We start from the raw sequence: 115,343 nt of genomic DNA on the forward strand, positions 1-115,343 counted from the left end.
TGGAAACAACAAAAACAGCTATATTTGATAGTTTAGATATTGTATTTAAATAGTAGTAAGCAATAGGTAGTGAGCAGTTTGCAGCAAAGCAATCTGTAAACAAAAGACTGCAAACTGAGAACTGAAAACTTCAAACTAATATGAAGAAGACGCTGGTAATATTTTATGCAATTATCATTTATGCCGTTGCCGAGTTGATATGGTGGGGCTACATGCTGGTTAACCTGAACCCAAGCCGCAAAGGCATGATAACGGGTGAGGGGATGATGTTTATCATGGTGTTTTTGGTGGGTGCTTACTTCCTGCACAAATCACTGAATAAAGAAGTGAAGCTGCAGGAACAAAAGAAGAATTTCTTGTTGTCAGTAACCCATGAACTTAAATCACCACTGGCATCTATCAAGATATTGCTGCAAACTATCCAGAAGCGCGATCTTAATCGTGAGCAGATCTTAAACTTTATTGATAAATCGCTTTTGGATGTAGAGCGGTTGGATGATATGGTTGAGAATATGCTGCTGGCAGCCAAGATCGAGAACCGTTCTTACAGTTTCCCTAAAGCGGAATTTAACCTATCCGTATTGGTAGATAGTATTGTTAACCGCTTACAGATAAGCAAGTGCGATTGTAACCAGCAAATAATTGCAGCGGAAATAGAACCGAAGGTGATGATTACCGGCGACAAGTTTGCCTTAACATCTGTAGTGACCAACCTTATTGAAAACGCGGTGAAATATTCAAGCCCCTGCGAAACGGTATTTGTAAAGTTGTTTGAAAAAGATGACCGTATCATATTCCAGGTAGCCGACCACGGTATCGGGATAGCGGATAGCGAGAAAAATCGCATCTTTGAAAGGTTCTATCGTGTGGGTAGCGAAGATACCCGTAACACAAAAGGTACAGGTTTGGGCTTATACATAGTTAAAGAGGTGTTAGATAAGCATCAGGCCAGTATTAAGGTAAAAGATAACCGCCCTGCGGGTAGTGTATTTGAAGTAGTATTTGCATAAACATAAACCTAAGCATACATGAGCATGCCAAACAGAAAAAGAATATTGTTAGCCGAAGATGAAGAGCATTTGTTAGAGGCCATTAAGTTAAACCTGGAGCTGGAAGGTTATAAAGTTTCTACAGCAAACAATGGGAAAAAAGCGCTTCAGATTTTTAAGGAAGAGCGTTTTAACCTGGTAATATTAGATGTGATGATGCCCGAGATAGACGGCTTTGTGGTTGCTGAAACCATCAGGTTAGAGAACTCTGAGGTGCCTATCATGTTCCTTACCGCAAAAAACACCAACGAGGATAAAATATCAGGCCTTAAAAAAGGTGCGGATGATTACCTTACGAAGCCTTTTAACCTGGAAGAGTTGATCCTGCGTGTTAACAATCTTATCAAGCGCAGCCTCAAAGGTGATGATCTGAAAGAGTTTAACAGCTACAAGATAGGTGATAAAACTATCCACTTTAACTCATTTGAGTTGATCAACGAGGATGGCAGCATCACGGCTTTAACCAAAAAGGAAACCATGCTGCTGAAGCTGTTGATAGAGCGCCGAAATGAAGCTGTGTCGCGAGAGCAGATCCTGGAAACGGTTTGGAACTATGATGTTTACCCATCAACCCGTACCATCGATAACTTTATCCTTACGTTCCGTAAGTACTTTGAACCAGATCCAAAGAACCCGGTTTATTTCCACTCTATACGTGGTGTAGGTTATAAGTTTACTGATAATCACTAATAGTACTGCATGTTTACAAACAGGGCAAGGATATTAGTTATAGGGATGTTTGTGATACTGATGGTAGTTGCCATTAAGTACCAGGTATATCAACTGGCGGCGGCAGCCGCCATGTTTGTTGTAATACTGATATATGGATATTTTAAGCAGGGCACAATTGTGCTGGCTGCAAAAGCTTTCCATAACAAGGAATATGACAAGGCCGAAGAATTATTAAAGCAGGTGTACAAACCCGAAGTGCTTAGCAAAAAGCGCCGTGGTTTTTATGAGTTTATTTACGGCGGGGTTTGTCTGCAAAAGCAGGATTTTGACGCGGCCGAACAACATTATGAACTTGCAGCACTGTTTCCGCTGCGTAACGCTAATGACCATGTAGCCGCCTTGGTGCACGTGGCCAACATTAATGTGCGTAAAGGCAATTGGGACAAAGCGAAGGCTTACCTGCAATTAACAGAAAAATACAAAGACAATATAACTGCCAAAATGAAGGATGTGATCCAGAAAGTAAGGCAGGAAGTACAGAAGCATTAAGAATTGACAAAGGATTTGTAGATGAAAGACAAAGGATAAAAGACGTCCTTGTTCCTTTATCTCCATGTCCTTACTCTCCAAAGAAATGAAAGATTCCTTATTTATAAAAGCTGCATTTTCAGAGAAAACAGAACGACCACCCGTGTGGATGATGCGCCAGGCTGGCCGTTTTATGCCGGAGTATTGGGAAATTAAAAACAAATACTCGTTTTTGGAGATGTGCAAAACACCGGAGATCGCTGCGGATGTTACCATGCTGCCGGTTGATCTGTTAGGTATTGATGCGGCCATATTGTTCTCGGATATCCTGGTTACAGGCGAGGCCATGGGTGGCGACCTAAGCTTTACCGCAGGCGTAGGCCCGAAGTTTGCCAACCCGGTGCGTACCCAGGCAGATGTTGATGCTTTGCAAACAAACGTGGGCGACAGGTTACATTATGTTGCCGATGCTATCAAAGTTATTCAGCAGCGTTTAAATGGGAGCATCCCGCTGATAGGTTTTGCTGGTGCGCCATTCACCGTAATGAGCTACCTGGTTGAAGGTGGATCATCAAAAGATTTTAAACTAACCAAACTGATGCTGCATAACCAGCCCGAGCTGGCGCACCAGTTACTTTCAAAAATCGCTACGGTTACTGCCGATTACCTCAACCTGCAGATTGCTGCCGGTGTAAACGCTGTACAGATATTCGATAGTTGGGCGCAGGCTTTATCGTGGGATGATTACACCGAATTTTCTCATCGCTATATCCAGGAGATCATCAGTAAGTTGAACCGGAAGGATATACCGGTGATCTCGTTTTGTAAAGGCAGTTCAGTATTTGCACCGCTAATGGCTGAGGCAAATCCGGATGTGATCTCTATTGACTGGAACGTGGACCTGTTAGATATGAAGAACAGGTTGCCACAAGGCATAGCCGTACAAGGTAACCTTGATCCACATATACTTTATGCTGATAAATCGGTGATCAAAGACCGTATCCATCGCCTGTTTGAGCGTATGCGCGGGCAGGAGGGCTTTATCTTCAATTTGGGTCACGGCATTATGCCTGATATTCCATTTGATAATGTGAAATACGCGGTTGAGGTGATAAAAGAGTTTAAATATTAAGACCCAATAAATAAACTTATGTCATTGCGAGGAGCGTAGCGACGTGGCAATCTCTTCGCATGTATGTTGAACGCGAAGAGGTTGCCACGCTATCGCTCGCAATGACATATTGCTAATAGGCATCATGTACCAATACGTTTTAGCCATACATATCATATTTGTAGTCTGCTGGATGGCGGGGCTTTTTTACATGGTACGCCTTTTTATCTATCACACCGAGGCACAAGAAAAACCTGAGCCTGCCCGCACCATTCTTTCAGAGCAATTTGAATTGATGGAACGCAAGTTATGGTGGATAATCACCACGCCGAGTATGTATCTGGTGGTTATTGCCGGTGCTTTAATGATACACCTCCACAAGTGGTACATGATATGGCCGCGCTGGCTTATCATTAAGCTATTGTTTGTTGTCGGTCTGCTGGTTTATCACTTCATCTGCCAAAACAAAATGAAGGCCATGGCCAGTGGCAAATTCACTTGGACATCCACCCAGCTCCGTTTATGGAACGAACTGGCTACCATAATTCTCTTTGCAATTGTTTTCCTGGTTGTACTTAAAAATTCTTTGAACTGGATCTTCGGTGTGATAGGCATTATTGCTTTCAGCGTTATCCTGATGATAACTGTAAAGATATATAAACGGTTTAGGGAAAGGAAGTAGATATCAATTCGTGTTTCTTATTATCTTAGGCTAACTTAAACTTCTAACTTTTAGAAGTTTTTATTTTTTTATCACCACATGCAACCAAAACATCAACACTAACATCTTACTAATAAATAAATGATGTTTTTGGAACCTAAGCACACGATTAACGAACTGGTAAGCCGATGTATAGCCGGGCAGCGCAAAGCGCAGGAGCAGCTATACAAACAGTTTGCCTCAAAAATGCTGGGCGTTTGCATGCGCTATGCTACCGACCGTATGGAGGCCGAAGATATGCTGCAGAATGGTTTTGTACGGGTGTTCGGCAAAATTGCAGACTATCGTGGCGACGGCTCTTTTGAGGGCTGGGTGAGGCGCATTATGGTGCACAGCTCGATAGAATACTATCGTAAGCATCATAAAATGATGCAGGTAGTAGAGTTAGGTGAAACAGTGCAGGAACCGTCGGCAGAGGCGGCAGCAGCAAGTAGTTTGGAGGCCAAAGACCTGCTGGAACTTATTAAATCACTATCGCCGGGTTACCGGATGGTATTTAATATGTACGCCATTGACGGCTATTCGCATAAAGAAATAGCGGATATCATGGGTATTAGCGAGGGGGCATCAAAGTCGCAATTGTCAAGGGCAAGGGCGATACTTAAAGAACAGGTTTTAAAGTTGGACAACAAAAAATATAACTATGCAGGATAAAGATCTCGACCGCTTGTTCAGCGATAAGCTGAGCGATCTGGAAGTTGAACCATCGCGCCATGTATGGAAAGGCATCTCTGCTGATTTAGATAAAAACAAGCGCAAACCTTTGGGTATTTACCTAAGCATTGCCGCAAGTTTACTGGCAATGTTAACGGTTGGTATCTATTTTTTGGGTAAAAAAGTGCAGGCTGATCAAAACCAGCAGGTAGCGGCAGTAAAAGGTGGAAAGAAACCGGAACCGGCTGTAAAACGAACTAACAACATTAAAGATGTTAAAGTAGTTGAACCCCTTATTGCAAACGTGGTTATAGAACCGGTAAATAAGGTTAAGTCGGCATCGAAGGTGAGAGCTGTTGTTGATAGGGATTTCCGACAACCGGAGCGTGAGCTGTCGCCGGTAAAGCCAAAACCACTGGAAGTTACTGAACCGCAGGAACAGCTTGCACAGTTGCCTGCGCAAAAGCCTTTAGGCATTAAATTTACGGTGCCCGATAAAGATGTGCCGCTTGCAGAGAAGATAGCTGAACCTTTAGCACCGTCAACATTGGCTGCCAATGCGGAACCAGCTAAAACAGAACTTGCTGCTGCACCGGTACGCAAACACAAAATACGTGGCATCGGCGACCTTCTAAACGCAGTTGTAAGTAAGATTGATAAACGAAAAGATAAACTGATAGAATTTTCAAGCAAAGACGAAGATGAACCGAATGTTACAGGCCTTAACCTCGGTTTCATCAAAATAAAAAAACAAAGTAGATAATTTTAAAGTACATTACAGAACATGAAACGCCTTCTCTTTACCATCATTATAGGCTTGGCCGCTACATCGCTTTTTGCCCAAACCACCACTACTGATTCCGTTAAAACTGACACCACCAAAAGCAGGCGCACACGCATCCGGCTTGGCTTCGGCGACGATGTAGCGCAGGTGAATATCAACGATACCACCCGCCGTGCATCAAAAGCGCCGGGTTTTTCATTCGGGCTTACTTTTACCCGTTTTGATATCGGTTTAACAACGTTGAATGATAATGGCAGCTTTACCCTATCACCAACTAACAGTTTCTTAAATTATCGCTCATGGCGCAGCAGCAGTATCGGTTTTGATGTGCTGCAGTTGGGTTACCGTTTCAGCAGTTCGTTCAGGTTTTATGTAGCCGGTGGTTTTGACTGGACTAATTTACGCCTGCGCAACAACATCACCATACAACGCGGCGGTAATGCGCTTACTTACACCCAGGATGATGTGCAGTACAGCAAGAACCGTTTATCTGCCACATACATCCGCATACCTATCTCGTTTGATTTCCGTACGCATGATGATGCCGACGGCCGCAGGTTCCACTTTGTGGTTGGTCCGGACCTGGGCATCCGCATTAGTAATAGTCTGAAACAGGAAAGCAGCCAGGGTGATACCAAACTGAGCGGCGATTATCATTTTGCTAAATTCCGCTATGGTGCGGCAGCGCGCATAGGTTACGGAGCTATTGGCATATTCGCTAAATACTATTTCAACAACATGTTTGATAACAGCCCGGCGCAGGACGGCTTAAGACAATTTAACTTCGGTATGAGCGTGGGTTGGTAAGCAGTAATCTAAAGTATTTATTGAGGGATCTTCATTATAATGAATATCCCTTTTTTATGTCTGCAAATTGCCTCTCCGTGAAAGTGCCTTTAATATTTATCTTTGGCCTTAATGGCTAACGAAACTTTTTTACGGGCAGATGGTGTAAGCAGATCATATGGCGGGGCGGTACAATCAGGAGTAAGCAATATCTCAATGGATGTAACGCCCGGTAAAATTACGGCCATCATTGGCGAAAGCGGAAGCGGAAAGAGTACGTTGCTACGCCTGCTGTACGGTTTGCTCTCGCCGGATAGCGGCACCGTATCTTTTAACGGAGAACGGATTTGGGGGCCTGAAGAAAAACTCATCCCCGGCCATGATGCCATGAAAATGGTTACCCAGCATACTGATGACCTTAATTTATTCGCCCGGGTATGGGACAATGTTTCGGCAATGCTGCCCAATACCAACGTGCAGGCCAAAGAGGAAAAAACGGAGCAGGTATTGCGACAGTTAAATATAATGCACCTGGCTCTAAAACGTGTTGCCGACCTTAGTGGCGGCGAAAAACAACGCGTAGCCATTGCAAGAGCCATCATTACCCGCCCGCAGGTTTTATTGTTGGATGAACCATTTAACCAGGTTGATACATCTTTTAGAGAAGGCCTGCAGCATGATATCAGGCAGATAGTGAAGGAAACCGGCATTACGGTGATCATGGTGTCTCATGACCCAGCAGAGGTGCTTTCCATGGCCGATGAACTAATAGTGCTTAAGAATGGAGAAATTGTTGAAACCGGGCATCCAAAGGAGCTTTATAACAATCCGAGGAATTTATATACTGCTGAATTGCTAACCAACTGCAATGTACTTACTGCCGATGAAGCTAAACAATGCGACATTAATATTGATAAACAAACCGTTGTAATTTACCCTGAGTGGATACGCATTGCCACCATGCTTAAAACCAACGAATGGCAGGTTAAAGAAGTGCTTTTTAAAGGTTCTTATGAAGATCTGATATTGGAAAGTAACGACGTTATTCTCCGTGCTGTAAATAATGAGCCTGATGCTTACAGGGAAGGTGATGTGGTAGGTATAAAAGTGAAGAAGTGGTTAGAGTATTAATGGATGTGCAAATGTGCAGATTACAGATGTGCAGATGCCATTAAATCTAATTTCATGTATACTGCAAAAGAATGGTGCAGATCACAGATATACGCAGTTTTAATTTGCATATCTGCACATCTGTAATCTGCACATCTAAATGGCTTATATCTCGAAAGATGCCAGGCTAACAAACTGCTGTACGCGTGCGTTAACTTCTTCCTGACTTAAATTTTTAATTTTCTCAGGGCCAAATTTCTCTACACAGAATGATGCCAGCGCTGATCCGAAGATGATGGCGTTTTTCATGTTGTTGAAATTTACTGTACCCACTTTAGCCATATAACCGATAAAACCACCGGCAAAGGTATCACCGGCGCCGGTTGGGTCAAATACTTCGGCAAGCGGCAGGGCAGGGGCCGAGAAAACGTGATCTTCATGGAATAACAATGCACCGTGTTCACCTTTTTTAATGATCAGGTATTTTGGGCCAAGCGTTAAAATTTTGCGCGCAGCTTTCACCAATGAGTATTCGCCTGATAACTGGCGTGCTTCCGCATCGTTGATAATTAATACGTCAACCATTTTAATGGTTTCCAAAAGGTCGTCCATTGCAATGTCCATCCAAAAGTTCATGGTGTCCATCGCAATTAGTTTAGGGCGGTTTTTAAGGCGTTTAATAACCGTTTGTTGAACCTGAGGGGTTAAATTACCTAAGAACAAATATTCGCAGTCCTGGTAGCTTTCCGGGATGATAGGGTCAAAGTCGGCCAATACGTTAAGGTCAGTCACCAGGGTGTCGCGGCTGTTCATATCATTATGGTATTTGCCGCTCCAGAAAAATGATTTTTCGCCCTGTTTTATCTGTAAACCTTCGGTATCTATGTGGTGGTCATTAAAGCTTTTTATTTCTTCCTGCGGGAAGTCGTCGCCAACAACGGCAACAATTTTTATCTGGTCATAAAAGTAAGATGCGGCCAAACTTGCGTAGGTAGCAGAGCCTCCAATGATTTTATCGGTTTTGCCGAAAGGGGTCTCAATTGCGTCAAACGCCACAGTACCAATGGTTAACAAACTCATGTAAAATATTTTTAAATTTTTTTTGTGCAAATATTGTGAAATATCATCAGAAAACATACTTTTGCACTCTCCAAACCGGAAAACACTCCTGAATAGCTCAGCCGGTTAGAGCATCTGACTGTTAATCAGAGGGTCGCTGGTTCGAGTCCAGCTTCAGGAGCCAAAAGCCTCACAGCAATGTGAGGCTTTTTTATTTGCCGCTTGCCCCGTCATTTTTTGCTATTTTTATATCGCTTTTGCTTTATCATCCCCCAATGGAAACAGAAATTCCCGGCGCTATGCGCAACAAAGAGCAAACACGCCAAAAGTTTTTGGCTGCGGTTGAGGAAATCCTCACTACCAAAGGGTTTGCTGCGCTTAAGGTGAACGATATAGCCAGGGCCGCCGGTTTAGATAAAAAGCTTATCTATAAATATTTCGGGGGTAAAGACCAGCTGATAGACGAGTACATCAGGCTTAAGGATTTCTGGAGTAATGTAAAGGGTGATGAAGTGCCCGATCTTAGTGGTGGCGGTGCCAAGTTTGTTGAAGCAATGGTGCAATCGCAGTTTGATTACGTTTACAAAGACGAAGCATTTCAAAAGATCTTATTGTGGACATTGACTGAAGAACGGGAATCACTCAAAAAACTGATAAACGCACAGGAGGCCAATGGCGAAATGCTGATGCAATACATCACCGATCCGCATTTTGGAGAGCGTTCAGCGCAATTCCGTGCGATAATGGCGGTGATCATATCCGGTACTTATTACCTCGACCTTTTTTCAAAGGTAAACGGCAGTAAGTTTTGCGGTATCGACGTGAACGATGAAACTGGCAGGGAAGAGGTGAAAAAGGGTTTATCATTTCTCATCAGATCGGTCTACAAATATTTATAGGGGATATTCTGTGCGCTTTTTTAACTAAAAGATACCAAATAATGTTGTTAGGCTTATCTTAGCGGCCATAACTGATCAGCTATGAAGATTACAGCCTGCCGTTTGCTACTCCTTTTTCTCTTAATTCCTTTCTTATCAAAAGCCCAAACAGAAACTGAACTGAACAGCGGCTGGCGGTGCATAAAAGCCGACGAGCTAAAAGCCAATGGCAGCCAGGTAAGTGCGACTGACTACAACGTTAACCAATGGATGCTCGCCACCGTGCCGGGAACAGTGCTTACAACACTGGTGAACAACCGTAAAATGCCTGATCCATTCTATGGAATGAACAATAAACAGATCCCCGATATTTATTACAAAGGCAATGCGTACTACACTTATTGGTTTGTTACCAACTTTTCCCATAAAAAGCCTGCAGCAGGACGGACAGTGTTCCTTAACCTGCGAGGGATAAATTATACCTGCGAGATCTTCATCAACGGTCAAAAGTTAAAGGCTGATGATGCGCAGGGAATGTTCCTCCGTCAATCGCATAATATTACGCAGTATCTTAAAGCAGATGGCAAAAACAGGCTGGCTATTTTGGTACATCCTGCACCGGTTGCAGGCAAGCCAAACGGCGGCCAGGGTGGCGACGGTACCATTGCACGCAACGTAGGCATGCAATACACCGCCGGCTGGGACTGGATACAACCCACTGCCGACCGTAATACTGGTATTTGGGATAAGGTGACGATACAGGAAACAGGCAACGTGCGCATAAATGCGCCGCACGTAATCACGCTTGTACCGGGTGTACGCTTGCCCGGCGCTAAGCAGGATGCAGCCATCATCAAAACCTCTGCAGAGTTACAGAATAATACGGCTAAACCGTTATCGGGCTTGTTGAAATATACTATTAACGGTCAAACGGTAAGCAAGCAAGTAAATCTCGCTGCAAATACAACTACCGAAATTGCCTTGCCGGCGCTTACCATGAATAATCCTAAACTTTGGTGGCCTAACGGTTATGGTGAACAGTATCTGTATCCATCAAACTTTGAGTTTACAGAGGGTGGAAAAGTTCTTTCTGATAAACAAGAGGTGCAGGTAGGCATCCGCCAGATTGATACCAAATGGAACGAGGTCACCAACAGCAGGCAGGTGGCGGTTAACGGGCAAAAGATATTTATTAAGGGTGGTAACTGGATCATCTCTGATGCCATGCTGCGCTTCAGCGATGCCCGTTATGATGCCGAAGTGCGTTACCATCGCGATATGAACCTTAACCTCATCAGGATATGGGGTGGAGCAATGATAGAGCGGCCCGAATTTTATGCTGCCTGCGATAGGTATGGCATACTGGTGTTCCAGGATTTTTGGATGTCTGGTGATTGTAACGGTCGTTGGATAGACCCGGCCAAAACTGATGACCAATGGACACGACGTAAATACCCGGACGATCATTCGCTGTTTTTGCGTTCGGCAGAAGACCAGATCAAAATGGTACGTAACCACGCATCGCTGGCAATATGGTGTGGTGGCAACGAGATCCCTCCGCCTGATGATATTTTAGTGCCGCTGCGCGATCAGTTGTTACCTAAGCTGGATGGTACACGCTGGTTCATAGATTATTCAAATTCGGCAGAGATGTCTTACAACACCGACGGTGGCAATGGCGATGGCCCTTACGGTATACAAAATATCAACACTTTTTGGCAGCATAAAACCTTTCCGTTTAACTCAGAGGTAGGGTCTGTTGGTGTAGGCGATTACGAATCATTACAGCGTTTTATTCCGGCTGCAAATTTAAAGGCGCCAAAGTTTGATGGTAAAAAGGAAAGTGTAGACTCTGTATGGGATTATCACAAATACATCGGGTACGAGAATTCGATAAAGCCTTACGGCGAAGCTAAAGACGCCCGTGATTTCTCAATGAAGGCGCAACTGGTAAACTACGACCAATATCGTGCTTTGATGGAAGGCTTTAGTTCTCATATGTGGGAATGGTATACCGGTTCAATCATCTGGAAAACCCAAAACCCATGGACCGCACTGCGCGGACAGATGTACGATTACTACCTGGATGCTAACGCTTGTTTATATGGTTTACGTAGCGGGTCAGAGCCTGTGCACGTAGCCTATAATCCTGTAGATGGAAACATTATTGCGATCAACAACGGGTTCAAGAATTTGAATAACCACATGCTGGTAGTTAAAACCTATGACATGGCCGGCCGCGACTCGCTGCTGACGCAGGTATTTATTTCTATCGGCGCGTCATCATACCAAAAGGTTCTGTCGTTGAAATCACAGGTAGATGCCTTGCGCAAAAAAGACGGCGTTTTCCTGAGCGTTAAATTGCTTGATGAACGCAAGCAAGTTCAAAGTAATAACTTTTACTGGCTGCCTAATACGGATGGCGAATATTCCGGTTTGCAGGATATCAAGAAAACAAAGCTGAATGTAGCAACAAAGCAATTAGCTAACGGCAAGGTTGAAATAAGCCTAACCAACCCCAAAGGTGGCCCGGTCGCATTCTTTAATCGCCTTGCGCTGATCAATAGCACTACAAAACAGCGCGTATTACCGGCATTTACAGCAGATAACTACTTGTCTGTAATGCCCGGCGAAAGCAGAAAGGTTGTAATAGAATACCCTCAAACCGTAAAAGATAGACTTCAGTTACAGTTGTACGGCTGGAATGTTAATGAGCAGATCCTTGATATAAATTATTGACCTTTTATGTTTAGTTAACCGTCAGGTCAGTAGTGATGGTTCCTGCGGTGTAATTACCATTAGCAATTTGCGACGCTGTGATGGTAGTTTTGCCGGCTTTCTTTACAGTGACTATGTTGCCGTTTATAGAGGCTATGGTAGGGTCGGCGATAGTGTAAAGAATGGAGCCGCTGCTATTGCTGGTAGGCGCGGTAAGGGCAAACGCTGCATCAGATGCAAGTTTTGTAACCGCCGGGAAATTATTGATGGTAGGAGCAATCCTGTTCACCTTAAAATCTGCAGCAATGGCCAGTTGGGTAAACTTGTCAGATTCTCTTTGAGTAGCAGTAATAGTTGTGATGCCGGCACCTTTAATTGATACGGTTGAGCCATTAACGGTAGCTACATTGGTGTTGCTACTGATGTAAGTAAAAGGCTCAGGGCTGTTTGTTGTGGGCGGGGTTATATCAAAATCGGCGTCACCATAATTTTTATCGGCAAACGCAAAATCAGATTGTGTGGTTTGCTGGCGTTTGTAATCAACGGTTTTTTTGCAGGCAGAGGAAATAGTTGCTATCAGGATTACCGCTATCGTAGCTTTTAGAATGTTTTTCATTTTTTAGTGATGGGATTTTAGCTTAAACTGGCCTGTTCTACGAAAAAGGCGGCATAAAGGTTTGAGTACATGCCTGCCATTCTTTCAGCAGCAATAATTACCTTTATCATTATGAAATACCTTATCCTGATCATCACTATTTTAAGTTTAAACGTTTCAGCCCAAACTTATAAACAACGTTTGGCCGCATATCGCGAGCGCTACAAAGCAGATTTTTTAAGCGATGCTCATTCGCCGCTTAAACAGGAAGATCTAAATAATTTGAATTTCTACGATGCCGACAGCACCTACAAAGTATCAGCAGATGTGCAGTTAACTCCCGGCGAGATCCCTTTTCAAATGCCTACGTTTAGCGGCACCGCGCAAACTTATGTACGATTTGCCAAAGCGAAATTTAACTTGCAAGGCAAAGCCTATGAGCTCAATCTTTATCGCAGTATTGCCCTCATGCAAACCCCGGCATTGGCTAACTATCTGTTTTCACCATTTACGGATGACACCAACGGCAGCGAAACTTATCAGGGTGGGCGCTACATTGATATGCAAACTACGGACATCAGGAATGGTAAAATGGAGATAGATTTCAACAAAGCTTACAACCCATATTGCGCTTACAGTGCCGGCTACCAATGCCCAATACCCCCACGCGAAAACTTTTTGCCGTTAAAGATAACAGCAGGCGAAAAGCTTTACACCGGCGAGAAAAAGCACCGTTAACTGTTTATACGTTTTACCCGCGCGTTGCCTGCCAAATAAACCAAACGTTTAACAAAACATAGGTACCCAGGATGATCCTGCTGCTAACGAAGTCAAATCTTTTAGCACGTTTGAACTCATCTCTTTTAACAAGTAACAGGGAATATGAAGTACAAACTATCGTGACAAGTATAGACATGAGCGTGAGGCCGTGCAGCATATCAACCAACGTAAAACTGCTTGTTTCGGGTAAGGATGCATCCACAATGTATTTATTACCCACAACGGCGAACAGCGCGCCTACGCCAAGCCCAAATCTGGAATCTATACTATCCGAGTGGATGTAAAACGAGATAAACGAAATAAGGAAGGCCACATACATTCCCAGGAACAATTTCCAGAAAAGCCCCATAGCATCACGACTGATAGTGAGCACAACCTTAAAGTTGCTGTATTCGGTATGGGGTTTAGCAGCGCTCTCATCGCCGAAAGCGGTCTCATATTTTTTAATGCCCGTGGTTATATCAATGCTGTCAATGTTCCATCCCCGTAAGGTAAAGCGTGGATCAAAATGCTGACCAATGGTATCAGCCTTAAAAACCAACGATTTTGATTCAAATTGAGAGTTTTCTATAGAAAAACGGAGTTTCTGCTTATCAAAAGGGAAATTGTTAGTAGCCCATGAATCCTTCATGGTGGCTTGCAATTTCATCAGCATGTAGATACGGTTAGTACTGGAGTCGACGGTAGAAAAGGCTGTTGAGACTGACTTGGCCTGTGGTACCTCCAGGTTGTGCAAAAAATCAAAGCCTTTGTTTTTGTATTTAAGCCAAAGCCACATATTGATGTTGTACTCTTTGTCTTTAAAGTTAATGTCATGAATGCTGGTGATGTAGACGCCCGTTTTAACCGTATCCGGCTTTTTTATTTGCGCATTTGCTGTAAGGCAAAGCACGAAGTATATGATAAAACTTGCTGTAATATATTTAAAGGCATTTAGCATAAGCATATAAACATCAAAGAGGCAAAAAGTTGAGGCTCTTTCGCATTTTTTTATTCTAAAACGCTCTGTTATCTAACTGGTTAAAACATTTTATCATGGCGATAGTTGAAGTATTATTTGTGGATAACGGGAGTAAAACAACCACTAATTATAATAGCCGTTTAAGGCAACTTATAATTACCGAATGATTTAAGATAAAAGTAAATCCGTTGGTTGTTTATTCTCGTTAGTTGATGAAGATACCAATACTAAATTAATGAAAAATAATATCAAAAACAGGGTAAGCGAGATCATTACTAATATCAGGCTCGCCCGCGAGAGACTTAATTACACGCAGGATTACCTGGCTATGCGTATGAATGTTTCACAAAATGCCTATTCTAAAATAGAATTGGGTTACTCTAAACTCACCTTGGCCAGGTTAATGGAAATATGTAATATCCTTGAAATACCATTAAGCGATATGATAGAACCAGAAAAAAAGCAGGTTAATTACCGCCTGGTGTATAACCCGGCCTTGCAGGCGCAGGCAGTGTAAAGTACATTATCTATTCAATTATATAAATAAACGGCCCGGCTTTTTGCGGGCCGTTTTCGTTTTAATATAAGGGCTTAGTTACCGGCTTAAGATTTTTAATGCTAAATTAGCTAATTAGTTACTTACCCTATTAATGTCAAAAAACAAGTTACCTACCATTAAGGAGATAGCCAAGCGGCTCAATGTGTCTGCATCTACCGTATCACGGGCGCTGCATGATCATCCAAGTATCGGTTTGGTAACTACCATGCGGGTACGCAAAGTAGCGCAAGAGTTAGGGTACGAGGCCAACAAGATGGCCATCTACTTTAAAGAGCGCAAAACCTACACTATCGGGGTGATCATCCCCGATCTTTCCGAGCCATTTTTTTCCGCCGCGCTTACCGGTATCGAGGATGCCGCCGAAGCCAGTAATTACAACGTTATCATCGGCCAGTCATTGGATAATTTTGAGCGTGAGAAAAAAATAGTGGAGAATATGAAAGACCATAGGGTAGATGGTATACTGGTATCACTTACCAAAGAAACTTCTACTTATGAACATTTCGACGGGCTTAAAAAGTATAACATCCCGGTGGTTTTCTTTGATCGCGTACCCAACCGCAAGGATATCAATTACGTTGCCTGTAATCTGGTAGCCGGTATGTTGCAAGCTGTCTCCAAGTTAGTTGCCATGGGGCATTCGCGAATAGGGTTAATTAATGGCCCTGCTAAACTGGCTGCTACCCTGCAACGGCTGGAAATTTATTTCAGGTGTTTGAAGGAAAATAACCTGCCAATGGATCAGGATATCATTGTATCAACAACGCTGGCAAAAAGTGATAATTTAAAAGCCATCAATAAACTGATCATTTTAGAGGAGCCGCCAACGGCAGTGATTGTTTTTAACGATTATGTACTGCTGGATTGCATTGCTGCCGTTAAAACCGCCGGGCTGAAAGTAAATAAAGACATCAGTTTTATCAGTTTTGCCAACCTGCCCATTTGGGAATATATGGATAGTGTGCCACTTGCCTCTATTGAACAATTCGCCAATAAACAATCATCTATGGCTGCGGGTTTTTTATTTAAGCTTATTAACAACGCTGCTTCGCCCAACCCGGTAGAGCTTCCGCTATTACAACATATCATCGACTCTGAGATGGTAGAGTACAATCGTTCAAAATAAATCAACGTAATTTTCGATCTGCAACAAATTATTTAGGGTTTAAGCTCCTAAATCGCTAATAATAATTTGTTTACAACGCGCCTTATGCAAATTACGCAAACGGTTGCGTTGAGTTTGCGCAAACGGTTGCGTAATCTATGCAAACGTTTGCGCAATTGTCAGGGCGGGGTCACGAGCTTTTGTTAACAGTAATTTTACGTCACTTTTACAAATAAGCAACTAACCATTCTGTACTAAACAAACTAATCGTCACAATATGATCAGAAAACTTCTACTCATCTTTTGTTGCGTTCTGTTGATTTCTTTGCAGGGCTATGCCCAATCTGCCAAGGTCACCGGGCGCGTTGTATCCGCAAAGGATAACCAGCCGCTGCCCGGTGTAAGTGTAGCAGTAAAAGGAACCTCAAACGGCGCCATGACCAATGTTAACGGCGACTTTGCCGTTAATGTGCCATCCGGAAAATCAACCCTTGTTGTCAGCTTTATAGGTTACACCTCAAAACAGGTTGAGGTTACCGCAGGCCAAATCGGCATACAGGTATCACTTGCAGAAGACATACAGCAACTTAATGATGTTGTTGTTGTGGGTTACAGCAGCAAAAAGCAAAGCGAGTTAACCAGCGCTGTAACTGTGGTGAATGCTAATAAGCTTAAAGACGTTACTGCAAACAATGTAGGAACCATGCTGCAAGGTAAGGTAGCCGGTTTGCAGGTAATTAACAGCAGCGGTGTGCCGGGTGCCAATCCAGAGATAAGGCTACGCGGTGTGTCGTCCGTTAATGCTAATCAAAGCCCGCTATTTGTGGTTGATGGTATTATTGGCGGAAACTACGACCCTAATGATGTTGAAAGCATTACAGTATTGAAAGATGCGGCATCAACCGCATTGTATGGTTCGCAGGCAAATGCCGGTGTTATCATCGTTACAACCAAAAAAGCCAAAAGCGGCCAAACCAGGTTTGAGGCAAAAGCATCTTCAGGTTTCCGCACCGCAGATTTTGGTAAGCTTAATGTGATGAACAGCAACGAGCTTTATGATTACCAGAAAGAATTTTATCGCGATTACATTGTAGGCGCTACAGATAACAGCTATAAAATTGACCTGGCTAAATTCTATTCAGAACGCCCGCTATCCCTGCGTAACCAGGATTATAACTGGCCGAAACAATCTTTCAAGGCAGCGCCGATGTACAACTTCTACTTATCGGCAAGTGGTAAAACAGAAAAAAATGATTACTACGTAGGTGCATCATACTATAATGAGAAAGGTACTTTCTTAAATACCAATTACCAGCGTATCAACTTACGTGCAAATTCAACCTACCATTTCTCTAAAAAGCTTGATATCACCAATAACATCAACTTAAGTGGTAATATGGGAAAGAGCTATGATTACATGGATGTATATTATTCTTTCCTGAATATGCCATGGGATAACCCATATGACGCAAACGGAAATGCAATTTACGTTGATGGTAATTCTACATTTAAATGGTGGTCGAGAGATAAGATCAACCCAATTAATACCATAAAAAACTCAGACCATAGCTACAAGGGTTTCGATCTGAACTATGACCTCGGTATCAATTACCGCATCACAAACTGGTTAACATTTGCCAGCACCAACAGGGTAGCTGCTGGTTTCAACAAGGGCACAAATTACGTGTCGCCTACTGCGGCCGGTACTTACCACGGAACCGGTTACCTGGATGAGTTGAATACACTTAATTATGGCATAGTGTCAAACCAGTTATTAAAATTTGATTTTAAACTGGGCGACCATAACCTGAGCGGTTTTGCAGGTGCAGCATTTGAAGGCAGCAATACCGAATATTCAGGGGCATCAGGTAAAGGCTTGCCTGAAGGCTTGCGCGTGCTTAACGTAGTATCAAACAACCAATTGGTTAACGGGTACAACGCCAAAGCTTACCTGCAATCGTTGTTATCACAGGTTAACTACAATTACAAAGAGAAATATTTCTTGTCTGCATCAGTACGTTATGATGGTTCTTCGGCGTTTGCACCTACCAAGCAGTATGGAACCTTCCCATCGGTATCCGGCGCATGGCTGGTTAGCAACGAGGATTTCCTGGCAGGCAATTCAATACTTAATAACCTTAAAATACGAGGTAGTTATGGTGTAACCGGTACGCAGGATATTGGCGCATCAAGATACCTTGGCTTATTCTCACTTACTACGCAATACAATGGCCTGGTAGGTGCGGTGCCTTACCAACTGGCAAGCCCTAACCTAACCTGGGAGAGCAAACATCAGGTTAACCTTGGTGCAGATATCAGTTTGTTTAACCGCTTAACCTTAACGGTTGATGTTTATCGCAACAACACCAAAAACCTGCTGCTGCAAGTATCGCAGCCGCTATCTGTTGGGTTTGAGACCAAATGGGAAAATGCGGGTAACGTGATCAATAAGGGTATTGAGGTTGGCATCAGCTCTACTAACATCCGCAACAAGGATTTTGAGTGGAACACTGATTTCAACATCAACTTTAATAACAACAAGATCTACGGCTTGCCTGCACCGATCGTTAAAACAGGCTCATGGAGCATCTCGCAGATCTACCGCAACGGTGGCAACCTGTATGAGTTTTACATGCCAAAATGGTTAGGCGTTGATGCGCAAACCGGTGCGCCAGTGTGGGAGAAAATTGTTTATGATAACAATGGCAAAGCTGTTGCCAGCGAAAGAACATCAGATTACTCGCAAGCCACTATACAGGAAGTAGGTTCAGCACTGCCTAAGTTCCAGGGTGGTTTTAACAACAGCTTGCGTTACAAAAACTTCAACCTAAGGGTTAGCACTTACCTTAACTACGGTAACAAAGTGTTCAGCAATAACCTTAGGTTTATGATGAATGATGGGCACGAGCCATACTACAATCAGATAAAACTACCTTCTGGCGCAAAAGTATGGAGCGGCCCGGGCGATACACAGGCAACAGAGCCAAGTCCGCAAAACTCAGCTAACTCAACTGAAACATCTACCCGTTACTTAAAAGATGGCAGCTATTTTACCATCCGTAACATTGCGTTGTCTTACACGCTGCCGAAGCAATGGGCAAAAAGCATCAGCATGGATGGCATAACTGTAGGGCTTACTGCTGATAACGTGGCTACATTCTCCAACTTCCTGGGGCAGGATCCGCAGACAACCATACAACCGGGCAGCTTTGCAACCCCCGGCGTGTCTGACTTTAAGTATCCTAACAATCGCCAGTATTTGTTTACAGTTAACTTTAATTTTTAAGCAGGTATATCCTGATAAGATAATATAGTATGAAAAATAAATTTTTCGCCCTGCTAACGCTCGCTATGGTTGCTGCAAGCAGCTGTAAAAACTTAAACGTTAACCCCAGCGATGCCATAAGTACAGGTACCATTACCACCACATCAGACGGCCTAACCAATGCCCTTAATGGTGCTTACGCTTTATTGAAAGACCACATAGAATTTAACGGTACCGTTGATAACAATAACATGTACCTGCGCCAGTTTTATCACCTGAGCGATTTTGCCAGCGATGATATTGTTTGCGGCCAGGTAACAACCGACCCTTTGTATTACAGCTTTAGCTTAGGCCATTCGCCGTCGCAAGGTAACACACGTTATTACTGGTATGTATCGTACAAGATCATCACCGGTGTAAATACGGTAATTGATGCCATTGAGAAATCAGGAAAAACAGATGCTACCACCAACCAGCTTTTGGGTGAGTGTTATTTTTTACGGGCATTTTGCCACTTTAACCTGGTAAGGTTATTCGGCAAACCATACAGCGTTGATCCAAACTCGCCGGGTATTATCCTGCGCACCAATTTGACCGACGAAGCGCAAAAAGCCCGATCAACCGTTAAAGAAGTTTATGATTCGGTTATCGCCGATACTGAAAAGGCAGAAGGGTTAATGACCCAGAGCCGCGGCGTGCAATATGCATCACAAGAGGCTGCCTGGTCATTACTGGCGCGTGTCAACCTTTACAAAGAAGATAACGCAAAGGCAATTGAATGGGCAAACAAAGTGATCAACTCAGGTAAATTTACTTTAACCACCAAGGCTACTTATCCAAGCTTGTTCGCTAACGCTAAAACCGGTTCTGAAACCATCTTCTGTATTGCCTTTACACAGGTTGATGATTACGGCAAATTCGGTTCTATCGCATCCATGATCTATTCAGACGGTAACTCGGGCTGGGGAGAGGAATATGCCTCATCATCCCTGCGCGACCTGATGAGCGCCCACCCGGAAGATGTGCGCTGGTCGTACATTGTTCCTTCGAAGGATGCATCGGGCAACGTTCAAAAGAAGAATGGTATCGAGATGTACTACATCAGTAAATTCTCTTTCCAGGATGGGTTGCCTAACCTGAGCTCTCCAATTATGTTCAGGCTGGCAGAGATGTACCTGATACGTGCCGAAGCTGAAGCCAAGACCAACGCTACAGCTGCCGCTTTGGATGACGTGAATACTATCCGCAAAAACCGCGGCTTAGAAGGCTCATTGTATACCAGTGTGCCTGCAGGCAAAACAGCGCTTGACGTAGTGTTGGATGAGAAGCGCATTGAGATGGCTTTTGAGGGTCACCGCACTTATGATGTATTCCGCAACAAACGCACCTTGGATAAAACTTATTGGGGATATCACATCACCAGCTTAAAAGAAACAGACATTGATCTGTCTAAAAAGCCGAGCGGATATCCAAACCTAACGGTGCCTTATACCAGCCCGCGCACAATCTATTTCATTCCTATTGATGAAATACTGAGCAACAATAAGGCAACCCAAAATCCATAATCAACAGCAAGGTATCACTAAGTAAATAACTGTTCTGATATGAAAAAAGTTAAAGCAACCGCCCTGTTTTGCATAGCACTGCTGGGCATCAGCATAAGTTCCTGCAAAAAAGACAACTACGTGCCCCAAACCGACCTCGCATATGATGTTGCGGTTGATGGTGCTACGGCCACATTTAAGGTAACAACAACCGGCGTTACCAATTATCAATGGGATTTTGGCGATGGTACCAAATCAACCGATGCATCACCAACACATACTTATCCGGGCAAGGGTAAATATGTGCCTACACTCGTCGCATCGGTAAACGGCAAAACCACCGAGTCGTCTACCGTATTGCGAATTGCTAAAGTATCGCCGGTTAAATTAAACGACAACTCACTTGCTGATTGGGATGCTGTTACGCAAAACGTAATTCCGTTAGGCCCGAACAAGGGTGTTGTTAACGCGGTAAAATTAGATTACGACGGCAACTATGTATATATTTATATGGAGATGGCCCGCAAAAAGGCAGACGCTGATATCTTCGATTTTTACATCGACTCTGATAACAACCCTGCTACCGGTTTGCTGACAGGCACTTTCACAGGTGGTGGATATGATATATTGCTGGAAGGACAATTACTGACATCCGGAATAGATATTTTCTACCATAACAGTACAGATCAGACAGCGTTCTCATTTGCCCAGCAATCTATTGCCGATGCTATTAAAGTGGGTACAGTGCAGGAAGCAAATGGTGTGACCAAATTTGAAATGAGCATAGCGCGCGGTAAACTGAAAGGCCTTACCGGCACAGGAGCCCGTTTTGGCATACAGGTTACCAAGAATGATTACTCGGTACTGTTCGGCAGCGCACCGGATCCGGGAAGTGCAAGCTTCTTTTTGGATATGAGTGAATAGTGCTTAAAGTAACACGATAAATAATATACATCGCGCACTTTATGGTAAAAGCTAATTCTGCAGATCAACTGGCCTCAGGCCGCCTCGTATCACTTGATGTGATGCGCGGTCTGATCATGATACTGCTTTGCGGCGAAAGCTGTGCAGTTTATGAGTCTATTAGGCATCTAAATGATACAGAGCCTGCCGGCGGACTCATCATGCAGTTTTTTCACCATCCGTGGCATGGGCTGCGTTTCTGGGATTTGGTGCAGCCTGCGTTTATGTTTATGGCAGGTGCCGCCATGTATATTTCATACAGCCGTAAGCTGGCTAAGGGCAGCGGTTGGAGCAACAATTTAAAGCATATCCTCATCCGCAGCCTTAAATTGTTCATTTGCGGTGTTGCACTGCATTGCGTTTACGCAGGCAAACCGGTTTGGGAGCTTTGGAACGTATTAACGCAGTTAGCGTTCACAACCATAGTGGCTTATCTGATAATCGATCGTTCTTATGCTTTTCAGATTGCATTTGGTGTAGGCCTGCTGGTTATAACAGAAGTGCTTTACCGCACCATACTTATTCCGGGCTTTGACCAGCCTTTTATGGAGGGCCACAATTTCGGTTCTTATACCGATACCTTGTTGATGGGTAAAATAAACAGCGATGGCTGGGTAACTCTTAACTGCATCCCCACGGCGGCGCACACCATCTGGGGCGTACTTGCGGGTAAGTTACTGGTATCAAACAGAACGTCGGCACAAAAAATTAGCACGTTGGTCATCGCCGGCATTATTGCTTTAGCGATTGGCTTCGGGTTAGATTGGACGGGTATAACACCAATTATCAAACGCATCAGCACCAGTTCTTTTGTATTTGCCTCGGTAGGTTGGGTACTGTTAATGCTGGCTGCGGTGTACTGGTTTGTTGATGTAAAGCAAAACAAGCGCTACGCATGGATAGCCACTGTTGTGGGTATGAACGCCATATTTATTTACCTGTTTTTTGAGACAGTAGGCGCCCAATGGGTAAACCACGCCGTTAGCATATTTAGCGGCCAGATGCTCAACCTGTTTTTAGGAGTGCCTGCACATATAGCTGCGGTTGTATCGGCACTAACTACGCTGGTATTAGAGTGGGGGTTATGTTATTGGCTGTACAAACGCAGCATCTTTTTTAAACTTTAAACCATTATAGTAATGATAAAGATATTAACAGGATATTGCCTTGGGCTGGTGTTAGCCTTTACGTTGTTGTCCTCGTCATGCAAAGACAAAGAGGCTAACCTGGTTAAGGTGGAAAAGGTAAATGTTACCTATACAGAAAGCAATGAAGATTTTCCTAACCCCGAGCGCGGTTTCTACCGCTACTCCGAGGTGCACTCAAGTAATTACACGGTACTTTCTGTAGATGAGCTTAAGAGTTATCGCTCTTTACAATCTATCCAGAGTGCAAACTACAGCGTTTTAAGCACGCTTGTATTTCGCTATTATATTTTGGATGATGTGGTTAATCAGCCAATAAAGTCAACGTTTTTAGATAAACTTAAAAAGGACTTTGCAGCAGCGCGTGAGGCCGGCGTTAAGCTGATACCACGCTTTGTTTACACCGCAACGGCCAAACCGGGCAATTGCCCCGAAGGATTTATTTGCCCGCTTTATGGCGATGCTCCCAAGAACATTATCCTAAACCACATTGCCCAACTAAAACCGGTATTGCATGATAACGCCGATATAATTGCCTGCGTGCAATTAGGATTTATAGGCGTATGGGGCGAGCAATATTACACCGACTTTTTTGGAGATGCATCACAGAATGCAACGCAAGGCAAACTGCTTGATGCCAACTGGCGAGATAGGATAGAAGTGATAAAAGCCATGCTTGATGCTGTACCTGCTGATAGGATGGTGCAGCTGCGCTACCCGCAAATAAAACAGCGTTACATTTACGGCATAAACGCCTTGATAACGTCGGCACCGTTAACTGATGCGCAAGCCTTTAGCGAGAATGATATAGCCCGCTTAGGTTACCATAACGATTGTTTTTTGGCCAGTTCAAACGATTTTGGCACTTATGAAGATTATGGTAACAGCTCAACCCCTCGTACATCTGATGGGGCCGTGCTTAACACTTTGAAAGACTATTTTAAAGCAGACAGTAAATTTGTGGTTGTGGGCGGTGAAACCTGTTCTGATGGTTACAGCCCAACTAATGATTGCGAACCGGGCGGCCAGGCACAGGCGGAGTTTTCATCGCTGCATTACAGCTTCATCAATGCGCATTATAATACCGAGGTAAATAACGACTGGCAGGATGGCGGTTGTATGGATAATATTAAACGCAACCTGGGTTATCGTTTTGTGCTGCAGAGCGCTTCCCTGCCTGATAATGCAGTACGTAATGCATCAATGCAGATTACTTTGAACATTAAAAACAAGGGTTACGCCTCGCCCTATAACAAACGTACCGTTAAGCTGGTGTTGCGAAATAAGGCTACCAAAGAGATCCGTTCGATAGATCTGGCTACAGACATCCGCCGGTGGTATAGTGGCGACAACCAGGTGAGCGAATCGGTAAACATTCCGGCAGACCTGCCCGCTGGTGATTATGAAATGCTGTTGAATATGCCCGACGCTTATGCAAGCATCGCCACAAAGCCGGAGTTTAGTATCCGTTTGGCTAATAACGATGTATGGGAATCTACTACCGGTTACAATAATTTAAACCACACGCTAAAAGTAAACTGATCTTGAGTAAGGCTATCAAAATAATATTATCAGCTGTATTTGTAGGCTTGGCGGCATCGCTTAGCGCGCAAACCATTGCCATTAAACCCGGCGAAAAATGGTTTGGCGGTGCGGTAAATGATGCTCACTTAATGCCTTTTACCAACGGCTATAAACTTAACCTGTATGGCGATACCCGCGGAAACCAGGCATCGCCCTTACTGGTATCAACCAAAGGCCGGTTTATCTGGAGTGAAGAACCGTTCAAGTTTACTTTTGAAAGCGGTAAGCTCATTATCAGCGAAACCCACGCTGCATTGGTTGTTGACTCTTCGGCCAACAATTTGCAAAGTGCGTTTAAGCTTGCAGCTAAACGATATTTCCCATCGAAAGGTAAACTGCCCGACACCTTGTTGTTTGCCAAACCGCAATACAATACCTGGATAGAGCTGGTTTACAATCAAAATCAAAGGGATATCATCAAATATGCAAAAGCCATTATCGATAACGGTTTCCCGCCGGGGGTGTTAATGATAGATGATAACTGGGCTGATTATTATGGCAGGTTTGATTTTCGTGCAGATAGATTCAGCAACGCTGCTGCAATGGTTGATTCACTGCATAATATGGGTTTTAAAGTGATGCTTTGGGTTAGTCCGTTTGTGTCACCCGATACAGAGGTTTATCGCGAATTATTGGCCAAACGCTTGCTGCTTTTTGATAATGGCGGTAACACTGGTTTAACCTGGGATAAGGCTGATAAACCGACCATCATTTCCTGGTGGAACGGTTATAGCTCGGTGCTCGATTTTACAAATCCGCAGGCAAAGGAGTGGTTTACCGGCAGGCTCAATTACATGATGAAAACATATCACCTTGATGGCTTTAAGCTGGATGCAGGCGATGCAGATTTTTATCCGGCCAACGCCGTTTCCTACAAAAAAGCAACGCCTAATGAACATAGCCGTTTATGGGGTGAGATTGGTTTAAATTTTCCGCTCAATGAATATCGCGCCATGTGGAAAATGGGCGGCGAGCCCCTCGTTGAACGCTTGCGCGACAAACAACATACCTGGACAGACCTGCAAAAACTGATACCACACATTACCACCGCCGGTTTATTAGGCTACCAGTTCACCTGCCCGGATATGATCGGCGGCGGCGAATTTGGTTCCTTCATCGGTAAGGATAAACTGGACGAGCAACTCATTGTCCGCTCTGCGCAATGCTCTGCACTGATGCCGATGATGCAGTTTTCGGTTGCGCCATGGCGTGTTTTATCTCAGCAAAATTTAGCAGCCGTTAAAAAGGCAGTTGCCTTAAGGGCAAGGTATACGCCTTACATATTGCAGCTGGCAAGAACATCGTCGCAAACCGGCGAACCCATTGTGCGCAGCATGGAATACCAGTTCCCTAACCAGGGCCTTGTTGATGTAAAAGGCCAGTTTATGTTAGGCAGCAAATACCTCGTGGCTCCTGTAACAACTAAAGACAACAGCAAAATAGTTTACCTGCCTAAAGGCACCTGGTTGAGCGATGACGGCAAAAAGGTAAAGGGGCCGCTTAAGTATAACATCATGGTAGCGGCAGATAGGTTGCCTGTGTTCGAATTGATCAAGAATTTAAATTACAAAATTACTAAATAGTGCAAAGTTTTAAATACATAGCCGAAGTTGTACCGCACTTTAAATGTACTGCAGATGCCGGTTCCTATAAACCTTATGGGTCTGGCCATATCAATGATACCTTCTTTTTGAAGAATTTAGCCGAGGGGGCTGACTATTTACTGCAACGCATTAATCACCATATTTTCACCAACGTTGAAAAGCTTACCGAAAATATGCAAAAGGTGACCGAACATTTAAAACTCAAGGTAATCAGCAACGGCGGCGACCCGATGACCGAAGTAATGACGCTTATCCCAACCAATAGCGGCAAGTATTTTTATCAGGATAGCGATGGCAACTATTGGCGCATGTTCTTTTTTCTGGGTAACACCAAAAGTTATGACCTGGTGAAGCTCCCTAAACAGGCTTATGAGGGTGGAAAAGCATTCGGAAAGTTCCAGGCAATGTTGTCTGATATCCCGGCAGGAGAAATGTTTGAGGTGATACCCGATTTCCATAACATACAGCACCGGTTAAGGCAATTGAATGATGCCATTGCAAAAGATGCAGCAGGCCGCGTTTCTTCTGTTAAACCCGAATTGGATATTGTACGAAAGTATGCTGAGCCTATGCAGTACTTCCAGCAGCCCGACCAGGTAAATGCTTTGCCTAAACGCGTTATCCATAATGATACGAAGTTTAATAACGTGCTGCTCAACCAAAATGACGAAGCGCAATGCGTTATTGACCTGGAGACGGTGATGGATGGCTACGTAGCCTATGACTTTGGTGATGCCATACGTACCATTATTAATACCTCTACTGAGGACGAAGCCGATCTGAGCAAAATTAAGTTGAACATGCCGCTGTTTGATGCCTATGTACAAGGTTATCTGCAGGAAGCTTCGAAGTTTTTAACGGATGCTGAAGTGAGATCATTGATGAAGGGTGCACTGCTACTGCCGTATATGCAAGCCGTCCGGTTTCTTACCGACCATATTAACGGCGATGTATATTTTAAAACCAAGTTTGAAGGGCATAATTTGCAAAGGGCCCGCGCGCAGTTCCAACTGCTTAAAATGCTTAATGCCAATGCCGAAGCAATGAACGCTACTATTTTAAACGAGATGGCCGGTTATAAAACGGCGCATTATTAATGATTACTGAAAGCAACATATCATACCTGGAAGTGGATGAGCAACCTCATCGTATTGAGGATGTTTCTGCGCTGATGGATCTTTGTGAACGGATGCAGATATCTTTTGCGCCATGGCATGGAGAAATGGCTATGCCAAAGGTTGATTTTTGCATTTCTTACAATGAAAACAATATTTTTCTTAAATTTTTTGTAACAGAAGCTGCAATTAAGGCCGAATATGTTAATTTTAACGATCCGGTTTACGAGGATAGCTGTGTTGAGTTCTTTATAGCCTTTAACGGCGATAGCAGCTACTATAACCTCGAGTTTAATTGCATGGGCACCGGCAGGGTACAATATGGCAGCGGTAAGTATAACCGCGCATTTATACCTGCGGGCTTAATTAAAACAATACAACATCAAACTACGCTAAAGAGTACCAGCCGCGGAGATATTTATTGGGAGCTTACTTTAGTGGTCCCCAAAACTGTATTTATGTTCCATCCGCAATTAAACTTAGAAAACAACCGGGCAAAAGTTAATTTTTTCAAGTGCGGCGACGGCTTGCCACAGCCACACTACTTATGCTGGAACAACATCGTTCATCACGAACCGGAGTTCCATCTTACAGATTTTTTCAAACAAGTAACATTTAGTCCACAGGTAGTTTAAAATTTAAAAGCATGGCACAACAAGCAGTATCATTACAGGCAGAGAACAAGAAAAGCGCAATGAGTCCCATTTTCATCATTGGGATGCTGTTCTTTATTTTTGGTTTTATCACATGGTTAAACTCGGTTTTGATACCGTATTTAAAACTGGCTTGCGAGCTTAACAATGTTGAAGCCTACTTAGTGACAACTGCTTTTTATATCTCTTACTTCGTACTGGCTATACCATCGGCCCGCATCTTAAATGCAACCGGTTTCAAAAAAGGGATGTCGGTTGGTTTGGCGGTAATGGCCGTAGGTGCATTGATCTTCATACCCGCGGCATTAACACGCTTTTACGGCCTGTTCCTGTTAGGCTTGTTCATACAAGGGTCCGGATTGGCCTTACTGCAAACTGCATCAAACCCCTATATCACCATACTTGGTCCGCCGGAGAGCGCTGCAAGGCGTATCAGTATTATGGGCATCTGTAATAAAGTGGCCGGTGCAATTGCGCCGATAGTGTTAGGAGCAATTGCTCTTAAAGATGTGGACGGTTTAAAAGCCCGCATTGCAACCATGGCTATTGAAGCAAAAAAGTTAGAGTTAGATGCATTAGCATCACGTGTAATATTACCGTATGTGGTTATTGTGGTAGTACTGTTGATATTGTCAGTTGTTATTTACAATTCAAGCCTGCCCGAGATAGATACCGACCAGGAAGACGAAACCACCGCGTTAACCAATACCGGTAAAACCAGCGTCTTGCAGTTCCCGCACTTGTTGCTGGGTGTACTTACGCTGTTTTGTTATGTTGGTGTTGAGGTTATAGCAGGCGATACCATTATCAACTACGCTAATACGCAGGGCATTGCTATGGAGAGTGCCAAATTCTTCACCTCGTTTACCTTAGGCTGTATGCTTGTTGGTTATGGAATAGGGGTGGTGTGCATTCCAAAATATCTTACACAGGAAAAAGCTATGAAGCTCTCGGCGGGCTTAGGTGTGATCTTATCTGTTCTGGTAATTTTTACACATGGCTATGTTTCTGTTTTGGGTGTAGCCCTGCTTGGCTTAGCTAATTCATTAGTGTGGCCGGCTATATGGCCAATGGCTTTGGCGGGTTTGGGCAGGTTTACCAAAATTGGCTCATCGCTTATGATCATGGGGATAGCCGGTGGTGCAATTGTGCCGCTGGGCTACGGTGCATTGGCCGATGCTATTAACCCTACACACGCTTACGTTATTTTGATACCATCATACCTTATCATTTTATATTACGCTTTCAGCGGCCACAAAGTAGGCCGACCGAAGGCAATTTGAAAGATTAATTATAAAATCAAGAATCAATAAATTTAAAAATTATGGACCGCAGAGAATTTGTTAAGAACACCGCTGTAGGAATTGCAGGATTAACCATTTTGCCCTCGGGGTTGTTATTTGCAAAAAATGCAGATAAGGTAAGGTTGGGTTATATTGGGGTAGGTTTGCGCGGCAGAAACCACATTAGCGAGGGTTTGCTGCGCGATGACGTAGAGATAGTAGCCATTTGCGATATACAGGAAAGTTCGCTAAAATACTGCCGCGAGCAATTTGTTACGGCAAAAAAGAAACTCCCAACTGAATATACCGGCGGGTTAGATGCTTATAAAAAACTGCTGGCCCGTAAGGATGTTGATGCTGTAATTATCGCCACACCGTGGCAGTTCCATAAAAGCCAGGCTATTGATGCCATGCGCGCGGGCAAATACGTAGGTTGCGAGGTTATTGCCGGTATTTCGGTTGAAGACCACTGGGATATCCTGAAAGTACACGAAGAAACCAAAATGCCTTACATGACGCTGGAGAACGTTTGTTACCGCCGTGATGTGATGGCTGTTTTAAACATGGTACGCCAGAACCTGTTCGGCGAATTGGTGCACTGCGAGGGCGGTTACCAGCACGATCTGCGCGGTATCCTCTTTAACGATGGTAAAAGCTTTTACGGCAAGGGCGGCGAGTTTGGCCCGGGCACGATGGGCGAATCGGCATGGCGTACGCAGTGGAACATTGACCGTGATGGCGATATATATCCTACCCACGGTGCCGGCCCTGTAATGCACTACCTGGATATCAATGCAGGTAACCGTTTTACTAACCTGGTATCATTCTCAAGCAAGTCGGTTGGGTTGAATCATTATATCGAGAAGGTATCGCCGGGAAATAAAAATGCCAAGATCAAATTCAAAAATGGCGATGTTACCACCACCATGATCAATTGTGCTAATGGTGAAACCGTTACCTTAAGCCATGACGTGCATTTGCCTCGCCCTTACTCATTGGGTTTCCGCGTGCAAGGCACTGAGGGTGTCTGGATGGATGTGGCTAACTCGATCTATATTGAAGGGAAATCGGCCAAGGATGATGTATGGGACAAAGCTGATGCATGGCTTGAAAAATATGACCACCCGCTTTGGAAAAAGAACGAGCACCTGGCAGAAGGTGCAGGCCACGGTGGTATGGACTGGTTTGTGTTTAACGCTTTTGTAATGGCTGTAAAAGAGCGCAAGCAAACCCCAATTGATGTTTATGATTCATTAACCATGAGCGTGATAACACCGCTTTCAGAAAAATCATTAAAAGAAGGCAACGCACCACAACAATTCCCTGATTTTACCAAAGGCAAATGGAAAGAGCGCAAAAATACTTTCGCTTTGGATGATAGCGGGTTTTAAATATGGGTTATGATTATATTAACACGAAACCCCGCCTTTTAGGGCGGGGTTTCGTGTTTAAACGTGATTTTAAAAGTGGCAAGTTTAAGTTTGAACTAATTAGTCATCATCAATAATTGTTATATTTGTTTATGGACGCTTTGATTGTTTATCCTGAAAATAAAGAACAGTTAGCCGCTGTTAAAGCGGTGATGAAGGCTATGAAAATAACCTTCGAGCAAACGGAAAAAACGTATCCGGCTCAGGTGGTTGAGGGTGTAAAGCAATCTTTAAGACAAGCTAATGAGGGTAAATTAACTGCTTTTACTTCAGTACAAGATATCCTGACTCGGTCTTGATTTTGCAAATCCTATATACTGATACTGCGAAACAGACATTACTCTCAACGTATGACTTTATTAAAAATCAATTCGGTGAGAAATCAGCGAAACTGTTTGCTGATAAAGCAGACAAAACTATAAAGCTGTTGGCTGAATATCCTTTAATGTTTAAGGCCTCTGATTTAGGACCAAATGTTAGAGTAGGCATGATAACAAAACAATGCTCTTTGTTTTATCGCGTGACTGAAACAGAGATCCATTTGCTTTTCTTTTGGGATAACCGGCAGGAACCTTTGTCAATATTTCATCCATGAAAGACATCCCACTACATCAACTGAAAGAGCGGGCTACTACCGGCCTGGAGATGTGGCGTTATTATGCTGGTGATATGGACGACGACGACCAGGCGCCGCTGGGAGCTCACCGGGATGATCATTATATATTTTTTCTGATCGAGGAAGGTTCGGCATCACTGATGATCGATTTTACTGAAGTAGTGTTTCATCAACAAACGCTGTATTATGTTTTGCCCGGCCAGGTACATCAGAGTTTAGGCTACAACGAGGCTTGTGGATGGTTCATAGCGGTAGATACCATGCTTGTGCCGCCAGATTACCGGAAAGTTTTTGAGGGCAGCCTTGCTTTGCAGCAGCCTCATGCACTCAACAATGATCAGATGCAACAGTGCCGTAGCTTGCTTGAAGTATTGCTGCAGCGTTTTCAGGAAAAGGACAGTGTACCTTTTAATGTTTCGGTGACGCATTCTTTGCTGCAGGCATTTATAGGAATGGTTGCCGGTTGTTATAGCTGTGCTGCTAACCCAATTGTGCAGTCAACGCGGCCCATGGAAATTGTGCAACAGTTTAAGCGTGTATTGATAGATAATATCCATACAATAAAAAGCCCGTCTGCATATGCCGACATGCTTCGCGTATCTGAAAGTTACCTTAACGAATCGTTAAAGAAGGTTACCGGCATGTCTGTTAGTTACTGGATCTTGAATGAGGTTGTACTGGAAGCTAAGCGTTTATTATACTACAGCGAATTAAACGTTAAGGAAATAGCCCATCAATTGGGCTATGATGATCATACCTATTTCTCTCGTATCTTTAAAAAATCAGAAAACATCACACCATTATCTTTCAGGGCTTCTTACCGTAAATAATCCAATCATTACCGCGGGTTTGCCATTGATGACGGCTGCTTTTACACGTTTCTTTGTATCAAAGCAAAACACCCACGTTATGGAAACATCTACTTTTCAAAAATTTAAGCAGAAGGCGGGCAGTCTGCTCGAGCCACGCATATTACAAACTGGCCGGGTGCTGGAGGTAAGGCCATGGTCACCTTCAACCATGATAGAGATAGACCTACATCTTCCATTTACCGATATGGAAAATTGGGAGCAGGTACCATACATCAAATTTAAGGTTGATTCGCTGACCTATCGCGATTACACGCCATCCGGGTGGGATGCAGAAACAAGTACCTGCACCATTTTTGTTGATGCACTGCACAATGGCCCCGGCGCAAAGTGGGCCCGGGGGTTAAAGGCTAACGATACGGTAAATTATTTTAAACAGATAGGATACACACAGCACCAACCAGATCAAACCTCAGCGGTTATTGCCCTTGGCGACGAAAGCAGCGTTGGCCATTTGCTGGCGTTACAAAAGATGGTATTACCGCATACCCGTTTCTCCGGTGGTATTGTTATGGGTAATGAAGAGCACCGCAAGCAGTTCCACGAATATTTTTGGACGCCAATAGAGCCTGTTGAGCGCCGTGATATTTACGGACATCATAGTTTAATGGAGTGGGTATTAAGGCAAAAGTATAGCCTGGAGAATACCATATTTTACCTCACCGGAAATAATACCATGGTAGGGCAATTGCGCAAATTGCTCAAACAGCAGGGCTATCCATCATCTCAAATTAAGACACAAGGTTTTTGGTCTTGAACAACATACGTTAAGCAGGTTATTTCTGCTTAACGTATGTTTCAATTATTTCGTGGTTGATGTTAAGGCTGTCAATTTTTTCGATGCCTTTTTGTATCAGCGTATCACCTTTAAATTTTACCGTAAAGTCAAAATCCTTACCCTCCCAGTCGCGGGCATTCAGGTAGGCTAAATGTTCGGTATACTTGTCGCCCTTTAAATTATAAGTGCCGCCGCCCGCTGTGTACGTGGCGTCTTTTCCCTTGCCTTTGCTGAGATCATGTCGCATAAAGGCAAAATGAGTATCATTTAAAATTTTGATCATTTCCTGGTTGGCTACCGGATAATCTTTAACGGTATCACCCTTGGTAACTGTAATGGCCGATACAAGTTTCCAGGTGCCCACCATTGGCGACGCCGATTTTGTTTCTTTATCAGCAGAGTCAGCAGGTTTTTGCGTGCATGATGCTAATGCCAGGGCAGCCAGCGGTAGCAGGTTTTTAAATTTCATGAGATTGAGGTTTTGTTGATTTAGCACTAAGATAGGTGCAACAATAGTAAATGCAAGCATGTTAACCTTTAGTATGCAAAATAGCGTTTACCAATTACCAGCCAATTTTTACTCAGGGACCAGCGGACTGGTGTTGCCCGTGCCTAACAAGCAGGCTTATCCTCCCGAGTTTCAGGATAGCTCGCGCCTAACTTACTTTGGCTCTCTGTTCAATAGCCTTGAGATCAACAGCTCGTTCTACAAATTGCCAATGGTATCAACCGTGAAGAAATGGACGGAAGAAGTCCCTGCTGATTTCAGGTTTACTTACAAGTTGCTGCGCGACATTACCCATAACAAAGAGTTGTTGTTTGAGCCGGATGTTTTGTCACGGTTTCTGCGGGTAGTGGATGCCGCCGGTGATAAAAAAGGGAGCTTGCTGATCCAGTTTCCGGGGAAAACAGATATTGGCTCTTTAAGGCAACTGCAGAAATTGCTGGTCAATATTGGAGACACGGAATGGGATGTAGCTGTTGAATTCCGTAACAAGAGTTGGTATTGCGAAGATGTTTACCGACTGCTTGATGAGTACAAAGTCGCAATGGTGATACAGGATATGCCAAAGGCCATAACACCAATGATAGATTCGCCGGCTGATTTTGTTTACCTGCGATTCCACGGGCCTAACGGCGGTTACCGTGGCAGTTACAGCGAGGCGTTTCTACAGGAACATGCCCAACTGATTGCCGAATGGTTAAGTGATGGTAAACGCGTTTACTGTTACTTTAACAACACGGCCGGAGAGGCAGTGCATAATCTGATCACGCTTAACAGCATGGTTGCAGAAGCAACCGGATGAAAAAACAATGCCCGGTGCGAAACTTACACCGGGCAAAGCAATCAACATATCTTATATAATTACCATGGCAGTTGTTCGCCCAAATGGTAAAAACCACCATTAGGGCCATCTTCGCCAATAAGGGCTAATTCCACACTTGTTTTAGCACCGTCTACAATTTCCATAGGTGCTACATCAGTACCACCGAGTTCGGTTTTTACCCAACCCGGGTGTGCAGAGTTTACTTTGATGTTGGTATCTGCCAGTTCAATGGCCAGGTGGTTGGTGAACATATTTAAAGCGGCCTTAGATGCATCGTATGATAATACCTTGATCGCTTCTATCGGGCTATTTGGTTGAGAATGCATTGTCAAAGATCCTAAAATGCTTGATAGGTTTACAATACGGCCTGCATCACTCTTTTTAAGCAGCGGTAACAACGCATTGGTTAAATAAACCTGAGCGAAGAAGTTAGTTTGAAAAATGTATTCAAATTCTTCTTCGGTAGTTTCTACAGTTGTTTTTACAAACAACGAACGTTTTGGAGCAACACCCGCATTGTTTACCAGGATATCCAGCTTGCCGAATTTATCTTCTATATAAGCGGCTAAAGCTTTTCTGTCGTCTGCACTGGTCACTTCAAGTTTGGCGCCGTAAGCGTCTATTCCTTGTTGCTTTAATTTCTCGGCCGATTCGTTTGCCACATCAAGGTTGCGGGCGGTAAGGATAATGGTTACGCCCTTCTCGCCAAGTTGTTTTGCAGTTTCAAAGCCTATGCCTCTGTTTGCACCTGTTATAAGTGCTACTTTTTGATTTTTCATTGTTGTATGGAGTTTTATTTATGTTTATCTTTTTTAGACCGTTCGGTCTTTTTTATTTCAAAAAAAATTAAATGGTATGAGCAGTTATCTCATCCTTGAGCATTTTACTTATCTGTTTCATTGCCATGTTATCGTCTGCAACCTTGGCCATTAGCATCCCACCCTCAAGCATGGCAAACATCTTTACAGCAAAATCCTCTATTTGCCAATCGCTTTTAAATTCATCGTTAGCTTGCCCGCAGGCTAATATGCTACTGAGCAATGCCTGCGAATCTTTAATACCCTTGTTTACCCGTTCTTTAATTGCGGGGTTGGTATCATCTGCCTCCGAACCAAAGTTAAGCATCGGGCAGCCGCCTTCTATAATAGGCTTATCAACCCTGGCAAAGTGATCTATAAAATAGAACAGCTTTTCTTTTGCTGTTTTCTTTCTGTTTAAGCCTGAGGAAATACTATCGCTCATTGTTTTTAAGCAGTAATCAACAACCGCGCATGATAGCTCTTCTTTACTTTCAAAATGGCCGTACAAACCGCCCTTAGCCATCTTGGTGACCTGCATTACATCGCTCATGGCTGTTCCGGCAACCCCCTTGGTATTAAATACCGGGGCCGATTGCTCGATAATGAATTGCCTTGTGCGTTCTGCCTTTGTCACTGATGATTTATTTGTTGAGTCAAATGTAGACCGTTCGGTCTATTTTGGCAAGAGCTGTTTTTACAAATGTTAATGTAATGACAATTGTTACAAACTGCGACTTAAACCATTGCCGCAGTTGAGAGGTCATACCACCAAAAAAACAGAAAATAAAATGAAAAAGATATTTTTAATGTTAGCGTTTGTTGCCGGCATAGGTGTTGCGGCAAATGCACAAACTAAAGTAGTGAAGACTCCAGAACAGCGCGCACAACACAGGGCTGCGGCATTATCTAAAAAGCTTAATCTTACGGCAGATCAATCTGCTAAAGTAAACGCCATATTTGCCAAGCAGGCATCGCAAATGGATAGCCTTAAAGCCAATAAAACAGGCGACCGCAAGGCTAATTTTGCAGCCCGCAAAGCAATATTTGCCAATACTGATGCCAATCTGAAAAGCGTTTTGACCCCAGATCAGCAAAATGCTTATGCTAATTTAAAAACTGAGATGAAGGGCAAATTTGCCGGCAGGCACCATGGCGTTAAAACACCCGGCGAAAAAGCTCAGCGTTTAACAGGTGTATTAACTAAAAAGTTATCGCTAAGTGCAGATCAGTCTGCTAAAGTGAATACCATTTTGTTGCAAAGCGCTACACAAATGGATAGCCTTAAAGCTAACAAACCTGCAGACCACAAAGCAGCAAGGGCCTCACGTAAAGCAATATTGACTAATGCTGATGCTCAGTTAAAAACAGTATTTACTGCAGAACAGCAAAAAAACTATGCTGACCTGAAAACAAAGATGATAGAAAAAATGAAAGTAAAAAGAGGTGCTAAAGCAGCAACTCCAAACGCAGGATAATTTTGATTAATGGATAAGTGAGCGGGTAGGCAGCGATAAGTTGCCTGCCCTTTTTTATAACCCTTTCACCTTCATATCGTAATGTTCGCGAACGGCATTTTGTGAAGGCATCTCGTTATAAGCCGAGTAAACAATATAGGGGCTATTCTTTTCCACACCCGGTAAAAGTGTGTTTATCGTTTTCCTGATCTCGGCATTTTCGCGTTCAACAGCTTCTACGTCTTTTAAATTCTTTTTAGTGATATAGCAAATATTGGGGAAAGTACCATCATTAAAGGTAGTGTGGTACAAGCGGATAATGGTTGGAGCCCCGTCTACAGATGTTAATTTCAAAGGGAATTTGTAACCTTCATTTACTTTGTTAATCACTTCACCTGCAAAACTGTACATTTCTGCTTCACTATCATATTGCCAGGCGTTATTGGGCCTTGAGCAGCTTTGCAGTAATTGTAACGTATTTGCAGCGGCAAAAAGGTTTTGTGCACGGTATGCCAATTTAGCTTGCTGATACAACTCGGGTGCTGTTTTTCCATTGATGGTATAAGGGGCAACATCAACATCTTTTATTTTCCACCCATAGTTATAATGGCCGTAAATAAGCGTTATCATGTATTGATTAGGCGTTCTGCTCTTGGGCAGAAAGGTAGCTATGTACATCTCCTGCGGGTCGCCATTGTAAATCAATTTATATGAATTGATGCCATTTGCCACTTTAATTGTATCGCTATCAATATATTTATTGATCACGTAAAAATCATCGACAAGTTTAAAACTATCTTTACGGGTGGTGCCGTAAAGTTGGGAAAACAACTTGTTGCTGTAGTTATCCTTTAGCAGTTCATTTGTAAGATAATTGCCAAATTTCTTGTCGTCGTTTTCGCTGACAGTTTTAAAAACTGCGTCGTTCAATTGATGCAGATCTTCACGTTCACTTTCGGCTATCTTATCATTTTTCCAAACGCCGATTTCCTGGCTGCAACTCTGCAAAATACATACTAAGGCAATGCTTAATAGTTTAAAAAGGTTTAGGGTACTTTTCATACAACGAATATAATAAAAGTAAACCTATGGTTACATCGAGCATAAACCTTAAGCTATTTTATATCTTTGGCGGTGATGGTATCAAAAGAAAGCATATTTAAACTGTTTGCATCCGTTGTAGCGGTAACCGTTATTGCAGCTTGCAGTAACGAAGAAAAGAAAAAGCCTGCCGCCGACAGCACAGCCATGGCTAAATCAAATACCGTGGTAACCATGCACGCAGATACCGGCCACCTGGTAGGAGCCTGGCACGATGAAGCCATTAAAACTGAGGACGGTAAAGACATTGCCTACGAGGTGATCAGCAAAGGCAATAAGGTATATATCCAGGCGATAACATTTACAGGTAAGAGCCTTACCCTTAATGATGCTCCGCCTATCACGTCGTCGGCATCTGAGATAAAAAAAGATGGAGATAAATACGTAGGTGTAAACTCACCAACCGAAGTTTACAAGGTAGATAAAACCGGCAACCTGCTCATCTACGATGGCGAAACGTTAGTAGCGGTTTGTAAAAAGATATTGTAAGCAGAAAAGCTTACTTATGATTCTTATTCCAGCCGATTTTTATTTTGCCGTCTTCTTCATGAGCTCGTACGTGTACTACAATACCTTTAAAGCGTTTCTTACGGCGTTCTTCAGGGTCGGTTATTTTAAAGTCGTCTTTTGGGTTACGTAATGGGATATCAAGCGCAATATTAGTCCCGCGGGTTAAACCGTAAACACCTTCTACATCCACATTCAGTACGCTTGAGCTTACTTCCATAGGTTTAATGGTTATCATATCACCGTTCACAATGAAGTGCGCGTCAAGTTTTGGTATCTGGATATTCTTCAGATCACGAAAAGGGAATACAAACTTACCTACACCCTGCAAAGGTTGAAAGTTTAGCAAAGCGGCATCGCGCAGGCTCACATCCAAGTTGCCATTTAAAGAGCGGGGCACCAGGTTGCCTGCATCGGTAACACTGACGCTGATATTTGTTTTCGCCGATAAATATCCTTTCAAGTTATCGGCGGTGAAATCTTTGAGTGCAAAATTATTAAAGGCTCTAAAAAACTCAGGCATATTCACATTGCTTACCACGGTGTTAACGGCGAAGCGGTTAAGTTTATCGCCCTGGGTCACCCTGCCGTTCATTTTTAGTGTTCCACCGGCATGTTTAACACCCACGTTTTGTATCAGTATGCCATTATCTGTCGTCAGCAGATCTGCGTGAGCATCGGTAGCCATAAATTTTTTGTAGTATACTTTGTTGATCTGCATATGCATTTCGGCCCTGCCTTTTTCCAGTACATTGCCCAACTGATCGATAAAGTTGCCGCTATTGCCCCGGCTTTTAGTTTTAGGCGCAGTTTTTCGCTCGCTAAGGAAACCCATAAACTCACCCAGATACAAGGCTGGGCTATGTATTTGCCATGTAAGCAGTATTTTCTCGGGAGCGTCATAATACAGATTCAGAAAGTTATTTACCCTTCCTTCCATATTTACCACGCTTTTGCCGCTTTGCAGGTGAATGTTCTTTAAGATCAGATCATCTTTTACAAAGTTAAGCGAGAACGAGGTATTTGTGAGCTTAAGCCCTCGTGGCAAATAATACAGATCGGTATTTTTAAGATTGATGGAACCGTTTACAAAGGGCTTATTGATTTTATAGTCAACCACATCAGCACGGTAACGCAGGTTAATATCTGCCGTGCCGCCGCTAAACTTGGCCACGTTATCTTCCAGGAACCAGTTAAGGTCTGCCGCAGGGAAATTAGAGCGGAAATTACCGGTGGCCACCGGCTTTTCAAGATTAAGCACACTGCCGGTATCGATAGTGAATGGCAGGTGATTGTAAGTCCCCGTGAATTTGGTTAGCTTAATTACGGAGTTAGCATCGCTAATTTCTTTGTTTTTGGCATATTGATTAGTAAATACACCGCTGAAGTTACAGTTATCGATGATCCCTCCAGGGATGGTAAGCTTGTTATCTTTAACCTTAGCTGTTACATACAATAGAGGATCGGAACCGCCACCAAAGCTGCCGTTTATTGCCGCTGTAACATCAATGGGCTTATCCAGGTTAAACATGTTAAGCGAGGTTTGTATGTTGGCTGCCAATAAGTTTGAGGCGTGTTTCCACAAGAGCTGGTTGGCTACAAGATTGATGGTAAATGTTGTAGGCTCTTTTTTGGTGCGGAATACGGCATTTACAATAAACGGATCTCCGCCGATATTTAAAGGTGTTACCTTAATACTGACGATCCCTTTATCCTCATTATACCCGGCAGAGAAATTTCCATCAAGCTTTTTATTTTTGATGAAGCTGCCCTTTTTAATATTGAAGGCCATGCTTTTTGCCAAAACATCCAGGTGGAAATTGGCACGCCAGCCGCTATCAGGGTAGGCCATATTGCCTTTTAGATCATTAATGCTGAAATTGAAAAGCTTATTGTCTTTACGGTTATCAACGGTGAAGTTAACATCATCAAAGCTGAAGTTTTTCAGCTGCGTAGCCGAGCTGCTTTCGCTCTTGTTATCTTTTACTTGTTTATTGTCTTTTTTAAATACCGCTGTATTACTGTAGCCTGTGCTGTCGGTAAAAAGGTCTATGTCTGCATCGCTTATGGCGATATGGTTAATATCAATGGTGCCTTTAAAAAGCGATAGCGTATTAAGTGATACGTTAAAGCTTTTAGCATTAAGCAGCGTATGCTTATGCTTTTCGAATTGTTTATCGCGTACCAATACATTTTGCAGCGTGATGGAAACATTAGGCAATCCTCGAAAGAAATTAGGTTTCATATCGCCGATGACCAGCGTGCCGTCAACACTTTTGCTTAGCTGCTCATTCACCATTTTTAACACCTTGGTTTTATTGAACGAGATGTAAACAGTAGCACCAACAATGATCAGCACAAACAGCAATACCACGCCCCCTACAATCTTAAGCGATATTTTTAACCATTTTGGCATATGAGGAATTTACTGATAAAGCTTAAATACATGATTTTGTTTGTTTTGAGTAATTATGCTTAATAGCAGATGAGAATAAAACTGTTAAATGAGTTAAAACTATTAAGTTTGAGCCGTGAAATTTCTGTGCATCTTGTTTTCAGTCATTGTTTTGTTTTTATCAGTACGGCCATGCTGTGCAGATAAAGACTGTGATTTTAAAGCTGATAGCAAAACAGAACGTTCGGCCGGTAAGGATAAGTGCCCCGGATGTTCACCATTTTTTTCCTGTAGTAATTGTGCCGGGTTTGTTGTTGGCAAAAGGATGTTCATGCCATATTTTTCTTTGCAACAACATTTAAAAAAGGATTATCTGCCATATAAACAGCCGGCAGTTAAAGAAGTAACCCTTGCCATTTGGCAGCCTCCTCAATTAGGTTAGTTTACATTGAGCCCGCACCGGGCAATTCTTTACTAACTTAATCATCAAATTTCATGAAAAAATTACTTGCGCTGCTTGTAGCATCGTTATGCCATTATGCCGCGTTTTCTCAAAACACATATACCGTTTTTATTAAAGATGCAGAAACTAAAAAGCCTTTGCCGGGCGCTGCAGTCGCCATTGTTGGGACCACAATAGGTGCAATGGCTGATACATCCGGCAAAGCCGATCTCAGTAACATATCAAACGGACTGCAAATTGTTCAGTATAGTTACGTAGGATATATAACCCGCCGTGATACACTTACTTTTCCTTTAGATATCAGTAAAACCTTTACAGTATTACTTAAACAAAACGATGAAGATAATGAATTGGAAGAGGTAACCGTAGCTGCCACGCGCAGCAGCCGCACCATTGCAAATATACCCACCAGGGTTGAAGTGATAAGTGGAGAGGAACTGGACGAGAAAGGAAACATGAAACCTGGCGATATTAGAATGCTGCTGGCAGAAAGTACCGGTATACAAACCCAGCAAACATCTGCCACCAGCGGTAATTCCAGCATTCGCATACAGGGTTTGGATGGTAAATACACCCAGATCATACGCGATGGTTTCCCCCTATACTCCGGTTTTGCCGGAGGTTTGGGCCTGCTGCAAATTGCACCATTGGATCTTAAGCAGGTAGAGGTGATTAAAGGATCGGCGTCTACCTTGTATGGCGGCGGCGCTATAGCAGGCTTAGTGAACCTGGTGTCAAAAACACCAACAGATAAACGGCAACTTAACTTTCTATTGAATGGGACATCAGCCGGAGGTTTGGATCTAAGCGGCTTTTACGGGCAAAAGTTTTTCAAAACAGGTGTTACCGTTTATGCAGCTTACAACCACGGCTCCCCTTATGATCCTGCCGGGGTAGATCTTTCGGCAATTCCTAAGTTTAACCGGTATACGCTAAATCCAAAAATTTATTTCTACCTGACGCCTAAAGCAACATTGGATTTTGGCATTAATGCCACCGTTGAAAAGCGAATAGGCGGTGATATGCACTATATTGAAGGTAATGGAAGTACGCAGCATTCATATTTCGAAGCAAATAATACCGAACGTTACGCAACTACTGCAAAGTACGCGCTGCAGATAGATAGCACACACAAATTTACGGTGAAAAACAGTGTGGGATTGTTTAACCGTAAAATACAATTGCCCGATTATATATTTTCCGGCAAGCAGTTATCTACTTACAGCGAGGCCAATTACCTTATCAATCATTCCAAAACCGAATGGATCTTTGGGCTAAACTATATCACAGATAAGTTTGAAGAAAATAGGGAGACATCGTTCCCGCTACGTAATTACGATCATCAGATAATTGGCGGTTTCGTGCAAAATACATGGGATATCAGCCCCCGTGTAATTTTAGAAACGGGTTTGCGAGGCGATCATCACAATCAATATGGCTTTATGTTTTTACCGAGAATCTCTGCGTTATGGAAAATATCAGACAAGATATCTACCCGTTTAGGCGGAGGTTTGGGTTACAAGGCACCAAATGTATTTACCGAAGATGCAGAGCGCATACAGTTCAGGAACGTATTGCCTATAGACGCATCCCTGGCAAAGGCTGAACGTTCGCTTGGGGTAAATCTCGACGTTAATTACCGGACCGGTTTATTTGACGAGCAGGTAAGTTTTAGCGTCAATCAGTTGTTTTTTTACACACGCATAAATAACCCTATTCTATTAGCATCACTGCCCAACGGCAACCAGCAATATCAGCAACCGCGGGGAGACCTGAATACCAAGGGTACAGAAACCAATCTGAAATTTGGTTACCATAATTTTAAGCTCTATATCGGCTACACTTACGCAGATGTAACCCAGCATACTTTAAATACTGTTAGCGTTTACCCATTGGTGAGTAAACACCGGTTAAACAATGTGCTTTTTTACGAAATTGAAGATAGTTGGAAAATAGGTGCCGAGGCTTATTATTTTAGTCCGCAAAGGCTTAATGATGGCACAACTGGGCGGGCCTATTGGACCACCGGACTCATGGTCGAAAAAATATGGAAACGTTTATCCGTTTTTGTAAATTTTGAAAATCTTACCGATACGCGGCAAACCAAATTTGGGCCTATTTACACCGGCAGTATAACTAACCCGGTATTTAAAGACATCTATGCGCCACTTGATGGTTTTGTAGCTAATGGAGGTATTAAACTGAAGTTGTAAAGGCCCTTTATATTGCCGCTTAGGAGCGGAGAGGGGTGAGTAACCAAACATTTTATATCTTAGTCATCACAAAATATGGGCATAATACCACCAGAATTACGAACCGTTAATGTAACCCGCTACGTAACGCCTTTGCGGGAGGGTGGTTCGCTGCCCGCCATCGCTGAAGCGGATGATGACTTTTTGTATGTGCTTAAGTTTAGAGGGGCCGGACAGGGGCCAAAAGCACTTATAGCCGAATTGATAGGCGGGGAGATCGCCCGTAAATTAGGTTTCCGCATCCCGGAGCTGGTTTTTGTAAACCTGGACGAAGCGTTCGGGCGTACCGAGGCAGACGAGGAGATCCAGGACCTGCTTAAATTTAGCGTTGGCTTAAATCTGGCCTTGCATTACTTATCTGGCGCTATAACCTTTGATCCAACGGTTACGGTGGTGGATGAACTATTGGCCTCGCAAATAGTTTGGCTGGATGCGTTGCTAACCAATGTAGACCGCACCGCACGCAATACCAATATGCTGATATGGCACAAAGAACTTTGGCTGATAGACCATGGTGCTGCACTGTACTTTCATCATAGTATGGATAATTGGGAGGAGCAATCACTGCGCCCATTTGTGCAGATAAAAGACCATGTATTGATAAAACGCGCAAGTAAACTGGATGAAGTTGATAAAGCCTTCAGGGAAATTTTGACGCAGGAAGTGATCGACGCCATTACATCCATCATTCCCGATGCCTGGTTTACCGATCGTTCTTTTGAAACCGAGGACGACCAACGGCAGATCTATTCCAAGTTCTTAAACAACCGAATAGCAAACTCAGAAATATTTGTAAAGGAAGCACAAAATGCAAGACAGACACTTATTTGAGTATGCCGTTGTACGCGTTGTGCCAAGGGTAGAGCGCGAGGAGTTTATTAACGTAGGCGTTGTAGTTTACTGCGCCAAACAAAAATTCTTGAAGATGACATACCATCTTGATCGTGAGCGTTTGCTGGCCCTGTCAAAGGATGCCGATGTTGAGATGATCGAACAAAATCTGCAATCGTTTCAGCGGATAGCTGCTGGTGGCAAAGATGCTGGTCCGATAGGTGAACTGGATGCACCATCACGTTTCAGGTGGTTAACAGCAACCCGAAGCACGGTTGTGCAAACCTCAAAAGTGCACCCCGGCTTTTGTGTTGATGGGGAAGATGTGATAGGGAAGTTATATACGCAACTGGTATTGCAAGAGTAAGTCTAACCCTGTATTTCCACGCGTCATTCCGAGGTACGAAGCAATCTCCAGACCTTATCAGGCGTCTTGTCCTGTATAGAGATTGCTTCGTACCTCGCAATGACGCGATTTATAAACCTTAATAATTCAGTTACAGTTTACGTATTTGTACTACATATCTTACATTAGCTTTCCAAAACCAATTTGAAAACTGCCTTTATGCTCATCAAACTAAAAACTGTATTACTTGGCTTTTTCTGCCTTGGTTTTCTGCAATCGGTAAGCGCACAAAAAAATACTGCTAAGCCTTTGTTCAAAGTGATTGGCTTTTACACCGGAAAGGAAGATCAGGCACATATCAGTTTCCTGCATGAGGCTACCAAATGGTTCCCGGCGATGGCTAAAAAGTACAATTTCACTTTCGATTCAACAGCCAACTGGGGTAATCTTAATGATGAGTTTTTAAAACAGTACCAGGTAGTAATATTCCTTGATACCCGTCCTGAAGATGCTGCACAGCGTGCTGCTTTCGAGCGTTACATGAAAAACGGAGGCGGTTGGATGGGTTTCCATTTTTCGGCCTTCGAATTAGATAAATCTGCTATACCTGCCAATTGGGATTGGTATCACAACGAGTTCCTGGGCTCAGGCCAGTACGGCAGCAACACCTGGAGGCCAACATCTGCTATACTCAAGGTTGAAGACAGAACACATCCGGCAACTAAAAACCTGCCTGCCAAATTTAAGGCACAACCTAATGAGTGGTATCGCTGGGAAAAAGATCTTACCCAAAATCCAAATATCCGCATATTAGCTTCAATAGATCCGGCGAGTTTCCCGCTGGGGACGGGGCCAAAACCAAATGAGATATGGCATAGCGGCTATTACCCGGTGGTGTGGACCAACAAAAATTATAAGATGATCTACTTCAACATGGGCCATAACGATATCGATTACGAACAGCACACCAATAAAGACCTGTCGCATACGTTCGGCAATCCCGTGGAAGACAGGTTAATAATTGATGCCCTGATGTGGCTTGGCACAGCCAAAACTAATTGATATGTCTAAAAGAAAATGGCTAATTCTCAGCGGCTTGTTTTACATCACCTTCATGTTTGTAATAATGGGGTTGCTTTGGCCATGGCTAAACAACGAACCGATTACCACTCGTACCATATTAGGAAGTTTAGTAAGCGGCCTTGGCGGAGGATTTGTTTTTATTTGTATGGTTTATTATCAGCTCAGGAAAAAAGAAGCCAGGCTTAAAGCAGACGGCGATAAGCTTTCTACTCCATAATTGAGTTTCTCACTCTATTTAGTTGTTATAATTAAATTATTAGTAAAATAAATCAACTATTTCGGTAGGGTCTGTGTTGGATATGTATAACACAATGGAAAACAACATGAAAACTAATTTATTATTACTGGCCGCAGGCGTATGCATGTCTGTAGCAGCTTGTACAAGTAACGGCTCAAAGAAAGCAGCAGATAGCTCTGCCAAAGGCGACACAGCCACAATGGCAGCAACTGATACAACAAAAGCTTTAAAGCCGGCCGGACCAGCACCAAGCTGGGCGCCAACCATGAGACCTGAAATGCAGGTAGTAATTGAGAAGTTAGTCAGCTATGGCGACAAACCAATACCTGAGTTACCGGCGGTTGAAGCACGCAAAAATCATACACCTACCGATGCTGTAATGGATGTGATGAAAGAGCACGGTATTGCTAAACCAGTATTTAACGTAGACACTATGGGTAAAGACATCCCTGTTGATGGCGGTACCATTCACCTGCGTGTTTATACACCTAAAACCAATGCTTCATCGTACCCCGTAATTGTATATTATCACGGCGGCGGTTTTGTAATAGCTAATTTGGATGTTTATGATGCTTCGGCAAATGTATTGGCTGATAAAGCCGGTGCAGTTGTGGTGTCTGTTGCTTACCGTTTAGCACCAGAGCATAAATTCCCTGTTGCACATAACGACGCCTACGCAGCTTACAAATGGGTAGTCAATAACGCGGCATCAATTAAAGGCAATGCTAAGAAAATTGCAGTTGCAGGCGAAAGCGCCGGCGGCAACCTGGCTATAGCAACTGCCATTAAAGCACGCGATAGCAAGACCATGGTTCCAACAGCTATTTTAGCGGTTTACCCGGTTGCACAATCAGATATGAATACAACTTCATACATTAAGTATGGCAATGCCAAACCACTTGATAAAGCTATGATGGGTTGGTTTGTGAAAAACTATTTGAATAGCATGGCCGAGGCAAAAGATCCGCGCATTAGCCTGGTAACGGCTAACTTAAAAGGATTGCCACCGACTACTGTGATAAATGCAGAGATCGATCCGTTGCAAAGCGATGGAATGATGATTGTGGATAAATTAAAAGCCGCAGGCGTAACCGTTGATAGCAAAAAATATGACGGCGTTACGCACGAGTTCTTTGGTATGGGAGCAGTAGTTCCTGAAGCGAAGGACGCTGAAGAGTACGCTGTAGCACAACTTAAAAAGGCTTTCGGGATGTAATCCCTGAAATGTGAATGCGAGGAAAACGCCGGGCTGTTAAAGTTCCGGCGTTTTTTATGGAGTAAATTGTCGATCCAAGCCTGCCGAAGACCTTGCAGCGCAACGAGTAGTTCTACAAGCTCACCATGGCATCTTGATTTTGGTTATAAAACCTGATATTTGGCCTACCACCAATTGCACACCATTATGAAAATCCGTATCCTGGCAATCGTGTTCGTTCTATCTGCATTGTATGCTTCTGCTCAAACCAGGCGGCTAACCTATTGTAATCCGCTTAATCTCGATTACGGTTACACCCCATTTGCCAATTTTGCAGCCTGGGGTAAGCACCGCGCAACCGCCGACCCAACCATGACGCTATTTAAGGGCAACTATTACCTCTTTAGCACCAACCAGTTTGGTTACTGGTGGAGCCCTGATATGCTGAACTGGAAATTTGTATCGCGCAAATTTGTGCGACCATACAACGAGGTAAAGGGTGATGAACTCTGCGCACCAGGTACTTTGGTTTTGGGTGATACCTTGCTGGTGATCGGCTCAACCTACAACAAAGATTTTACCCTTTGGATGAGCACCGACCCGCGTACTGATACCTGGAAAGCTGCTAAAGATTACTTCAAAGTAGGGGCATGGGACCCGGGGTTATTTGCTGATGATGACGGCAGAGTATATATCTACCATGGCAGTAGCAATACCTTACCCATGTATGGGCAGGAAATAGACCGAAAAACGTTCGACCCGATCGGCCCTAAAAAGGAAATGATAAAGCTTAACTGGGAGCAGCACGGCTGGGAACGCTTTGGCGAAAATAATGATAACGTATTCCTCACCGGGTTTATGGAAGGCGGATGGATGAATAAGCATAACGGTAAATATTATCTGCAATATGCCGCCCCCGGTACTGAAGGCCGCGGTTACGGCGATGGCGTTTACGTAGGGGATAAACCGCTTGGTCCGTTCACTTATCAAAAGCACAATCCGTTCAGCTACAAACCGGGGGGCTTTGCCAAAGGCGCTGGCCACGGCGCAACCTGGGCTGATAAATTTGGCAATTACTGGCATATCTCAACCATGGTGATAGATGTGAAAAATAACTTTGAACGCCGTATCGGTTTTTGGCCGGCTGGTTTTGATCCAGATGGTACACTATTCACAAATACATCTTATGGAGACTATCCGCATTACTTGCCAAACGGAAAAGAAGACCATGTAAAGAACGATAACTTTACCGGCTGGATGCTGCTAAACTACAACAAACCCGTACAGGTATCATCAACCCTGGGTGCTTATGTACCTAACCTGGCCGTTGATGAGGACATCAAAACCTATTGGAGCGCAAAAACAGCAAACCCCGGCGAATGGCTACAAACCGACCTGGGCGATGTGAGCACGGTACGCGCTATTCAGATCAATTATGCAGATCAGGATGCTACCTTTATGGGTAAATCTTTAGGTGTTTGTCACCAGTATAAAATAACGGCCTCAAACGATGGCAAAACCTGGCGAACCATTGTAGACAAAAGCAACAACAAAACCGATGTTCCGCATGATTATGTGGAGTTAAAAACTCCTGTTAAAGCACGATATCTTAAGATCACCAACCTTCACATGCCTACGGGTAAGTTTGCGTTATCAGGCTTCAGGGTGTTTGGCAAGGGTGCGGGATTGGTGCCGGATACGGTGAAGAACTTTATCGTTTTGCGCGGCAAGGCCGAAAACCGTAACTCGTGGTTGCGCTGGCAGCAAACCGATGGAGCGGTAGGTTACACCATTTATATGGGTATAGCGCCTGATAAGTTGTACAATAACATTCTGGTGTATAACGCAAACGAGTACTACTTTAACGGGATGGAGAAAGATACGCCGTATTATTTCCAAATAGAAGCCTTTAATGAAAATGGCATAAGCAAGCGTACTAGGGTGATGAAGGTGGAGTGATCATTCGCTAAAACCTTATAGTTTATTGCCGGTTTAAACACGGTAAGTGTTTCAAAAATTCATAATTAAATAATATGCCGATTGAATTTTTTAATTTAGCGGCGGGAAAATTGTATGAAGATCACATTTGACTTTGAGAAACCTCTTGCCGAGATAGAGGGACAGATTGAAAAGGTTAGGCAGGTTGAAGAAAAAAACAAGCTTGATATGTCTGCCACTGTAGCTGAATTAGAGGCTAAATTGCAAGAGGCACAGAAAGAAATATATCATAACCTTACCGGTTGGCAAAAAGTGCAGATATCGCGCCACCCTGAGCGCCCTTATACGCTGCAGTATCTGGAGCTGATGTGCGATGATTTCATAGAACTGCATGGCGACCGTACAGTAGGTGACGATAAGGCCATCATTGGTGGTTTTGGTACCATTAACGGCCAAACGGCTATGTTCATTGGCCACCAGAAGGGCCGTAACACCAAAGAGCGCCAGTACCGTAATTTTGGTATGGCTAACCCTGAGGGTTATCGCAAAGCCTTAAGGCTGATGAAAATGGCTGAGAAGTTTAACAAGCCTATCATTACACTAATAGATACCCCGGGAGCTTTCCCCGGCCTTGAAGCTGAAGAACGCGGACAAGGCGAGGCTATCGCCCGTAACCTGTTGGAGATGGCAGTACTTAAAGTACCTATCATCTGCGTTATCATAGGCGAAGGTGCATCTGGTGGTGCATTGGGTATTGGTATTGGCGACAAAGTTTTGATGCTGGATAATTCATGGTATTCGGTTATTTCGCCGGAGAACTGTTCAACTATCCTGTTCAAGACATGGGAGCAGAAAGAGCGTGCTGCAGAGATGCTGAAGCTTACCTCATCTGAGATGTTGAAGAACAAGTTGATCGATGGTGTTATTAAAGAACCACTTGGCGGTGCTCATCAGGATCCGGTTGCTATGGCAGCCATCCTTAAAAAGCAATTGCTAAAAGACCTTAAAACCCTGGGCGAGAAAAATATCGACGAACTGGTTACCGAACGTATCGATAAGTTCTGCAACATGGGGGTTGTAGAGGAATAATCTTTAAGATAAAAGATTTAGGACAATAAACAAAGGACTCGGAAGCAGCTTACTATGGCCTTACTTTGGCTTACTTTTTCTGCTCACTTCTAAGTATTCACCCCTCACCACACACGTGTTCACGTTCACGGCATGAACACTTGTGAACACCGTGAACGCTGACATGAATTTGTCAGTTGTTCTAAACATTACTATTATAATCCGAAATAAAAGGATAACAAAAAAAAAAGCGGCCATTAGCCGCTTTTTTTTTGAGCCCATACGTCATTTCGAGGAAGGCGTAGCCGACGTGGCAATCCTCGATTTAAAGAGTAGCACTGTATATCGAGGATTGCCACGTTATCGCTCGCAATGAAGAGTTTAAGTGCCTACTTCTTCTCCAAGCCCTCAATTATCTTCTTACCCATTTCGTTAGTAGAGTCTAAAGCAACGGAGCGTTTATAGTTAAGCAGGGCTTTCTCTTTATCACCTTTGGCATTGTAGGCATCGCCCAAGCTGTCAAAAACATTGCCTGATTGCGGGAATAGCTGAGTATTATAATCAAACACCGTAATGGCATCATCAATGCGGTTTTTTCCCTTGTAGTAGTAACCTATCATGTTCAATGACGATTCATTCTCGAAGCCATACTCAGCAGCGTATTTACTTTTAAGATTGTTATACCACGGGATGATCTCGTTGCCTTTGAGGCTGTCCAGTTGTTTGGCAAAATCATTTAGTACTGATCGCTTTGGCTGTTGGTATGGTTTGCCATCCAGTATGGCTTCAATGGCATGGTCGACATCGTAAAGCGTGTTTTGCTTGTTATTGGTGAGCAGGATGATGGTGCGGCCTTGAGCGGGGTAAGCCGTTAACAATGCCTGGTAGTTTAACGCGGTACCATCATGCTGATGATAGGTTAACTTATCGCCATCCATAACGCCGCCACCCAGTCCGCATTGCTTGCCTGGTGCGAAGGGGGTAAGTATTTCACGGGTTGATTGCGGGCCGATGAGCTTGAAACTCTCTAACGCTTTTTCCCATTTGTAAAAATCATCAAGGGTAACTGCCGTCCAGCCGGTGATGGAGTATTGCATGGGAGATTGTACCTTATCGTTATTGTATGATTTTGCTACCAGCGGTTCGTCAGTAGGATCAACAATGGAGTTGGTCATGCCGCAGGGTTTCAGCATCTTCTCTTTCACAAAATCCGCGAAGCTGCGGCCCGTTATTTTGGCTATGATCTGCCTCTGCAATAAAGTATTGCTATTGTTGTAAGCGTATCGTGTGCCCGGCTCAAAATCGAGCTTATTGAAAGCGTTAAGGGCGGCCATAGCTTCTGCATCAGACGTTAATTCGCCCCATTTTAGGTTGGGCAACCCGCTGGTGTATTGTAGTAGGTTTTTAATGCTTATCTTATCTGCCCAAGTCGGTAATCCGGTGATGTATTTGGATACTTTATCATCGGTATTTAGTTTACCCTGTTCTTTCAGCATCATAATTGCCATCGCGTTAAACTCCTTGGCTATAGAGCCGATGTGGAAGCGGTAGGCGTTGGTTACCGCTTGCTTCTCTGTAGCATCGGTATAACCAATAGCAGCTTTGTACACCACCTTGTCTTTATCCATTACCAGAACATTTCCTTTGAACACACCAATGCGGTTACTGCGGCGTATCAATGAATCGATAGTGGCGGTTTTATTTTGCGCTGTGGCAACAAGCGAAGCTGCAGCAAGCAGGAGGGTAAGGCAGGTGTTTTTCATGAGGATTAGAGAGGCTGACGGGTGTGATTGTTACAGATGCCATACCAATACTATGTGATGCCGTCCGTCGGTTGACGGTTCGGCATCACATACGAAATTAAATCAAACAAAAAAAGCGGCCATTAGCCGCTTTTCTCTATTTAAGACAATTTACTGCCCTTGCTGTTGCTGCTGTTGTTGCTGCAGGAAGCCTCCAAACTTGGTGCTGTAATCTTTCAGCTGAGCTTCAAGTTTATTGGCAAGTGCCGTTTGATGATGCTCCTTAGCTGCCTGCGTCAGGCTGTTCAGTATCGACATATTGAACTGAATATCCCTGCTGTTAACAGACCCATCGTTACTTTGGTAAACGCTGTAATTGTATTTTAAACCGTCAACCGCGTATTCAGACAGATCATTTACCCACTTGTTGGCAGTTGTTACATCGCCCAGGCGATAAAGTGTTTCAGTCATAAAGTATTTTCGGAGCGCCACTTCTGATGAGTTGATGGTAGATGGCATCTCCTTGTCATACTTTTGTATCGCTTTTTTCGCAAGATCTAAATGCCCTTCAGCAACCAGGTTGTCGGCAAGGGTATTATACAAACGTGCAATAAGCGGGTAAAACAAATTAATAGATTCGTGGTCCAGGTATTTGGCGTGTTTAAAATTGCCGTATTTGTACTTGTTCACCATGTTGTTGTACATGATCAGCGTGTTGCTGTTTTCCTGCGGGCCGCGGGTGGTATCAGCCTTGTAAGGCATCAAGCGGTAAGAAAAACCTTCGCTATACAGGTAACGGTCTAAACCCATCATGTTATCACTTGGTACTGTTGTAGCAAAATAAATAGGGCGTTTCCAGTTGTTGTGAGCAATGATATCCATCATGGCAAGGTTATCCTTGGTAACGTATTTACCAGGGTAGGTCCAATCCATCTCAGGAATTATTTTGTCTTTCTTATCCGCACGTACAGTGCCCGATTTTAGCACATCCTCTGCATTAACCGTAAGCTTAAAACTTTTAGTGGGCAGGTAATTGCTGTTATCGCCATTTTGGTAGGTAAGCATTGATTTTGGGTCATCAGAGGTAAGGAAATCAAATACATCCTTCAGCTCAACCGAGCCTGCAATTTTTGCATCATTATAATAAAGCACATCGCGCACACCGGCTTCAAATTTCTTATTATCCATGGTGATAGGCAGCGGTGCCGAATCATTCATCTTGGTTTTCATCTGGCGGATATACCAATCGGTACCCAGCAAGCTTAAGTTTACAATGCGCACATCCGGGCGTACACCTTCAACTTCCTGTATGTACCAAAGCGGATAAGTATCGTTATCAGCATAAGTGAACAGGATGGCGTTTGGCGCGCATGAGTTTAGGTAATCATAAGCCATGTCATGCGGCGTAAGCTTGGTTGAGCGGTCATGGTCGTCCCATTCCTGGCTGGCCATCAATACCGGTGCAGCTAATAAACAAACAACGGTTGCTATTATGGCGCCTGTTTTTGCATTGATCTTTTTACTCAATAGGTCTGCTATCATCAGTACGCCCAAACCTATCCATACGGCAAAAGCATAGAACGATCCTGCGTAGGCGTAATCACGCTCGCGCGGTTGCAGCGGATCCTGATTAAGGTAAAGTACAATGGCCAAACCGGTAAAGAAGAATAACACGGTTACCACGCCCGCATCGCGCTGGTTGCGTTTAAAGTGATAGAACAAACCGCATATCCCTATTATCAGCGGTAAAAAGAATAAACGATTGTATGATTTGCTATCAGTGATACTTTTAGGCAGTTGTTTGCTAAAACCGAAGCCACTTATCCAGCTGCCATCCGGTCCCTGCGCGGTTTGTCCATCCTGGTCGTTAGCACGGCCAACAAAGTTCCACAGAAAATAGCGTGTGTACATCTGCGTAACCTGCCAGCTGGCAAAAAAGCCAATATTGGTGGCCATAGTAGGCTTCTCGTCGGGGCTTAGGTTGCTCCACATCCTGTAAAACTCAGGGTGGCTCGGCTTTTGGCTAAACATACGCGGGAACAGCGTATTGTGGTCGTATATGGTGGTTAGTTTTTTACCGGCCTCTTCATATTTGGTTTCGCCACGGCGATACAGGGTAGCGCCTTCTTTTTGGTCGATAGGTTGGGCGTCAAAGAAATTGCCATATAACAGCGGTGTTTCACCGTACTGATCGCGGTTAAGGTAGCTGTTAAGGGCAAATGCATCCTCAGGGTCGCTGTTGTTCAAATTCGTACCCGCTTTGGCGCGAATAACGATCATCACAAAAGAGCTATAACCAAAAAGGATGAACACTGCACATGTAAGCACCTGGTTTAATATGGCACGGTGTGTACGTACTTTTAAAACATACTCTAACAGTGCCAGTATGGCAACACCCGCTATAAGGCCAATTATGCTGGCGCTGAAACCTAACAATAATATAAAGCAAACAATTGCCAGCCACAGGTAGGTTTTGTTTGCGTTGATGGTATAAACTATACCGAAGGCCAGTGCACCTGTTACCAACAGGTAAAAGATGATAGCACCGGTATTGAAGGTCATGCCCAGCGTGTTCACAAAGAACAAGTCTGAGAAAGCAGCACCTTTAACCGTAAATTGTATAACACCCCAAAGGATACCTGCAACCGTGATACAACCTAAAATGAAATAACCAATGGTACCTTTTGTAGAAACGTTTTTTGCCCTGCGGAAATAAATAACCAAAGCAATGGCAGGTATAACCAACAGGTTTAACAGGTGGATACCTATTGATAGACCCATAATATAGGCTATAAAAATGATCCATTTATCGGCGCGGGGCTCATCGGCATGGGCATCCCATTTTAATATAGCCCAGAATACGATAGCCGTACATAGTGATGATTGCGCATAAACCTCAGACTCAACTGCCGAGAACCAGAAAGTATCAGACCAGGTATAAGCCAATGCACCAACCAAACCGGCACCCATTATGAGTATGGTTTTGGTTACATCAATTTCCTCGCCGGCTTTGGCTACCAGCTTTTTGGCAAGCGCGGTAATGGTCCAGAAAAGGAAAAGAATGGTTGCGCCACTTGCCAGGGCCGAAGCCATATTGGTAAAGTAGGCTACTTTGGTATTATCGCCCATTGAAAGGAGCGAAAAAACTTTGCCTATCATGGTAAATAAAGGCGCTCCCGGTTGGTGAGCCACCTGCAGGCGGTAGATACAAGCTATAAATTCGCCGCAATCCCAGAAACTGGTAGAGGGTTCAAGCGTTAAGATGTAGGTAATTGAAGCAATAATGCCGGCTGCCCAGCCAACGATATTGTTAATTTTATTGTAGTTCATCACTGATTATTACAGATACAACTGGTGTTAAGCAGCCGAAATTAGTAAAAACATTATGTAATCCCCTGTAAAAGCTAAAACCTTAACAATTTTTAACGGATTATGAGGCACTTACAAACCGGCATAATATTTTTTTAAATTTTGCTTTTGACTTTTCAAAAATCGACCTATATTTGCATTCCATTTCGGGGAGGTTTCAAACCGGGGGAGATTGCCTGATAGTATAATGGTAGTACGACGGTTTTTGGTACCGTTTGTCTAGGTTCGAATCCTGGTCGGGCAACTTAAGAATAATCGGATTTCTGATTTTCATGTTTCGGTAAAACGAACTGAAAGTAAGAAATCCGAAGTTTTTTATAGGGGTTGATATACTAAGCGATTAAAGACAGAACTATTTAGGAAACTATCTTAATCTAATAATCAAAATGCCTTTACAGTTTAATACAGTTAAGTTATTTGCAGGATCGGGATCAACCGCTATTGCTAAAAACATTGCCGCATCATACGGTAAAGATCTGGGTAGCGTAACCATTTCGCGTTTTAGCGATGGCGAGTACCAGCCGCATTTTGATGAGTCTATTCGCGGTTGCGATGTATTCCTTATCCAATCAACCAACCCACCTGCCGATAATTTAATGGAACTGTTAATGATGGTTGATGCCGCACGCCGTGCATCAGCACACTACATCACTGCGGTTATCCCTTATTTTGGTTTGGCAAGGCAGGACAGGAAGGATAAGCCGCGTGTAGCAATTGGTTCAAAACTGGTAGCCAACCTGTTGGTTGCTGCGGGTATCCACCGTATCATGACCATGGATTTGCACGCAGCGCAGATACAGGCATTTTTTGATGTGCCGGTAGATCACCTTGATGCTTCTATCATTTTTGTGCCTTACATCAAAAGCCTTGGCTTAGAAAACCTCACCATTGCATCGCCTGATATGGGCGGATCATACAGGGCACGTAACTTTGCCAAGTATTTTAATGCAGAGGTAGTAATTTGCGATAAACGCCGTAAACGCGCTAATGAGATAGAAAGCATGACCGTTATTGGTGATGTTACCGACCAGGATATTGTGTTGATAGACGATATTTGTGATACCGCCGGTACTTTGGCAAAAGCTGCAGGTTTGATCATGGAACGTGGCGCACGTTCTGTAAGGGCAGTTTGTACGCACCCGGTGTTATCAGGCAAAGCCTATGAAACTATCGAAAATTCTGCTTTAACAGAATTGATCGTTACAGATACCATCCCTTTGAAACAGGAAAGCAAAAAGATAAGGGTTTTATCAACTGCCGAACTGTTTGCTAAAGCGATAATGAACGTGAACGAGCATGGCTCTATAAGCCAGTTGTTTAAGGTGGAGTAGAAAAGGTTATAGTTCATGGCTAATGGTTCATAGCCGGACGCCTGAATTAAAGTAAATAAAAATATTCGTGAGAATTAGACCATGAACTATGATCTATGAACCACGGACTTAACAAATAAATTAAATAAATAAATGAAATCAATTGCTATTAGCGGTTCTCCAAGAGAGAACGTAGGGAAAAGAGACGCTAAAGAACTGCGTTACCAAGGCTTAGTGCCTGCAGTACTTTACGGTGGTGCTACCCAGACCCACTTTGCAGTGTCCGCAGCTGATTTGAGAACCGTAATTTACACTCCGGTTGTTCATTTCATCGACATTGAAGTTGCAGGTAAAAAAACTCAGGCTATCATTAAGGATGCACAATATCATCCGTTAACTGAGCAACTTATACACATCGACTTTTTAGAGCTGGATCAAAACAAACCGGTAACTATCGAGATCCCTGTTAAATTAACCGGTACATCTCCGGGTGTTAAAGTGGGTGGTAAATTAGTTCAGAAATTACGCAAACTGCGTGTTAAAGCCCTTCCGAAAGATCACTTGGATAACATCGAAGTTAGCATCGAATCGTTAGAGGTAGGTAAATCAGTACGTGTTAGCGACATCAAAGTTCCTAACCTTACTATCACCAACGCACAAGAAGATACTGTAGTTTCAGTAACTACTTCACGTGCGCTACGTCAGGCAGAACAAGAAAACAGAGGCAAGTAATTTGCCTTGTTCCCTAAAGGGGTAAACAAAAAAAGCAATAGGGGAACCTGTTGCTTTTTTTGTTTGACAAAGGACGGAAAGATAAATGACAAAAGATATCTTTATTTATGTTAAATCATAATTTCAGACAGCTAAGAATTCGGGTTGATTCCGTTGAGTTGACGAAGGCAATTTATCAGTTTACACAAAAATGCCCGGGTGAACATAAGTTTGGATTGTCAAGCCAGCTATATAGAGCCGCTGTTTCAATACCGTCTAATATTGCTGAAGGTTCTGCCAGAAAAACTAATAAAGATTTCAGTCACTTTCTTACAATGAGTTTAGGATCTGCTTTTGAGTTGGAAACGCAGATGATTGTAGCTCAATTATGCGCTATCGTACCTGAGTATGATTATCAAAATTTGATTCAAAGGATACAAGTTTTACAAAAACAGATCAGCGCTTTTATAGATTCTCTGCAGTAGCTGATCTTTTGTCTTTAACTCTTTTATCTTTGCTCTCCTTATGAAATATCTGATCGTAGGTCTCGGTAACATTGGGCCCGAATATGCCGATACACGCCATAATATAGGTTTCATGGTTTTGGATGAGTATGCTAAGCAGGAGAATGCAAAATTCTATAACATGCGTTTGGCTTACTACACCGAGGTTAATTACAAAGGCCGCAGCCTGCATCTGATAAAACCTACCACCTACATGAACTTGAGCGGTAAGGCGCTAAACCATTGGATGAAAGAGTTAAAAATACCGGTGCAAAATGTACTGGTAATTGTTGATGACCTTGCCTTGCCTTTGGGTACGCTTCGCTTAAAACCCAAGGGCAGCGCTGCCGGGCATAACGGCTTAAAAAACATTGAGGCAATTTTAGGCAACAACGAATACGCCCGGCTTCGTTTTGGTATCAGCGATAATTTCCCAAAGGGCCGCCAGGTTGACTATGTACTAAGCGGCTTTGATGATGATGAAAAACCGGAGCTTCCGGCACTGATAGACAGATCGATAGAGATGATCAAAAGCTTTGTGACTATTGGTACCGAGCTAACCATGACCAAGTTTAACAAGTAGCATTTTTGTTACACAATATTTGATAAAAAAGTGAGTTTGTGGGTGCAACGGACGTGTATCTTCGCGCGTCTTATATACCTAAATCACTACATGAAAAAATCCTTTCTGGCAGCTTTGTTATGCTGCTTTTGTGTAACCTTATCACTCGCACAGTCTGCTACCCAAATTATTTCTATAAAAGGCCTTGTAATTGATTCTGCGGTTAATAAACCGCTCGGCTATGTTACCGTTGCATTAACCGATGCTGCAACTAATGCACCTGTCAAAAGTGTGCTTAGTAAGGATGACGGCACCTTTGAATTGACCGGTATTGCCCCAAGGGCATATAAGCTTAACCTGGTTTATATAGGTTACGCAACTAAGATCATCAATATTACTGCGGATAAAAAAGCTCTTGATCTGGGCAGGATCCTGATCGCGCCAACGCATAATCAGCTTAAAGAAGTATCGGTAGTAGCCACCAAACCCTTGATGAAACAAGAGGTGGATCGCCTGAGCTACGACGTGCAGGCAGACCCGGAAGCAAAGTCGGTTACCGCGTTGGATATGATCCGTAAAGTGCCTTTGCTTTCTGTGGATGGTAATGATAACATTAAACTGCGCGGAAGCGGTAACTACAAGATATTGCTCAATGGTAAAGAATCGGCATTGATGGCGCGTAACCCTTCTGATATTTTAAAGGCCATGCCGGGCACTAACATCGTAAAGATAGAGGTGATAACCACCCCTCCTGCTAAATACGATGCAGAGGGTTTGGCAGGTATCATCAACATCATCACTCAAAAGAAAGGCGATGAGGGTTACAATGGTTCTGTCAATCTTAACTATAACTCCATTTGGGGGCCACGGGCAAACTTAAACCTTACTGTTAAAAAAGGAAAGTTCGGTATTAACGCTTATGGTGGTACCGGCCACAGGCCAAAACGCCCTACTGATTTCTTTAACCAAACAGACTTTTTATTGCAGCCATCATCAGTAGTACAAAACGGTAGCAGATATGGTACCGGCAATAATAACTATGCAAGTGCCGAGGTAAGCTTTGAAGCAGATACTTTAAACCTTTTCACCGGTACGTTCAACTACTACCGCGGCAGTAATGAAAATGGCTCTACACAATACACCACCGAAACCAACAATAATGTAGCAGATAGTTACACCACCACCAACAACGGTAACGGTGTATACCGCGGCGCTGATGCTGGGTTAAACTACCAGTTGGGCTTTAAAGGCAACAAAGAACGTTTGCTAACCGCATCTTATAAATACAGCGATAACAGGAATAACTCATTAAACTATGTGTCGCCGGGCAATACAACAGATTTTAGGCAGTTGAATGATGCAGGCGCTAAAGAACATACTGCCCAACTTGATTATGTGCATCCGCTAACAAAACTAAATGTGGAAGTTGGCGGTAAAATGATCAGCCGGCAAAACTTCAGCAGGTTCCATACCGATCTTAAGGATGCAACCGGTAACTACATGGACAACAGCGGCCAGGCCAATGATTTTGATTACCATCAGAATGTTTACAGCGCATACAATTCTTACACGCTCAAATTAACCAAGTGGACCTTTAAAGCAGGTGCACGTTATGAGCGTACGGAGATCAATGCCAACTTCATTTCTAACGGTACCAATTTAGATCAGTCTTATACCAATGTGGTGCCATCGTTCTCGATGCAGCGCTCGCTAAAGAATGCCAGCGTTAACTTTGGTTTTACGCAACGCATCCAACGCCCGGGCATCTTTCAGTTAAACCCTTTTGTAGATAGCACCAATACAAAATTTATCAGCAGAGGTAACCCGGCGCTTCGCCCGGCAGTTAACAACAATTTTGAATTGAGCTATGGCAACTTTGCAAAGGGATCATTAAATATCAGCCTTAGCTATTCCTTTGCCAATAACACCATACAGAATTTAACCAGTGTAGATGGTACTGTTACCACCACTACCTTTGCCAACGTGGGTAAAAACAAGAACCTGGCGCTCGACCTTAACTGGCAGTACCCTATAACAACGAAATTCAACGTTAACGTAAACGCCGAGCTAATGCGCGTTTGGCTTAAAGGCACTTTTGATAACGAATTTTATACCAACAGCGGCTACCAGGGCCATGTGTTCACCAATGGCAGCTACAAGTTTGAAAAAGGTTACAGGGTAGGGGTTAACGTAGGCTTTGATAGCCGCTATGTGTTGTTACAGGGCGTGGATAACTATTACCTGGGTTACGGGTTCAACGCATCAAAAGAATTCCTTAATAAAAAGGCCACGCTGTCGCTTTATGCCAATGGTCCTTTCAGCAGGTTTATCAAGCTTGATTTTTATACCCGTACCAATACCTTTAACACCACAACCTTTAATTACCAGAACTTCAGATCAATTGGTATCGGCTTTAATTACAAGTTTGGTGCATTAAGTTCATCTATCAAGAAAAATCAACGTGGAATAAACAACGATGATTCATCGGGCGGTGCTAAAAATTAATATTTTAGCCGCATGAAAGTATACGGTATAACCAATTGCAATACGGTAAAAAAGGCGCTGGATTGGCTTAAGGCTAATCATGTTGCCTACGAGTTTCATGATTTTAAAAAACTGGGCATCAGCAAAGAGAAGCTGGAGGAATGGGACGCAAAGGCAGGCTACGAAAAGTTTTTAAATAAGCAGGGCCTCACCTGGAAACAGCTTGACCCAGCAGTTAAAGAAAGTATAAAAACAAAAGATGATGCATTAAAACTGCTGCAGGAGAAAACCAGCATGATCAAACGCCCGGTTATAGAAAAGGACGATTTCCTGTTTTTCGGTTTTGACGAGGCCATTTATGAGCGCGAATTAAAGTAAAGGCCTTCTTAAGATCTCTTCTATCAAATTATAGGTAATTTACTTATTACACAAGTATTTGATAGGTATACACAAATGTTTATTTGTGTATACTTGCTCTTTGTTTTTACTAAATCATTACTAAACATTATGAAACTTAAATTGATTGCCGGCAGCATACTGGCTGTTATGGCTGTTAGTGGTGTTGCCCAGGCCCAGCAGGCCCCTGCAAGCAACTATAATTATCACGATGCGTTCGCGCCATTTTTCTATACCAAAAACGGATCGGAGTTTCGTGCGGCAGATGGACAGCCGGGGCCAAAGTACTGGCAAAACCGCGCCGACTATCAATTGTCAGCAAAATTGAACGACCAAACCAACGAGGTTGTTGGTTCTGAAGTTTTAAGTTATACCAATAATAGCCCGCAGAAGCTCGATTTTTTGTGGATGCAGTTAGATCAAAATCTTTTCAAAAAAGACTCTCGCGGTCAGGCGATCATTCCGCCGGCAGGTAGCCGTAATGGCGGTCGTGGCGATCTTACGCAAGGCGGATATACCATTAAATCGGTAAAACTTGTAGGCGCCAAAGGCGGCGCAGGTACCGAACTTAAATACGCCATCAACGATACCCGTATGCAGATAATGCTGCCGCAGGCAGTAGCAGCAAACGGCGGCCAGGTTAAACTCGCTATCGAATATTCTTTTGTGGTACCTAACTATGGTTCAGACCGTACAGGTATTCAGGATACTAAGAACGGTAAGATCTACACCGTTGCGCAATGGTACCCACGCATGTATGTTTATGATGATGTACTAGGCTGGAACATGCTGCCATACACTGGCCCAAGTGAGTTTTACCTGGAGTACGGCGATTTTGACCTGAGCATTACCGCACCTGCTAATCACATAGTGTTAGCATCAGGTGAGTTGCAAAACCCACAGGAGGTTTACACACCAGAGCAAATTAAGCGTTGGGCTGCTGCAGAAAAAAGCGAACAAACCGTTGTTATCCGTTCGGCATCTGAGGTAACTAACCCTGCTTCGCGCCCTGCAGGTAAAAAAGAATTAACCTGGCACTTTAAAATAAAAAATGCACGTGATGCTTCATGGGCTTCATCAGCATCGTTTATTATCGATGCCGCTAAGATGGATCTGCCAAGCGGTAAAAAATCTACAGCAATATCTGCTTACCCTGTTGAGAGCGATGGCAACAACGCATGGGGCCGCTCAACCGAGTATGTAAAAAAATCTATCGAGTACAACTCAAAAAAATGGTTTGAATATCCTTACCCTGCTGCCACCGCAGTAGCCGGTGTAGTTGGTGGTATGGAGTATCCTGGCATCGTTTTCTGTAGCTGGAAAGCAACCAAAGGTTCTTTATGGGGTGTAAACGACCACGAGTTTGGCCATACCTGGTTCCCGATGATCGTTGGCTCAAACGAACGCCTTTATGGTTGGATGGATGAGGGTTTCAATACTTTTATCAATACGCTTAGCACTGCCGATTTTAATAACGGCGAGTATGCAAGCAAAGGGCGTGATATGCAAAAAATTGGCGCGTATTTAACCCGCCCTGAGTTGGAGCCGGTAATGAGCAATCCTGAAAACCTTAAAGAAATGAACAATGGTATATTGTTATACTTTAAGCCGGGTATGGGTTTAACCATGTTGCGCGAAACCATTTTAGGCCCTGAGCGCTTTGATTACGCCTTCCGCACCTACGTTGCACGCTGGGCGTTTAAGCACCCAACACCTGATGACTTTTTCCGTACCATGGAAAACGTTGGCGGCGAAAGCTTGCAGTGGTTCTGGAGGGGTTGGTTTGTAAACAACTGGAGACTGGACGTTGGCGTACGCGATGTTAAGTACGTTGATAACGATCCATCAAAGGGTGCACTGATCACCTTGGATAACCTGGACAAAATGGCTTTCCCTACTACGCTTGAGGTGAAAACTGTAAGTGGTAAGGTTGAGCGCGTTAAGCTGCCTGTTGAAATATGGGAGCGTAACACCACCTTCACCACCAAATTCCCGTCAACAGAAGAGATCAAATCTGTAACGGTAGATCCGGACAAAACATCTCCAGATTACAATTCTGACAACAACGTTTGGAAGAAATAATTACTAAAACCCGGTTAAAGCCGGGTTTTTTTGTTTTACGGCGGTTTGTCGGCAAACCTTTACAACCTTTAGCAGGTTTATATGATAAGCTATTATTTAAAGCCATGAAGAAGATATTATTCCTTGCCGCAGCTCTTATTGTATTTGTGCAGATGGCTAAAGCCCAAAACACCCTTAAAGGAACTGTTTATGAAGCCGGCCGTGGTACCCGGCTTGATAACGTTTTTATCAGGGACAATAATACCAAACAGGTGAGCATCACAGATAAGAACGGAAATTTCGATATCAAGACAGCAACAGGCCATACCCTGATCTTTAATTCTCCCGGATACACTGCCGATACATTGTATGTGATAGATATGAGGCCAAAACGTATTGAGATGGCTTCTCAGATGATAAGATTGAGCGAGGTTAACGTAACTGCTACACGTGCACCATTTAATCCGAGGCTCGAGTACCCGGAGGTTTACGAGAAAAGTAAGGTATATGTGTTATCGCCATCAACATGGTTTAGCGGCGAGGGCAAGCGCGCCCGCAGGCTTAAAAAATACTTCCAGACCGAAGCCGAACAACGTGCCATCGACGATGCTTTTAGTCCGGCTTACGTGGGCAGCATAGTGCCGCTTAAAGGTGTAGAACTTGAAAACTTCATGACCATGTTCCGCCCAAGTTATAAGTTCCTGCGCAGCAACGATAGACAGTCAATGGCTGTATACATCAACGATAGCTACAAAAAATTTATGGCAATGCCGGCTGACAAGCGTGCACCACAAGGCCTTAAGACCACGGCGGCTGATTGATTTAAGTCTGTCTTGGTGAGCTTGTCGAACCACTCTTTGCTTTTATAGGTCTTCGACAAGCTAAGACTGACACGCCCTTTGAGTCATGGTAAGCCTGTCGAACCACTCGTCGCTTTTATAGGTCTTCGAAAGGCTCAGACTGGCACTCTATTTTAAGTCCTGGTGAGTTTGTCGAACCACTCTTCGCTTTTATAGGTCTTCGACAAGCTCCTTTAGATTTGCATAATTATTTTAGTAGGATAAAAGATCGCGAGGAGGCAGGGTGAACTATGACTTAGGCTCTGAGCTAATGGCTCATAATCTGAAGAAGACCCTGCCCCTTTTCATCAACAAGAAACTCAAATAGAAATTCGGGCTGGAGACCCATTATCAAGGAGTTGAGTATGTTGATGATCCCGATCAATAAAACTTCAAGACAAAATTATGCAAAAGCAAACAATTGTTGGTATCGATGTGAGCAGCGCGACATTGGATATCTGTGTAAGTAACGAACAGGGGCAATTATCATTTGTTATCAAGAATGAGGTAAAGAGCATCAAAAAGTTCTTCAGTTCTTACAAAGAACAACTGATCATCGGTATGGAGAATACAGGTCGCTACAATTGGAACTTATATGAAGCATTCAAAGAAACGGGGCATCGCATCTTTGTTGTACCACCATTGCATCTAAAAAAGAGCCTGGGTCTTGTCAGAGGAAAGAACGACAAGATAGATGCAGTAAGAATAGCAGCCTTTATTAAGAAAAGCCATGCAGAGCTTCCGCAATGGAAACCATCCTCTCAAACCATTCAGAAACTAAAGATCCTGCTTACCGAGCGTAACAGCCGGATCAAAACCAAAGTTCAGCTACTTAAACAACAGCATGACTACGCCAAGATGAAACACCTGGGCATATACAAATATCTGTTGAAAATGAACCAAGAACAACTTGCCCTGATTGGCAAGCAGATCAAAAAGATAGAGACAGATATCGAAATGGTCATTCGTGCTGATGAAAAAATGGACACGCAGGTGAACCTGATCCGTTCTGTACCGGGAGTTGGCAAAGTATTGTCCTGGATGATGCTTGCCAAAACAGAAGGCTTTGAACTGATCACAGAGGCAAGAAAGATGGCTTGTTATAGTGGCGTCGTCCCCTTTGCTAATAGTTCCGGTACTTCGATAAGGGGACGGCACCAGGTATCAACGTATGCTGATAAAGCGATCAAATCTGTACTGCATCTGGCTGCCATGAGTGCTATCCGACTTAAAAATGACCTGCAGCATTACTACCAACGTAAAGTAGCTGAAGGCAAGAACCGAATGAGCGCATTGAACGCTGTCAGGAACAAGATCGTTCACAGAATATTTGCCGTCATTAAAAAACAGCAACCCTATCAAATCAGTTTGCTTTTGTCATAGAAATCAGACTGACAGCAGGATTATTTTGCTTCCGTCAAAAAATATAAAATATTGTATTTCAATATTAAAAACATTTTTCTACCTTTGACGTCCCTGAAAGGAGGTATTTGGGATTATGATCATTATCAACGTAAAAGACGGAGAATCATTAGATAAAGCATTAAAACGCTTTAAAAAGAAATTTGAGAAAACTGGTGTCTTAAGAGAGCTACGCAGTCGTCAGGCTTTCGAAAAGAAATCTGTTACTCGCAGACACGTGGTTAAACACGCTATCTACAAACAAGGTTTAAACCAAGAAACTGTTTAATTCTTTCATCGGATAAAGAATTTTATAAATTTCTTGTCAGCATAAAAAAACTATTTGTACATTCAATTTACTTGGGTGTTCAAATAGTTTTTATGTTTTTAGCCGATTTCATACATTTTATCCGTAACGAGAAAAGGTACTCGCCGCACACCGTTACCGCGTATGAAGGCGATCTTCAGCAATTTTTCCAATTTTTGCATTCCGGCGAAGATCTTACCACCAAACACCCTGCAGAAATAACTTATCATGACATTCGTAACTGGATGGTTAAGCAAATGGACGAAGGTATCAGCCCGCGTTCTGTTAACCGTAAACTGGCTACGCTGCGTAAGTATTTTAAATTTCTGCTGCAACGCGGCGAGGTAACTGCAAACCCTACCGCTAAAGTTACAGCGCCTAAAGTAACTAAGAGTTTACCTGTAGTTGTTGAAGCCGATAAAATGACAGCTTTGCTTGATGGCAGGATGGATGATGGCACCGCACCCATATTTAGTAATGACTTTGCCGGTTTACGAGATAAAATGATCATTGAAATGTTGTTTGGTACCGGCATGCGCCTTGCCGAACTTTTAGGGTTAAAGGACGGGGACATAGATACCCGCGAAAAGACCATTAAAGTTTTAGGTAAACGCAACAAACAGAGGATAATACCCCTTAATACCGAACTATTGGCACTTATTGAACGGTATAGAGAGGTTAAGAAAAGTGAAATTTTTAATAACAATTCCTTAACCTTTATCGTTACAAATAAAGGAGCCGCCGCATATCCGGCGTTTATTTATTTAACCGTGCAAAAGTATCTTTCCTACATATCAACACAAGATAAAAAGAGCCCGCACGTGCTTAGGCACACTTTTGCAACCAGCCTTTTAAATAAAGGGGCCGACCTTAATGCAATAAAAGAACTGCTTGGCCATGCAAACTTAAGCGCAACGCAGGTTTACACGCACAATTCTGTTGAGAGACTCAAATCTATTTATAAACAAGCCCATCCAAAGGCATAAAAAGGAGGAAAAATGAAAATTACAGTGCAATCAATTCATTTCACCGCAGATCAGAAATTACTGGACTTTATACAGAAAAAGGCAGATAAGCTGGAGACATTTTTTGACAAGATAGTAAGCGGAGAAGTTTATTTAAAACTGGAAAATGTAGATGATGAGGCCAACAAGATATCAGAAATAAAGCTGACGCTGCCGGGCTTGCAGATGTTTGCTAAGGAGCAGTGCAAAACCTTTGAAGAGGCTACCGACCTGGCGGTTGAGAGCCTGAGGAAGCAAATTGAGAAATACAAAACAAAAAAATCTATTGCTGCCGAAGCTGCTAAAAAAGCTGCGCTTGTTTCGGAAGAGGATGATTTTTAAGCATATACAGAAACGAAAAATTCGTTATGATCGGCAGGCCAAAAGCCTGCCGATTTTTTTTGTAAAAATATTTTGCAGGGGTTTAATTTTTTGTAGATTTGCAATCCCTTTCGGAGAGGTCTTAAACACACCGCACAAAGCCAAAGGGTGGTTCTTTTAAAAGAGAAATAAAAACATCGCAAATTAATTTGCGCTTCGGTTATTCCGGTAAAACAGGGTAACGGAAATAATAAGCCTCCTTAGCTCAGCTGGTAGAGCAACTGACTTGTAATCAGTAGGTCATTGGTTCGATTCCGATAGGGGGCTCAGTTTATTTCGGAAGTGTGATACTTAGCTTCCAATTGAGTATTGTTATTTCCGAAATTAAACGATGGGGAGGTACCAGAGCGGTCAAATGGGACGGACTGTAAATCCGTTGCTTCGGCTACGAAGGTTCGAATCCTTCTCTCCCCACACAATTCAGTATGCAGTTTTCGGTTTGCAGTAAGCAGTTTATCTGCCAACTGTTAACGGGGAACTGCTAACTGATTTAAAAGCGGAAGTAGCTCAGTTGGTAGAGCGATAGCCTTCCAAGCTATAGGTCGCGAGTTCGAACCTCGTCTTCCGCTCTTTTAGGTGAGCAGTAGGCAATTAGCAGTTGGCAGTCGATACCTGAAACTGCAAACTGTATATTACAAACTGCAAACTTGAAATAAAAGCCGACGTAGCTCAGGGGTAGAGCACTTCCTTGGTAAGGAAGAGGTCATGGGTTCAAATCCCATTGTTGGCTCAAGTACTTTAAATAGTATTTTATTAAAGAATAAATTAACCTACAAACAAAAATAGATCATGGCAAAAGAAAAATTTGACCGCAGTAAACCGCACTTAAACATCGGTACAATCGGTCACGTTGACCACGGTAAAACAACCCTTACCGCAGCTATCACTAAAGTATTAGCTGACGCTGGTTTATCAGAAGCGCGTTCATTCGATTCAATTGACTCAGCTCCTGAAGAAAAAGAACGTGGTATTACTATCAATACTGCACACGTTGAGTATTCAACTGCAAACCGTCACTACGCACACGTTGACTGTCCGGGTCACGCTGACTATGTGAAAAACATGGTTACAGGTGCTGCTCAGATGGATGGAGCTATCATCGTGGTTGCTGCTACTGATGGTCCTATGCCACAAACTCGCGAGCACATCCTTTTGGCTCGTCAGGTAGGTGTACCTGCACTTGTAGTATTCATGAACAAAGTTGACATGGTTGACGACCCAGAGTTGTTAGAACTTGTTGAGATGGAAGTTCGTGAGTTATTATCATTCTACGAGTTCCCGGGTGATGATATCCCAGTTATCCAAGGTTCTGCTCTTGGTGGCTTAAATGCTGATCCAAAATGGGTTGGTAAAATTATGGAGTTGATGGACGCTGTAGATAGCTACATCCCAATCCCTCCACGTTTGACAGAGCTTCCATTCTTGATGCCAGTTGAGGACGTGTTCTCAATCACTGGTCGTGGTACAGTAGCAACTGGCCGTATCGAGCGTGGTGTAATCAACTCTGGTGATCCTGTAGATATCTTAGGTATGGGTGCTGAGAACTTGAAATCAACCGTAACTGGTGTTGAGATGTTCCGCAAGATCCTTGACCGTGGTGAAGCAGGTGACAACGTAGGTTTATTGTTACGTGGTATTGAGAAAACTGATATCCGCCGTGGTATGGTTATCTGTAAACCAGGTTCAGTAACTCCTCACACAGATTTCAAAGCAGAAGTTTACGTGTTATCAAAAGCAGAAGGTGGCCGTCACACTCCATTCTTCAACAAATACCGCCCGCAATTCTATTTCCGTACCACAGACGTAACAGGTGAGATTTCACTTGCTGAAGGTGTAGAAATGGTTATGCCAGGTGATAACGTTACTATCACTGTAAAATTGATCAACGCTATCGCTATGGAAAAAGGTCTTCGTTTCGCTATCCGTGAGGGTGGTAGAACCGTAGGTGCTGGTCAGGTAACTGAAATATTAGCATAATCCAAATACCCTTAAACGGGAGCTAACGGTTAATTTTTGTGTAAAGTACCGGGGCTATTGTCTCGGTACTTTATTCACAATAAGCAAAACATATAAATTTCTGGTAACACAGAGGTTTACATACACGGGAATAGTTCAATGGTAGAATAGAGGTCTCCAAAACCTTTGATCAGGGTTCGAATCCTTGTTCCCGTGCTTTAAGCGAACAGATAAAATGGCAGGCGTAGCTGAATATATTAAAGAATCATACATCGAGTTGACCGAGAAAGTAACCTGGCCAACCTGGAGAGAACTGCAAAACAGTGCTGTATTGGTATTGGTTGCGGCCTTAATTATTGCCATGGTTATTTTTGGTATGGATCAGATAATCGGCTATTTGCTTAATCAGTTTTATACTTCACTAACCTAATTATAAGTAAATAGATGAGTGATCAATTAAAATGGTACGTAGTTAGGGCTATTAGTGGTAAAGAGAAGAAGGTAAAACAATATATAGATGCGGAAGTAAGCAGGTTGGGTATCACTCATCTTGTACCGCAGGTTTTAATACCTACTGAGAAATATTACCAGATGCGTGATGGAAAGAAGATCGCTAAAGAGCGTAACTACTTCCCAGGATACGTGTTGATGGAAGCAGCGTTGGATGGTGAGCTTGAGCACGTTATCAAGAACATCAACAGCGTTATTGGTTTTTTGGGCGATAAGGCAGGTAATGCCATCCCATTGCGCCAGGCAGAAGTTAATCGCATTTTAGGTAAGGTTGACGAGATGACAACCCAGGCCGAAACAATGAACGTGCCTTATTACGTTGGCGAGAACGTTAAAGTAATGGATGGCCCTTTCAACGGTTTCAGCGGTGTTATTGAAGAGGTTAACGAAGAGAAAAAGAAACTGAAAGTAATGGTAAAGATATTCGGGCGCCGTACGCCGCTTGAATTGAATTACATGCAGGTAGAAAAAGAGTAGTAAATAAGTATCGGGTATCAAGTAGCAAGACACACATTGCGCTGACATAACACACCGATACATTGTATAAAAAATATGGGTCTTGATACTTGATACTAAGTACCTGATACCCTCAAGATCTTAAATGTTACTTAGCTTCCACTTACTAACATTGAGTTATAATAAAGTAAATTAAAAATGGCAAAAGAAGTCGGTGCGTTAGTAAAACTACAAGTAAAAGGCGGCGCTGCAAATCCATCTCCACCAATTGGCCCTGCATTGGGTGCAAAAGGTGTAAACATTATGGAGTTTTGCAAGCAGTTTAATGCACGTACCCAGGATCGTCCTGGTAAAGTGTTGCCTGTGGTTATTACTGTATACGTAGACAAGTCATTCGATTTTATCATCAAAACCCCACCGGTTGCAATACAACTGTTGGAAGCAACTGGTTTAAAAAGCGGTTCGGCCGAGCCAAACCGTAAAAAAGTTGCCAATGTAAATTGGGAACAAGTTGAAACCATTGCAAAAGATAAAATGACTGATTTGAATGCTTTTACAGTAGAATCAGCCATGAAAATGGTGGCAGGTACTGCCCGCAGTATGGGGATTACCGTTAGCGGTACAGCACCCTGGAACAATTAATTTATACAAATCAGTTTAAGACAGTGGCAAGATTAACAAAAAATCAAAAAGCGGCACTCTCCAAAATTGAGGCGAACAAAACTTACACATTACAAGATGCGTCTGCTTTGGTAAAGGAACTTACCAATACCAAGTTTGATTCATCAGTAGATATTGATGTACGTTTAGGTGTTGACCCACGTAAAGCCAATCAAATGGTACGTGGTATTGCAACCCTTCCTCATGGAACCGGTAAAACTGTACGCGTTTTGGTGCTTTGTACTCCAGATAAGGAACAAGAAGCAAAAGACGCAGGCGCAGATTACGTAGGTTTGGATGATTATATTGCCAAGATTGAAGGCGGTTGGACTGATGTTGATATTATCATCACTATGCCAAGTGTTATGGCTAAAGTAGGACGTTTGGGCCGTGTTTTAGGTCCGCGTAACTTAATGCCTAACCCTAAATCAGGTACAGTTACTCCAGAAGTGGGTAAAGCTGTAACTGAGGTTAAAGGTGGTAAGATCGATTTCAAGGTTGATAAAACCGGTATCATCCACACTTCAATAGGAAAAGCATCTTTCTCTGCTGAGAAAATTTATGAGAATGCATTAGAAGTATTGCAGGTTATCTCTAAATTAAAACCATCAGCAGCAAAGGGCACATATTTCAAGAGTATTCATATCTCTTCAACAATGTCGCCAGGAATTACAATTGAAACTAAATCAGTAGCGGGGATCTAATCATGAATAAAGAAGAAAAACACGACCTTGTTCTTGCCCTTACTGAGCAGATTAAAGAGTACGGTAATTTTTACATTACTGATACTGCTGATCTTACGGTTGCAAAAGTAAATTCGATCCGCCGTCAGTGCTTTGAAAACGAGATCACCATGCAAGTTGCTAAAAACAGCTTGATCAAAAAAGCTATGGAAGCTGCAGGTGGCGAGTTTGATGCGATATACGATGTATTAAAAGGTTCATCATCGATCCTTTTCTCTAAATCAGCAACAGCCCCGGCTAAGCTGATCAAAAAACTGAGAAAAACAGGTGACAAACCGCTTTTAAAAGCAGCTTATATCGACTCAGCAATTTTCATAGGCGACAATCAGTTAGATACCTTAACTAAGCTTAAATCTAAGGAACAACTGATAGGCGAGATCATTGGCTTACTGCAATCACCGGCTAAGAACGTTGTTTCTGCTCTACAATCAAGCGGAAGCATTATTGCAGGTGTTGTAAAAACATTACAAGAAAGAGGTTAATCCAAACACCTTTAAAAGTTTGGACATTAAAAAACAAAGTATTTAAAAGTAAAAATTTAAAATAAAATGGCAGATTTAAAAGCCTTTGCTGAACAGTTGGTTAACTTAACAGTAAAAGAAGTAAACGAGTTAGCTCAAATCTTAAAAGACGAGTATGGCATTGAGCCAGCTGCTGCAGCTGTTGCTGTTGCTGCTCCTGCAGGTGATGGTGGCGATGCTGCTCCTGCTGCTGCTGAGCAAACTGCATTTGACGTGATCCTGAAAGAAGCTGGTGGTCAAAAATTAGCAGTTGTTAAATTAGTAAAAGACTTAACTGGTCTTGGTCTTAAAGAAGCTAAAGATTTAGTAGACGGCGCTCCAAAAGAATTGAAAGCTGGCGTTTCTAAAGAAGAAGCTGAGTCTCTGAAAAAACAATTAGAGGAAGCCGGAGCAGTAGTTGAGGTTAAATAATTTAACCCTCCGCACAAAATAGCATCAGACTCCGACCATTTTTGGTCGGGGTCTATTGCTGTTTATATACGTCGTTATATAAGAGGGTTGTGGTTTGTGGTTCATCCCATCCCTTAAATTACAGTAGCACAGGCTTCTGAGTTACTAAAAGCCGCATACAAAACAGGTTTAATAAATTAAAATTATAACACCTTGGCAAACGATAATAACCAAAGAGTAAACTTTGCAACCAGCAGAAAGGTACTTGAATACCCGGATTTCCTGGATGTACAGTTACAATCTTTCCAGGAATTTTTTCAATTAGAAACTACTTCAGACAACCGCCACAAAGAGGGCTTGTTTAAAGTATTTGCAGAAAACTTTCCTATCTCAGATTCAAGAAACATCTTCGTTTTAGAGTTTCTTGATTATTTTATTGACCCGCCTCGTTATGATATACGCGAGTGTATTGAGCGTGGGTTAACTTACAGTGTGCCATTAAAAGCAAAACTTCGCCTTAGCTGTAACGATGCTGAGCACGAAGATTTTGAAACAATTGTGCAAGACGTATACCTGGGTACCATCCCATACATGACGCCTAAAGGTACTTTTGTTATCAATGGTGCCGAGCGTGTGATCGTATCACAGCTGCACCGCTCACCAGGTGTGTTCTTTGGCCAAAGCCGCCACACCAACGGTACAAAATTATACTCTGCCCGTGTTATTCCTTTCAAAGGTTCATGGATAGAGTTTGCTACAGACGTTAACAACGTGATGTATGCATACATTGACCGTAAAAAGAAATTCCCGGTTACAACGCTGCTTCGTGCAATTGGTTATGACTCTGATAAAGACATCCTGGAGTTATTTGAACTTGCAGACGAAGTTAAAGTAAGCAAATCTGGCCTTAAGAAATTTATTGGCCGTAAGCTTGCCGCAAGGGTACTTAAGAAATGGGTTGAAGACTTCGTAGATGAAGATACCGGTGAGGTAGTTTCTATCGACCGTAATGAGATCATCCTTGAGCGCGAGACCGTATTGGAAGATGACCACATCGATATGATCATCGACGCTGGTGTTAAAACCATTATCCTTAACAAGGAAGATGCGTCTACCAGTGGTGATTATACCATTATATACAATACTTTACAAAAAGATACTTCAAACTCAGAGAAAGAAGCGGTTGAACATATCTACCGCCAGCTGCGTAACGCAGAACCACCTGATGAGGAAACCGCACGCGGTATCATTGACAGGTTATTCTTCTCTGATAAACGATATGACCTGGGTGATGTGGGCCGTTACCGCATTAACCGTAAATTGAAACTGGATACTTCTGACGAGATCAAAGTGTTAACCAAGCAGGATATCATCGCGATTGTTAAGTATTTGATCAAACTCATCAACTCAAAAGCTGAGGTGGATGATATTGACCACTTATCAAACCGTCGTGTGCGTACCGTTGGTGAGCAGCTTTACGCTCAGTTTGGTGTAGGTTTAGCGCGTATGGCACGTACCATCCGCGAGCGTATGAACATTCGTGACAACGAGGTGTTCACACCTACCGACCTGATCAACGCGCGTACTCTGTCATCAGTTATCAACTCGTTCTTCGGTACCAACCAGCTTTCACAGTTCATGGACCAAACCAATCCACTGGCAGAGATCACGCACAAGCGTCGTCTGTCAGCCCTTGGGCCAGGTGGTCTGTCACGTGAGCGTGCAGGTTTCGAGGTTCGTGACGTTCACTATACCCACTATGGTAGGTTGTGTACTATTGAAACACCGGAAGGACCGAACATCGGTTTGATCTCTTCTTTGTGTGTACACGCTAAGATCAACAACTTAGGCTTTATCGAAACACCGTACAAACGTGTTGTTGATGGCAAAGTACAAGTTGATGAGCCGGTTATTTACCTGTCTGCAGAAGATGAAGATGGTAAAACCATTGGCCAGGCAAACGCAGTATATGATGATAAAGGTGAATTTGCTACTCCACGTGTAAAAGCACGTTACGAGGGCGACTTCCCGGTAATTGAGCCGGAAAGGCTGGATCTGATGGACATTGCTCCAAACCAGATCACGTCTATCGCTGCATCGTTGATTCCGTTCTTAGAGCATGATGACGCAAACCGTGCTTTGATGGGATCGAACATGCAACGCCAGGCCGTGCCGCTTTTACGCCCTGAGGCGCCAATTGTAGGTACCGGTTTGGAAGGCCGTGTAGCAAAAGACTCTCGTACCCTTATCAATGCCGAAGGCAATGGTGTGGTTGAGTATGTTGATGCTAACCAGATCACTATTAAATATGACCGTAATGAGCTTGACCGTTTAATATCATTTGACGGTGATAGCAAAACTTACTTGTTAACCAAGTTTAAGAAAACCAACCAAAGCACCACCATCAACCTTAAGCCAATTGTTAAAAAAGGCCAAAGAGTTGAAAAGGGGCAGGTACTTTGTGAAGGTTATGCAACACAGAATGGTGAGCTTGCTCTTGGCCGTAACCTTAAAGTGGCGTTCATGCCTTGGCAAGGTTATAACTTTGAGGATGCTATCGTTATATCTGAGCGCGTAGTGTCGCAGGATATATTCACTTCAATTCACGTTGAAGAGTTTGAACTTGAAGTACGTGATACTAAACGCGGTGAAGAGGAATTGACACCTGATATCCCTAACGTATCTGAAGAAGCTACAAAAGACCTTGACGAGAACGGTATCATCCGTATCGGTGCCGAGGTTAAAGAAGGCGATATCCTTATCGGTAAGATCACTCCTAAAGGTGAGTCAGATCCTTCACCGGAAGAGAAACTATTACGTGCCATATTTGGTGACAAAGCAGGTGACGTTAAGGATGCATCATTAAAAACTCCGCCTTCAATTGCGGGTGTTGTTATTGATACCAAACTTTTCAGCCGTGCTAAAAAGACCACCAAATCTGAAGAGAAAGCACAAATTGAGAAACTTGATGCTAAACACGAAAAAGCGATCAGAGAACTTAAAGCTACTTTAGTTGATAAGTTGTTTGAGATAGTTAACGGTAAAACATCACAAGGTGTTTACAACGTTTACAAAGAGCTTTACGTAGCTAAAGGTGTTAAGTTCACTCAAAAAATACTTGCCGAATTAAACTACGAGAACATCAATCCAACTAAATGGACAACTGATGACGACAAGAACGACCAGATAAAAACGTTACTTCATAACTACGGTATTAAAGTTAACGAAGAACTGGGTGCTTACCGTCGCGATAAGTTTGCTATCAGCGTGGGTGATGAGCTGCCATCAGGTATTGTACAGATGGCTAAGGTTTACATCGCTAAGAAACGTAAACTTAAAGTAGGTGATAAGATGGCGGGCCGCCACGGTAACAAAGGTATTGTTGCACGTATTGTACGTGACGAGGATATGCCTTTCTTGGAAGATGGTACCCCGGTTGATATTGTGTTGAACCCACTTGGTGTACCTTCACGTATGAACTTGGGCCAGATCTATGAGACCGTATTAGGTTGGGCCGGTAAAGAGCTGGGTATGAAATTCGCTACGCCTATTTTCGATGGTGCAAGCCACAGCGAGGTAGAAGAGTGGATAAGCAAAGCTAAATTACCGGAATCTGGCCGTACTTACTTGTACAACGGTTTAACCGGCGATCGTTTTGACCAGCAAACTACTGTAGGTATTATCTACATGCTTAAACTGGGCCACATGGTTGATGATAAGATGCACGCCCGTTCTATCGGTCCGTACTCGCTTATCACACAACAGCCGCTGGGTGGTAAAGCTCAGTTCGGTGGTCAGCGTTTTGGTGAGATGGAGGTTTGGGCATTGGAGGCATTCGGTGCAGCAAACATTCTACAGGAGATACTTACCGTTAAATCGGATGATGTTATCGGCCGTGCCAAAACATACGAAGCTATTGTTAAAGGCGAGAACCTGCCAACACCATCAGTGCCAGAATCATTCAACGTATTGGTTCACGAGCTAAGAGGTTTAGGTTTGGATATCACCTTGGAATAAGATTGTTTTAAAGTTGTAAGGTTTGAATGTTGAAAGTTTAATACCACAACATTTTAGCCTTACAACATTTCAACTTTACAACGTTCCAACCTTTCAACAACATTAAAAAAAGAGGAGACTATGTCTTACAAAAAGGATAATAAAATCAAAAGTAACTTCACCACCATTACCATCAGTTTGGCCTCTCCGGAGTCTATCCTGGAGCGTTCGAGCGGTGAGGTTTTAAAGCCGGAGACCATTAACTACCGTACTTACAAACCTGAGCGTGATGGTTTGTTCTGCGAGCGTATTTTTGGTCCGGTTAAAGATTATGAATGTCATTGCGGTAAATACAAACGTATTCGTTACAAGGGTATAGTGTGTGACCGTTGTGGTGTTGAAGTAACTGAGAAAAAGGTTCGTCGCGAGCGTATGGGCCACATCAATCTGGTGGTTCCGGTTGCGCACATCTGGTATTTCCGCTCGTTGCCAAACAAAATTGGTTACCTGCTGGGCCTGCCAACCAAAAAGCTCGACCTGATCATTTATTATGAAAGATATGTAGTTATACAGCCGGGTGTTAAAGAATCTGACGGGATCTCGAAAATGGATTTCCTTACAGAAGAAGAATACCTGGATATCCTGGATACTTTACCAAAAGAAAACCAGTACCTGGATGACAAAGACCCACAAAAATTTGTGGCTAAAATGGGTGCCGAAGCGCTTGAGGAATTGTTACGCCGCATCAATTTAGATGAGCTTTCATACAACCTGCGCCACCAGGCAGCTAACGAAACTTCGCAGCAACGTAAAAACGAGGCGTTAAAACGTCTTCAGGTTGTTGAGGCTTTCCGTGGTTCAAAAACACGTATCGAGAATAACCCTGAGTGGATGATCGTTAAGATCGTTCCGGTTATACCTCCTGAGTTACGCCCGTTAGTACCATTGGAAGGTGGCCGTTTCGCTACTTCCGATCTAAACGACCTTTACCGCCGTGTAATTATCCGTAACAACCGTTTAAAACGTTTGATCGAGATAAAAGCACCGGAAGTAATTTTACGTAACGAGAAACGTATGTTGCAGGAAGCTGTGGATTCGTTATTTGATAACTCACGTAAAGTTAACGCGGTTAAAACCGAAGGTAACCGTGCTTTGAAATCACTTTCAGATATCCTGAAAGGTAAACAAGGCCGTTTCCGTCAGAACCTTTTGGGTAAACGTGTTGACTACTCTGCACGTTCGGTAATTGTTGTAGGCCCTAACCTTAAACTGCATGAGTGTGGTTTACCAAAGGATATGGCTGCCGAGCTGTTTAAACCATTTATCATCCGCAAAATGATTGAGCGCGGTGTGGTTAAAACAGTAAAATCTGCCAAAAAGATAGTTGACCGTAAAGACCCATTAGTTTGGGATATTTTGGAGAACGTACTTAAAGGCCACCCTGTATTGCTAAACCGTGCGCCTACACTGCACAGGTTAGGTATCCAGGCGTTTCAGCCTAAACTGGTTGAAGGTAAAGCTATCCAGCTGCACCCATTAACCTGTACCGCGTTCAACGCCGACTTTGACGGTGACCAGATGGCTGTGCACGTACCGCTTGGCAACGCAGCAATTTTGGAAGCCCAGGTATTAATGCTTGCATCGCACAACATCCTTAACCCGGCAAATGGCACACCAATTACGGTACCATCTCAGGACATGGTGCTTGGTTTGTACTACATAACCAAAGGCCGTAAAACTGATGAGACCCGTGTTGTTAAAGGTCAGGATCTGTCTTTCTACTCTGCAGAAGAGGTGATCATCGCTTACAACGAGAAGAAAATTGACCTGCACGCCTTTATTAAAGTAAAAGGCCGTGTTAAAGAGCGCGATGGCAGCATCGTTACTAAATTGATTGAAACTACTGTAGGCCGCGTGTTATTTAACCAGCACGTACCAGAAGAGGTAGGTTATATAAATGAGTTGTTGACCAAAAAATCACTACGTGATATTATTGGTGAGGTAGTGAAAACTACCGGTATGGCACGCGCAGCACAGTTCCTGGATGATATCAAAGAATTAGGCTTCCAGATGGCATTCCGTGGTGGTCTTTCATTTAACCTTAAAGACATCAACATTCCGGAGCAAAAAGTTAAACTGATCGACCAGGCTTCAAAAGAAGTTGAGGAAGTGATGAATAACTACAACATGGGGTTCATTACCAACAACGAGCGTTACAACCAGATCATCGATATCTGGACACGTATCAACAACCGCTTAACTGCGAACGTAATGGATATCCTTAGCAACGATAACCAGGGCTTCAACTCTGTTTACATGATGCTTGACTCTGGTGCACGTGGTTCTAAAGAGCAGATCCGTCAGCTTGCAGGTATGCGTGGTTTGATGGCTAAGCCGCAAAAATCAGGTTCAGGTGGTGAGATCATTGAAAACCCTATCCTTTCAAACTTTAAAGAAGGTTTGTCGGTATTGGAGTACTTCATTTCTACCCACGGTGCGCGTAAAGGTTTGGCGGATACGGCGTTGAAAACAGCGGATGCTGGTTACTTAACCCGTCGTTTACATGACGTAGCACAGGATATGATCGTAGGTGAGGTTGATTGTGGTACACTACGTGGTATCTACACAACTGCATTAAAAGATAACGAGGATATTGTTGAGCCATTATACGACCGTATCTTGGGCCGTACAACCCTGCACGATGTTCATGACCCTATCACCAATGAGCTTTTAGTAGCTGCCGGTGAAGATATCACTGAAGAGATCGCTAAGAAAATAGAGAACTCTCCGCTTGAGGGTGTTGAGATACGTTCAGTATTAACTTGCGAAAGCAAGCGTGGTGTGTGTTCATTATGTTATGGCCGTAACCTTGCAAGCGGTAAACGCGTGCAAATGGGCGAGGCTGTTGGTGTAATTGCCGCACAGTCTATCGGTGAGCCGGGTACACAGTTAACACTTCGTACCTTCCACGTGGGTGGTACTGCATCAAACATCGCGGCTGAATCACAGATCAACGCTAAATTTGATGGTGTTATCGAGTTTGAAAACGTACGCACCGTTAGTTACGAAACTGCCGAAGATGGCGCTGTTGATGTGGTATTAGGCCGTTCTGGCGAGTTCCGTATCATTGAGGCAGGTACCAACAAGGTAATTGTAACCAACAATATACCTTACGGTTCATACCTGTACATTAAAGACGGTGCAACCGTTACTAAAGGCGACCGTATCTGTTCATGGGATCCGTACAACGCGGTAATTATCTCTGAGTTTGCAGGTATCGCTCAGTTTGAGTCGGTATTAGAAGGTGTTACTTTCCGTGAGGAAAGCGACGAGCAAACAGGTCACCGCGAAAAAGTAATTATAGATACACGCGACAAAACCAAAAACCCTGCTATACAGATAGTAGATAATAAAGGTAATGTTGTTAAAGGCTACAACATCCCGGTAGGTGCTCACATCTCTGTAGATGAAGGCGACAAACTGCAAACCGGACAAGTTATTGCTAAAATTCCTCGTTCAACCGGTAAAACGCGAGATATTACGGGTGGTCTTCCACGTGTAACCGAGTTATTTGAAGCACGTAACCCATCTAACCCTGCAGTTGTAACTGAGATTGATGGTGTGGTAACTTTAGGTGGTGTTAAACGTGGTAACCGCGAGATAACCATTGAAAGTAAAGACGGACAGGTTAAAAAATACCTTGTACCATTGTCTAAACACATCCTTGTACAGGATAACGACTTTGTTAAAGCTGGTATGCCATTGTCTGATGGTTCTATCTCTCCGGCAGATATCCTTGCAATTAAAGGCCCTGCTGCTGTGCAAGAGTACCTGGTAAACGGTATACAAGAGGTTTACCGCTTACAGGGTGTGAAGATCAACGATAAACACTTTGAGGTTATCGTTCACCAGATGATGCAGAAAGTAGCTATTGAGGATGCAGGTGATACCCGTTTCCTTGAAAGAGAAGCTGTTGACAGCTGGGATTTCATGATGGAGAACGACGACATCTACGACAAGAAAGTTGTTGTTGAGCCGGGTGATTCTACAAACCTGAAAGCTGGTCAGATCATTTCATTGCGTAAACTGAGAGACGAAAACTCAATGTTGAAACGCCGTGATATGAAACTGGTTGAGGTAAGGGACGCAATCCCTGCAACTTCAAGCCCAATGCTTCAAGGTATCACAAGGGCATCATTAGGTACCAAATCGTTCATCTCTGCGGCATCGTTCCAGGAAACTACAAAAGTACTGAACGAAGCAGCTATCGCCGGTAAACGCGATAACATGCTTGGCCTGAAAGAGAACGTTATTGTAGGTCACTTGATCCCATCAGGAACCGGTATGCGTGATTATGAAAATATCCGCGTAGGTTCTCAGGAAGAGTTTGACCGCTTAATGGCCTCTAAAACTGAGGAAGTAGAAGCTTAATCAGATTTTTTAAATACTTTAGCAAAGCCTTCTGTGCAAACGGAAGGCTTTGCTTTTTTTAACTACTTTTGCGCTATGGAAGAACAGAACGAAAACCAAATCAGCATTGAACTAAGCGAAGAAATGGCCGAGGGTATCTACTCAAACCTGGCTATTATTACGCACTCAAGCTCAGAGTTTGTTGTCGATTTTATCCGTGTAATGCCGGGTGTTCCAAAAGCCAAGGTTAAATCGCGCGTGGTACTAACTCCAGAACATGCAAAAAGATTAGTTGGAGCATTGCAAGATAATATAGACCGCTTTGAAGAGGCCCACGGCCGTATCAAGATCCAGAATGATCCGCCGGCATTCCCCATGAATTTTGGCGGCACAATGGGGCAGGCATAATAGTTCATTAGTTAACTTATTCAATGGTTTATTAAGGTAAAGTTAGAGATATAGCACTTGCCATTATGCCACCAACGAACTAATGAACTGATGAACCAATGAACTTTAAAAATGAACAAAGATTCTAAAATATTTATAGCGGGCCATCGTGGTATGGTGGGTTCTGCAATTATGCGTAAACTGCAGCACGAAGGTTTTACTGATCTGATAACGCGCACTTCATCGGAACTTGATCTCCGTAACCAACAGGCAGTAGCTGATTTTTTCGCCACCGAAAAGCCGGAGTATGTATTCCTGGCAGCTGCTAAAGTGGGAGGTATTGTAGCCAATAACACTTACCGTGCAGAATTTCTTTATGACAACCTGCAGATCCAAAATAATATCATCAACTCGTCGCATGTTAATGGCGTTAAAAAACTGATGTTTTTGGGTTCGAGCTGTATCTACCCTAAGATGGCGCCACAACCGCTGCACGAGGATGCATTGCTTACGGGTTTGTTAGAACCAACTAACGAGCCCTATGCCATTGCCAAGATCTCGGGCATTAAAATGTGCGATGCCTACCGTGCGCAGTATGGCTGTAATTTTATCTCGGTAATGCCTACTAACCTTTACGGTTATAATGACAATTACCATCCGCAAAACTCGCATGTGCTGCCGGCGTTGATCCGCCGTTTTCATGAAGCAAAGGAGCAAGGCGCCCCAAGTGTTACCATATGGGGTAGCGGTTCGCCTTTGAGGGAATTTTTATTTGCTGATGATTTGGCAGAGGCCTGCTACTATTTAATGCAAAATTATGATGAAGCAGGGTTCATCAACATCGGTAGTGGTAAAGAGATCTCCATAAAAGACCTCGCTATATTAATAAAAGATATTGTGGGCTATAACGGCACACTTGAATTTGATACCACTAAACCGGATGGTACTCCACGTAAATTAATGGATGTTTCTAAGCTGGCCGAAAAAGGCTGGTCTTATAAAACCGAACTGGCTGATGGTATTAAATTGGCCTACGCTGATTTTTTGAATAAATACAAAGGTTAAAGCTTCTTTAGAAACTTTATGAAAAAGATTTTAGTTTTTGGTGCATCGGGGCAGTTAGGTAACTGCCTGAAAGAGGTAGTTGAAGACAAGGCGCTTGAAGGCTACGTCTTTCCTGATGAATCGGAGGCAAATATTCTTGATGTAAATTCATTGGAAAAGCTATTCGCTAAGCATGATCCAACTCACTGTATCAATTGCGCAGCTTACACCGCGGTTGACAAAGCTGAAAACGACCGGGAAACCGCGTACGCTGTCAATAAAACAGGTGTAGAAAACCTTTCAGATCTTTGCAATTCCTATGATACGGTCCTCATCCATATTTCAACCGACTTTGTATTTGGTGGTGACGGGAGCACGCCCTTGAACGAAGAAGACACAACGGCACCGGTAAGCGTATATGGCCGATCTAAATTAGATGGCGAACTTGTTATTCCAACTGTTTTAAACAAGTATTTCATTATCCGTACCGGTTGGTTGTATTCAGAGTACGGCAACAATTTTGTAAAAACCATTTTGCGCATCGGCAAAGAACGAGGTGAGATAAGAGTGATCAATGATCAAACAGGTACGCCAACCTACGGCATTGACCTTGCAAAGACCGTAACTGAAATTATCAGCTCAGGCATAACTAAATATGGCCTGTATCATTACGCTAATGATGGTAGTACCACTTGGTATGGCTTTGCAAAGCAGATACACGAGCTTGCAGGTACCGGCGTAAAAGTATTACCTATCCCTACAACTGAATACCCAACGCCGGCCAAAAGACCGGTGTATTCTGTGATGGATAAGTCAAAAATCAAACAAACATTCAATCTTGATATTCCACAATGGGAGGATAGTTTAAAGGTTTGCATCAGTAAACTGGAAAATTAGATAAGCAATTCTAAATTCACTAAATCACACATTCATTATACTATGAAAGGTATCATTTTAGCTGGTGGCTCGGGCACAAGGCTTTATCCAATAACAAAGGCTATAAGCAAACAACTGATGCCTATTTATGATAAACCGATGATCTATTATCCGCTGTCGGTATTAATGCTTGCAGGGATAAACGAAATTTTGATCATCACTACGCCTGAAGACAACGCTGGTTTTAAACGCCTTTTAGGCACGGGTGAGGAGTTAGGCTGTAAATTCGAGTACGCAGTGCAGGAGAAACCAAATGGCCTTGCACAAGCCTTTGTAATAGGTGCCGAGTTTGTGGGTAAAGATAAAGTGGCCCTGGTGCTGGGCGATAATATCTTTTATGGATCGGGTTTCAGCAAGTTGTTGCAAAGCTTTAGCAATATAGATGGCGCAGCTATCTTTGCCTACCCGGTTGCCGACCCTGAGCGTTACGGCGTTGTTGAATTTGATACCGATAATAAAGCCATATCTATTGAAGAAAAACCTCAGCAGCCAAAATCAAAATTCGCTGTACCGGGTTTGTATTTTTACGATAACAGCGTAGTTGAAATAGCTAAAAATATCGCACCTTCTCCTCGCGGCGAGTACGAAATAACCGATGTAAATAAAGAATACCTTAAGCAAGGTAATCTGCATGTTGGTGTAATGGACCGCGGTACAGCCTGGTTAGATACCGGCACTTTCGACTCATTGAGCGATGCTACCGAATTTGTACGGGTGATTGAAAAACGCCAGTCAAAAAAAATAGGTTGTATTGAAGAAGTAGCGTATTTAATGGGCTATATAGATGCTGACAGATTAAAGGAATTGGCGCAAAAATATGCCAAAAGCGGTTACGGGGCATATCTGCAATCGGTTTTAGACAATAGTTGAAAAGATTTTGAATTAAAAAGAGCAGGCTAACAGCCTGCTCTTTTTATGATGAAGGCAATAGCCTGTCAATGGTGGCAATGATATTTTCGGTAAGATTGATATCACTGGTATCTAACCAAATAATATCCTTATCCTTTCTGAACCAGGTGAGTTGCCGTTTTGCAAAACGGCGGGTATTTTGCTTTATTTGTTCAATAGCGTCATCAAGACTTACCTTTCCTGCCAGGTAATCAAATAGCTCTGTGTAGCCTACCGTGTTCAAGGCATTATAGTGTTTGTATTTAACCAAAGCTTCCACCTCGGCTAATAAACCATTTTGCATCATCAGATCAACGCGTTTATTGATACGGTCATACAATGTTTCGCGGGGCATATCTAATGCCAGTTTGATGATATTGAAAGGGCGGGAATTACCTTTAGCCGTGAGGTAAGCGGAGAACGGCTTACCTGTTGCCTCAAACACCTCTAAGGCACGTATAATACGCTGTGGATTGTTCACGTCTACAAGTTGATAGTAATCCGGGTCAACACTTTTCAGGCGCTCCTGAAGCGCGTGAATGCCGTTTATGGCCATTTCTGTATTCAGTCGGTCTCTTATATCCGGGTCGGCAGCGGGGATATCGTCAAAGCCCTCCGTTACGGCTTTGATGTAAAGGCCCGATCCGCCGGCCATAACTACAGTTTTGTTGGCTTTAAAAAGCTCATCCAATAAGTGCAGGCATTCACGTTCGTAATCGCCAACAGAAAACGGTTCTGTTACACTATGTGAATTAACAAAGTAATGGGGAACGGCTGCTAATTCGGCATCGCTTGGTTTAGCCGTGCCTATAGACATTTCGCGGAAAAACTGTCTCGAATCGGCAGATATGATAACTGTATCTAAATGCTGCGCCAGTTGGATAGCTGCGGCTGTTTTACCAGAAGCTGTAGGACCGGCAATTACAATTAATGTGGGGCTTGTATTGTTCATAGGCAGAGAATGGTTTATAGTTCATGGTTCATAGGTTCTTTGCCATGAACTATGAACCACCAACTACCTTCTAATTAATAATCATCGTTACGGCCACTGCGGCGGTCGTCCTCTTCAAAATTATCATCGTCTCCAAAGCCAAATTCGTCTTCTTCACTTTCCTCTTCTTCGTCGTGTTCTTCTTCATCTATACCGTGAGCCTTCTGCGGACTTACTGAATCTGTATCGGTAACTTCAGAAAAGTCTTCTGCATCCTCCGGGTTAAATTGCATCTCATTAAGAAAATCAAAATCCTCGTCAGCTGAAGAAATTACCGTAGGGTTGAAAACGTTTCCGAATTGTTTAGGCGCTTCACCAACGCTTCGTACAACGCTTGGGTAAGTTACAGCTGGATTTTCATCCAAAATGATCTTCATCAGTTCCACATGAAAATCAAAGGGCTTATCAAAGTTGAAAGTGTAGTAAAATTTTTGGTGAGGATCGTCAATGTAGCTGCTTAATTTTGCTTTTTCCATTAAAGGTATCTTTCTATCGATCCTTTTTTGGTTGGGCATATAGGTAATTTCATCACCCTTGGTCCATTGATCGTTGCTCACGTAAAAAGACGAAGGGTAATCGGCTTTGTAGCCGGTAGATTGGTGGATTGCATTGTGAAGATCTTCGAAGGTTTGGTTCGATTTGATATCAATATCGCGCGAAACATCATCGTAATCTTCAAAGGTGATCCTGAACCTGTATAGTGCCATTTTATTTAAGTGAGTTTTTTGTCAAAAATAGATAGTTAAATTCAAATTCAGTTTTCCACAACTTTCAAGCCAATTTCTTTGCCTTTTTCAATTGTGAAGCTGATTGCTGCATCTCTGTCATTAGGAATTTCGCCCTCAAGTATGGCTTCGCGTATTTTATTTTTAATGATACCCACTTCGCGCCCCTCGCTAATGCCAAATAGCTGCATGATATCAAGCCCTGTTACAGGCGGCTGCCAGTTGCGTATGCTATCGCGTTCTTCAACGTCTTTTAGTTTCTGCTGAACCAGCTCAAAATTCTGTCGGTATTTTTTTACCTTATATTCGTTCTTTGTAGTTACGTCTGCTTTACACAACAGCATTAGTGCCTCAATATCCTCGCCTGCATCAAAAAGCAAACGCCTCACGGCAGAATCAGTAACGATAGATTGCGACAAAACGATCGGCCTCAGGTGCAATTGCACCAGCTTTTGCACAAACTTCATCTTATCGTTTAAAGGCAACTTAAGCTGCGTAAATATCTTAGGTACCATGCGGGCACCCTTATCCTCGTGACCGTGAAACGTCCAGCCGTGGCCCTGTTCAAAACGTTTGGTTGCCGGCTTGGCTATATCATGCAAAATGGCAGCCCAGCGTAACCAAAGGTCGCCGGTAGCTTCGCAGATATTATCCAGAACCTGCAGGGTGTGGTAAAAATTGTCCTTATGGCCTTTGCCGTTAATTATCTCCACACCGTACAGCCCCGCCATTTGAGGGAAGATGATGTGCAGCAAACCGGTATCAAACAGGTAATTAAACCCAACAGAAGGTACAGGCGATAGGATGATCTTATTCAGCTCATCAGTAACACGCTCCTGCGATACGATCTTAATGCGCTGCAGGTTGCTTTTGATGGCAGCGACAGCCACCGGATCAATGGTAAAGCTCAGTTGCGAAGCAAAGCGGATGGCCCGCATCATGCGCAACGGGTCATCAGAGAAAGTTTCTACCGGGTTAAGCGGCGTGCGGATCAACTTATTATTCAGATCCACTATACCACCGAAAGGATCTATCAATTCACCGTAATTATCAGGGTGCAAAGAGATAGCCAGCGCGTTTATGGTAAAATCACGGCGCTTTTGGTCATCATCCAGCGTGCCGTTTTCTACAATAGGTTTACGCGAATCAGACCGGTAGCTCTCTTTGCGTGCGCCAACGAACTCTACTTCTACATCCTGGTAGCGCAGCATGGCCGTACCAAAGTTTTTAAATACGGATAGTTTTACGTTGAGTTGGGCAGCAACAGCTTCGGCGAAATCAATACCGTTGCCTAAAATCACAACATCGATATCTTTTGAGGTTCTGTTAAGGAAAATATCACGCACGTAACCACCAATTGCGTAAGCCTGTACATTTTTTTCGGCAGCAAGTTTAGAAATAACAGAAAATACCGGATGTTGCAGGTGTTGTTTCATGGTGGGTTAAGCTGCGAACAGGCTTGTATTTGCAGCAAAAATAGTATTTTACTTCTTAACGGCGAATAAATTCAAAAGTGCCGTTAGGAGCTATCCGCATAATGGTTGATGGCTTTTTAACCTCGGTTAAATACTGGTCAACATCAACCACGTAATCAACGCCATCAATAATTTCCTGCGAGATCTTGCCAAAATACTCAGGAGAAGGTTCTCCGCTAATGTTGGCAGATGTACTAACCAAAGGTTTACGCAGGCGTTGTATCAGCTGCTGGCAAAACGGATGGGTTGAAACGCGTACGCCAACGCTGCCATCTTCGGCAATAAGGGCAGGAGAGATATTTTTTGCGCCCGGCATAACCAGTGTAAGCGGGTTTTCGGCGTATTCTATCAATGTGTAGGCAATATCCGGAACTTTCTGTATGTAGCTTTGTAGTTTGTTATCCACATCAACCAGTATGATCATGCTTTTGCTTTCTTCGCGTTGTTTAAGCGCGAATATGCGTTTAACGGCATCGGTATTAGTGGCATCACAGCCAATGCCCCAAATGGTATCGGTAGGGTAAAGGATAATGCCACCGTCTTGTACTATTTTAAGCGCCTTGTTAACTTCGTCTTTAAGCATAATTAAGGCACAAACTTAAGGCTTTTAAAATTCTTTTCTCATCTAATAACTGCATGCATTTGGGAACACCATATAATTTGCAGGTGTTACGCACGCAGGGCTCACACTCCAGTTGGCCATAACGTATTACCTGCAGGTTATCCTTGTTGTAAGGTGCAGTGTTATTCTCATCCCCGGCGCCAAATAAAACGATGGTAGGTACACCCAGCGCGTTGGCGAGATGAGCAGGGCCGGAGTCTGTTGTCAATACCGCCTTACTGCCTGCCATAAGTTCTGCCAAGCCTTTTAAATTAGTTTTACCTGCTAAATTTTGCAATCGAAGCTGGTTATCTAAGCCTGAAAGTATTTCATCTATAAAAGCTGCCTCTTTAGGTGAACCTACAAAAGCAAAATTCAACTCTGCAAAATGAGTTGTAAGTGTATTGATGATATTCCTGCCTTTATCAACCGGCATACGACGGGATGAGGCTTCGGAATTAAAGTTGATGATAACAGTATTGGAAATATTAGCAGGATTGGCTTTTAACTCAATTTTTCTTTTGGTAGAGGCTTTCCCTGTAAAAGCTTCGAGGAGATGGATATATTCATCCACCCGGTGCGCACCAGCGGGCTTTGTAACAGATCTGGTAAGCAGGAAAATACCACCTTCTTTACGGAAACCAATGCGTTGCTTAGCGCCGGTTGCCCAGGCCATTACAAATGATGAAAGCGAATGAGGTAGGTTAAAAAAGATATCGTACCGCTCAGGCCGTAATGCTTTACCGAAGCGGTAAACACCGCCTAAGCCGGGATGATCCTGTTTGGAAAAGAGATGAACTTTATTGATGCCCGGTATGACTTCAGCAATGCCACTCAACTCTTTTTTGATGATCACATCAATAGTGGCATCGGTGTACTGGGTTTTTACAGCATTAACAAATGCGGTAGCCATCACCACATCGCCAAGCCAGTTGGGAAGCCGGATAAGTATTCGGGGATCTGAGATTTGAGATTTGAGATTTGAGACAGTCTGCATCATCTAAATTTTACAAGATATGCGGTAGCTTATCTCACATCTCAAATCTAACATCTCATATCTATTTAAACCGCAACGTTATTATCTCTCAGCGCATCGTTAAGAGACGTTTTTTTGTCGGTTGATTCTTTGCGTTTACCAATGATCAAAGCGCATGGCACCTGGTATTCGCCGGCAGCAAATTGTTTAGTGTAAGAACCCGGAATAACAACTGAACGCGCAGGGACTCGGCCTTTATACTCCACCGGCGTTGAACCTGTAACGTCAATGATCTTGGTTGATGCCGTTAAAACTACGTTAGCGCCTAATACAGCTTCAGATTCAACGTGTACACCTTCCACAACTATGGCGCGCGAACCAAGGAAACAGTTATCCTCAATAATTACAGGAGAAGCTTGAACAGGCTCCAGCACGCCACCAATGCCCACACCACCGCTAAGGTGAACATGTTTGCCAATCTGCGCGCATGAACCTACTGTTGCCCAGGTATCAACCATAGTGCCTTCATCTACGTAAGCGCCAATGTTTACATAAGATGGCATCATGATAACGCCTTTAGCCAGGTAAGCACCGTAACGGGCAATACCATGCGGTACCACGCGTACGCCAAGCTCCTTATAGTTTGTTTTTAGTTTCATTTTATCGTGGAACACAAACGGGCCTGTTTTAATTTCTTCCATTGCACGGGTCGGGAAGTATAGTATAACTGCCTTCTTTACCCAGTCGTTAGTGTGCCAACGAGAACCAATAAGTTCAGCAACGCGTATCTCGCCTTTGTCTAAACGGTCAATAACAGACTCAATGGCGTTAGTATATTCACCAAAGTTTAAAAGGTTGCGGTCTTCCCAGGCATCCTCAATAAGTTTCTTCAGGTTAAGCATTCGTACAAAAAATAAGTTTTGCCAAATTAAAGGATTTTTAGGGACATTTGTTAGCTTCATTAAGCTAAAAGACAGCACACCTGAATGCGATTTTTAAAAATTGAACAATTTAATTGTAACAACGCAGTTTATTTGGGTGTCAGCATGTGCAGCACTGATCGATGTTAAGATATGCCTGAGAAAGATAAATTAAGAATAGATAAATACCTATGGGCAATAAGGGTATTTAAAACCCGTACGCTTGCTGCCGACGCTTGTAAAGCCGGTAGGGTGAAATTGGATGGCAATAATACCAAACCCTCTCACGAAGTAAAAATAGGTGAAGTATACACGGTATCAAAAGGCCCGGAGAAGCGAGTGATAAAAATAACCGGTTTGCTGGAGAACAGGGTAGATGCCAAAACGGCTGTAAATTTCTACGAAGATATTACCCCCGTAGAACAAACTACCGCTTTTAAATCAATGTTTCATGCACCAGTTTTAACGCGCGACAGAGGCACAGGCAGGCCTACAAAACGCGACAGACGGGAGATTGACGACCTTAAAGATGATTTTTTTAATTAGGTTAAAACAATTATCTTGCACGCGTTTTTGTATGAGCACTTCCTTATACCCCCATTAGGAAATTTACATAGGCGATGCGCAAATAGTTGATAAAATTTAAATTTTGCAACTTGATTCTTTTGCATTATTTTCAATATCTCAATTAGGAGTTATTGGCATACATGACTTTACGTTAGTTTATTCGATAAAAAAATCTAATTTTGCGCCCGTAATACCACAACCTATGAAAAAAAGGCTCTACCTTAAAGTACTTTTCTTTGCTTTCATAATAGCGTCGTTATCATCATGCGTTAGCCAGAAACAAATAGCTTACTTTCAAAAAGATATTAATGGTAAAGATACCATTAGAGTTGCAGAAGCTTATGTGCCTAAAATTCAATCGGGCGATATACTATCAATTTACGTAAGCTCGTTAAACCCTGTTGCCAGCAGTTTTTTTAATCCATACGCTCCTTCGCCCGGATTAGCTTCTGAAACAGCAGGCTCAGGCAATTCAACGCCATCAGTAGGGCAGCAGTCACCTGCAAGCAGCTCAGCCCCGGGTTTTCTGGTAGATCCGCAAGGCAGGATCGAGTTACCTTTGGTTGGTGAAATTACAGCTGCCGGCCGTACTACCTCTGAGCTGCGGGATACTATTAAAAACAGACTTAAAACTTACTTGAAGGAACCGACCGTTAACGTTCGTTTTCTAAATTATAAAATATCGGTAATGGGTGAGGTTGCCAGGCCTTCTGTTTACGTGATCCCAAATGAGAAAGTGACCTTGCCTGAAGCATTAAGTATGGCTGGAGATATCACAATCTTTGGTAAACGTGACAACGTGCTGATTGTAAGGGACAATAACGGAAAGAAGGAGTTTGGGCGGATAAACCTGAACACGAGGGAAGTATATTCATCTCCGTACTACTATTTGCATTCAAATGATATTGTTTACGTTGAACCGGGTAAAGGAAAGATTGCTCAAACCGATAAAACTTATCAAATACTTCCGATAATTTTAAGTGCCCTATCTTTCCTATCTATCATATTTGTTTACAGTAAAAGATAACCGATCCAAGTTCTTAAAATGCAAAATAACGATAGTTTAACTACTGATTTCGAAAACGACGTTCATGAGCAGAGCGTACGCGAAATACTTTTCAAATACATTAGATATTGGAAGTGGTTCTTGTTGTCATTTGTAGTTGCGATGGCGCTGGCCGTTGTTTACCTTAAATTCAGCACACCTGTTTATAAAATTGAAACTGACCTTTTAATAAAAGATAATAAGAGCAATTTAGGCGGCTCTAATGATCTGTTGAAAGACCTCGACATGTTCTCCTCTGATAAGATCATCGATAATGAGATGAATATCATTAAATCGAGAACATTGATAGAAAAGGTTGCAAAAAAGCTGAACTTAACCACGTCATACTTCACAAATAAAAGTATCAGAAGGCAGGAGCTTTACTCGGGTCTTCCGTTTAAGATCGAATTGTTGAAGCCGGGTGGCGATGAGGATGATTATAAGACGATATACAACGTCAATATGATCAATCCTACTCAAATTCAAATAGATGGCAAAACTTATCCGGTAAATACCCCTGTAACTATTAAATCAGGTTTGGTATTAATAACCCCTAACGCTGACGTTCCTCCATCTGTTTTTAAGGATAAATATCAAGTTAAGTTTACTGATATAAGATACATTATTGAAAGTTACAACGCCAAGATAAACGTATCGCCAGTAAGCAAGCAAGCTACTGTTTTGATCATAACACTTGAAGATGCTATACCTGCAAGAGGTAAAGACATCCTAAACAGTTTAGTAGCTGAATACAATAAAGCTGCCATAGAGGATAAAAACCAGGTTACCGCTGCAACCTTATCTTTTATAACAGATAGGTTAAACAAGTTACAAGAGGAATTAGGGGTTGCTGAAAAGAAAGTTGAAAACTTCAAGTCGGGTAATAAAATTACCGATATAAGCGCCCAATCGCAGATATTTTTACAGGGAGTACAAGGGAATGATTCTGATCTGGGCAAGATCAATATACAACTGAACGTGTTGGATAACATGCAGAAGTATATTTCTAATTCAGGTACCGAGGATACCCAGGTACCGGCAATGTTCGGTATTGACGACCCTGCCTTCACTGCGCTTGTTAATCAATTGGGAGAATTGGTGCTAAAAAAACAAAGCCTGCTTCAAACTATACCGGAAACAAACCCGGTTATCACCTCGCTTAACGAGCAAATTAAAACCGTTAAAACAGGTATAAACCAATCGCTACAAAGCCTACGTAATGGATTATTAACCACAAAAAGGCAATTGCAGAGCAAAAGTAATATGTTTAACAATATCATTAGCCAGGTGCCAAGTAAAGAGCGCGGTTTAATTGATGTAATGCGACAACAGGAGATCAAGAACACGTTATTCACCTACTTATTGCAAAAAAGAGAAGAAACTGAGATATCCCTTGCATCAACAGCTTCTGATAGCAGAATAATTGATGCAGCTACCAGCACAAGGGCACCTGTTAAGCCTGTTAGGCAGGTTATTTTCCTATTGTTCATGCTGATAGGTTTCGCCGTGCCGGCGGCTATAATTTATTTTGCAGATCTGCTAAATTTCAAAGTAACCAAAAAGGCTGATATTGAGCGGAATACCCGCGTACCTATCATATCAGAAATTTCGCACTCAACGGATCGTTCACCATTACTGGTATCGGCAAAGCCAAGATCAATGGTATCTGAACAGATAAGGGCCTTAAGAACCAACCTTAATTTTATTATACCTAAGCCGGACCAAAAGGTGATCTTATTTACCTCAAGCATTAGCGGCGAAGGTAAATCGTTCATATCCCTAAACCTTGGGGCCAGTTTGGCAATGTCCGGAAAGAAGGTAGTAATATTAGAGCTTGACTTAAGAAAGCCTAAGCTGCATGGTGGTTTGGAAATGAGTAATGATAGAGGTCTGTCAAATTATTTGATAGGTGAAGTTGCTGTAAAGGACATTGTAAGGCCTATACCACACCAGGAAAATTACTATCTTATTTCAAGTGGTCCTATCCCTCCAAATCCGGCAGAGTTGCTCGTTAACGGTAGAATAGGCGACCTGATATCAGATCTTAAAAATGATTTTGATTACGTTATACTTGACGCACCTCCGGTGGGTTTGGTAACGGATGCACAAATACTTGGTCAGTTTGCTGATACAACGCTATTTGTTGTAAGGCATAATTACACTGCCAAAATACACATCCCGATAATAGAGCAATTTAACAAGCAAAAGAAATTCAAAAATCTTAACCTGGTTATGAACTCAATTGATACCAAAGGCGGATATGGCTATGGTTACGGCTACGGTTATGGTTACGGCTACGGTGGCTACTATGAATAATAGTCATACAAACAAAATCCTGTATAATCACTAAATTATTTACATCTCTTATAAATGGATACTACAAATAATCCTTCTTTTAAAATTGCAATCATTGGTTTAGGCTATGTAGGTTTGCCTTTAGCCGTTGAATTTAGTAAGCAATATGATGTGTTAGGTTTTGACATCAATGAAAGCAGGGTTGCTGAATTGAGTGCCGGCAAAGACAGGACCCAGGAAGCCAATTTAGATGAACTGAATTCGGTTATTTCGGCAAAAGCTAATGGGTTGGAATACGGACTCAGCTTCTCATACGATACAAATGCTCTTGCAAATTATAATGTATTTATTGTAACGGTGCCAACACCAATAGATCAGTTTAAATCACCTGATCTAACGCCTCTGTTAAAGGCTTCGGAAATGCTTGGCAAAATATTGAAACCCGGCGACTTTGTTATCTATGAATCTACTGTATATCCGGGCTGCACTGAAGAAGATTGTGTGCCGGTTTTAGAAAAATTCTCAGGTTTAAAGTTCAATAAGGACTTTTTTGTGGGCTACTCTCCCGAAAGGATAAATCCGGGCGATAAACTGAATACATTAACCAAAATTAAAAAGGTTACCAGTGGTTCCACACCCGAAGCTGCAGAAATTGTTGACCAGTTATATAAATCAATTATTGTTGCCGGCACTCACAAGGCACCAAGCTTAAAGGTGGCAGAAGCTTCAAAGGCTATTGAGAATGCACAGCGCGACGTTAACATTTCTTTCGTAAATGAGCTGTCTTTGATATTCGATAGAATAGGTATTGATACCAACGATGTTATAGAAGCGGCAAGCACGAAGTGGAATTTTTTAAAGTATAAACCCGGTTTGGTTGGCGGTCACTGTATAGGTGTAGACCCTTATTATCTTGCCCATAAAGCTCAGGCTTTAGGTTATCATCCGCAGGTTATATTATCCGGCAGGCGCGTTAACGATCAGATGGGTGCTTTTGTGGCTGACAAGGTTGTTAAGCTGATGATACAAAAGGACATGAAGATCAAAAACTCCGATGCTATTATCATGGGTATCACATTCAAAGAGAACTGCCCTGATGTAAGAAATACCCGTGTTGTTGATATTTACCATGAACTTAAAAACTTTGGTTTAAACGTTTTGATATATGACCCGTTAGCAGATGCCAAAGAGGTTGAACACGAGTACAATGTGAAAGTGCTTAATAAGTTGCCTGAAAACATGCGTTTTGATGCTATAGTTGTAGCTGTTGCTCATACAGAATTCTTAAATTTTGATTACTCGTCCATCAGAAAACCTAATAGTGTTATTTACGATACCAAAGCTTGCCTGGATAGAGAAAGCGTAGATGGCAGGTTGTAACTGCCCGTGTATCTGTTTTAATTATAGCCGCAATGCCAGATAATAGCACTAACAAAAAAATAGCTAAAAACACATTAGTGCTTTATGTGAGGATGTTGCTATCAATGCTGGTAACATTGTTTACATCAAGGGTGGTTTTAAACGCTTTGGGTGTGCAGGATTTTGGCATTTACAACGTTGTTGGCGGTATAATTGTAATGCTCGGTTTTTTTAATAGCGCCATGACCGCTTCTACACAAAGGTTTTTAACCTTTGAATTGGGCAAAAATGATATTACGCAGTTAAGAAAAACCTTTAACATGAGCAGTACAGTGCATGCTATTATAGCAGTAATTGTATTGATATTAGCAGAAACGGTTGGGCTGTACTTTTTGAACCACTACCTACATATCCCGGCGCAGCGCATGTACGCGGCAAATTGGGTTTATCAATTTACCATCTTTGCTTTTATAGTTACGGTAATCAGTGTTCCTTACAACGCGGCAATAATAGCTAACGAGCGTATGAATTTGTACGCTTTTGTAGGGCTGTTTGAGGTTTTTGCAAAACTTGCTATCGCTTTCATATTAACATATGGTCATTTTGATAAACTAATAGTTTATGCAATATTGCTTTTTTTGGTTGCAGTGATCATAAGGATAATTGAGGGCATATACTGCAAAAAACATTTTGTTGAGTGTAGCGAGTACAAGCTTATCTGGGATAAGGAAATGTTTAACAGACTTGGAAGCTTCGCAAGCTGGAACCTGCTTGGTGTTAGTGCGGGCATTGGTTACAACCAGGGCGTTAACATTTTACTGAACATATTTTTTGGCCCAACGGTAAATGCTGCGCGCGGGATAGCCTATCAGGTACAAGGGGCGTTAACCAATTTTGTAACCAATTTTCAGGTTGCGGTAAACCCCGCCATCACTAAAGCCTACGCACAGGATAAAATATCAGAAACATTAAATCTTGTGTTTGCCGCGTCTAAGTTTTCGTTTTATCTATTGTTGTTTTTGTCGCTTCCGATCATAGTTGAAGCGCAATTTATTTTACAGTTGTGGTTAAAAACGGTTCCGTCATACACCGTGACATTTACCCAACTTGTGTTACTCGATGTATTGATTGGCTCTATTTCAGGGGCATTACAAAGCTTGGCGCAGGCTACCGGTAATATAAGGAGATATCAATTAGTCATAAGCGGCATCCTGCTCTTAAACTTGCCTACATCTTACGTATTGCTTAAAATGGGGTTTTCGCCGCAAGTTACGGTATTGGTCTCCATCAGTTTTACGATCGTTGCCCTGATAGCCAGATTAGGCATTCTTAAAGATATTGCTTCGTTACCTGTGTTTCGTTTTACCAAAACAGTTTTATTACAAGCTGTAATGGTGGCAATTCTTGCTTTTATGGCAACCTGGTATACGCGTTCATTACTCACGAACCAGGGTTGGCAATTTATTTTTACGTGTGTAGTTTCGTCATTCTCCATTATTATACTGATTGTGTTTTTGGGGCTTAACAGTTTTGAAAAACAGGCGATAAAGAATTTATATTATAAAAAAATACTTAAAAAAAACCTAAGCGATGTTTAAAGACAAAGTGCTTCTGATAACAGGAGGAACAGGCTCATTTGGTAATGCTGTTCTTAAAAGATTTTTAAATTCTGATTTAAAAGAAATAAGAATATTTAGTCGTGATGAGAAAAAGCAAGACGATATGCGTCATGAGCTTAAATCGTCGCGTGTTAAATTCTATATAGGTGATGTGAGAGAAAGAAGCAGCGTTGATAATGCTATGGATGGTGTTGACTACGTTTTTCACGCAGCAGCATTGAAGCAAGTACCATCATGCGAATTCTTTCCGCTTGAAGCTGTTAGGACAAACGTTCTTGGTACCGAGAATGTGCTTCAGTCTGCCATTGCAAATAAGGTTAAGAATGTAATTGTGTTAAGTACTGATAAAGCCTGTTACCCCATAAATGCAATGGGTATAAGCAAAGCAATGATGGAAAAAGTTGCGATAGCTAAAGGGCGGTCAATAAGTGAAGATAGTGGAACAGTAATTTGCTGTACCAGGTACGGTAACGTTATGGGCAGCAGGGGGTCTGTTATCCCGCTTTGGCTTGATCAGATAAAGGCAGGTAAAAAGATAACGATAACCGATCCTAACATGACGCGCTTTATGATGACCCTTGAAGATGCGGTTGATCTGGTACTGTTTGCTTTCAACAATGGTAAAAACGGTGACCTATTTATTCAAAAAGCGCCTGCGGCAACCTTAGAGGTTTTGTCTAAAGCTTTACATGAACTTTGTGATAAACAGGAAGCAATAGAAATAATAGGTACAAGGCATGGTGAAAAATTTTATGAGTCGCTGGTTACCCGTGAGGAGTTGGCAAAGTCTCATGATCTTGGAGATTATTACCGCATCCCTTGCGATGGCCGTGATCTAAATTACGACAAGTATTTTGTTGAGGGGGAAGAGAAAGTTGCCGAGTTTGATGATTATCACTCGCACAACACCCGTAGGCTTAATGTGGAAGAAATGAAAGAAATGCTGTTGAAGTTAGACATTATTAAAGCGCTGTAAATAATAGCATATGTTGAAGGTAATGACTATAGTGGGCACACGCCCCGAAATTATAAAGCTAAGCAGGGTTATAGCAGAGTTAGATAAGTTTGTTGAGCATATTATTGTTCATACAGGCCAAAACTTTGATTATGAGCTTAACGAGATTTTTTTCAGCGACCTGGGTATCAGAAAGCCTGACTATTTCCTGAATGCAGCCGGTGAAAATGCGGCTTTAACTATAGCAAATGTTATTAGCAAGTCTGACGAGCTGTTTGACAAGGTTAAGCCTGATGCCCTTTTGTTATACGGTGATACCAACAGTTGTTTAGCCGTAATTTCAGCAAAACGGAAAAAGATCCCTATTTTCCATATGGAAGCTGGTAACAGGTGCTTTGATCAACGAGTGCCCGAGGAGATAAATCGCAAAATTGTTGATCACTTGAGTGATATTAACATGCCGCTGTCTGAGCATGCGCGAAATTATTTAATTGCTGAGGGCCTGAAACCTGAAACAGTTATTAAAACCGGCTCTCCAATGCGCGAAGTGCTTGATCATCATGCTGAATCTATTGAGGCAAGTGATGTTTTACAGAGAGAGAATTTAAAGGCGGGTGAGTATTTCATCGTTAGCACACATAGAGAAGAGAATGTTGACAATGAGAAAAACTTTCAGGATCTGTTAGCTTCCCTTAATGCGATATCTGATAAATACGGAAAAAAGATAATCGTATCTACCCATCCCAGAACCAGAAAAAAATTAGAGCATTTAAATATTGTTAATACTAATCCTAATATCAGCTTCTTAAAACCCTTCGGGTTTATAGATTATATTAAGCTGCAGCGAAATGCATTTTGCGTAATCTCTGACAGTGGTACCATAACCGAAGAATCGTCTATCTTAAATTTCCCGGCTATTACCATCAGGCAAGCGCACGAACGCCCGGAAGGTATGGATGAAGGAACGCTGATCATGTCTGGTTTAAATGCCGAACGTATAATAGATTCAATTAATGTTGTTACCAGCCAATTTGCTGAAAATAACAATGCGATACGTATGGTTAAAGACTATGAAATAGATAACGTTTCAAAGAAAGTTTTGAGAATAATACTCTCTTATACAGATTACATCAACAGAACCGTTTGGAAAAAACCTACACATGAATAAGCAGAGGATATTGGTACTTGGGGCAACAGGTATGGCCGGACACATGGTATATTATCACTTGATAAAAGAGCAAGGTTACGATGTGATACCCGTTTCATACAGAACAAAGTTTACCGACGATACCTTGATCGTTGATGTGACAGACAAAAAAGCGCTCAAAGATCTCATTGACGATGTTAGACCAAACTATGTGGTTAACTGTGTGGGGGTTTTGATAAAAGGCTCGGCCAATAACCCCGCAAATGCTATTTACATAAACGCCTTTATGCCACATTACCTTAAACAACTTTGTGAGGATGTAGAGGCTACACTGATACATATCAGTACAGATTGTGTTTTTTCAGGAAAGAAGGGGAACTACGGTGAGTCTGAATTTAAAGATGCAGATGATACTTACGGGCGAAGCAAGGCATTGGGTGAAATAGAAGATGAAAGGCATTTGACGCTTAGGACATCTATAATTGGGCCGGAGCTTAAAGATAAAGGAGAAGGCCTGTTTGATTGGTTTATGCACCAAAAAGGCGAGATCAATGGATTTACTGCCGCAATTTGGGGGGGGATAACAACCCTGCAGTTAGCTAAAGCAATAAAGCAAGCTATAGAACACAAATTAACCGGCTTGTTACATGTAACCAACGGCGCAAAGATCAATAAGTATGATCTGTTAGCGCTATTTCAGAAAATTTGGAACTTGCCGCACTTAAAGGTTAATAAGGTTGAGGGTAAAAAAGTAGATAAATCTTTACAGGTTTCATCCGTGTTTGATTTTGCAGTACCCTCTTATGAAGATATGTTATTGGAGCAAAAGCAATGGATAGATAGCAACAATAGCTTATACCCTAATTATAACAAGTAGTTATCACGATGAAGATTTTGATCATTACCATGAATGTAGGCCGTACAGCACCAGGAATAGTGTTTGAACGACTTATTTACGGATTGTCAAAACATCATACGATAGATGTAATTACTTCAGACTATGACCCGGGTGTAGACCTTTCAGATGTAAAGAACATTATTGATCTGCGGCTTACACATTTAAATAGCAAAATATCAAAATTGCTGCTAACCTTATTTGCGGTTGATGTATCAGCTAAAATTTGGGCAAAAAAAACTGCAGCAGAGGTTAGGCGCCGTAATTTGAATGACTACGACCTTGTGTTTAGCTTTGCTTCTTATGGGCATTATGCAGCTGCAATGGCAGGGAATAAAATATCCTCGCAGCTTGGTATCCGACATTTTGTTTATTCGGTAGATGCTATCCCGCCACCTGTAGGTTGGTTAAAGAACGACATGTTTTACAAGAGTATAAAAAAGCTTGCTGCAAATCTTTTTAGATCTGTGGATGGCATTTTTAGTGCGAACCATAAAATGTTGAAATATCAGACAACTACATTTAAGCCAAAAAAGAATATTATTAAAGGAGTAATATATAATCCGAGTTTTGGTGAAGTTCAACAATATCCTGAATTAGGCGATGAAAGTAACATGTTTTTATACACAGGTGGAATATATGGCCCCCGTAAGATAGATTACATTTTAGCTGCTTTCAGAAATGTTTTTAAAGAATACCCTAATGTGGTAATTGAGTTTGTTGGAACTAAATTGAATGAAGAGGTTTTAAGCAACTTTACTGCTGATGAAAGAAAGGCTATTGTTGTGCATCCTTTTGCAAAGGACCTGACACCGTTTTATAAAAGAGCAACTGCTTTATTGGATATAGACGCAGAGCTTGAAGATGACATATTCCTGTCAAGTAAAATAACCAACTACATCAACATAAACAGAGTTATAATATCAGAAACAGGAACCAATAGTCCTTCACATCAGATATTTAAAAACATAGGATCGATACTGCAATGCGGGCATAATGTTGAGGAAATCACTAATGCAATGCGCAGAGCCATTAATACTAAGAATAAAGTTGATTTTTCTGATAGGGAAGAGGTTATCAATTTATTTAAATTGGAAAATGTTGTTGCCGAAATAAATAAGGTTATTGATAATGAAAATTAAAGGCAGAGAAATTGAGGCGTCACGGTTTTTATGTATAATCATATACTACGCTATTTTAAAGCACTTGCCTGCAAGCACAACACCTGTTGTTGGTAAGTTAGCCAAAAAACTGAGGTATAGCTGTTGTCGCCGTATTTTTAAGGAGTGTGGTAAAAATGTAAACATCGAGCATGGCGCAGTTTTCGGCAGCGGGTTGGATATTTGTATTGGCGATAACTCAGGTATAGGTATAGATTGCGTTGTATCCGGGCAAATTACGATAGGAAGAGATGTAATGATGGGGCCGCAATGTTATATATTAGATGCCAACCACGATTTTAGCCGTACCGATATTCCGATGATACAACAAGGCCATAGTAAAAAAATGCCTACCGTAATTGAGGATGACGTATGGATAGGAAGACAGGTAATATTTACTCCGGGTCGTACGGTGAAAAAGGGGTCGATAGTTGGCGCCGGTTGTGTGTTAAGTAAGGATTTTCCTGAATATAGTATAATTGGGGGGAACCCATCTAAATTGATCAGAAATAGAGTAACTCAGAGAAGTGAGTAGAAATTGTATGGTGTTTAATTTTCTACAGGTAAATATCAAATAGGTTATAACATGAAAATATTTAATATTAGATATTTACCATTATCCATTGTAATAGGCTTTAATTTGTTTACGCTGTTTATTTTTTATACAGCGCCAATGGATTGGAAGACAGATAATTTACTTGCGTTTTTCTTTTTTTCGATGTTATGCCAATTAATGGTGTACGTGGGATACAAGCAGGGCTTTAAAAAAATAGCAAAAAAGCGTTTTAAGGCTAAATCCTTAAGGGCGTTAACGGCCAAACAGTTAAATTTTTTATTTGGCTTTTACGCAGTTACAGTACTCATCAAATATGCCTATATATTAAGATTTCAGATCTTGGATATCAAAGGCATGTTTTATTTCCTTTCTATAGGGCTCTATGATTCTCACTTAGGGTATCAGCTATCATTAGATAGTACAAGGCCCTACACGGTTAGCTGGTCTCTTTATTTTATTACGGCTGTGATAAATCAGGGGTTCTTCATCGTTGGATTCACACATTGGAGCAAGCTCAATAAAATAAAAAAGATTCTTTTCTTGTTTTTTGTGGCAGCCGAAATGTTTTTTTGGTTGGGTAGAGGTACTAATTTCGGTGTTATCATTATGATAACAACCTTTGTTTTCTCTGTGATCTATAAATTATCTACCGTTAAATTTGACTTGAAAAGACAAGTTTTCTTTATATTCTTAGTAATCGTAATGCTTGTTACAAGTGTTTCTGTTTTCTCCTACATTATGGGTAACAGACGTGATAATTCCACTTTCAATGATTACTCACAATTTCAGTTAGGCCTTGCTACTGTAAACGAATATTCTCCTGTTTTTGCAGTTATTCCTCAACCTTTGCATGATACTTACATGTACATGGTATCATACCTAACACAAGGATACTATCATACTTGTTTAGCGTTTGACCTGGATTACCGGTCAACCTTTTTTATGGGCAACAACCCCGCTATCATAGAGTTCGCCAAAATTTTCAATGTAGATGTGTGGCCCAATACTTACATGTTCAGGCTACGAGAGAAGGGTGTGGACCCTTTAGTAAACTGGCATTCGGCCTACACTTGGTTTGCATCTGATTTTACATTTGTGGGGGTTCCTTTTATTATGCTTTTTCTGGGCTATTGCTTTGGTGCAAGCTGGAGTTATACCATCATCCATAATGACTTTCTATCTAAAATAGTTTTCATTGCGGTAGGAAATATACTCCTGTTAACTTTTGCTAACAACACCTATCTATCGAGTATATTTTACATGATCATGTGGGTTGGGCCATTGTGGTATTTCACAAGGATTAAAACGTTTAAAGCTTCATGATAGTTGATTTGCTTGATTATTTGTATTCATCCACAGCGAACAAAGTACCGTTTTTTAAAAAGATCAGGCTTTATTCGGCATTAAGGTTTATAATCAGAATAGTTGCCAACAACTTTATTCCCGTTTATTTCAAATTAACAAAAGGCAACAAAAAATATTCTTTAAAAACTTATTCAGAGAACAGTAACGGGGTAATTGTTTCTCTAACATCCTTTCCTAAAAGGATCAATAGGTTGTGGATCGTAATTGAAACTATCTTACGCCAAACACTACCGCCTAAAAAAATTATTTTATGGCTTTCCGCAGATCAATTTTCTGATATGGAACAGCTCCCGGCCAGTTTGTTAGCACAACAAGAGCGGGGGCTTGAGATCAGAATCATGCCAAATGACCTTCGGTCGCACAAAAAATATTATTATGCCCTTACCGAATATCCGGATCATGATATAGTGTTAATAGATGACGATATTTTTTATCGTTCTACTATGATAGAAGATATGCGGAAATATGCCGACCTAAACCCGCAATGTGTGATTGCACAATTTGGTAAAACAATGCTGTGGAACGACCTGGACAAATTGAAGCCCTATGTATCGTGGCCTTTGGTTATTACTGAAACAAAACCGCGCGATGACATTTTTTTTGGTACGGGAGGTGGCGTTTTGATTAATAAAAGGCATTTAAGTGATGATGCTTTAAACAAAGACCTTTTTATAAAGTTGGCACCAACAGCAGATGATGTTTGGATCAACGCAATGTGCCGGTTACAGGGCACCAAAGTTGTAAAAACCAAGTATTACTCGTACCATTTGCCGGTTTTAAGCCCCAACGATTCTACTTTGTTTGATGTAAATGAGTCTTTAAATGACATTACCATCACCGCGGTAAATGCACATTATGTTAGCAACAATGCGGGAGTATTTGATAAAAAATAAGCTGCTGTAGAGCAAAAAATTTTTGGTCGTGCCTGATAACGCCGATTGGAAAAACTTAAATAATAATAACTTAATAAAAAGCGTATCGCCTGGTTACATGGATAAATACAGCAATCATAAAAAAAAGGTAGCAATAATTTCTAACTGTTTTCCAGTTTACAGGCAGCCAATTTATAATATGCTTTCTGCTTCAACACAGCATGATTACACTGTAATAACTGGCATAAACATGAATATCCCACTTAAGCTGGCTGATGTGAGCTTAAACGATAAGCCAATAAATGAGGGCGGCGTAAGGTGGGTTCAGTTAAAAAATATTTGGTTTTTTAACAGATTTATGTGGCAAAAAGGTTTGCTAAAGCACTTAAAGGAAAAAAACTACGATACCATAATCTTACTTGGTACAGTTTACTACTTATCTACATGGATAGCTGCAATATTGTGGAGGCTGCGTGGTAAAAAAATCATTTTTTGGACACATGGCTTTTTGAAGAATGAGCCTGGTATAATGGGCTTTTTAAGGTCGACATTTTACAAACTTGCTCATGAGTATCTTGTATACGGCCAAAGGGGCAAGAATATAATGATCGATAAGGGTTTTAAGGAAGCCGAGATAACGGTTGTTTACAATTCTTTAGATTATGATAAGCAACGAACCATCAGAGAGCAAAAGGCTGACAGGATTTTTGAGTTTGAGAATAAAAGCCTCCCTGTTATAGGTTACATAGGGAGGGTCTTAAAGCAAAAACGACTTGATATCTTGATTGATGCGGCAAAGTCTTTTCCGTGCAATGTTATCATTATTGGTGATGGGGATGCTCTGCCGCAACTTAAAGAAATGGTGGCCCAACTTGGTTTAAGTGATCGCTTTTATTTTCACGGGCCAAGTTACAAGGAAGAGGAAATATTTAACCTGCTGTCACAAACAGATGTTATCGTATCTCCCGGAGAAGTGGGCCTCACTGCAATACACGCCATGACCTATGGCATACCTGTAATAACGCATAATAATTTTGATAAGCAAGGGCCAGAGCATGAATGCATTGTGCCGGGTGTTACAGGCGATTTTTTTGATCTGGATAACCCCGTGAATAGTTTGGTAAAGACATTGAACCGTTGGTTTAGCAATTACGATAAAAGTGAAATCAAAAAAAATTGTTACGCAGTTATCGATAAATATTACAACCCGTACGCGCAGCTTCAAATTATAAACTCGGTGGTTTAAATTTAATCTTTCATGATCGATACAACAGGCAACAACAAAACTTTGATTTTTTTCGGCGAATTACCTCCAAAAACCAATCATGGCGTAAGTATTTCAAATCAAATTAATCTTACTTTTTTAAAAGAAAAATTTGATGTTGTTGTAGTTGAGGAGTTTAGTGATCTTAAATTTCATGACAGATTTTCTGTGCAAAAGATGTTCACCTTTTTAAGATCATGCGTAAAGTTTAATCGTGAAGTGTCACACAGACCGCATATAGACATTTTTTACACCATCCTGTACCAATCGCTATTCGGGATATTAAAAAACGCCATCAGTATCTTTCTATTCCGCAGAAAATTTAAAAGCTCAAAGGTGATCCTACACGTTCACAGGAGTGATTTTAATTCTTTTTACAGCAGCCGTATCAACAAGCTCTTGTTTGATTATGTATCAAAAAACACTGATAAATTTTTGCTTTTAGCTCGCGGTCAAATGTCAGTTTTTCCGGTTGCGGATGCCAAAAAAAGCGTTATATATAATACAATTGAATACGAAGTTGATACACCGGTCTATGGCCTTAAAACTGCTCCTTACAAGCTCATAAATATTTCAAACTATATCCCTCAAAAGGGGTTAGCGGAGTTACTTGATGCACTGAAGTTGCTTCCTCAAACACAGTTTAGCCTTGATGCTTACGGCAATATATCTGATCCTGATTTTTATAACAGCATCATAGCCAAAGCCAAACAAACATCAAACGTTCAAATTCACGAGGCCATTAACGGTGCCGTGAAGTTTGAAAAATTAAAACAAGCACAGCTTTTTATATGCCCCTCTCATAACGAGGGATTTCCCCTGGTGTTACTCGAGGCAATGAGTGTAGGTTTACCAATTGTTACAACAAAGGTTGGATTTATCGAAGAAATGCTTGGCAGTGACTATCCTTTGTATTGTGAACCTAATAACGCTACATCCTTGGCACAGGCCATTAACCAATTTTTTGAATTGGAAAACAAGCAGGAACTCTCTGAAAGGATCAAACATTTATACCATGCAAAGTTTTCCCGCCTGGTGCATAAGCAAGTTTTAAATCAAATCTTTGATATTGAAAACTAATTAGTTTTCAATAGAAAGTGGTTCCCCTTAGTGTTAATGGTGTTTTTATCAAATTTATTCAGGATCATAAAGTCCTGTGAACTTGAAGGCCTGTAAAAGGTGTTATTTGTTATTGTGCTGTTCCTGAAAAGCGTACCCGGATTATTTTTAGTCGGATCTGCATTATCTCCCTGGATATTAAACACTTTATCAGAATTGCAATAAAACTTATTGTTACTTATAGTGATACTGTCTCCTGTAACCATGCGCTTGTACTTTTCAACATTAAAATAATTAAAAGCGGGCAGCCCGGTGTAGTAAAAAGCACCCAATACGGCATACTCACCAATATTTTTGATGGTATTTCCGGTAATACTGTTAAAACTGGTATTTAGAATATATAAACCAGACTTTTTAACCCCATCAATAATGTTGTTGGTTATATTAGTGTTATAACTCTGGCTTATTGCGATCCCAAATTTTTGCGAGTTGAGTATGCTATTGTCTTTTACCAGAGAACTGATACATCCATTTAATGATATAGCGCCGGGAGGCAAAATGTTACTATTATCGGTGTTGAGCAACGTATTACTTACCGTGTTGCCTATGACCTTTGAATAATGTGATTGCATCAAATAAATACCCATTCCCCAGGGTTCGGAGCTATTTACATTACCAATATTACTTACCTTATTATACAAAATAGAAGTACTCTGGAGAGTCATTGTAGTATAAACATGGTTGTAAGCTATAATACCATAGCGCAGGCAGTTTTTTATAACATTGTTTTTGAACGTGTTATTTTTACCATGCCCTATAATTCCCACACCTATCGCTAAAACACCATTTCCATCAACTGTATTCCCTTCTACAACATTGTAAGTGTGGAAGTAATTATCGCCCGAGTAACCAAGCATTATACCTCCTGCGTCAATATTTTTCAACCTGCTATATGCAGGATTGATCAATGTGTTGTTTTTTATTAAGTTATAAGAACTACCCTGGGTATTATTATGGTATACCGCAATGTTATTGCCGCTTACCTTATCAAAGGTTGTGTTAACAATTTTGCAATGCGAAGCGCCAAATAACATCACACCAAAACCATGACTGGGGTCGTTATCTGCGGTTTGCCCATTGCCTTCAATGTAGCCGTTTCTAACATCGCAATAGTCATTGGCAATTTTAATTCCTCCGTTCAAACTTCCGGCTATCACTAACCTTGCACCTTTATCAAAGGTAAACACAGTACCGGGATAAGTAGTTGTCAGGGTCCTGGTAATGCGGTACCTTCCTGCGGGGAAATACACTTTTAACGGACCTTGATTTGTTTTTAAAACCTTATTTATAGCATCAAAATCATCAGCTGCTCCGTCACCTTTGGCGCCGGCTGTTTTTACGTTTAGAGTTACAGTATCCTGATTGTTGTTTTTAAGATCATTGGCTAATGCTGCACCGCTATACAGGCACAAAATTGATAATGTTAAAGCCCGAATTTGTTTGATAAGCATTTTTGAAAATTTAAGGGGTACATATAATTAATAATCATTAGGTTTGCAATCGCCTAATTGATTTATTTTACACCAAAACGCGTTCTCGCATATTTTGTTATCCAACTCCTTCAAAGAAATATTAATTAAAAGATCAAATACTTAAACCCCTATGAAGATTGCCCTAATTACGGGAATAACCGGCCAAGACGGCGCTTATTTAGCTGAGCTTTTACTTAACAAAGGTTATCACGTTCACGGAATAAAAAGAAGAAGCTCTTTATTTAATACTGAGCGTATTGATGGCCTGTATCAAGATCCTCATGAACAGAACATAAGATTTACGTTACATTACGGAGACCTGTCTGATTCGACAAATCTTATTCGTATCATACAGCAGGTACAACCTGATGAGATATATAACCTTGGTGCTATGTCTCATGTTAAAGTTAGTTTTGATACACCGGAGTATACAGCTAATGCAGACGGAATTGGCACGCTTAGGCTATTAGAGGCGATACGCATTTTAGGTCTTACTAAAAAAACCAAAATATATCAGGCATCTACATCTGAACTTTATGGCTTGGTACAAGCTGTCCCCCAATCAGAAACCACACCGTTCTATCCCCGCTCACCATACGCTGTTGCCAAGCTTTATGCTTATTGGATAACCGTAAACTATCGTGAAGCTTATGGTATGTTTGCTTGCAACGGAATTTTGTTTAACCATGAAAGCCCACTAAGGGGAGAAACCTTTGTTACCCGTAAAATTACCCGTGGTGCAACTAAAATAGCAATGGGTTTACAAGACAAGCTATTTTTAGGAAATCTTGATGCAAGGCGCGATTGGGGACATGCCAAAGATTATGTAGAGGCAATGTATCTGATTTTACAGCAAGAGAAGCCCGAAGATTTTGTTATTGCCACAGGTGTAACAACCACTGTAAGGGATTTTGTTAGGCTTGCCTTTTTGGAAATGGGCATTACTGTGAAATTCACCGGCGAGGGTGCAAACGAAAAAGGAGTTGTTGAAGCTTGCAACAATCCTCACTATCAAATTGAAATCGGTAAAATTATTATAGAGGTAGATCCGAAGTACTTTAGGCCAACAGAAGTGGAATTGCTTATAGGCGACCCAACCAAGGCTCAAACTCAATTGAACTGGAAACCTAAATACGACCTTAACGGATTAGTGAAAGAGATGATTGCCAGCGATTTGCAAAGCTTTAAAAAGCAGAAGTTGCTGAAAGATGCCGGTTACGATATATTAAATCAATTTGAGTAATTTGTATTAATGTACCCTGCAGGGATACTACATCATCAATAAATTTTTCATGTCTCAGAAAGTACAGCCCACTGTTAGTATAATAACTGTGTGCTACAATAGTGCGGCAACAATTGAGGATAGCATAAAATCTGTGCTCTCTCAAAATTACGCGAACATTGAATACATAATCATCGATGGTAATTCTAAGGATGATACACTACAAATAGTTCAAAGATATAGCGATAAAATCAATGTAATAGTGTCAGAACCAGACAAAGGTTTGTATGATGCTATGAACAAAGGAATCAAGCTTGCAACCGGGGATATTATTGGGATACTAAATTCTGATGACATATATTGCTCTAATACCATTATTACAGAAATAGCTCAGGAATTTGTTGAGCGAAATGTCGATCTTTTGTATGGTAACATCACTTACTTTAAAGATGATCCTGAAATAAAGGTAAGAACCTGGTTAGCGAAGCCTTACTACGGTAATTTTTTTGATAATGGAGATGTAGCGCCACACCCATCTTTGTTTGTAAAAAAACATGTATATGATAAGATAGGGGTGTATTTCCCCGACTTCAAAATCACTTCTGATTACGAGTTTATGATGCGCGCATTAAAAATAAACAAATACAAATCTTATCATTTGAACAAGTTTATAGTTAACATGCGCATGGGTGGCGAGAGTACTAAAAGTTTCAAGAACATTGTAAGGGGTAATAAGGAAATTATCTTATCATGGAAGATGAATGGCGTAAAGCCACCGCTGTATTTTTGGCCATTAAGGGTCTTTAAGAAAGTACTACAGTATCTAAGATGATGAGTGGTGATAAGATATTATTGACCGGCGGATCTGGATTTTTAGGAAGAATTGTAAAAACCTATCTTGAATCTTCGATAAATGCTAAAATTATTACAATTGGGCGGGGCAGTGATAATGATATTCAGTTCGATGTATCTGACCCAAGTTCCACCATTGAACTGCCGGATGATATCTGTACAGTAATACACGCTGCCGGCAAAGCCCACGTTTTGCCAAAGACCGAAAAAGAAGCTCAGGATTTTTTTGATGTTAACTTTTTGGGCACTAAGAATCTTTGTGATCAAATCAATAGATTATCGATTTTACCTAAGTATTTCGTCTTTATAAGCACGGTAGCTGTTTACGGCGTTGATGAGGGAGAAATGATCACGGAAGAACATCCTCTGAATGGTAACACGCCTTACGCTAAATCAAAGATCCTCGCAGAAGAGTATTTGTTAACCTGGGCAAAATCTAATAACATAACGTTAACTATACTCCGTTTACCGCTTGTTGCCGGTCCTGGCGCGCCGGGTAACCTTGGGGCAATGGTGAGCAGCATAAAAAAAGGCAGATATTTTAGCATAGGTAAGGCCAATGCGCGTAAAAGCGTGATATGGGCAGAGGATGTTGCTAAAGTTATTTCGTTAGTTGCTCCGGTTGGTGGAGTCTATAATATTACCGATGGGTTTCATCCAAGTTTTAAAGAACTTGAAACTATTATAGCTGATGGTTTAAAGGTTAAAATGCCTTTTGCCATACCTTCATTTGTAGCCACGTTAATGGCCGGTGTTGGAGATTTGGTAGGTAAACGTTCACCTATAAACTCAAGCAAACTGCGAAAAATAAAATCAACTTTAACTTTTAACGACAGCAAACTTCATCAAATAATCAATTGGACGCCATCGCCTGTAGTTGAAAAGCTCAAACAAAATTTATGATTTATTTCTATCCAGCTATAGCGATCGTTTTTTTTGCCATAATGTTGGTGTATTTTCGTATTGCAGAGCGCTACAATATTGTTGACAGACCAAACGAACGTAGTTCACATACCAACCTTACAATAAGGGGAGGAGGGGTTATCTTCCCGATAGCCTGCATTCTTATATTCTTTTTATATCCGGCCTACCAACTTCCGGCTGCTGGTGCTGTTGCTATCGGAATCATCAGTTTTATTGATGACAGGATTACTTTGTCATCTAAAATACGCCTTGTAGTCCATTTTACTGCTGTAACAATGATGTTCGTAGCACTTGGCATAATGAAACTGCCGGTGCTATTAATTATCGTTAGTTATTTTTTTGCGATAGGGATCATTAATGTCTACAATTTTATGGATGGCATCAATGGCATAACCGGCGGTTATACGCTTGCAGTGCTTGCCGGGCTGCAATACGTTAACAACAGTGTTGTAAATTTTATCGAGCCCGATCTAATATGGCTCCCTATGCTTGCTAACGTAGTGTTTTTGTTTTTTAACTTCAGGAAAAAAGCAAAATGTTTTGCAGGCGATGTAGGTAGCATAACCATAGCGTTTTGGATCGTGTTCCTTATTTTCAAGCTGATTCTTCAGACACATGATTTCACGTACATCCTGTTTTTAGCAATATATGGCGTTGACTCTGTATTAACCATCGTCCAAAGAATAATGTTGCGGCAAAATATTTTTGAAGCTCACAGGCTTCATTTTTATCAAATTTTAGCTAATGAGTACAAGGTTCCGCATCTGCTTGTTTCCACTTGCTACGCTATAGCACAGGTTATTGTAATTATTGTTGTAATAGCAATTCCATTGCATCCATTATGGAAATTTATTGTCATTCTTGCTCCTTTGGCCGTTAGCTACGTTATTGTTAAGCGATATCTGATAACAAAACATTCGATGCTTAAGCTTTCTCAAAACAAATAAAACACAACATTGGCAAACGGTGTTAGTCATCTGCTTTAAGTACGTTATGCATTATGGTTAGCAGCTTAATATTAAATAATTAAGTTATTGCAGAAATATTTAAAAATTTATTAATTTTGCATCCGCCCCCATTATAACCCTATGAAAAAATATTTGCTTTTTAATAAGGTAATACCCAGGTGGATAATTATGCTTGCAGACTTTGTTATCGTAACATGGTCTTTTGCTTCGTCCTATCTTATTGTAAATCGCTTCGAGTTCTCCAATATCTTAAGGGGCTATTTTTTTATATACACTGCCGTTTATGCCGTTGTGGCTGCATTGGTAATGTTTACCATGCGTATACATACAGGATTGATAAGGTACTCTAACACCAGAGATGTGTTGAGGATTTTCGGATCGGTATTCATAAGCAGTATAATTTATCTGGCTGTTATTACCCTTTGGATAAAAAAATACCTTCACGTAAGTTCTTCTACAATTGATTTTGTGTTACTTGTCAACTTTTCGGTATCAAGTACGTTGCTTATATTGCTTAGAAGCGCAGTTAAAAGCGCCTTCAATTATTTAAATAATTATTCTGCAGGAAACAAATCTGTAGTATTGATATACGGGTCTGATAACAGTGCTGTATTGGTAAAGCAGGCGCTCGAAACCAGCGCAACTAACTTTGTGGTTGCCGGCTTTGTAGATAACGATCCGAATAAGATCAATAAAGAGATACAAGCGGTTAAGGTTTACGACATCAGTAAACTTGCTAAGATCAAAGAGAAGCGCTCTGTTGATAAGATGATCATCATGAATCATCATTTGGATGAGCAGGAAAAGAGAACTGCGCTTGAGAACTGCCTTGCTTTAGGTATACAGGTTTTAACTGTACCTCCATCAGATCAGTGGATCTATGGTAAACTTAACCTGCAACAAATAAAGGATCTAAAGATCGAGGATCTTTTGCAACGCAAAACTATCCAGATCGATACTACACGTATCTCACAAGATTTAAAAGATAAAAGAGTATTGGTTACCGGCGCCGCCGGTTCTATTGGGTCTGAGATTGTACAGCAGGTGCTGCAATACGGCCCCGCAATGGTAATCCTATGCGACCAGGCCGAGTCACCTCTGCACGAGGTAAGATTAGAGATCGAAGAGAAATTCCCGCATATACCTGTGGTGATTTTTATCGGCGATATACGTAATTATTACCGCATGCATAAACTGTTCTCAGATCATATGCCTGAGGTGGTTTACCATGCCGCTGCTTACAAGCACGTACCGATGATGGAAGAAAACCCCTCAGAGGCTATTCGTGCGAATGTTTTAGGAACAAAGAATATTGCAGACCTGTGCCTCGCCTTTAGAGCTAATAAGTTTGTAATGGTATCAACTGATAAAGCAGTTAATCCTACAAACGTAATGGGCGCAAGCAAGCGTATCGCCGAGATCTACATACAATCGCTTAAAGATAGTCCGGCTAATAAAGGTACTTGCTTTATTACTACGCGATTTGGTAATGTGTTAGGTTCTAACGGGTCGGTAATTCCGCGTTTCCGTGCTCAGATACAAAAGGGCGGGCCTATTACGGTAACCCACCCTGAAATTACTCGTTACTTTATGACTATACCTGAGGCCGTGCATTTGGTGCTTGAGGCCGGTACAATGGGTAGCGGAGGCGAGATATTCATCTTTGACATGGGCGAGCCTGTGAAAATAGTTGACCTGGCCCTGAAGATGATAAAACTTGCAGGCTTGCAGCCTGATAGAGATATCAAAATAGTTTATTCTGGTTTACGCCCTGGGGAGAAGCTGTACGAGGAGTTGCTTAACAGCGGAGAAAACACCATGCCTACGCATCACGAAAAGATAAAGATCTCCCGTGTAATAACCTATCCGCATGAGCAGGTAGCTAATGATATCAATGAATTGATATCATTGAACAAGCAAGGTGATGAGATGGCTACGGTTGCAAAGATGAAGGATATTGTTCCGGAATTCCAGAGCAAGAACTCTAAGTTTGAGCATCTTGATAATAACAAACAGCCTCGTATCGTAACCACCGAAGCGCCTAAGCTTAGCGTAGTATTTGATTAAGGCTTCCTGCCGCGCTGTATAAACGGCTTATCTGAATTTTATTGAGTAATATTGCAATGCTAAATAAAGTGGATACTGTTTAATGAAGAGCATTGCCCAAAAAGTTTTCGACATCGAGATAGCATCTCTCAATGAGGTGGCAGCAAGATTAGACAATACCTTTGAAGATGCAGTAAATGCTATTTTAAAATCGCAAGGTAAATTAATAGTTTGCGGTATGGGTAAATCGGGCCATGTTGCCCGCAAGATCTCGGCTACTTTTACCAGCACCGGCACACCAAGTTTTTTTCTCCATCCGGCTGAAGCTTTTCATGGCGATTTGGGTATGATAAGCGACGAAGATATTGTGTTGCTGATCTCTTACTCAGGCGAAACTGAAGAGATCCTCAAGCTTATCCCTTATTTGCGCTATAACAGAAATAAGTTTATTGCTATAACGGGTAACCCGGCATCTACTCTGGCCACACACGCACATATTCACTTAAACGTTAAAGTGTCGCAGGAGGCTTGTCCGCTTGAGCTTGCACCAACATCATCCACTACTGCAACATTAGTAATGGGCGATGCCCTGGCGATAGCGTTGATGACGGCCCGTGATTTTACCCCGGCAGACTTTGCCCGTTTCCATCCGGGTGGTAGTCTTGGGCGTAAGTTATTGGTGAAGGTAAAAGATCTGATGCGTACAGATAGACTTCCCTTTATAACCGCTGATGCATCATTTACGCAACTGGTGATTAAAATGTCTGAAGGTAAATTAGGTATGGTGATAGTTGGTAATCAGGATAACGTAGAGGGCGTTATTACCGATGGTGATCTTCGTAGAGGTTTAGTTAAGTACGAGGATATCCATCATATGCCAATAACTGATTTTATGAATGCCAAACCCATTTTTGTTGATGAAGATGAGATGGTATTTGATGCTGAAGAATTGATGTTAGAGCGTAAGATAACCACCTTGCTTGTTAAAAATTCTACCAATGCGGTAACCGGTGTTTACCAAATATTTAATCAGATATAAGCTTGAAGACCGTTATTGTTATACCTGCCCGTCTTAACTCAACGCGCTTACCGCTAAAGGTTTTGCTTGACCTTGGCGGCAAACCTGTTATTCAACGTGTATATGAAGCTTGCGCAAAGGCTAAGCTCCATCATGAGATCTGGATAGCTGCCGATAGCCAGGAGGTAATGGATGCTTGTAAAAAATTTACAGATCATGTGTTGATGACCAGCCCTGAGCATCCCAGCGGAACCGACCGTATTGCTGAAGTGATAAAAACCATTGAGTGCGACTTGGTAATAAACGTACAAGGTGACGAACCTTTTTTTGATCCCGGTATTGTTGACAGGCTCATTACTGCCATGCGACAAAGTGATGCTGCAATGGCCAGCGTTTGTGCACCGGTAGAAAATTTGGATGAGTTGAATAATCCTAACCTGGTAAAGGTGATAACCGATGTAAACGGATATGCGATCTATTTCTCACGCTTTGCCATACCGTTCTCAAGGGATAAAGAGGTGGCAGATGTGAGCGTTTATCGTAAGCACATGGGTATATATGCGTACCGTACTAATTTTTTAAAGGAATTTATAACCATGCCGGTTTCGTTCCTGGAGCAAACAGAGAAGTTGGAGCAGCTAAGGGCAATTGAGAACGGCTATAAAATAAAAATGATAGAAGTGAAAAGTATTGAGAAGGGGATAGACACACCTGAAGACTTGGAACTTGCACGAAAAAAACTTAAACAGAATGGCACTATATAACGATATAACTTCGAAACCATTTTTTATTGTTGGCCCATGTGTAATGGAGAACCAGGACCTGCTTTATACTGTTGCAGAAAAGGTTGCAGAAATAGGCAGCAAATATCCTGTTACAGTAGTGTTCAAATCGTCATTTGATAAAGCCAACAGAACCAGTATACACAGCTATCGCGGTCCCGGTCTTACAAAAGGCATGGAGATGCTAAACAATGTGAAGGAAAAGTTCGGTTTGCCGGTTACTACCGATATTCATGAACCATTCCAGGCCGCGGCCTGTGCTGAGGTG

At 42.2% G+C, this 115,343-nt stretch carries 105 protein-coding genes and 7 tRNA genes (2 of these 112 cut by a window edge); 94 read left to right on the forward strand and 18 right to left on the reverse strand.

All coding sequences use genetic code 11. The features are described 5' to 3' along the window. From hemL to INP83_RS07630, 10 genes are all read left to right on the forward strand, one after another. Positions 1 to 53 carry the 3' portion of a glutamate-1-semialdehyde 2,1-aminomutase gene (gene hemL, locus INP83_RS07585; protein ID WP_219126938.1) on the forward strand. Its footprint begins 1,255 nt before the window's first position, so the window shows 53 of its 1,308 coding nt (coding positions 1,256-1,308); the start codon falls outside the window, past its left edge; its stop codon occupies positions 51 to 53. Between the two features lie 87 nt (positions 54 to 140). Then, positions 141 to 1,010: a sensor histidine kinase KdpD gene (locus tag INP83_RS07590; RefSeq protein ID WP_219126939.1), complete on the forward strand. Its 870-nt coding sequence runs from the start codon at positions 141 to 143 to the stop codon at positions 1,008 to 1,010. A 24-nt stretch (positions 1,011 to 1,034) separates the two neighbouring features. Further along, positions 1,035 to 1,739: a response regulator transcription factor gene (locus INP83_RS07595; RefSeq protein ID WP_117391405.1), complete on the forward strand. Its 705-nt coding sequence runs from the start codon at positions 1,035 to 1,037 to the stop codon at positions 1,737 to 1,739. Between the two features lie 9 nt (positions 1,740 to 1,748). Further along, a complete protein-coding gene (locus INP83_RS07600) occupies positions 1,749 to 2,270 on the forward strand; it encodes a tol-pal system YbgF family protein (RefSeq protein WP_219126940.1) in 522 nt (173 codons plus the stop codon). Positions 2,271 to 2,355: 85 nt separating this feature from the next. Next, positions 2,356 to 3,381 (forward strand): uroporphyrinogen decarboxylase, encoded by a 1,026-nt coding sequence (gene hemE, locus INP83_RS07605; RefSeq protein ID WP_219126941.1) that lies wholly within the window; start codon positions 2,356 to 2,358, stop codon positions 3,379 to 3,381. A gap of 124 nt (positions 3,382 to 3,505) precedes the next feature. Then, positions 3,506 to 4,042: a CopD family protein gene (locus INP83_RS07610; RefSeq protein WP_219126942.1), complete on the forward strand. Its 537-nt coding sequence runs from the start codon at positions 3,506 to 3,508 to the stop codon at positions 4,040 to 4,042. Between the two features lie 120 nt (positions 4,043 to 4,162). Then, positions 4,163 to 4,735 carry an RNA polymerase sigma factor gene (locus INP83_RS07615; protein WP_370630594.1) on the forward strand — a complete coding sequence of 191 codons (573 nt, stop codon included), beginning with the start codon at positions 4,163 to 4,165 and terminating at the stop codon, positions 4,733 to 4,735. Continuing rightward, complete coding sequence (locus INP83_RS07620) at positions 4,725 to 5,498, forward strand: hypothetical protein (RefSeq protein ID WP_219126943.1); 774 nt, start codon at positions 4,725 to 4,727, stop codon at positions 5,496 to 5,498. The genes INP83_RS07615 and INP83_RS07620 overlap by 11 nt, the downstream gene beginning before the upstream one ends. Before the next feature lie 21 nt (positions 5,499 to 5,519). Beyond that, positions 5,520 to 6,326 carry an outer membrane beta-barrel protein gene (locus INP83_RS07625; protein ID WP_219126944.1) on the forward strand — a complete coding sequence of 269 codons (807 nt, stop codon included), beginning with the start codon at positions 5,520 to 5,522 and terminating at the stop codon, positions 6,324 to 6,326. Between the two features lie 111 nt (positions 6,327 to 6,437). Then, entirely contained in the window at positions 6,438 to 7,436 is a 999-nt protein-coding gene (locus INP83_RS07630) for an ABC transporter ATP-binding protein (RefSeq protein ID WP_219126945.1), read from the forward strand. 144 nt (positions 7,437 to 7,580) lie between these two features. On the opposite strand, the gene INP83_RS07635 is transcribed toward INP83_RS07630, so the two are convergent. After that, on the reverse strand, positions 7,581 to 8,495 hold the full coding sequence (locus INP83_RS07635; RefSeq protein WP_219126946.1) for a PfkB family carbohydrate kinase: 915 nt from the start codon (positions 8,493 to 8,495) through the stop codon (positions 7,581 to 7,583). An 86-nt stretch (positions 8,496 to 8,581) separates the two neighbouring features. On the opposite strand from INP83_RS07635, the gene INP83_RS07640 reads away from it, so the two are divergent. The 3 genes from INP83_RS07640 (at position 8,582) to INP83_RS07650 (ending at position 12,091) form a co-directional block, all read left to right on the forward strand. Further along, a tRNA-Asn gene (locus INP83_RS07640) sits at positions 8,582 to 8,658 on the forward strand. A 91-nt stretch (positions 8,659 to 8,749) separates the two neighbouring features. Next, complete coding sequence (locus tag INP83_RS07645) at positions 8,750 to 9,373, forward strand: TetR/AcrR family transcriptional regulator (protein WP_219126947.1); 624 nt, start codon at positions 8,750 to 8,752, stop codon at positions 9,371 to 9,373. Between the two features lie 81 nt (positions 9,374 to 9,454). Next, positions 9,455 to 12,091, forward strand: coding sequence for a glycoside hydrolase family 2 TIM barrel-domain containing protein (locus INP83_RS07650; RefSeq protein WP_219126948.1), 2,637 nt, complete (start codon positions 9,455 to 9,457; stop codon positions 12,089 to 12,091). A gap of 10 nt (positions 12,092 to 12,101) precedes the next feature. On the opposite strand, the gene INP83_RS07655 is transcribed toward INP83_RS07650, so the two are convergent. Then, complete coding sequence (locus INP83_RS07655) at positions 12,102 to 12,686, reverse strand: Ig-like domain-containing protein (protein WP_219126949.1); 585 nt, start codon at positions 12,684 to 12,686, stop codon at positions 12,102 to 12,104. 111 nt (positions 12,687 to 12,797) lie between these two features. Between INP83_RS07655 and INP83_RS07660 the strand changes: the two genes are divergently transcribed. Beyond that, the gene (locus tag INP83_RS07660) at positions 12,798 to 13,403 is read left to right on the forward strand and encodes a DUF1684 domain-containing protein (protein ID WP_219126950.1); all 606 of its coding nucleotides are present in this window, start codon (positions 12,798 to 12,800) and stop codon (positions 13,401 to 13,403) included. 13 nt (positions 13,404 to 13,416) lie between these two features. Here the strand turns inward: INP83_RS07660 and INP83_RS07665 are convergent, their stop codons facing one another. After that, positions 13,417 to 14,391 carry a hypothetical protein gene (locus INP83_RS07665; RefSeq protein ID WP_219126951.1) on the reverse strand — a complete coding sequence of 325 codons (975 nt, stop codon included), beginning with the start codon at positions 14,389 to 14,391 and terminating at the stop codon, positions 13,417 to 13,419. Positions 14,392 to 14,641: 250 nt separating this feature from the next. Between INP83_RS07665 and INP83_RS07670 the strand changes: the two genes are divergently transcribed. From INP83_RS07670 to INP83_RS07745, 16 genes are all read left to right on the forward strand, one after another. Beyond that, positions 14,642 to 14,923 (forward strand): helix-turn-helix domain-containing protein, encoded by a 282-nt coding sequence (locus INP83_RS07670; protein ID WP_146268883.1) that lies wholly within the window; start codon positions 14,642 to 14,644, stop codon positions 14,921 to 14,923. A gap of 133 nt (positions 14,924 to 15,056) precedes the next feature. Further along, positions 15,057 to 16,091: a LacI family DNA-binding transcriptional regulator gene (locus tag INP83_RS07675; protein ID WP_219126952.1), complete on the forward strand. Its 1,035-nt coding sequence runs from the start codon at positions 15,057 to 15,059 to the stop codon at positions 16,089 to 16,091. A gap of 256 nt (positions 16,092 to 16,347) precedes the next feature. Continuing rightward, positions 16,348 to 19,356 (forward strand): SusC/RagA family TonB-linked outer membrane protein, encoded by a 3,009-nt coding sequence (locus INP83_RS07680; RefSeq protein WP_255563275.1) that lies wholly within the window; start codon positions 16,348 to 16,350, stop codon positions 19,354 to 19,356. A 29-nt stretch (positions 19,357 to 19,385) separates the two neighbouring features. Beyond that, positions 19,386 to 20,900, forward strand: a complete 1,515-nt coding sequence (locus INP83_RS07685; protein WP_219126953.1) for a RagB/SusD family nutrient uptake outer membrane protein — start codon at positions 19,386 to 19,388, stop codon at positions 20,898 to 20,900. A 39-nt stretch (positions 20,901 to 20,939) separates the two neighbouring features. Further along, positions 20,940 to 21,803, forward strand: coding sequence for a PKD domain-containing protein (locus INP83_RS07690; protein ID WP_219126954.1), 864 nt, complete (start codon positions 20,940 to 20,942; stop codon positions 21,801 to 21,803). 41 nt (positions 21,804 to 21,844) lie between these two features. Further along, positions 21,845 to 22,969: an acyltransferase family protein gene (locus INP83_RS07695; protein WP_219126955.1), complete on the forward strand. Its 1,125-nt coding sequence runs from the start codon at positions 21,845 to 21,847 to the stop codon at positions 22,967 to 22,969. A 12-nt stretch (positions 22,970 to 22,981) separates the two neighbouring features. Then, the gene (locus tag INP83_RS07700; protein ID WP_219126956.1) at positions 22,982 to 24,529 is read left to right on the forward strand and encodes a DUF4832 domain-containing protein; all 1,548 of its coding nucleotides are present in this window, start codon (positions 22,982 to 22,984) and stop codon (positions 24,527 to 24,529) included. Positions 24,530 to 24,531: 2 nt separating this feature from the next. After that, complete coding sequence (locus INP83_RS07705) at positions 24,532 to 26,154, forward strand: glycoside hydrolase family 31 protein (RefSeq protein ID WP_255563276.1); 1,623 nt, start codon at positions 24,532 to 24,534, stop codon at positions 26,152 to 26,154. Continuing rightward, the gene (locus INP83_RS07710; protein WP_219126957.1) at positions 26,154 to 27,272 is read left to right on the forward strand and encodes a phosphotransferase enzyme family protein; all 1,119 of its coding nucleotides are present in this window, start codon (positions 26,154 to 26,156) and stop codon (positions 27,270 to 27,272) included. Before INP83_RS07705 ends, INP83_RS07710 begins: the two co-directional genes overlap by 1 nt. Beyond that, entirely contained in the window at positions 27,272 to 27,925 is a 654-nt protein-coding gene (locus INP83_RS07715) for a carbohydrate-binding family 9-like protein (protein ID WP_219126958.1), read from the forward strand. The genes INP83_RS07710 and INP83_RS07715 overlap by 1 nt, the downstream gene beginning before the upstream one ends. Before the next feature lie 11 nt (positions 27,926 to 27,936). Next, positions 27,937 to 29,226: a sugar MFS transporter gene (locus INP83_RS07720; protein ID WP_219126959.1), complete on the forward strand. Its 1,290-nt coding sequence runs from the start codon at positions 27,937 to 27,939 to the stop codon at positions 29,224 to 29,226. Positions 29,227 to 29,267: 41 nt separating this feature from the next. Beyond that, positions 29,268 to 30,617, forward strand: coding sequence for a Gfo/Idh/MocA family protein (locus INP83_RS07725; RefSeq protein WP_219126960.1), 1,350 nt, complete (start codon positions 29,268 to 29,270; stop codon positions 30,615 to 30,617). A gap of 131 nt (positions 30,618 to 30,748) precedes the next feature. Then, positions 30,749 to 30,955 (forward strand): DUF2683 family protein, encoded by a 207-nt coding sequence (locus INP83_RS07730; protein ID WP_219126961.1) that lies wholly within the window; start codon positions 30,749 to 30,751, stop codon positions 30,953 to 30,955. A 2-nt stretch (positions 30,956 to 30,957) separates the two neighbouring features. Further along, entirely contained in the window at positions 30,958 to 31,251 is a 294-nt protein-coding gene (locus INP83_RS21335) for a type II toxin-antitoxin system RelE/ParE family toxin (protein WP_370630612.1), read from the forward strand. Next, positions 31,248 to 32,102, forward strand: coding sequence for an AraC family transcriptional regulator (locus INP83_RS07740; protein WP_219126963.1), 855 nt, complete (start codon positions 31,248 to 31,250; stop codon positions 32,100 to 32,102). Before INP83_RS21335 ends, INP83_RS07740 begins: the two co-directional genes overlap by 4 nt. A gap of 79 nt (positions 32,103 to 32,181) precedes the next feature. After that, entirely contained in the window at positions 32,182 to 32,898 is a 717-nt protein-coding gene (locus INP83_RS07745; RefSeq protein ID WP_219126964.1) for a hypothetical protein, read from the forward strand. A 19-nt stretch (positions 32,899 to 32,917) separates the two neighbouring features. Here the strand turns inward: INP83_RS07745 and INP83_RS07750 are convergent, their stop codons facing one another. Further along, a complete protein-coding gene (locus INP83_RS07750; RefSeq protein WP_219126965.1) occupies positions 32,918 to 33,388 on the reverse strand; it encodes a hypothetical protein in 471 nt (156 codons plus the stop codon). Positions 33,389 to 33,461: 73 nt separating this feature from the next. Between INP83_RS07750 and INP83_RS07755 the strand changes: the two genes are divergently transcribed. Further along, on the forward strand, positions 33,462 to 34,226 hold the full coding sequence (locus INP83_RS07755) for a DUF72 domain-containing protein (protein ID WP_219126966.1): 765 nt from the start codon (positions 33,462 to 33,464) through the stop codon (positions 34,224 to 34,226). 59 nt (positions 34,227 to 34,285) lie between these two features. Here the strand turns inward: INP83_RS07755 and INP83_RS07760 are convergent, their stop codons facing one another. Further along, positions 34,286 to 35,026: an SDR family oxidoreductase gene (locus tag INP83_RS07760; protein ID WP_219126967.1), complete on the reverse strand. Its 741-nt coding sequence runs from the start codon at positions 35,024 to 35,026 to the stop codon at positions 34,286 to 34,288. Positions 35,027 to 35,093: 67 nt separating this feature from the next. Continuing rightward, positions 35,094 to 35,681, reverse strand: coding sequence for a TetR/AcrR family transcriptional regulator (locus INP83_RS07765; RefSeq protein ID WP_219126968.1), 588 nt, complete (start codon positions 35,679 to 35,681; stop codon positions 35,094 to 35,096). 154 nt (positions 35,682 to 35,835) lie between these two features. On the opposite strand from INP83_RS07765, the gene INP83_RS07770 reads away from it, so the two are divergent. Next, complete coding sequence (locus tag INP83_RS07770; RefSeq protein WP_219126969.1) at positions 35,836 to 36,522, forward strand: hypothetical protein; 687 nt, start codon at positions 35,836 to 35,838, stop codon at positions 36,520 to 36,522. Between the two features lie 54 nt (positions 36,523 to 36,576). Here INP83_RS07770 and INP83_RS07775 read toward each other — a convergent pair whose 3' ends face one another. Continuing rightward, on the reverse strand, positions 36,577 to 37,563 hold the full coding sequence (locus tag INP83_RS07775; protein ID WP_219126970.1) for a hypothetical protein: 987 nt from the start codon (positions 37,561 to 37,563) through the stop codon (positions 36,577 to 36,579). A 75-nt stretch (positions 37,564 to 37,638) separates the two neighbouring features. Between INP83_RS07775 and INP83_RS07780 the strand changes: the two genes are divergently transcribed. Continuing rightward, the gene (locus INP83_RS07780) at positions 37,639 to 38,091 is read left to right on the forward strand and encodes a hypothetical protein (protein ID WP_219126971.1); all 453 of its coding nucleotides are present in this window, start codon (positions 37,639 to 37,641) and stop codon (positions 38,089 to 38,091) included. A 10-nt stretch (positions 38,092 to 38,101) separates the two neighbouring features. Here the strand turns inward: INP83_RS07780 and INP83_RS07785 are convergent, their stop codons facing one another. Both INP83_RS07785 and INP83_RS07790 read right to left on the reverse strand, forming a co-directional pair. Next, positions 38,102 to 40,525, reverse strand: a complete 2,424-nt coding sequence (locus INP83_RS07785) for an AsmA-like C-terminal region-containing protein (protein ID WP_219126972.1) — start codon at positions 40,523 to 40,525, stop codon at positions 38,102 to 38,104. Positions 40,526 to 40,627: 102 nt separating this feature from the next. Then, on the reverse strand, positions 40,628 to 40,837 hold the full coding sequence (locus INP83_RS07790) for a hypothetical protein (protein WP_146268861.1): 210 nt from the start codon (positions 40,835 to 40,837) through the stop codon (positions 40,628 to 40,630). A gap of 162 nt (positions 40,838 to 40,999) precedes the next feature. On the opposite strand from INP83_RS07790, the gene INP83_RS07795 reads away from it, so the two are divergent. The 8 genes from INP83_RS07795 to INP83_RS07830 all read left to right on the forward strand — a co-directional run bounded on the left by INP83_RS07795 (position 41,000) and on the right by INP83_RS07830 (position 49,939). Next, on the forward strand, positions 41,000 to 43,180 hold the full coding sequence (locus INP83_RS07795) for a TonB-dependent receptor (protein ID WP_219126973.1): 2,181 nt from the start codon (positions 41,000 to 41,002) through the stop codon (positions 43,178 to 43,180). Positions 43,181 to 43,255: 75 nt separating this feature from the next. Further along, complete coding sequence (locus INP83_RS07800; RefSeq protein WP_219126974.1) at positions 43,256 to 44,050, forward strand: HipA family kinase; 795 nt, start codon at positions 43,256 to 43,258, stop codon at positions 44,048 to 44,050. Continuing rightward, positions 44,028 to 44,417, forward strand: a complete 390-nt coding sequence (locus INP83_RS07805) for a DUF3037 domain-containing protein (RefSeq protein ID WP_219126975.1) — start codon at positions 44,028 to 44,030, stop codon at positions 44,415 to 44,417. Before INP83_RS07800 ends, INP83_RS07805 begins: the two co-directional genes overlap by 23 nt. A gap of 198 nt (positions 44,418 to 44,615) precedes the next feature. Beyond that, complete coding sequence (locus tag INP83_RS07810; protein ID WP_219126976.1) at positions 44,616 to 45,458, forward strand: ThuA domain-containing protein; 843 nt, start codon at positions 44,616 to 44,618, stop codon at positions 45,456 to 45,458. Between the two features lies 1 nt (position 45,459). Continuing rightward, complete coding sequence (locus INP83_RS07815) at positions 45,460 to 45,696, forward strand: hypothetical protein (protein ID WP_219126977.1); 237 nt, start codon at positions 45,460 to 45,462, stop codon at positions 45,694 to 45,696. 106 nt (positions 45,697 to 45,802) lie between these two features. Beyond that, the gene (locus tag INP83_RS07820) at positions 45,803 to 46,933 is read left to right on the forward strand and encodes an alpha/beta hydrolase (protein ID WP_219126978.1); all 1,131 of its coding nucleotides are present in this window, start codon (positions 45,803 to 45,805) and stop codon (positions 46,931 to 46,933) included. A 186-nt stretch (positions 46,934 to 47,119) separates the two neighbouring features. Continuing rightward, positions 47,120 to 48,871, forward strand: coding sequence for a family 43 glycosylhydrolase (locus INP83_RS07825; RefSeq protein ID WP_219126979.1), 1,752 nt, complete (start codon positions 47,120 to 47,122; stop codon positions 48,869 to 48,871). Between the two features lie 114 nt (positions 48,872 to 48,985). Then, a complete protein-coding gene (locus tag INP83_RS07830; RefSeq protein ID WP_219126980.1) occupies positions 48,986 to 49,939 on the forward strand; it encodes an acetyl-CoA carboxylase carboxyltransferase subunit alpha in 954 nt (317 codons plus the stop codon). A 368-nt stretch (positions 49,940 to 50,307) separates the two neighbouring features. Here the strand turns inward: INP83_RS07830 and INP83_RS07835 are convergent, their stop codons facing one another. Further along, positions 50,308 to 51,681 (reverse strand): serine hydrolase domain-containing protein, encoded by a 1,374-nt coding sequence (locus tag INP83_RS07835; protein WP_219126981.1) that lies wholly within the window; start codon positions 51,679 to 51,681, stop codon positions 50,308 to 50,310. 150 nt (positions 51,682 to 51,831) lie between these two features. After that, positions 51,832 to 54,990, reverse strand: coding sequence for a DUF2723 domain-containing protein (locus INP83_RS07840; protein WP_219126982.1), 3,159 nt, complete (start codon positions 54,988 to 54,990; stop codon positions 51,832 to 51,834). A gap of 212 nt (positions 54,991 to 55,202) precedes the next feature. Here INP83_RS07840 and INP83_RS07845 point away from each other — a divergent pair. From INP83_RS07845 to rfbA, 31 genes are all read left to right on the forward strand, one after another. Next, positions 55,203 to 55,273: transfer RNA gene (locus INP83_RS07845), tRNA-Gln, on the forward strand. Positions 55,274 to 55,415: 142 nt separating this feature from the next. Then, positions 55,416 to 56,360, forward strand: a complete 945-nt coding sequence (locus INP83_RS07850) for a ribose-phosphate pyrophosphokinase (protein WP_219126983.1) — start codon at positions 55,416 to 55,418, stop codon at positions 56,358 to 56,360. A gap of 132 nt (positions 56,361 to 56,492) precedes the next feature. Continuing rightward, positions 56,493 to 57,071, forward strand: coding sequence for a 50S ribosomal protein L25/general stress protein Ctc (locus INP83_RS07855; protein WP_146268849.1), 579 nt, complete (start codon positions 56,493 to 56,495; stop codon positions 57,069 to 57,071). A gap of 107 nt (positions 57,072 to 57,178) precedes the next feature. After that, entirely contained in the window at positions 57,179 to 57,535 is a 357-nt protein-coding gene (locus tag INP83_RS07860) for a four helix bundle protein (RefSeq protein WP_219126984.1), read from the forward strand. 40 nt (positions 57,536 to 57,575) lie between these two features. After that, complete coding sequence (gene pth, locus INP83_RS07865; protein WP_146268848.1) at positions 57,576 to 58,136, forward strand: aminoacyl-tRNA hydrolase; 561 nt, start codon at positions 57,576 to 57,578, stop codon at positions 58,134 to 58,136. A 90-nt stretch (positions 58,137 to 58,226) separates the two neighbouring features. Then, on the forward strand, positions 58,227 to 60,620 hold the full coding sequence (locus tag INP83_RS07870) for an outer membrane beta-barrel family protein (protein ID WP_219126985.1): 2,394 nt from the start codon (positions 58,227 to 58,229) through the stop codon (positions 60,618 to 60,620). 12 nt (positions 60,621 to 60,632) lie between these two features. After that, positions 60,633 to 60,977, forward strand: coding sequence for a Spx/MgsR family RNA polymerase-binding regulatory protein (locus tag INP83_RS07875; RefSeq protein WP_219126986.1), 345 nt, complete (start codon positions 60,633 to 60,635; stop codon positions 60,975 to 60,977). Positions 60,978 to 61,106: 129 nt separating this feature from the next. After that, the gene (locus INP83_RS07880; protein ID WP_219126987.1) at positions 61,107 to 63,077 is read left to right on the forward strand and encodes a M1 family metallopeptidase; all 1,971 of its coding nucleotides are present in this window, start codon (positions 61,107 to 61,109) and stop codon (positions 63,075 to 63,077) included. A 104-nt stretch (positions 63,078 to 63,181) separates the two neighbouring features. Beyond that, positions 63,182 to 63,877, forward strand: a complete 696-nt coding sequence (locus INP83_RS07885) for a carboxypeptidase-like regulatory domain-containing protein (RefSeq protein WP_146268844.1) — start codon at positions 63,182 to 63,184, stop codon at positions 63,875 to 63,877. 423 nt (positions 63,878 to 64,300) lie between these two features. Beyond that, complete coding sequence (locus INP83_RS07890) at positions 64,301 to 65,278, forward strand: IS110 family transposase (RefSeq protein WP_146273464.1); 978 nt, start codon at positions 64,301 to 64,303, stop codon at positions 65,276 to 65,278. Positions 65,279 to 65,393: 115 nt separating this feature from the next. Continuing rightward, positions 65,394 to 65,585, forward strand: coding sequence for a 30S ribosomal protein S21 (gene rpsU / locus INP83_RS07895; RefSeq protein WP_022833144.1), 192 nt, complete (start codon positions 65,394 to 65,396; stop codon positions 65,583 to 65,585). A gap of 92 nt (positions 65,586 to 65,677) precedes the next feature. Next, entirely contained in the window at positions 65,678 to 66,589 is a 912-nt protein-coding gene (locus INP83_RS07900; protein ID WP_219126988.1) for a tyrosine-type recombinase/integrase, read from the forward strand. A gap of 12 nt (positions 66,590 to 66,601) precedes the next feature. After that, a complete protein-coding gene (gene hpf / locus INP83_RS07905) occupies positions 66,602 to 66,949 on the forward strand; it encodes a ribosome hibernation-promoting factor, HPF/YfiA family (RefSeq protein WP_146268842.1) in 348 nt (115 codons plus the stop codon). Between the two features lie 233 nt (positions 66,950 to 67,182). Then, positions 67,183 to 67,255 (forward strand) — tRNA-Thr (locus tag INP83_RS07910). Between the two features lie 66 nt (positions 67,256 to 67,321). Further along, positions 67,322 to 67,402, forward strand: a tRNA-Tyr gene (locus INP83_RS07915). An 82-nt stretch (positions 67,403 to 67,484) separates the two neighbouring features. Further along, positions 67,485 to 67,557, forward strand: a tRNA-Gly gene (locus tag INP83_RS07920). 89 nt (positions 67,558 to 67,646) lie between these two features. Next, positions 67,647 to 67,718 (forward strand) — tRNA-Thr (locus tag INP83_RS07925). 59 nt (positions 67,719 to 67,777) lie between these two features. After that, the gene (tuf, locus tag INP83_RS07930; protein WP_146268841.1) at positions 67,778 to 68,965 is read left to right on the forward strand and encodes an elongation factor Tu; all 1,188 of its coding nucleotides are present in this window, start codon (positions 67,778 to 67,780) and stop codon (positions 68,963 to 68,965) included. Between the two features lie 124 nt (positions 68,966 to 69,089). Then, a tRNA-Trp gene (locus tag INP83_RS07935) sits at positions 69,090 to 69,160 on the forward strand. Between the two features lie 19 nt (positions 69,161 to 69,179). Then, on the forward strand, positions 69,180 to 69,374 hold the full coding sequence (secE, locus tag INP83_RS07940) for a preprotein translocase subunit SecE (protein ID WP_146268840.1): 195 nt from the start codon (positions 69,180 to 69,182) through the stop codon (positions 69,372 to 69,374). A 14-nt stretch (positions 69,375 to 69,388) separates the two neighbouring features. Then, complete coding sequence (nusG, locus tag INP83_RS07945; RefSeq protein ID WP_117390962.1) at positions 69,389 to 69,931, forward strand: transcription termination/antitermination protein NusG; 543 nt, start codon at positions 69,389 to 69,391, stop codon at positions 69,929 to 69,931. 177 nt (positions 69,932 to 70,108) lie between these two features. After that, the gene (gene rplK, locus INP83_RS07950; protein WP_146268839.1) at positions 70,109 to 70,552 is read left to right on the forward strand and encodes a 50S ribosomal protein L11; all 444 of its coding nucleotides are present in this window, start codon (positions 70,109 to 70,111) and stop codon (positions 70,550 to 70,552) included. 23 nt (positions 70,553 to 70,575) lie between these two features. Further along, entirely contained in the window at positions 70,576 to 71,274 is a 699-nt protein-coding gene (gene rplA / locus INP83_RS07955) for a 50S ribosomal protein L1 (RefSeq protein ID WP_146268838.1), read from the forward strand. 2 nt (positions 71,275 to 71,276) lie between these two features. Next, positions 71,277 to 71,795 (forward strand): 50S ribosomal protein L10, encoded by a 519-nt coding sequence (gene rplJ / locus INP83_RS07960; RefSeq protein ID WP_219126989.1) that lies wholly within the window; start codon positions 71,277 to 71,279, stop codon positions 71,793 to 71,795. Positions 71,796 to 71,861: 66 nt separating this feature from the next. Continuing rightward, positions 71,862 to 72,245, forward strand: a complete 384-nt coding sequence (gene rplL, locus INP83_RS07965; protein ID WP_095703543.1) for a 50S ribosomal protein L7/L12 — start codon at positions 71,862 to 71,864, stop codon at positions 72,243 to 72,245. Positions 72,246 to 72,437: 192 nt separating this feature from the next. Further along, positions 72,438 to 76,241, forward strand: coding sequence for a DNA-directed RNA polymerase subunit beta (gene rpoB / locus INP83_RS07970; RefSeq protein WP_146268836.1), 3,804 nt, complete (start codon positions 72,438 to 72,440; stop codon positions 76,239 to 76,241). Between the two features lie 120 nt (positions 76,242 to 76,361). Continuing rightward, positions 76,362 to 80,651 (forward strand): DNA-directed RNA polymerase subunit beta', encoded by a 4,290-nt coding sequence (gene rpoC / locus INP83_RS07975; protein ID WP_146268835.1) that lies wholly within the window; start codon positions 76,362 to 76,364, stop codon positions 80,649 to 80,651. A gap of 75 nt (positions 80,652 to 80,726) precedes the next feature. After that, on the forward strand, positions 80,727 to 81,038 hold the full coding sequence (locus tag INP83_RS07980; protein ID WP_146268834.1) for a DUF3467 domain-containing protein: 312 nt from the start codon (positions 80,727 to 80,729) through the stop codon (positions 81,036 to 81,038). 111 nt (positions 81,039 to 81,149) lie between these two features. Further along, on the forward strand, positions 81,150 to 82,082 hold the full coding sequence (locus INP83_RS07985; protein ID WP_219126990.1) for a GDP-L-fucose synthase: 933 nt from the start codon (positions 81,150 to 81,152) through the stop codon (positions 82,080 to 82,082). An 18-nt stretch (positions 82,083 to 82,100) separates the two neighbouring features. Beyond that, positions 82,101 to 82,958 (forward strand): dTDP-4-dehydrorhamnose reductase, encoded by an 858-nt coding sequence (gene rfbD / locus INP83_RS07990; protein ID WP_219126991.1) that lies wholly within the window; start codon positions 82,101 to 82,103, stop codon positions 82,956 to 82,958. A gap of 42 nt (positions 82,959 to 83,000) precedes the next feature. Beyond that, on the forward strand, positions 83,001 to 83,867 hold the full coding sequence (gene rfbA, locus INP83_RS07995) for a glucose-1-phosphate thymidylyltransferase RfbA (RefSeq protein ID WP_219126992.1): 867 nt from the start codon (positions 83,001 to 83,003) through the stop codon (positions 83,865 to 83,867). Positions 83,868 to 83,910: 43 nt separating this feature from the next. Here the strand turns inward: rfbA and miaA are convergent, their stop codons facing one another. From miaA to INP83_RS08025, 6 genes are all read right to left on the reverse strand, one after another. Continuing rightward, entirely contained in the window at positions 83,911 to 84,837 is a 927-nt protein-coding gene (gene miaA, locus INP83_RS08000; RefSeq protein WP_219126993.1) for a tRNA (adenosine(37)-N6)-dimethylallyltransferase MiaA, read from the reverse strand. A gap of 74 nt (positions 84,838 to 84,911) precedes the next feature. Continuing rightward, positions 84,912 to 85,583 carry a plasmid pRiA4b ORF-3 family protein gene (locus tag INP83_RS08005; RefSeq protein WP_146268829.1) on the reverse strand — a complete coding sequence of 224 codons (672 nt, stop codon included), beginning with the start codon at positions 85,581 to 85,583 and terminating at the stop codon, positions 84,912 to 84,914. Positions 85,584 to 85,630: 47 nt separating this feature from the next. Continuing rightward, complete coding sequence (locus INP83_RS08010) at positions 85,631 to 87,037, reverse strand: CCA tRNA nucleotidyltransferase (RefSeq protein ID WP_219126994.1); 1,407 nt, start codon at positions 87,035 to 87,037, stop codon at positions 85,631 to 85,633. Between the two features lie 55 nt (positions 87,038 to 87,092). Continuing rightward, positions 87,093 to 87,659 (reverse strand): L-threonylcarbamoyladenylate synthase, encoded by a 567-nt coding sequence (locus tag INP83_RS08015; RefSeq protein WP_219126995.1) that lies wholly within the window; start codon positions 87,657 to 87,659, stop codon positions 87,093 to 87,095. Further along, on the reverse strand, positions 87,652 to 88,677 hold the full coding sequence (locus INP83_RS08020; RefSeq protein ID WP_219126996.1) for a glycosyltransferase family 9 protein: 1,026 nt from the start codon (positions 88,675 to 88,677) through the stop codon (positions 87,652 to 87,654). The genes INP83_RS08015 and INP83_RS08020 overlap by 8 nt, the downstream gene beginning before the upstream one ends. Positions 88,678 to 88,739: 62 nt before the next feature. Then, positions 88,740 to 89,555, reverse strand: coding sequence for a 2,3,4,5-tetrahydropyridine-2,6-dicarboxylate N-succinyltransferase (locus INP83_RS08025; protein WP_146269543.1), 816 nt, complete (start codon positions 89,553 to 89,555; stop codon positions 88,740 to 88,742). Between the two features lie 171 nt (positions 89,556 to 89,726). On the opposite strand from INP83_RS08025, the gene INP83_RS08030 reads away from it, so the two are divergent. The 14 genes from INP83_RS08030 (at position 89,727) to INP83_RS08095 (ending at position 105,752) form a co-directional block, all read left to right on the forward strand. Further along, entirely contained in the window at positions 89,727 to 90,119 is a 393-nt protein-coding gene (locus INP83_RS08030) for an RNA-binding S4 domain-containing protein (protein WP_219126997.1), read from the forward strand. A 223-nt stretch (positions 90,120 to 90,342) separates the two neighbouring features. Continuing rightward, positions 90,343 to 91,167, forward strand: coding sequence for a polysaccharide biosynthesis/export family protein (locus INP83_RS08035; protein ID WP_219126998.1), 825 nt, complete (start codon positions 90,343 to 90,345; stop codon positions 91,165 to 91,167). 18 nt (positions 91,168 to 91,185) lie between these two features. Continuing rightward, the gene (locus INP83_RS08040; RefSeq protein WP_219126999.1) at positions 91,186 to 93,501 is read left to right on the forward strand and encodes a tyrosine-protein kinase; all 2,316 of its coding nucleotides are present in this window, start codon (positions 91,186 to 91,188) and stop codon (positions 93,499 to 93,501) included. Positions 93,502 to 93,555: 54 nt separating this feature from the next. Then, entirely contained in the window at positions 93,556 to 94,860 is a 1,305-nt protein-coding gene (locus tag INP83_RS08045; RefSeq protein WP_219127000.1) for a nucleotide sugar dehydrogenase, read from the forward strand. Positions 94,861 to 94,892: 32 nt separating this feature from the next. Beyond that, the gene (locus tag INP83_RS08050; protein WP_219127001.1) at positions 94,893 to 96,437 is read left to right on the forward strand and encodes a hypothetical protein; all 1,545 of its coding nucleotides are present in this window, start codon (positions 94,893 to 94,895) and stop codon (positions 96,435 to 96,437) included. Then, positions 96,430 to 97,434, forward strand: a complete 1,005-nt coding sequence (locus tag INP83_RS08055; protein WP_146268820.1) for a polysaccharide biosynthesis protein — start codon at positions 96,430 to 96,432, stop codon at positions 97,432 to 97,434. Before INP83_RS08050 ends, INP83_RS08055 begins: the two co-directional genes overlap by 8 nt. Before the next feature lie 10 nt (positions 97,435 to 97,444). Further along, positions 97,445 to 98,581: a non-hydrolyzing UDP-N-acetylglucosamine 2-epimerase gene (gene wecB, locus INP83_RS08060; RefSeq protein ID WP_219127002.1), complete on the forward strand. Its 1,137-nt coding sequence runs from the start codon at positions 97,445 to 97,447 to the stop codon at positions 98,579 to 98,581. Further along, positions 98,574 to 99,437, forward strand: coding sequence for an SDR family oxidoreductase (locus INP83_RS08065; RefSeq protein ID WP_219127003.1), 864 nt, complete (start codon positions 98,574 to 98,576; stop codon positions 99,435 to 99,437). Before wecB ends, INP83_RS08065 begins: the two co-directional genes overlap by 8 nt. Positions 99,438 to 99,445: 8 nt before the next feature. Further along, positions 99,446 to 100,597 carry a hypothetical protein gene (locus INP83_RS08070; RefSeq protein WP_219127004.1) on the forward strand — a complete coding sequence of 384 codons (1,152 nt, stop codon included), beginning with the start codon at positions 99,446 to 99,448 and terminating at the stop codon, positions 100,595 to 100,597. 64 nt (positions 100,598 to 100,661) lie between these two features. Further along, complete coding sequence (locus tag INP83_RS08075) at positions 100,662 to 101,150, forward strand: acyltransferase (RefSeq protein WP_219127005.1); 489 nt, start codon at positions 100,662 to 100,664, stop codon at positions 101,148 to 101,150. Positions 101,151 to 101,909: 759 nt separating this feature from the next. Further along, complete coding sequence (locus INP83_RS08080; protein ID WP_219127006.1) at positions 101,910 to 102,494, forward strand: hypothetical protein; 585 nt, start codon at positions 101,910 to 101,912, stop codon at positions 102,492 to 102,494. A 320-nt stretch (positions 102,495 to 102,814) separates the two neighbouring features. Then, a complete protein-coding gene (locus INP83_RS08085; RefSeq protein WP_219127007.1) occupies positions 102,815 to 103,429 on the forward strand; it encodes a hypothetical protein in 615 nt (204 codons plus the stop codon). A 229-nt stretch (positions 103,430 to 103,658) separates the two neighbouring features. Continuing rightward, positions 103,659 to 104,654 (forward strand): glycosyltransferase, encoded by a 996-nt coding sequence (locus INP83_RS08090; RefSeq protein WP_219127008.1) that lies wholly within the window; start codon positions 103,659 to 103,661, stop codon positions 104,652 to 104,654. A gap of 417 nt (positions 104,655 to 105,071) precedes the next feature. After that, positions 105,072 to 105,752, forward strand: coding sequence for a glycosyltransferase (locus tag INP83_RS08095; protein WP_219127009.1), 681 nt, complete (start codon positions 105,072 to 105,074; stop codon positions 105,750 to 105,752). On the opposite strand, the gene INP83_RS08100 is transcribed toward INP83_RS08095, so the two are convergent. Beyond that, positions 105,749 to 107,242, reverse strand: a complete 1,494-nt coding sequence (locus INP83_RS08100) for a NosD domain-containing protein (protein ID WP_219127010.1) — start codon at positions 107,240 to 107,242, stop codon at positions 105,749 to 105,751. The genes INP83_RS08095 and INP83_RS08100 overlap by 4 nt on opposite strands. Before the next feature lie 151 nt (positions 107,243 to 107,393). On the opposite strand from INP83_RS08100, the gene gmd reads away from it, so the two are divergent. From gmd to kdsA, 8 genes are all read left to right on the forward strand, one after another. Further along, a complete protein-coding gene (gene gmd, locus INP83_RS08105) occupies positions 107,394 to 108,506 on the forward strand; it encodes a GDP-mannose 4,6-dehydratase (protein WP_146268810.1) in 1,113 nt (370 codons plus the stop codon). Positions 108,507 to 108,555: 49 nt separating this feature from the next. Next, entirely contained in the window at positions 108,556 to 109,317 is a 762-nt protein-coding gene (locus INP83_RS08110) for a glycosyltransferase family 2 protein (RefSeq protein WP_219127011.1), read from the forward strand. Further along, the gene (locus INP83_RS08115) at positions 109,317 to 110,240 is read left to right on the forward strand and encodes an NAD(P)-dependent oxidoreductase (protein WP_219127012.1); all 924 of its coding nucleotides are present in this window, start codon (positions 109,317 to 109,319) and stop codon (positions 110,238 to 110,240) included. Before INP83_RS08110 ends, INP83_RS08115 begins: the two co-directional genes overlap by 1 nt. 41 nt (positions 110,241 to 110,281) lie before the next feature. Next, a complete protein-coding gene (locus INP83_RS08120) occupies positions 110,282 to 111,208 on the forward strand; it encodes a glycosyltransferase family 4 protein (protein WP_255563277.1) in 927 nt (308 codons plus the stop codon). A 141-nt stretch (positions 111,209 to 111,349) separates the two neighbouring features. Further along, positions 111,350 to 113,296 carry a nucleoside-diphosphate sugar epimerase/dehydratase gene (locus INP83_RS08125; RefSeq protein WP_219127014.1) on the forward strand — a complete coding sequence of 649 codons (1,947 nt, stop codon included), beginning with the start codon at positions 111,350 to 111,352 and terminating at the stop codon, positions 113,294 to 113,296. An 82-nt stretch (positions 113,297 to 113,378) separates the two neighbouring features. After that, entirely contained in the window at positions 113,379 to 114,314 is a 936-nt protein-coding gene (locus INP83_RS08130; RefSeq protein ID WP_219127015.1) for an SIS domain-containing protein, read from the forward strand. Positions 114,315 to 114,316: 2 nt separating this feature from the next. After that, complete coding sequence (kdsB, locus tag INP83_RS08135) at positions 114,317 to 115,057, forward strand: 3-deoxy-manno-octulosonate cytidylyltransferase (protein WP_219127016.1); 741 nt, start codon at positions 114,317 to 114,319, stop codon at positions 115,055 to 115,057. Then, positions 115,044 to 115,343, forward strand: partial view of a 3-deoxy-8-phosphooctulonate synthase gene (gene kdsA / locus INP83_RS08140; protein ID WP_219127017.1) — the beginning only. It continues 480 nt past the right edge of the window; only the first 300 of its 780 coding nucleotides appear in the window; its start codon is at positions 115,044 to 115,046; its stop codon lies off the right edge, out of view. The genes kdsB and kdsA overlap by 14 nt, the downstream gene beginning before the upstream one ends.

Source organism: Mucilaginibacter sp. 21P, assembly GCF_019331605.1.
GTDB classification, from domain to species: domain Bacteria; phylum Bacteroidota; class Bacteroidia; order Sphingobacteriales; family Sphingobacteriaceae; genus Mucilaginibacter; species Mucilaginibacter achroorhodeus.

Bases quoted from the DNA above. Each gene is read 5' to 3' on its own strand.
- INP83_RS08130 (WP_219127015.1), top strand. From the start codon at position 113,379: ATGAAGAGCATTGCCCAAAAAGTTTTCGACATCGAGATAGCATCTCTC.
- INP83_RS07590 (WP_219126939.1), top strand. From the start codon at position 141: ATGAAGAAGACGCTGGTAATATTTTATGCAATTATCATTTATGCCGTT.
- INP83_RS07610 (WP_219126942.1), top strand. From the start codon at position 3,506: ATGTACCAATACGTTTTAGCCATACATATCATATTTGTAGTCTGCTGG.
- rplJ (WP_219126989.1), top strand. From the start codon at position 71,277: ATGAATAAAGAAGAAAAACACGACCTTGTTCTTGCCCTTACTGAGCAG.
- INP83_RS07745 (WP_219126964.1), top strand. From the start codon at position 32,182: ATGGAAACATCTACTTTTCAAAAATTTAAGCAGAAGGCGGGCAGTCTG.
- tuf (WP_146268841.1), top strand. From the start codon at position 67,778: ATGGCAAAAGAAAAATTTGACCGCAGTAAACCGCACTTAAACATCGGT.
- wecB (WP_219127002.1), top strand. From the start codon at position 97,445: ATGTTGAAGGTAATGACTATAGTGGGCACACGCCCCGAAATTATAAAG.
- rpsU (WP_022833144.1), top strand. From the start codon at position 65,394: ATGATCATTATCAACGTAAAAGACGGAGAATCATTAGATAAAGCATTA.
- pth (WP_146268848.1), top strand. From the start codon at position 57,576: ATGAAATATCTGATCGTAGGTCTCGGTAACATTGGGCCCGAATATGCC.
- INP83_RS08035 (WP_219126998.1), top strand. From the start codon at position 90,343: ATGAAAAAAAGGCTCTACCTTAAAGTACTTTTCTTTGCTTTCATAATA.
- INP83_RS08010 (WP_219126994.1), bottom strand. From the start codon at position 87,037: ATGAAACAACACCTGCAACATCCGGTATTTTCTGTTATTTCTAAACTT.
- INP83_RS08115 (WP_219127012.1), top strand. From the start codon at position 109,317: ATGAGTGGTGATAAGATATTATTGACCGGCGGATCTGGATTTTTAGGA.
- INP83_RS07750 (WP_219126965.1), bottom strand. From the start codon at position 33,388: ATGAAATTTAAAAACCTGCTACCGCTGGCTGCCCTGGCATTAGCATCA.
- INP83_RS07785 (WP_219126972.1), bottom strand. From the start codon at position 40,525: ATGCCAAAATGGTTAAAAATATCGCTTAAGATTGTAGGGGGCGTGGTA.
- INP83_RS08040 (WP_219126999.1), top strand. From the start codon at position 91,186: ATGCAAAATAACGATAGTTTAACTACTGATTTCGAAAACGACGTTCAT.
- INP83_RS07795 (WP_219126973.1), top strand. From the start codon at position 41,000: ATGAAAAAATTACTTGCGCTGCTTGTAGCATCGTTATGCCATTATGCC.
- INP83_RS07830 (WP_219126980.1), top strand. From the start codon at position 48,986: ATGAAGATCACATTTGACTTTGAGAAACCTCTTGCCGAGATAGAGGGA.
- INP83_RS08085 (WP_219127007.1), top strand. From the start codon at position 102,815: ATGGAACAGCTCCCGGCCAGTTTGTTAGCACAACAAGAGCGGGGGCTT.
- INP83_RS08080 (WP_219127006.1), top strand. From the start codon at position 101,910: ATGGGTAACAGACGTGATAATTCCACTTTCAATGATTACTCACAATTT.
- INP83_RS07670 (WP_146268883.1), top strand. From the start codon at position 14,642: ATGAAAAATAATATCAAAAACAGGGTAAGCGAGATCATTACTAATATC.
- INP83_RS07860 (WP_219126984.1), top strand. From the start codon at position 57,179: ATGTTAAATCATAATTTCAGACAGCTAAGAATTCGGGTTGATTCCGTT.
- INP83_RS07635 (WP_219126946.1), bottom strand. From the start codon at position 8,495: ATGAGTTTGTTAACCATTGGTACTGTGGCGTTTGACGCAATTGAGACC.
- INP83_RS07985 (WP_219126990.1), top strand. From the start codon at position 81,150: ATGAACAAAGATTCTAAAATATTTATAGCGGGCCATCGTGGTATGGTG.
- INP83_RS07815 (WP_219126977.1), top strand. From the start codon at position 45,460: ATGTCTAAAAGAAAATGGCTAATTCTCAGCGGCTTGTTTTACATCACC.
- INP83_RS07900 (WP_219126988.1), top strand. From the start codon at position 65,678: ATGTTTTTAGCCGATTTCATACATTTTATCCGTAACGAGAAAAGGTAC.
- INP83_RS07715 (WP_219126958.1), top strand. From the start codon at position 27,272: ATGATTACTGAAAGCAACATATCATACCTGGAAGTGGATGAGCAACCT.
- INP83_RS07755 (WP_219126966.1), top strand. From the start codon at position 33,462: ATGCAAAATAGCGTTTACCAATTACCAGCCAATTTTTACTCAGGGACC.
- rpoC (WP_146268835.1), top strand. From the start codon at position 76,362: ATGTCTTACAAAAAGGATAATAAAATCAAAAGTAACTTCACCACCATT.
- rfbD (WP_219126991.1), top strand. From the start codon at position 82,101: ATGAAAAAGATTTTAGTTTTTGGTGCATCGGGGCAGTTAGGTAACTGC.
- INP83_RS08090 (WP_219127008.1), top strand. From the start codon at position 103,659: ATGAATATCCCACTTAAGCTGGCTGATGTGAGCTTAAACGATAAGCCA.
- INP83_RS07810 (WP_219126976.1), top strand. From the start codon at position 44,616: ATGCTCATCAAACTAAAAACTGTATTACTTGGCTTTTTCTGCCTTGGT.
- INP83_RS07695 (WP_219126955.1), top strand. From the start codon at position 21,845: ATGGTAAAAGCTAATTCTGCAGATCAACTGGCCTCAGGCCGCCTCGTA.
- INP83_RS07655 (WP_219126949.1), bottom strand. From the start codon at position 12,686: ATGAAAAACATTCTAAAAGCTACGATAGCGGTAATCCTGATAGCAACT.
- INP83_RS08050 (WP_219127001.1), top strand. From the start codon at position 94,893: ATGCCAGATAATAGCACTAACAAAAAAATAGCTAAAAACACATTAGTG.
- INP83_RS07690 (WP_219126954.1), top strand. From the start codon at position 20,940: ATGAAAAAAGTTAAAGCAACCGCCCTGTTTTGCATAGCACTGCTGGGC.
- INP83_RS07770 (WP_219126969.1), top strand. From the start codon at position 35,836: ATGAAAAAGATATTTTTAATGTTAGCGTTTGTTGCCGGCATAGGTGTT.
- INP83_RS07725 (WP_219126960.1), top strand. From the start codon at position 29,268: ATGGACCGCAGAGAATTTGTTAAGAACACCGCTGTAGGAATTGCAGGA.
- INP83_RS07775 (WP_219126970.1), bottom strand. From the start codon at position 37,563: ATGAAAAGTACCCTAAACCTTTTTAAACTATTAAGCATTGCCTTAGTA.
- INP83_RS07790 (WP_146268861.1), bottom strand. From the start codon at position 40,837: ATGAACATCCTTTTGCCAACAACAAACCCGGCACAATTACTACAGGAA.
- INP83_RS07625 (WP_219126944.1), top strand. From the start codon at position 5,520: ATGAAACGCCTTCTCTTTACCATCATTATAGGCTTGGCCGCTACATCG.
- INP83_RS07685 (WP_219126953.1), top strand. From the start codon at position 19,386: ATGAAAAATAAATTTTTCGCCCTGCTAACGCTCGCTATGGTTGCTGCA.
- INP83_RS08125 (WP_219127014.1), top strand. From the start codon at position 111,350: ATGAAAAAATATTTGCTTTTTAATAAGGTAATACCCAGGTGGATAATT.
- INP83_RS07825 (WP_219126979.1), top strand. From the start codon at position 47,120: ATGAAAATCCGTATCCTGGCAATCGTGTTCGTTCTATCTGCATTGTAT.
- INP83_RS08015 (WP_219126995.1), bottom strand. From the start codon at position 87,659: ATGCTTAAAGACGAAGTTAACAAGGCGCTTAAAATAGTACAAGACGGT.
- INP83_RS07835 (WP_219126981.1), bottom strand. From the start codon at position 51,681: ATGAAAAACACCTGCCTTACCCTCCTGCTTGCTGCAGCTTCGCTTGTT.
- hemE (WP_219126941.1), top strand. From the start codon at position 2,356: ATGAAAGATTCCTTATTTATAAAAGCTGCATTTTCAGAGAAAACAGAA.
- INP83_RS07890 (WP_146273464.1), top strand. From the start codon at position 64,301: ATGCAAAAGCAAACAATTGTTGGTATCGATGTGAGCAGCGCGACATTG.
- INP83_RS07855 (WP_146268849.1), top strand. From the start codon at position 56,493: ATGAAATCAATTGCTATTAGCGGTTCTCCAAGAGAGAACGTAGGGAAA.
- nusG (WP_117390962.1), top strand. From the start codon at position 69,389: ATGAGTGATCAATTAAAATGGTACGTAGTTAGGGCTATTAGTGGTAAA.
- INP83_RS08100 (WP_219127010.1), bottom strand. From the start codon at position 107,242: ATGCTTATCAAACAAATTCGGGCTTTAACATTATCAATTTTGTGCCTG.
- INP83_RS07615 (WP_370630594.1), top strand. From the start codon at position 4,163: ATGATGTTTTTGGAACCTAAGCACACGATTAACGAACTGGTAAGCCGA.
- INP83_RS07850 (WP_219126983.1), top strand. From the start codon at position 55,416: ATGCCTTTACAGTTTAATACAGTTAAGTTATTTGCAGGATCGGGATCA.
- INP83_RS07980 (WP_146268834.1), top strand. From the start codon at position 80,727: ATGGAAGAACAGAACGAAAACCAAATCAGCATTGAACTAAGCGAAGAA.
- INP83_RS08030 (WP_219126997.1), top strand. From the start codon at position 89,727: ATGCCTGAGAAAGATAAATTAAGAATAGATAAATACCTATGGGCAATA.
- INP83_RS08045 (WP_219127000.1), top strand. From the start codon at position 93,556: ATGGATACTACAAATAATCCTTCTTTTAAAATTGCAATCATTGGTTTA.
- INP83_RS08120 (WP_255563277.1), top strand. From the start codon at position 110,282: ATGTTGGTGTATTTTCGTATTGCAGAGCGCTACAATATTGTTGACAGA.
- INP83_RS08110 (WP_219127011.1), top strand. From the start codon at position 108,556: ATGTCTCAGAAAGTACAGCCCACTGTTAGTATAATAACTGTGTGCTAC.
- INP83_RS08070 (WP_219127004.1), top strand. From the start codon at position 99,446: ATGAAGATTTTGATCATTACCATGAATGTAGGCCGTACAGCACCAGGA.
- INP83_RS07875 (WP_219126986.1), top strand. From the start codon at position 60,633: ATGAAAGTATACGGTATAACCAATTGCAATACGGTAAAAAAGGCGCTG.
- INP83_RS07595 (WP_117391405.1), top strand. From the start codon at position 1,035: ATGCCAAACAGAAAAAGAATATTGTTAGCCGAAGATGAAGAGCATTTG.
- INP83_RS07885 (WP_146268844.1), top strand. From the start codon at position 63,182: ATGAAGAAGATATTATTCCTTGCCGCAGCTCTTATTGTATTTGTGCAG.
- INP83_RS07780 (WP_219126971.1), top strand. From the start codon at position 37,639: ATGGTATCAAAAGAAAGCATATTTAAACTGTTTGCATCCGTTGTAGCG.
- hpf (WP_146268842.1), top strand. From the start codon at position 66,602: ATGAAAATTACAGTGCAATCAATTCATTTCACCGCAGATCAGAAATTA.
- INP83_RS07650 (WP_219126948.1), top strand. From the start codon at position 9,455: ATGAAGATTACAGCCTGCCGTTTGCTACTCCTTTTTCTCTTAATTCCT.
- INP83_RS07675 (WP_219126952.1), top strand. From the start codon at position 15,057: ATGTCAAAAAACAAGTTACCTACCATTAAGGAGATAGCCAAGCGGCTC.
- INP83_RS07840 (WP_219126982.1), bottom strand. From the start codon at position 54,990: ATGAACTACAATAAAATTAACAATATCGTTGGCTGGGCAGCCGGCATT.
- rplL (WP_095703543.1), top strand. From the start codon at position 71,862: ATGGCAGATTTAAAAGCCTTTGCTGAACAGTTGGTTAACTTAACAGTA.
- INP83_RS07600 (WP_219126940.1), top strand. From the start codon at position 1,749: ATGTTTACAAACAGGGCAAGGATATTAGTTATAGGGATGTTTGTGATA.
- gmd (WP_146268810.1), top strand. From the start codon at position 107,394: ATGAAGATTGCCCTAATTACGGGAATAACCGGCCAAGACGGCGCTTAT.
- secE (WP_146268840.1), top strand. From the start codon at position 69,180: ATGGCAGGCGTAGCTGAATATATTAAAGAATCATACATCGAGTTGACC.
- INP83_RS08025 (WP_146269543.1), bottom strand. From the start codon at position 89,555: ATGCTTAACCTGAAGAAACTTATTGAGGATGCCTGGGAAGACCGCAAC.
- INP83_RS08005 (WP_146268829.1), bottom strand. From the start codon at position 85,583: ATGGCACTATACAGGTTCAGGATCACCTTTGAAGATTACGATGATGTT.
- INP83_RS07680 (WP_255563275.1), top strand. From the start codon at position 16,348: ATGATCAGAAAACTTCTACTCATCTTTTGTTGCGTTCTGTTGATTTCT.
- INP83_RS07880 (WP_219126987.1), top strand. From the start codon at position 61,107: ATGAAACTTAAATTGATTGCCGGCAGCATACTGGCTGTTATGGCTGTT.
- INP83_RS07800 (WP_219126974.1), top strand. From the start codon at position 43,256: ATGGGCATAATACCACCAGAATTACGAACCGTTAATGTAACCCGCTAC.
- rplK (WP_146268839.1), top strand. From the start codon at position 70,109: ATGGCAAAAGAAGTCGGTGCGTTAGTAAAACTACAAGTAAAAGGCGGC.
- miaA (WP_219126993.1), bottom strand. From the start codon at position 84,837: ATGAACAATACAAGCCCCACATTAATTGTAATTGCCGGTCCTACAGCT.
- INP83_RS07660 (WP_219126950.1), top strand. From the start codon at position 12,798: ATGAAATACCTTATCCTGATCATCACTATTTTAAGTTTAAACGTTTCA.
- INP83_RS08055 (WP_146268820.1), top strand. From the start codon at position 96,430: ATGTTTAAAGACAAAGTGCTTCTGATAACAGGAGGAACAGGCTCATTT.
- INP83_RS07665 (WP_219126951.1), bottom strand. From the start codon at position 14,391: ATGCTTATGCTAAATGCCTTTAAATATATTACAGCAAGTTTTATCATA.
- INP83_RS08020 (WP_219126996.1), bottom strand. From the start codon at position 88,677: ATGATGCAGACTGTCTCAAATCTCAAATCTCAAATCTCAGATCCCCGA.
- INP83_RS07805 (WP_219126975.1), top strand. From the start codon at position 44,028: ATGCAAGACAGACACTTATTTGAGTATGCCGTTGTACGCGTTGTGCCA.
- INP83_RS07720 (WP_219126959.1), top strand. From the start codon at position 27,937: ATGGCACAACAAGCAGTATCATTACAGGCAGAGAACAAGAAAAGCGCA.
- INP83_RS07730 (WP_219126961.1), top strand. From the start codon at position 30,749: ATGGACGCTTTGATTGTTTATCCTGAAAATAAAGAACAGTTAGCCGCT.
- INP83_RS07870 (WP_219126985.1), top strand. From the start codon at position 58,227: ATGAAAAAATCCTTTCTGGCAGCTTTGTTATGCTGCTTTTGTGTAACC.
- INP83_RS07760 (WP_219126967.1), bottom strand. From the start codon at position 35,026: ATGAAAAATCAAAAAGTAGCACTTATAACAGGTGCAAACAGAGGCATA.
- INP83_RS07620 (WP_219126943.1), top strand. From the start codon at position 4,725: ATGCAGGATAAAGATCTCGACCGCTTGTTCAGCGATAAGCTGAGCGAT.
- INP83_RS08065 (WP_219127003.1), top strand. From the start codon at position 98,574: ATGAATAAGCAGAGGATATTGGTACTTGGGGCAACAGGTATGGCCGGA.
- INP83_RS07820 (WP_219126978.1), top strand. From the start codon at position 45,803: ATGAAAACTAATTTATTATTACTGGCCGCAGGCGTATGCATGTCTGTA.
- INP83_RS07740 (WP_219126963.1), top strand. From the start codon at position 31,248: ATGAAAGACATCCCACTACATCAACTGAAAGAGCGGGCTACTACCGGC.
- rfbA (WP_219126992.1), top strand. From the start codon at position 83,001: ATGAAAGGTATCATTTTAGCTGGTGGCTCGGGCACAAGGCTTTATCCA.
- INP83_RS07645 (WP_219126947.1), top strand. From the start codon at position 8,750: ATGGAAACAGAAATTCCCGGCGCTATGCGCAACAAAGAGCAAACACGC.
- INP83_RS07630 (WP_219126945.1), top strand. From the start codon at position 6,438: ATGGCTAACGAAACTTTTTTACGGGCAGATGGTGTAAGCAGATCATAT.
- INP83_RS07700 (WP_219126956.1), top strand. From the start codon at position 22,982: ATGATAAAGATATTAACAGGATATTGCCTTGGGCTGGTGTTAGCCTTT.